At 43.2% G+C, this 115,343-nt stretch carries 104 protein-coding genes, 3 pseudogenes and 1 riboswitch (2 of these 108 running past the window's edge); of the genes and pseudogenes, 85 read left to right on the top strand and 22 right to left on the bottom strand.

All coding sequences use genetic code 11. The annotated features are described in order from the left end of the window. From L1028_RS06840 to L1028_RS06825, 4 genes are all read left to right on the top strand, one after another. Positions 1 to 1,312: the 3' portion of a beta-mannosidase gene (locus L1028_RS06840; protein ID WP_234532577.1), read on the top strand. Its footprint begins 1,268 nt before the window's first position; the window shows 1,312 of its 2,580 coding nt (coding positions 1,269-2,580); the start codon falls outside the window, past its left edge; it ends in the stop codon at positions 1,310 to 1,312. A gap of 1 nt (position 1,313) precedes the next feature. Then, positions 1,314 to 2,327 (top strand): zinc-dependent alcohol dehydrogenase family protein, encoded by a 1,014-nt coding sequence (locus L1028_RS06835; protein ID WP_234532515.1) that lies wholly within the window; start codon positions 1,314 to 1,316, stop codon positions 2,325 to 2,327. A gap of 202 nt (positions 2,328 to 2,529) precedes the next feature. Then, positions 2,530 to 3,714 carry an MGDG synthase family glycosyltransferase gene (locus L1028_RS06830; RefSeq protein WP_234532513.1) on the top strand — a complete coding sequence of 395 codons (1,185 nt, stop codon included), beginning with the start codon at positions 2,530 to 2,532 and terminating at the stop codon, positions 3,712 to 3,714. After that, positions 3,701 to 4,912, top strand: a complete 1,212-nt coding sequence (locus L1028_RS06825; protein WP_234532511.1) for an MFS transporter — start codon at positions 3,701 to 3,703, stop codon at positions 4,910 to 4,912. Before L1028_RS06830 ends, L1028_RS06825 begins: the two co-directional genes overlap by 14 nt. A gap of 23 nt (positions 4,913 to 4,935) precedes the next feature. Here the strand turns inward: L1028_RS06825 and L1028_RS06820 are convergent, their stop codons facing one another. Beyond that, the gene (locus tag L1028_RS06820; RefSeq protein WP_234532509.1) at positions 4,936 to 6,321 is read right to left on the bottom strand and encodes an MFS transporter; all 1,386 of its coding nucleotides are present in this window, start codon (positions 6,319 to 6,321) and stop codon (positions 4,936 to 4,938) included. A gap of 110 nt (positions 6,322 to 6,431) precedes the next feature. On the opposite strand from L1028_RS06820, the gene L1028_RS06815 reads away from it, so the two are divergent. Continuing rightward, positions 6,432 to 7,313 carry a LysR family transcriptional regulator gene (locus L1028_RS06815; RefSeq protein ID WP_234532507.1) on the top strand — a complete coding sequence of 294 codons (882 nt, stop codon included), beginning with the start codon at positions 6,432 to 6,434 and terminating at the stop codon, positions 7,311 to 7,313. A gap of 123 nt (positions 7,314 to 7,436) precedes the next feature. Here L1028_RS06815 and L1028_RS06810 read toward each other — a convergent pair whose 3' ends face one another. Beyond that, complete coding sequence (locus L1028_RS06810; RefSeq protein ID WP_234532505.1) at positions 7,437 to 7,637, bottom strand: hypothetical protein; 201 nt, start codon at positions 7,635 to 7,637, stop codon at positions 7,437 to 7,439. Between the two features lie 154 nt (positions 7,638 to 7,791). On the opposite strand from L1028_RS06810, the gene L1028_RS06805 reads away from it, so the two are divergent. The 4 genes from L1028_RS06805 (at position 7,792) to L1028_RS06790 (ending at position 11,006) form a co-directional block, all read left to right on the top strand. Further along, positions 7,792 to 8,358, top strand: a complete 567-nt coding sequence (locus tag L1028_RS06805; RefSeq protein WP_234532503.1) for a nucleotidyltransferase family protein — start codon at positions 7,792 to 7,794, stop codon at positions 8,356 to 8,358. Positions 8,359 to 8,434: 76 nt separating this feature from the next. Further along, positions 8,435 to 8,623 (top strand): hypothetical protein, encoded by a 189-nt coding sequence (locus tag L1028_RS06800; RefSeq protein WP_234532501.1) that lies wholly within the window; start codon positions 8,435 to 8,437, stop codon positions 8,621 to 8,623. A gap of 648 nt (positions 8,624 to 9,271) precedes the next feature. After that, positions 9,272 to 10,261 carry an ABC transporter ATP-binding protein gene (locus L1028_RS06795; protein WP_234532499.1) on the top strand — a complete coding sequence of 330 codons (990 nt, stop codon included), beginning with the start codon at positions 9,272 to 9,274 and terminating at the stop codon, positions 10,259 to 10,261. Beyond that, complete coding sequence (locus tag L1028_RS06790; protein WP_234532497.1) at positions 10,233 to 11,006, top strand: ABC transporter permease; 774 nt, start codon at positions 10,233 to 10,235, stop codon at positions 11,004 to 11,006. Before L1028_RS06795 ends, L1028_RS06790 begins: the two co-directional genes overlap by 29 nt. 484 nt (positions 11,007 to 11,490) lie before the next feature. Here the strand turns inward: L1028_RS06790 and L1028_RS06785 are convergent, their stop codons facing one another. Then, a complete protein-coding gene (locus L1028_RS06785) occupies positions 11,491 to 11,754 on the bottom strand; it encodes a hypothetical protein (RefSeq protein ID WP_234532496.1) in 264 nt (87 codons plus the stop codon). Between the two features lie 211 nt (positions 11,755 to 11,965). Here L1028_RS06785 and L1028_RS06780 point away from each other — a divergent pair, with 211 nt between their 5' ends. Together L1028_RS06780 and L1028_RS06775 are read left to right on the top strand one after the other, a co-directional pair. Next, positions 11,966 to 13,330, top strand: a complete 1,365-nt coding sequence (locus tag L1028_RS06780; RefSeq protein WP_234532494.1) for an MFS transporter — start codon at positions 11,966 to 11,968, stop codon at positions 13,328 to 13,330. A 71-nt stretch (positions 13,331 to 13,401) separates the two neighbouring features. Further along, positions 13,402 to 14,982 (top strand): DUF5597 domain-containing protein, encoded by a 1,581-nt coding sequence (locus L1028_RS06775; RefSeq protein ID WP_234532492.1) that lies wholly within the window; start codon positions 13,402 to 13,404, stop codon positions 14,980 to 14,982. A 57-nt stretch (positions 14,983 to 15,039) separates the two neighbouring features. Here the strand turns inward: L1028_RS06775 and L1028_RS06770 are convergent, their stop codons facing one another. Beyond that, positions 15,040 to 15,651, bottom strand: coding sequence for a TetR/AcrR family transcriptional regulator (locus tag L1028_RS06770; protein WP_234532490.1), 612 nt, complete (start codon positions 15,649 to 15,651; stop codon positions 15,040 to 15,042). A gap of 122 nt (positions 15,652 to 15,773) precedes the next feature. Here L1028_RS06770 and L1028_RS06765 point away from each other — a divergent pair, with 122 nt between their 5' ends. The 5 genes from L1028_RS06765 to L1028_RS06745 all read left to right on the top strand — a co-directional run bounded on the left by L1028_RS06765 (position 15,774) and on the right by L1028_RS06745 (position 19,492). After that, positions 15,774 to 16,133 (top strand): hypothetical protein, encoded by a 360-nt coding sequence (locus L1028_RS06765; RefSeq protein ID WP_234532488.1) that lies wholly within the window; start codon positions 15,774 to 15,776, stop codon positions 16,131 to 16,133. Positions 16,134 to 16,241: 108 nt separating this feature from the next. Continuing rightward, positions 16,242 to 16,682 (top strand): hypothetical protein, encoded by a 441-nt coding sequence (locus tag L1028_RS06760; protein WP_234532486.1) that lies wholly within the window; start codon positions 16,242 to 16,244, stop codon positions 16,680 to 16,682. Between the two features lie 285 nt (positions 16,683 to 16,967). Further along, positions 16,968 to 17,213 carry a hypothetical protein gene (locus L1028_RS06755; protein WP_234532484.1) on the top strand — a complete coding sequence of 82 codons (246 nt, stop codon included), beginning with the start codon at positions 16,968 to 16,970 and terminating at the stop codon, positions 17,211 to 17,213. Then, positions 17,161 to 18,504, top strand: coding sequence for a glycoside-pentoside-hexuronide (GPH):cation symporter (locus L1028_RS06750; protein ID WP_279306836.1), 1,344 nt, complete (start codon positions 17,161 to 17,163; stop codon positions 18,502 to 18,504). Before L1028_RS06755 ends, L1028_RS06750 begins: the two co-directional genes overlap by 53 nt. 82 nt (positions 18,505 to 18,586) lie before the next feature. Next, on the top strand, positions 18,587 to 19,492 hold the full coding sequence (locus tag L1028_RS06745; protein ID WP_234532481.1) for a helix-turn-helix transcriptional regulator: 906 nt from the start codon (positions 18,587 to 18,589) through the stop codon (positions 19,490 to 19,492). Between the two features lie 469 nt (positions 19,493 to 19,961). Here the strand turns inward: L1028_RS06745 and L1028_RS06740 are convergent, their stop codons facing one another. Beyond that, positions 19,962 to 21,152: a coenzyme F420-0:L-glutamate ligase gene (locus L1028_RS06740; RefSeq protein ID WP_234532478.1), complete on the bottom strand. Its 1,191-nt coding sequence runs from the start codon at positions 21,150 to 21,152 to the stop codon at positions 19,962 to 19,964. Positions 21,153 to 21,328: 176 nt separating this feature from the next. Between L1028_RS06740 and L1028_RS06735 the strand changes: the two genes are divergently transcribed. Together L1028_RS06735 and L1028_RS06730 are read left to right on the top strand one after the other, a co-directional pair. Then, the gene (locus L1028_RS06735) at positions 21,329 to 22,276 is read left to right on the top strand and encodes a helix-turn-helix transcriptional regulator (protein ID WP_234532477.1); all 948 of its coding nucleotides are present in this window, start codon (positions 21,329 to 21,331) and stop codon (positions 22,274 to 22,276) included. A 64-nt stretch (positions 22,277 to 22,340) separates the two neighbouring features. Next, positions 22,341 to 22,886 carry a DinB family protein gene (locus L1028_RS06730; protein WP_234532475.1) on the top strand — a complete coding sequence of 182 codons (546 nt, stop codon included), beginning with the start codon at positions 22,341 to 22,343 and terminating at the stop codon, positions 22,884 to 22,886. Positions 22,887 to 22,945: 59 nt separating this feature from the next. On the opposite strand, the gene L1028_RS06725 is transcribed toward L1028_RS06730, so the two are convergent. From L1028_RS06725 to L1028_RS06715, 3 genes are all read right to left on the bottom strand, one after another. Then, positions 22,946 to 24,553: a response regulator transcription factor gene (locus tag L1028_RS06725; protein WP_234532576.1), complete on the bottom strand. Its 1,608-nt coding sequence runs from the start codon at positions 24,551 to 24,553 to the stop codon at positions 22,946 to 22,948. 15 nt (positions 24,554 to 24,568) lie between these two features. Further along, a complete protein-coding gene (locus L1028_RS06720; RefSeq protein WP_234532473.1) occupies positions 24,569 to 26,257 on the bottom strand; it encodes a sensor histidine kinase in 1,689 nt (562 codons plus the stop codon). Between the two features lie 222 nt (positions 26,258 to 26,479). Then, on the bottom strand, positions 26,480 to 26,659 hold the full coding sequence (locus L1028_RS06715; RefSeq protein ID WP_234532470.1) for a hypothetical protein: 180 nt from the start codon (positions 26,657 to 26,659) through the stop codon (positions 26,480 to 26,482). A 28-nt stretch (positions 26,660 to 26,687) separates the two neighbouring features. On the opposite strand from L1028_RS06715, the gene L1028_RS06710 reads away from it, so the two are divergent. The 4 genes from L1028_RS06710 to gnpA all read left to right on the top strand — a co-directional run bounded on the left by L1028_RS06710 (position 26,688) and on the right by gnpA (position 32,242). Then, positions 26,688 to 28,166 (top strand): carbohydrate ABC transporter substrate-binding protein, encoded by a 1,479-nt coding sequence (locus L1028_RS06710; protein ID WP_234532468.1) that lies wholly within the window; start codon positions 26,688 to 26,690, stop codon positions 28,164 to 28,166. Positions 28,167 to 28,256: 90 nt separating this feature from the next. Beyond that, the gene (locus tag L1028_RS06705; RefSeq protein ID WP_234532466.1) at positions 28,257 to 29,198 is read left to right on the top strand and encodes a carbohydrate ABC transporter permease; all 942 of its coding nucleotides are present in this window, start codon (positions 28,257 to 28,259) and stop codon (positions 29,196 to 29,198) included. Positions 29,199 to 29,237: 39 nt separating this feature from the next. Then, positions 29,238 to 30,062: a carbohydrate ABC transporter permease gene (locus L1028_RS06700; protein ID WP_149647056.1), complete on the top strand. Its 825-nt coding sequence runs from the start codon at positions 29,238 to 29,240 to the stop codon at positions 30,060 to 30,062. A 26-nt stretch (positions 30,063 to 30,088) separates the two neighbouring features. Continuing rightward, positions 30,089 to 32,242, top strand: a complete 2,154-nt coding sequence (gene gnpA / locus L1028_RS06695; protein ID WP_234532464.1) for a 1,3-beta-galactosyl-N-acetylhexosamine phosphorylase — start codon at positions 30,089 to 30,091, stop codon at positions 32,240 to 32,242. A gap of 225 nt (positions 32,243 to 32,467) precedes the next feature. Here the strand turns inward: gnpA and L1028_RS06690 are convergent, their stop codons facing one another. Next, positions 32,468 to 33,373, bottom strand: coding sequence for a helix-turn-helix transcriptional regulator (locus tag L1028_RS06690; RefSeq protein ID WP_234532462.1), 906 nt, complete (start codon positions 33,371 to 33,373; stop codon positions 32,468 to 32,470). 173 nt (positions 33,374 to 33,546) lie between these two features. Here L1028_RS06690 and L1028_RS06685 point away from each other — a divergent pair, with 173 nt between their 5' ends. Together L1028_RS06685 and L1028_RS06680 are read left to right on the top strand one after the other, a co-directional pair. After that, positions 33,547 to 34,401 carry a sugar phosphate isomerase/epimerase family protein gene (locus L1028_RS06685; RefSeq protein WP_234532460.1) on the top strand — a complete coding sequence of 285 codons (855 nt, stop codon included), beginning with the start codon at positions 33,547 to 33,549 and terminating at the stop codon, positions 34,399 to 34,401. 71 nt (positions 34,402 to 34,472) lie between these two features. Next, on the top strand, positions 34,473 to 35,486 hold the full coding sequence (locus L1028_RS06680) for a Gfo/Idh/MocA family protein (protein ID WP_234532458.1): 1,014 nt from the start codon (positions 34,473 to 34,475) through the stop codon (positions 35,484 to 35,486). Between the two features lie 88 nt (positions 35,487 to 35,574). Here L1028_RS06680 and L1028_RS06675 read toward each other — a convergent pair whose 3' ends face one another. Next, complete coding sequence (locus L1028_RS06675; protein ID WP_234532456.1) at positions 35,575 to 35,793, bottom strand: hypothetical protein; 219 nt, start codon at positions 35,791 to 35,793, stop codon at positions 35,575 to 35,577. A gap of 268 nt (positions 35,794 to 36,061) precedes the next feature. Here L1028_RS06675 and L1028_RS06670 point away from each other — a divergent pair, with 268 nt between their 5' ends. The 4 genes from L1028_RS06670 (at position 36,062) to L1028_RS06655 (ending at position 39,042) form a co-directional block, all read left to right on the top strand. Further along, positions 36,062 to 36,592, top strand: a complete 531-nt coding sequence (locus tag L1028_RS06670) for a hypothetical protein (protein ID WP_234532453.1) — start codon at positions 36,062 to 36,064, stop codon at positions 36,590 to 36,592. A 16-nt stretch (positions 36,593 to 36,608) separates the two neighbouring features. Further along, entirely contained in the window at positions 36,609 to 37,256 is a 648-nt protein-coding gene (locus L1028_RS06665; protein ID WP_234532451.1) for a hypothetical protein, read from the top strand. 100 nt (positions 37,257 to 37,356) lie between these two features. Beyond that, on the top strand, positions 37,357 to 38,469 hold the full coding sequence (locus L1028_RS06660; RefSeq protein WP_234532449.1) for a DNA alkylation repair protein: 1,113 nt from the start codon (positions 37,357 to 37,359) through the stop codon (positions 38,467 to 38,469). Then, positions 38,470 to 39,042, top strand: a complete 573-nt coding sequence (locus tag L1028_RS06655; protein WP_234532447.1) for a type 1 glutamine amidotransferase family protein — start codon at positions 38,470 to 38,472, stop codon at positions 39,040 to 39,042. 56 nt (positions 39,043 to 39,098) lie between these two features. On the opposite strand, the gene L1028_RS06650 is transcribed toward L1028_RS06655, so the two are convergent. Further along, a complete protein-coding gene (locus L1028_RS06650; RefSeq protein ID WP_234532446.1) occupies positions 39,099 to 39,671 on the bottom strand; it encodes a hypothetical protein in 573 nt (190 codons plus the stop codon). A gap of 309 nt (positions 39,672 to 39,980) precedes the next feature. Here L1028_RS06650 and rnhA point away from each other — a divergent pair, with 309 nt between their 5' ends. Genes rnhA through L1028_RS06635 form a run of 3 tightly spaced genes read left to right on the top strand, consistent with a single transcriptional unit; the run spans position 39,981 to position 41,792 of the window. Then, entirely contained in the window at positions 39,981 to 40,643 is a 663-nt protein-coding gene (gene rnhA / locus L1028_RS06645) for a ribonuclease H (RefSeq protein ID WP_234532445.1), read from the top strand. A 44-nt stretch (positions 40,644 to 40,687) separates the two neighbouring features. Further along, positions 40,688 to 41,356, top strand: coding sequence for a uracil-DNA glycosylase (gene ung / locus L1028_RS06640; protein WP_234532444.1), 669 nt, complete (start codon positions 40,688 to 40,690; stop codon positions 41,354 to 41,356). 31 nt (positions 41,357 to 41,387) lie between these two features. Then, on the top strand, positions 41,388 to 41,792 hold the full coding sequence (locus tag L1028_RS06635) for a hypothetical protein (protein ID WP_234532443.1): 405 nt from the start codon (positions 41,388 to 41,390) through the stop codon (positions 41,790 to 41,792). Between the two features lie 108 nt (positions 41,793 to 41,900). On the opposite strand, the gene L1028_RS06630 is transcribed toward L1028_RS06635, so the two are convergent. Further along, a complete protein-coding gene (locus L1028_RS06630; RefSeq protein ID WP_341482490.1) occupies positions 41,901 to 43,010 on the bottom strand; it encodes an AI-2E family transporter in 1,110 nt (369 codons plus the stop codon). A 200-nt stretch (positions 43,011 to 43,210) separates the two neighbouring features. After that, on the bottom strand, positions 43,211 to 43,489 hold the full coding sequence (locus tag L1028_RS06625; RefSeq protein ID WP_234532441.1) for a hypothetical protein: 279 nt from the start codon (positions 43,487 to 43,489) through the stop codon (positions 43,211 to 43,213). Positions 43,490 to 43,797: 308 nt separating this feature from the next. On the opposite strand from L1028_RS06625, the pseudogene L1028_RS31450 reads away from it, so the two are divergent. The 6 genes and pseudogenes from L1028_RS31450 to L1028_RS06600 all read left to right on the top strand — a co-directional run. Next, positions 43,798 to 43,980 (top strand): annotated as a pseudogene (locus L1028_RS31450) (DeoR family transcriptional regulator); the annotation flags it as partial. Between the two features lie 3 nt (positions 43,981 to 43,983). Continuing rightward, positions 43,984 to 44,571 carry a DeoR/GlpR family DNA-binding transcription regulator gene (locus tag L1028_RS06620; protein ID WP_341482492.1) on the top strand — a complete coding sequence of 196 codons (588 nt, stop codon included), beginning with the start codon at positions 43,984 to 43,986 and terminating at the stop codon, positions 44,569 to 44,571. Between the two features lie 143 nt (positions 44,572 to 44,714). Further along, entirely contained in the window at positions 44,715 to 45,626 is a 912-nt protein-coding gene (gene pfkB, locus L1028_RS06615) for a 1-phosphofructokinase (RefSeq protein WP_234532439.1), read from the top strand. Positions 45,627 to 45,664: 38 nt separating this feature from the next. Next, entirely contained in the window at positions 45,665 to 47,596 is a 1,932-nt protein-coding gene (locus L1028_RS06610; protein WP_234532438.1) for a PTS fructose transporter subunit IIABC, read from the top strand. A 273-nt stretch (positions 47,597 to 47,869) separates the two neighbouring features. Next, entirely contained in the window at positions 47,870 to 48,370 is a 501-nt protein-coding gene (locus L1028_RS06605; RefSeq protein ID WP_234532436.1) for a Crp/Fnr family transcriptional regulator, read from the top strand. Positions 48,371 to 48,687: 317 nt separating this feature from the next. Next, on the top strand, positions 48,688 to 49,359 hold the full coding sequence (locus L1028_RS06600; RefSeq protein WP_234532434.1) for a YitT family protein: 672 nt from the start codon (positions 48,688 to 48,690) through the stop codon (positions 49,357 to 49,359). A gap of 250 nt (positions 49,360 to 49,609) precedes the next feature. Here the strand turns inward: L1028_RS06600 and trhO are convergent, their stop codons facing one another. Next, positions 49,610 to 50,506 carry an oxygen-dependent tRNA uridine(34) hydroxylase TrhO gene (gene trhO / locus L1028_RS06595; protein WP_234532433.1) on the bottom strand — a complete coding sequence of 299 codons (897 nt, stop codon included), beginning with the start codon at positions 50,504 to 50,506 and terminating at the stop codon, positions 49,610 to 49,612. A 197-nt stretch (positions 50,507 to 50,703) separates the two neighbouring features. On the opposite strand from trhO, the gene L1028_RS06590 reads away from it, so the two are divergent. The 11 genes from L1028_RS06590 to metE all read left to right on the top strand — a co-directional run bounded on the left by L1028_RS06590 (position 50,704) and on the right by metE (position 61,717). Then, on the top strand, positions 50,704 to 50,898 hold the full coding sequence (locus tag L1028_RS06590) for a helix-turn-helix transcriptional regulator (protein WP_060622514.1): 195 nt from the start codon (positions 50,704 to 50,706) through the stop codon (positions 50,896 to 50,898). Next, positions 50,895 to 51,392 (top strand): DUF3278 domain-containing protein, encoded by a 498-nt coding sequence (locus L1028_RS06585; RefSeq protein ID WP_234532432.1) that lies wholly within the window; start codon positions 50,895 to 50,897, stop codon positions 51,390 to 51,392. Before L1028_RS06590 ends, L1028_RS06585 begins: the two co-directional genes overlap by 4 nt. A gap of 131 nt (positions 51,393 to 51,523) precedes the next feature. Continuing rightward, on the top strand, positions 51,524 to 52,318 hold the full coding sequence (locus L1028_RS06580) for a TIGR00266 family protein (RefSeq protein WP_060622516.1): 795 nt from the start codon (positions 51,524 to 51,526) through the stop codon (positions 52,316 to 52,318). Positions 52,319 to 52,433: 115 nt separating this feature from the next. Continuing rightward, entirely contained in the window at positions 52,434 to 52,640 is a 207-nt protein-coding gene (locus tag L1028_RS06575; protein ID WP_234532431.1) for a hypothetical protein, read from the top strand. A gap of 229 nt (positions 52,641 to 52,869) precedes the next feature. Beyond that, positions 52,870 to 53,571, top strand: a complete 702-nt coding sequence (locus L1028_RS06570; protein WP_234532430.1) for a response regulator transcription factor — start codon at positions 52,870 to 52,872, stop codon at positions 53,569 to 53,571. After that, positions 53,568 to 54,566, top strand: a complete 999-nt coding sequence (locus L1028_RS06565; protein ID WP_234532429.1) for a sensor histidine kinase — start codon at positions 53,568 to 53,570, stop codon at positions 54,564 to 54,566. The genes L1028_RS06570 and L1028_RS06565 overlap by 4 nt, the downstream gene beginning before the upstream one ends. Positions 54,567 to 54,651: 85 nt before the next feature. Continuing rightward, positions 54,652 to 55,422, top strand: a complete 771-nt coding sequence (locus L1028_RS06560; protein ID WP_234532428.1) for an ABC transporter ATP-binding protein — start codon at positions 54,652 to 54,654, stop codon at positions 55,420 to 55,422. Further along, complete coding sequence (locus L1028_RS06555; RefSeq protein WP_234532427.1) at positions 55,397 to 57,346, top strand: ABC transporter permease; 1,950 nt, start codon at positions 55,397 to 55,399, stop codon at positions 57,344 to 57,346. Before L1028_RS06560 ends, L1028_RS06555 begins: the two co-directional genes overlap by 26 nt. Positions 57,347 to 57,363: 17 nt before the next feature. Continuing rightward, complete coding sequence (locus tag L1028_RS06550) at positions 57,364 to 57,987, top strand: DedA family protein (RefSeq protein ID WP_042190577.1); 624 nt, start codon at positions 57,364 to 57,366, stop codon at positions 57,985 to 57,987. Between the two features lie 49 nt (positions 57,988 to 58,036). After that, positions 58,037 to 58,897, top strand: a complete 861-nt coding sequence (locus tag L1028_RS06545) for an undecaprenyl-diphosphate phosphatase (RefSeq protein WP_234532426.1) — start codon at positions 58,037 to 58,039, stop codon at positions 58,895 to 58,897. 159 nt (positions 58,898 to 59,056) lie between these two features. Continuing rightward, a riboswitch (cobalamin riboswitch) is annotated at positions 59,057 to 59,262 on the top strand. A gap of 154 nt (positions 59,263 to 59,416) precedes the next feature. Further along, the gene (gene metE, locus L1028_RS06540; RefSeq protein WP_234532425.1) at positions 59,417 to 61,717 is read left to right on the top strand and encodes a 5-methyltetrahydropteroyltriglutamate--homocysteine S-methyltransferase; all 2,301 of its coding nucleotides are present in this window, start codon (positions 59,417 to 59,419) and stop codon (positions 61,715 to 61,717) included. A gap of 138 nt (positions 61,718 to 61,855) precedes the next feature. Here the strand turns inward: metE and L1028_RS06535 are convergent, their stop codons facing one another. Continuing rightward, positions 61,856 to 62,008: a DUF1540 domain-containing protein gene (locus L1028_RS06535; RefSeq protein WP_076120659.1), complete on the bottom strand. Its 153-nt coding sequence runs from the start codon at positions 62,006 to 62,008 to the stop codon at positions 61,856 to 61,858. Positions 62,009 to 62,411: 403 nt separating this feature from the next. Here L1028_RS06535 and L1028_RS06530 point away from each other — a divergent pair, with 403 nt between their 5' ends. Together L1028_RS06530 and L1028_RS06525 are read left to right on the top strand one after the other, a co-directional pair. Next, positions 62,412 to 63,155 (top strand): hypothetical protein, encoded by a 744-nt coding sequence (locus tag L1028_RS06530; protein ID WP_234532423.1) that lies wholly within the window; start codon positions 62,412 to 62,414, stop codon positions 63,153 to 63,155. 237 nt (positions 63,156 to 63,392) lie between these two features. Beyond that, complete coding sequence (locus tag L1028_RS06525; RefSeq protein WP_234532421.1) at positions 63,393 to 64,523, top strand: DUF4349 domain-containing protein; 1,131 nt, start codon at positions 63,393 to 63,395, stop codon at positions 64,521 to 64,523. Between the two features lie 172 nt (positions 64,524 to 64,695). Here L1028_RS06525 and msrA read toward each other — a convergent pair whose 3' ends face one another. Further along, the gene (gene msrA / locus L1028_RS06520; protein WP_234532418.1) at positions 64,696 to 65,682 is read right to left on the bottom strand and encodes a peptide-methionine (S)-S-oxide reductase MsrA; all 987 of its coding nucleotides are present in this window, start codon (positions 65,680 to 65,682) and stop codon (positions 64,696 to 64,698) included. Between the two features lie 99 nt (positions 65,683 to 65,781). Beyond that, positions 65,782 to 66,402 carry a TVP38/TMEM64 family protein gene (locus tag L1028_RS06515; protein WP_234532416.1) on the bottom strand — a complete coding sequence of 207 codons (621 nt, stop codon included), beginning with the start codon at positions 66,400 to 66,402 and terminating at the stop codon, positions 65,782 to 65,784. A 165-nt stretch (positions 66,403 to 66,567) separates the two neighbouring features. On the opposite strand from L1028_RS06515, the gene L1028_RS06510 reads away from it, so the two are divergent. The 9 genes from L1028_RS06510 to L1028_RS06470 all read left to right on the top strand — a co-directional run bounded on the left by L1028_RS06510 (position 66,568) and on the right by L1028_RS06470 (position 75,200). Beyond that, positions 66,568 to 67,503 carry a Gfo/Idh/MocA family protein gene (locus tag L1028_RS06510; RefSeq protein WP_234532414.1) on the top strand — a complete coding sequence of 312 codons (936 nt, stop codon included), beginning with the start codon at positions 66,568 to 66,570 and terminating at the stop codon, positions 67,501 to 67,503. A gap of 25 nt (positions 67,504 to 67,528) precedes the next feature. Continuing rightward, positions 67,529 to 67,852, top strand: coding sequence for a hypothetical protein (locus L1028_RS06505; protein ID WP_234532413.1), 324 nt, complete (start codon positions 67,529 to 67,531; stop codon positions 67,850 to 67,852). Between the two features lie 124 nt (positions 67,853 to 67,976). After that, a complete protein-coding gene (locus tag L1028_RS06500) occupies positions 67,977 to 68,294 on the top strand; it encodes a winged helix-turn-helix transcriptional regulator (RefSeq protein WP_042129916.1) in 318 nt (105 codons plus the stop codon). 250 nt (positions 68,295 to 68,544) lie between these two features. Beyond that, complete coding sequence (locus tag L1028_RS06495; RefSeq protein WP_234532411.1) at positions 68,545 to 69,276, top strand: hypothetical protein; 732 nt, start codon at positions 68,545 to 68,547, stop codon at positions 69,274 to 69,276. Between the two features lie 197 nt (positions 69,277 to 69,473). Continuing rightward, positions 69,474 to 70,223, top strand: a complete 750-nt coding sequence (gene ric, locus L1028_RS06490; RefSeq protein ID WP_234532409.1) for an iron-sulfur cluster repair di-iron protein — start codon at positions 69,474 to 69,476, stop codon at positions 70,221 to 70,223. 416 nt (positions 70,224 to 70,639) lie between these two features. Then, positions 70,640 to 71,350 carry a hypothetical protein gene (locus L1028_RS06485; RefSeq protein WP_234532407.1) on the top strand — a complete coding sequence of 237 codons (711 nt, stop codon included), beginning with the start codon at positions 70,640 to 70,642 and terminating at the stop codon, positions 71,348 to 71,350. A 229-nt stretch (positions 71,351 to 71,579) separates the two neighbouring features. Further along, positions 71,580 to 74,003, top strand: a complete 2,424-nt coding sequence (gene nirB, locus L1028_RS06480; RefSeq protein ID WP_234532404.1) for a nitrite reductase large subunit NirB — start codon at positions 71,580 to 71,582, stop codon at positions 74,001 to 74,003. A 32-nt stretch (positions 74,004 to 74,035) separates the two neighbouring features. Then, positions 74,036 to 74,356, top strand: coding sequence for a nitrite reductase small subunit NirD (nirD, locus tag L1028_RS06475; protein WP_234532402.1), 321 nt, complete (start codon positions 74,036 to 74,038; stop codon positions 74,354 to 74,356). Between the two features lie 52 nt (positions 74,357 to 74,408). Continuing rightward, complete coding sequence (locus L1028_RS06470; protein ID WP_234532400.1) at positions 74,409 to 75,200, top strand: formate/nitrite transporter family protein; 792 nt, start codon at positions 74,409 to 74,411, stop codon at positions 75,198 to 75,200. Between the two features lie 277 nt (positions 75,201 to 75,477). On the opposite strand, the gene L1028_RS06465 is transcribed toward L1028_RS06470, so the two are convergent. After that, positions 75,478 to 76,203, bottom strand: a complete 726-nt coding sequence (locus L1028_RS06465; protein WP_042129903.1) for a Crp/Fnr family transcriptional regulator — start codon at positions 76,201 to 76,203, stop codon at positions 75,478 to 75,480. A gap of 368 nt (positions 76,204 to 76,571) precedes the next feature. On the opposite strand from L1028_RS06465, the gene L1028_RS31180 reads away from it, so the two are divergent. From L1028_RS31180 to L1028_RS06390, 15 genes and pseudogenes are all read left to right on the top strand, one after another. After that, entirely contained in the window at positions 76,572 to 76,865 is a 294-nt protein-coding gene (locus tag L1028_RS31180; RefSeq protein ID WP_253074704.1) for a hypothetical protein, read from the top strand. A gap of 5 nt (positions 76,866 to 76,870) precedes the next feature. Next, positions 76,871 to 78,361, top strand: a pseudogene (locus L1028_RS06460) (glycoside hydrolase family 65 protein); the annotation flags it as partial. A gap of 9 nt (positions 78,362 to 78,370) precedes the next feature. Next, a complete protein-coding gene (locus L1028_RS06455) occupies positions 78,371 to 78,637 on the top strand; it encodes a glycosyl hydrolase family 65 domain-containing protein (protein WP_341482491.1) in 267 nt (88 codons plus the stop codon). Positions 78,638 to 78,673: 36 nt separating this feature from the next. Further along, positions 78,674 to 79,570, top strand: a pseudogene (locus L1028_RS31640) (hypothetical protein); the annotation flags it as partial. Positions 79,571 to 79,969: 399 nt separating this feature from the next. Continuing rightward, positions 79,970 to 82,591, top strand: a complete 2,622-nt coding sequence (adhE, locus tag L1028_RS06440) for a bifunctional acetaldehyde-CoA/alcohol dehydrogenase (protein ID WP_234532399.1) — start codon at positions 79,970 to 79,972, stop codon at positions 82,589 to 82,591. Between the two features lie 252 nt (positions 82,592 to 82,843). Continuing rightward, a complete protein-coding gene (gene pflB, locus L1028_RS06435; protein WP_234532398.1) occupies positions 82,844 to 85,105 on the top strand; it encodes a formate C-acetyltransferase in 2,262 nt (753 codons plus the stop codon). 215 nt (positions 85,106 to 85,320) lie between these two features. Then, positions 85,321 to 86,052, top strand: a complete 732-nt coding sequence (gene pflA, locus L1028_RS06430; protein ID WP_234532397.1) for a pyruvate formate-lyase-activating protein — start codon at positions 85,321 to 85,323, stop codon at positions 86,050 to 86,052. Between the two features lie 429 nt (positions 86,053 to 86,481). Then, positions 86,482 to 87,891 (top strand): extracellular solute-binding protein, encoded by a 1,410-nt coding sequence (locus tag L1028_RS06425; RefSeq protein WP_234532396.1) that lies wholly within the window; start codon positions 86,482 to 86,484, stop codon positions 87,889 to 87,891. 127 nt (positions 87,892 to 88,018) lie between these two features. Next, positions 88,019 to 88,903 carry a carbohydrate ABC transporter permease gene (locus L1028_RS06420; protein WP_234532395.1) on the top strand — a complete coding sequence of 295 codons (885 nt, stop codon included), beginning with the start codon at positions 88,019 to 88,021 and terminating at the stop codon, positions 88,901 to 88,903. After that, positions 88,903 to 89,733: a carbohydrate ABC transporter permease gene (locus L1028_RS06415; RefSeq protein WP_042129876.1), complete on the top strand. Its 831-nt coding sequence runs from the start codon at positions 88,903 to 88,905 to the stop codon at positions 89,731 to 89,733. The genes L1028_RS06420 and L1028_RS06415 overlap by 1 nt, the downstream gene beginning before the upstream one ends. A gap of 29 nt (positions 89,734 to 89,762) precedes the next feature. After that, positions 89,763 to 91,619: a cache domain-containing sensor histidine kinase gene (locus tag L1028_RS06410; RefSeq protein ID WP_234532394.1), complete on the top strand. Its 1,857-nt coding sequence runs from the start codon at positions 89,763 to 89,765 to the stop codon at positions 91,617 to 91,619. Then, positions 91,594 to 92,379 carry a response regulator transcription factor gene (locus tag L1028_RS06405; protein ID WP_234532393.1) on the top strand — a complete coding sequence of 262 codons (786 nt, stop codon included), beginning with the start codon at positions 91,594 to 91,596 and terminating at the stop codon, positions 92,377 to 92,379. The genes L1028_RS06410 and L1028_RS06405 overlap by 26 nt, the downstream gene beginning before the upstream one ends. A gap of 509 nt (positions 92,380 to 92,888) precedes the next feature. Continuing rightward, the gene (locus L1028_RS06400) at positions 92,889 to 93,914 is read left to right on the top strand and encodes an ABC transporter permease (protein ID WP_341482489.1); all 1,026 of its coding nucleotides are present in this window, start codon (positions 92,889 to 92,891) and stop codon (positions 93,912 to 93,914) included. A 15-nt stretch (positions 93,915 to 93,929) separates the two neighbouring features. After that, positions 93,930 to 94,892: a carbohydrate ABC transporter permease gene (locus L1028_RS06395; protein ID WP_234532391.1), complete on the top strand. Its 963-nt coding sequence runs from the start codon at positions 93,930 to 93,932 to the stop codon at positions 94,890 to 94,892. Positions 94,893 to 94,985: 93 nt separating this feature from the next. Beyond that, positions 94,986 to 96,575, top strand: a complete 1,590-nt coding sequence (locus L1028_RS06390; protein WP_234532390.1) for an ABC transporter substrate-binding protein — start codon at positions 94,986 to 94,988, stop codon at positions 96,573 to 96,575. Between the two features lie 85 nt (positions 96,576 to 96,660). Here L1028_RS06390 and L1028_RS06385 read toward each other — a convergent pair whose 3' ends face one another. The 3 genes from L1028_RS06385 to L1028_RS06375 are packed head-to-tail and all read right to left on the bottom strand — an operon-like array spanning position 96,661 to position 100,987. After that, a complete protein-coding gene (locus L1028_RS06385) occupies positions 96,661 to 97,938 on the bottom strand; it encodes an ABC transporter substrate-binding protein (RefSeq protein WP_234532387.1) in 1,278 nt (425 codons plus the stop codon). 23 nt (positions 97,939 to 97,961) lie between these two features. After that, positions 97,962 to 99,206, bottom strand: coding sequence for a response regulator (locus L1028_RS06380; protein WP_234532385.1), 1,245 nt, complete (start codon positions 99,204 to 99,206; stop codon positions 97,962 to 97,964). Between the two features lie 11 nt (positions 99,207 to 99,217). Beyond that, complete coding sequence (locus L1028_RS06375; protein ID WP_234532382.1) at positions 99,218 to 100,987, bottom strand: sensor histidine kinase; 1,770 nt, start codon at positions 100,985 to 100,987, stop codon at positions 99,218 to 99,220. 351 nt (positions 100,988 to 101,338) lie between these two features. Here L1028_RS06375 and L1028_RS06370 point away from each other — a divergent pair, with 351 nt between their 5' ends. The 8 genes from L1028_RS06370 (at position 101,339) to L1028_RS06335 (ending at position 110,836) form a co-directional block, all read left to right on the top strand. Then, a complete protein-coding gene (locus L1028_RS06370; RefSeq protein ID WP_234532380.1) occupies positions 101,339 to 103,591 on the top strand; it encodes a copper amine oxidase N-terminal domain-containing protein in 2,253 nt (750 codons plus the stop codon). 226 nt (positions 103,592 to 103,817) lie between these two features. After that, positions 103,818 to 104,279, top strand: a complete 462-nt coding sequence (locus L1028_RS06365; RefSeq protein WP_042129860.1) for a Fur family transcriptional regulator — start codon at positions 103,818 to 103,820, stop codon at positions 104,277 to 104,279. Between the two features lie 2 nt (positions 104,280 to 104,281). After that, positions 104,282 to 104,545 carry a membrane protein insertion efficiency factor YidD gene (yidD, locus tag L1028_RS06360; protein WP_234532379.1) on the top strand — a complete coding sequence of 88 codons (264 nt, stop codon included), beginning with the start codon at positions 104,282 to 104,284 and terminating at the stop codon, positions 104,543 to 104,545. 350 nt (positions 104,546 to 104,895) lie between these two features. After that, entirely contained in the window at positions 104,896 to 106,908 is a 2,013-nt protein-coding gene (metG, locus tag L1028_RS06355; protein WP_234532376.1) for a methionine--tRNA ligase, read from the top strand. Positions 106,909 to 107,119: 211 nt separating this feature from the next. After that, entirely contained in the window at positions 107,120 to 108,118 is a 999-nt protein-coding gene (locus tag L1028_RS06350) for a metal ABC transporter solute-binding protein, Zn/Mn family (protein ID WP_423803022.1), read from the top strand. Between the two features lie 34 nt (positions 108,119 to 108,152). Beyond that, positions 108,153 to 108,902, top strand: coding sequence for a metal ABC transporter ATP-binding protein (locus L1028_RS06345; protein ID WP_042129853.1), 750 nt, complete (start codon positions 108,153 to 108,155; stop codon positions 108,900 to 108,902). Positions 108,903 to 109,255: 353 nt separating this feature from the next. Further along, positions 109,256 to 110,059: a metal ABC transporter permease gene (locus L1028_RS06340; protein ID WP_060623240.1), complete on the top strand. Its 804-nt coding sequence runs from the start codon at positions 109,256 to 109,258 to the stop codon at positions 110,057 to 110,059. Positions 110,060 to 110,122: 63 nt separating this feature from the next. After that, the gene (locus tag L1028_RS06335) at positions 110,123 to 110,836 is read left to right on the top strand and encodes a cytochrome c biogenesis CcdA family protein (protein WP_042129852.1); all 714 of its coding nucleotides are present in this window, start codon (positions 110,123 to 110,125) and stop codon (positions 110,834 to 110,836) included. On the opposite strand, the gene splB is transcribed toward L1028_RS06335, so the two are convergent. Next, positions 110,833 to 111,909: a spore photoproduct lyase gene (gene splB, locus L1028_RS06330; RefSeq protein WP_423803021.1), complete on the bottom strand. Its 1,077-nt coding sequence runs from the start codon at positions 111,907 to 111,909 to the stop codon at positions 110,833 to 110,835. The genes L1028_RS06335 and splB overlap by 4 nt on opposite strands. 193 nt (positions 111,910 to 112,102) lie before the next feature. Here splB and mntR point away from each other — a divergent pair, with 193 nt between their 5' ends. The 3 genes from mntR to L1028_RS06315 all read left to right on the top strand — a co-directional run. Next, entirely contained in the window at positions 112,103 to 112,528 is a 426-nt protein-coding gene (gene mntR / locus L1028_RS06325; protein ID WP_042190488.1) for a transcriptional regulator MntR, read from the top strand. Between the two features lie 304 nt (positions 112,529 to 112,832). Then, positions 112,833 to 114,464: a family 10 glycosylhydrolase gene (locus tag L1028_RS06320; protein ID WP_234532374.1), complete on the top strand. Its 1,632-nt coding sequence runs from the start codon at positions 112,833 to 112,835 to the stop codon at positions 114,462 to 114,464. 91 nt (positions 114,465 to 114,555) lie between these two features. Next, positions 114,556 to 115,343: the 5' portion of a patatin-like phospholipase family protein gene (locus L1028_RS06315; RefSeq protein ID WP_234532372.1), read on the top strand. It continues 142 nt past the right edge of the window; only the first 788 of its 930 coding nucleotides appear in the window; the start codon lies at positions 114,556 to 114,558; its stop codon lies beyond the right edge, outside the window.

The following is a 115,343-nucleotide window of genomic DNA, read 5'->3' as shown; positions in this document are numbered from 1 at the left end:
CGAAATTGAGCAGGTTGTAAAACGTCTTCGCAGTCGTACGAGCCTTGCGCTATGGTGTGGGAATAACGAGAATGATTGGTTGTATGAGGCACTGTCCTCTACTGGAGAGATCACACATCCCTTTTATGGAGAAAAAATTTATCATGAGCTCATGCCCGCGGTATTAGAGCAACTCGATCCCACGCGAACGTTTTGGCCTAGCTCGCCTTTTGGCGGCAATGATCACAATTCGCGTGAGGTGGGCGATACCCATAACTGGCAAGTCTGGCATGGGAATAATGAGCCTCGTCAGTTTGGTGAACCGCAGACACAGGATTATAGTATTGAAGGGATATCGTTCAAACGATTCAAGTCAGACTTCACGAAATTTGCCAGTGAATTCGGGCTGCATGCCGCTTCCAATCGTTACACCCTAGCGAAGAACATGCCGGACAATCAGTTCTATTGGGATAGCGATGAAATGAAGTATCGTAATAAAGATGTCCATTATCCAAAGGGCATTATGCTCATGGAAGGTTATACAGGAGTTCCGAAGGATATCAATGAATATATTCAATTCTCGATGCTGACCCAGGCAGAGGGATTGAGGTATGGCATTGAGCATTACCGCCGTAATAAGCCGGATACAAGCGGGGCTTTATTCTGGCAGTTCAATGATTGCTGGCCAGGAACAAGCTGGTCTGTTATCGATTATTATGGTTTACCAAAGGCGAGCTACCACTATGCGCGTAAATTTTTTGCACCGGTACTCTTATGTGTGGATCATGATCCGAATGGACCGCTGCAGTTATGGGCTCTCAATGATCGCCGCGAAGTTTATCAGGATAAGGCGGAATTAACGATCTATCGGATGGATGGTACAATTATATATCAGCGTGCATTCGACGTTACCGTTGAAGCGAACAGTAAAGTTAATTTTGCCAAGTTAACTGAAGCTGAGATACTGCAGCAACATAGCGCTGGCGAGGTTGTGGTCGTACTTCGTTCGAAGAAACGGGTAACAGAAGATTATGTACTCTATTTAAGAGACTATAAGGATATGGATTATCAACCCGCACATGTTCAGATCTCCGTGGATGAAGCGAAAGGACATATCCACTTGATTTCGGATCGTGTGGCACGGATGGTGATGATCGAATTAGATGCACCCTGGGTGATCATGGACGATAATTTCTTTGATCTGATTCCGGGTGAGGTGAAGACGGTTCGTGTGCATCAGGTTGATGCCGGGGCACTGCCTTGGGAGACCTTACGTGTAACGGCAATGAATGATGCGGATTTACAAAAGCTCGGAATTAAGGAGATGAGTTAAGATGAAGGCGGCTGTATTTCAAGGAACTAAGCACATTGAATTTAAGGACTGGGAAGCTCCGTCTGTTGGCTCCAAAGAAGTTAAACTTCGTGTGAAATGCTGCGGGATCTGCGGTACAGATCAGCATATTTATCATGGATACCCTGGGTCTGCAGAGGTGACAGCTCCGATTGTGTTAGGACATGAGCTTTCAGGCGAAATAGTGGCTGTGGGTGATGAGGTTACGACCTTACAAGTGGGGGACCGTATATCGGTTGATCCGAACATCTATTGTGGAAACTGTTATTTTTGCCGGAATGGAAAAGTACATTTATGCGATAACTTGCAGGCTGTTGGGGTGACTCGTGACGGTGGCATGGGCGAGTATTGTGTTGTTCCTGTAGCGAACTGTTACTTGCTACCTGATGAAATGAGCTGGATCGAAGGGGCGATGATTGAACCTTTAGGTTGTGTACTTCACGGTTATAAGAAGCTGGATATCCGTAAGGCACACCAAGTCCTGATTATCGGCGGAGGTTTTATTGGTCAATTGTTCTTGCAGCTCGTCAAAGCTGCGGGTGTTAAAGGGATTATTGTCAGTGAGCCGGAAGTGTTCAAACATGACCGATTAGTCGAGTTAGGTGCCGATGAAGCAGTATCTCCTGCAGCAGAAGGCGTGATGGAAGCTCTCCATCATCAATTTGATATTGTCATCGAATGTGTTGGCCGTGCAGATTCCATGGAACTGGCGGTTAAGGCATCACGTAAGGGTGGACAAGTCTTAATGTTTGGAGTTGCTTCCCCGGACACGTTGATTCAAGTCTCACCATTCGAAATTTTTACAAAAGAGTTGAACATCATGGGTTCTTTCATTAATCCGTATACCCATGAGGAATCGATTGCGTTAATTGAGAAGGGGATCGTTCAGATTGAGTCGTTGATTAGCCATCAGTTTTCGCTGAAAGATATGCCGGAAGTCATGGAAGAGTATTCGAAACTGAGTGTTTCTAAAGGGGTTATTGTGCACGAGAGGTAGTATTAAATCATAGTAAGCGTACAACAACGATGACTATTGGCTATTTGCCATACGTCATCGTTTTTTTGTGGGCAAAAACTGGCTACGACGAGGTCGCTCTTTAGAAAATATTGAAATTAATATTCAGTTAAGAATCCCTTCACTATCCGTTTACGATTCAGAGTTAGAGTTAAAGGAGGCCATGAGAAAAAGGAGCTTTGTCATGAACACAGATCCTAAAGTACTTATTGTTACTTCTGCATTTGGAGATGGGCATATGAAAGTGGCTGAGGCCATCGAACATTCATTTAGACATAGGGGAATTAATCGGATTACCACCTTGGATCTATTCGCTGCAGTCCATCCCACTTTGAATGAGCTATCCCGAAGATTCTATTTGAACAACACGGGGTATACCCAAGAATTTTATGGATTCTTGTACACAATGACGAGCAAGATGAGGCCAGAGCAATTCATGGGTAGAATCATCCATTCTATGGGCAAACGAAAAGTACAAAGGATCATCGACGAGATAGAGCCGGATATTATTATTCATACCTTTCCTTATTTGGCCGCTGCTGAGCTAGCTTCAACAACAGGAAGTCGAATACCTCTGTTCACGGTTATGACAGATTACGTAGTCCATGGCAGATGGCTTCATCCACAAACGACGAAATATTTTATCGCTTCAGAAAACATGAAGGCAACTCTGATGTCAGCAGGGATCGCTGAAGAGAAGCTTGTGGTCAGTGGGATTCCTATTCGCGAGGCTTTTGAACAGACTCAGGATCGTGAAGTGCTTTTATGTAAACATGGGTTAAACGGAAATCGTCAATATCTATTACTAGCGGCAGGAGCTTACGGCGTATTAAGTGACATTGGCGGTTTAATAAAACGAGTACTGCTTCAATCAAGCTTCGATGTCATCGTATTGTGCGGGAATAATCATAAGCTTCGAGCAGCTATGGGGGAGCTTTTTCAAGAGAACCCTCGAGTTCACATTTTGGGATATACCGAAGAAATGCAAGAGCTGATGTGCATAGCTTCCTGTCTATTGACCAAAGCTGGCGGGATTACCTTGACTGAGGCGATGGCTCAAGCACTTCCAGTTATCGTCTATCGACCACTCCCCGGTCAGGAGGCAGGCAATGCAGAATGGTTATCTGGGCACCATTTGATTGAGATCGCACGAAATGAGGAGCAGTTAGTAGAGCAGCTTCAGCGATTGGAGCATATGGCATACAGAGATGAGAGGGAACAGCATATGAAGGTCTTTTCGCGAAAATCAGCCTCGGATGCTATCGTTACCGAAGCTTTAGAGGCTATTAAATTGCGTCATCCTTCTGTTTCCTCAGCAAAATCCATGCTTGTTGAAGGGCAGGCGAAGACGATTCATGGATATTATTAGCAAGAAAGATAGACCACAGCAGACGTTTACCCGCCTCGCAATGATTCTCTTTTTTATAGAGTGGATAAGAGGGGCTGTCCTAATCACGTTCTTACCCACTTATATATTGACGAGCTGGGGGCTTACAACGTCAGTAGTTGGCATTGCGGTCTCTGTACACTATTTAACGGACAGCTTGATCAAAAGCTTCATCGGCTATCTCTTGGATAGATATCCTGGGCGCACCGTGCTTCATGGAGGGTTCTTTCTTGGGTTCGTTGGACTGTTAATGATGGTGACAACGCATAGTCCGTGGATGCTTATTGTAGCCTCTGCTTGCTTGGGTGCTGGATTCTCACCGATCTGGATCCTATGTATGAGCCAGGTATCAGAGGAAAATCGGGCACAACAGATGGGAACCTTGTACGTATACTGGATGGCTGGTCTAGGTCTGGGGCCCGTAATGATGAATTTGTTAATTGGTGGTGGGCTGTCACTGTCCCTTGCTGTCATTGGATTATTTTTCGTAGCGGGCTGGATCATGGTAGGACTTGTAAAGATGAACAAGGTCTCAGTGCAGAGTGCGAATATATCCGTAGGTGAGCAGTTTGTATCTCTATGGAACAAAGTAAAGAAGGGAGGATTTCTGGTCCCTGGCATGCTGCTGCAGACTACAGCGGGCGGGATACTGGTCCCTTTTCTAACAAGCTTTGCTATCTCGCATCTGGGTTTATCCCATTCTCAGTTGTCTATCGTGTTATTTATGGGAGGAGCAGGTGTAGTTCTATTTCTTGTGCCCATGGGAAAATGGTTTGATCAAGTCGGAGGGAAGTGGTTCCTTGTCATTGGGTTCGGCGTATTTGCGGTTGCCTTGTTCGGTTTAACTTCTATTAATTCCTTCTCCGCCGCTATTGGGCTCTCGCTTCTGCTGGGGTGTGCTTATGCTGCTTTACTTCCCTCTTGGAATGCTTTAATGGCCAGTTACATTCCCGAAGATTCCGTAGGGATCAGCTGGGGGCTATTGTTTTCCATAGAGGGTTTAGGGGTGGTTATTGGTCCGCTAATTGGAGGCTGGCTGGGAAGCTCAGGAAATCAATTACTGCCTTTTCAAGTCAGTGCCTGTTTGTTTGGATTGATTAGTGTTGTCTACTTGCTATCCCCCGCCCGATTATTTATTCACAGAAACAGAGGGATGGAGAAGCTTCCAAATGTATCGTAGTTAAGATTTATTTAATAGACTCTTCACAACTTCTGCAACTCCCCTGACTTCCGGCGCCGCCGACTCATGAATACCAAAGACAATGCAATGATCGTGAGAATAATCCCAAGTACTTGAAAACCCTCAAAGCTGAACTTACCTTTCATTACGATGCCTATCAACAAGGAAGAGAGAATGGTTCCCAAATATCTTGAAGTATTAAATAAACCGGATGCTACGCCGATCATTTCCTTGGGTGAACTTTGGAACAAAGCTGCTTGCATACCTACATTATTCAACCCATTACTAATTCCGAATGCAGCCAAAGCCAGGCACACGCTAATAACCGGTGAAGATTGATTCAATGTCACGAGCCATACCGATCCCGCAGTCATCAATATTGCAGACACTAGTAGTGCCGGTCCTGGTCCGGATTTATCGATCCATCGTCCTGCTATTGGAGAAGTAACTAGAGAGCATAGGCCTAAGGTTAGCATAAGTATCCCTGTTTGATACTCGCTGACATGGCGAACCATTTGCAAGTAGGACGGAACTCCGAAAAAGAGTGAGTAAAAGAGTACGTTAACGAGCATGAATTCCACATTAACCCATGTCATTGCAGGATATTTGGCGAATGTGCGTAAAGGGATAAAGGGCGAAGTCGCTTTTAACTCATGTCGTACGAACACCCCTAGCAGAGCGAGTCCTATCAGTGAAACAATGATATTTCCTAAGGCAATGTGTCCAGATGATTTTGCTGAGAGCAATCCAATGAGTAGGGCAACCAGACCCATTGTGAAGAGCAGGATCCCTGATCCATCTATCCAATCGAACCATTTGCGAAGGGACGTGCCCGGTGCAACGGTTAATGACGAGTTTTCCTTAGGGATATTTCTCCAAGACAATAGAAAGCTCACAACCACAAATGGAATATTGATGAAAAAGATAGCGGGCCAGCCCCACCAGTGTATGATAACCCCGCCAATAAAGGGCCCAATGGCTGCCGCACCGGATAGGAAGATGGACAAAACAGACAGCGCTGTCGCTTGTTTTTCCGTTACATGAATTCGCACTATAGCCATCCCAACGGCAACCATCATGCTTGTTCCAATGGCTTGCACAATGCGGAACACGATGAGCCACGCGAAGCTTGGTGCGAATGGAGCTAATAATGAGGCAATGAAAGCTACTACAAGCCCGGTAAGAAATATCTTCCTTCTACCAAATAAATCGCTGGCCTTTCCCATGACGGGTTGAGCGATGCTACTAGCAATGTAGAAAGAAAAAATAATCCAGGAAACACCTGTATAGTCAAGTTGGAATACATTTTGCAATCTTGGAATAGCAACAGAAACCATTGAAGAATTTAATGGGTTTAATAGTATCCCTAGACCCACTGAAATCATTAACCACCAATTCCGAGCACTCATTTTGGGTCCCCCTAAAGCGTATTAATGTCATCTTACTTGATTTTAATTATTCATTCCAACGCATTTCATGTTATATTCTCATTGACTTAAAGGAATGAATGGGGGGCGAAATGGAACTTCTACAGCTGCAATATTTTCTCGCGGTAGCTCGGTTGGAACATGTGACTGAAGCTGCGCGAAATCTGCACGTTACTCAATCATCACTTAGCAAAACAATACAGCGTTTGGAGGAGGATCTAGGAGTCCCTTTATTCGATCGAGTAGGGCGGAACCTGCGTCTGAATGAGTTCGGAAGCAGGTTCCTTCGCCGTGCAGAAAGAGCTTTGTTTGAATTGGAACAGGGGAAGCAGGAGCTTAGCGATTTATCTCACCCGGAACATAACACGCTTGAATTAGCGGTTACCACTGCCAGTACATTACCCAGTATCCTTCGCGAGTTTCGAAAAAAGAGACCTGATATTCAATTTCATGTGCAGATGCTGACTACAAAGGAAATGGTCACACTTTTGGATCGAGGAGAGGTGGATTTCTGCTTGTCATCACCCCCTATAGAAGGGGACGACATCGAATGCCAAGTCGTATTTATCGATCCAATCCTTGTAGCGGTTCCTAAGGGGCATCGGTTGGCAGATCGAAACAGCGTATCTTTGATAGAGCTGAGAGATGAATGGTTCGTTGGGGTTAAGAGTGGTTATGGAACTCGGGATTTAATAGACTCTGTGTGCCAATCGGTTGGATTTACGCCTAAATATGTGTATGAGGGGGATGAACCTGCAAGGTTGATCACTCTTGTGGAAGCTGAGATTGGTCTTGCCTTCATACCAAGTACAGCAAGAAATTCACGGGACATCAAATATCTCCAAATAGAGAATCACGAATTGGTACGGGAAATTGCTCTAATATGGCACAAGAGTCGGTACATTTCTCGGGCTGCTTTGGAATTTCGTGAGGTAGTTGTAGAATATTTCGGATCATTATCCAAAGAGGTTTAAGACAATTGGGGATGGGTATCGAGAGGTATTTAACTGGATGCAAAAGAACAATTGCATCCAGCTTAAGAACGCAGGGTTTATAGAAATATTTTATTATGAGGATGTAGAAGAATCTGGTAGTGTTTAGTTATCTGGTGTTGGTTCTTCCATAAACCATGAAATATGGGTGCATCTCTTACAAATAAGTATAGCAGCGTTTTTATTCGCCCAGTCAAATCCTAGAAAAGATGCTCCGCTTGTGTTAAGCAGTTTATAATCCAGAGCAAAGGTATCGTTTTGACAACAAGGACAGGTTATTCGCGCGCCTGCAGCACTGTATCTCATTTTAAAAACCTCCTGTGAATTTGTATAGTTCTTTAACGCATCTGAGGTTATTAAGGTTTCATGTACTCAAACTTACTAGTCAATTTGGGGTGAAATTATGAATAGCTGGGAAACAGCTTTGTCAAAGGTATGTGAGCTTTATTGTTCATCGGAAGTGAATTTGAAATTAGAATGGATCTTGGTTGGCTCGGTGGGTTCGGTTTTACAGGGCTGTGAAATGACTCCGGGAGACGTTGATATTTATACAAAAAATAAAGAAGGGATTGCACAATTTGCAGAACTTCTGAAGGAATATTCCTTGCTGGATAAATGTGAATTCCCTCATGGAGAGAACTGGTTATCCTCTTTAGAAGAACCTACATATACGCAGACCTTTTCTTCGGGCTTCTCATGGACAAAGGGGAGTTGGATCATCGATGGGTTTAAAGTGGAAGTCGTTCATATCTCTAATTCAGCGGGAATTCCTGATTCTATGGATGGTGATGGGATATGGGAAGGTGGACAATTCATTTGGAACCATTTTAGGAATGTGACAATCGGACGGTACACTATTCCTACGGTTCCTCTAGAAATACAGCTAGAATCCAATTTAAGAAGACAACGATCAGACAGGACACAAGCGATTATTACTGCATTGCAAAAATATGGCTACGATCAAGAGCTAATTGAAAAAGCTCTATCAAAGAAACACTTACCTTATTTTTATTCTCAAATGAATTGAACTAAGGGGTTTATCACTAAAAAAGGAAATAAAATGGTATAATGTGGTTTACAATCATGGAAAGGGGTTGATTCCTATGTCAGACTTTTTTGATCCAGGACCTAGTTCGAATATGACGGATCCTGGTGGTCATAAAGCAAACCATGATGTCAATACGCAAAAATATCATACGCAAGGTGTTCCTGGATTTTGGAGCGAGGTAACCAATCTGTTCATCGTGGTGGCAATAATTGCAGTTATTTTCTTACTCATATGGATCTTCTAATGGCCTTGTAATGAAAAGATGACAGTCCTCATTTAACTTGAGGGCTGTCATTATCGTTATTGAGCTGAGTATCCTCCATCGATGACTATGTCCGAACCTGTAATGTATGAAGATTCATCGCGACATGTTTAATCCCAGCGAACGGGCCATAGCCATTGATGGAATTAATTTTCTGCAATCCTCATCTGAGACAACATGCAATTTCATTCCATAAACATTCTGTTTCTGGCTTACTTTCTCTAGCGCTATCTCATTAATGTCTGCGGCAATAACGATATGATCATTGATAGTGTCAAAAATAGCCCGCCTGCGGTCATAACGCCACTTTTTGCAACTCCAACCATTAAAGCAAGTCCTACTAATACCCACCACGCAAAATGGATTTTTTCTTGTTGTGATTCATGATGTCCGCCTCGTTTTCTATGATGAAATAACCTACATTTGCTCCATGCCGGACATTCGCCCAGTCATTCTTAACAATTGTGATATTTCCTATAGACTTATCATAGTTGTCCTCTATACAAATCTCATTCCTCAGACGGAGAAAGTATCCATCTGGAGCCAGTTATCTAAATTTAGATCCTAAAATAAAATAAATTTAACAATGGAATCACTCTTTTAAATCGTACGGGAGAGGATGGTTATAAGGTGGAGAAAATTATAGAAGTACGGGGGATTAGCAAGATCTACGAGAAAAGAAAGACGAAAGAGAAAATACATGCCGTTCGTGATGTTTCTTTTCATGTAAATCGTGGAGAGGTTCTCGGTTTACTAGGTCCTAACGGTGCTGGTAAAACATCAACGATAAAGATGCTCTGTGGCTTGTTAGAATCGGATGGGGGTTCTATATCCATTAATGGATTAGATATTTGCAAGAAGAGACTTAAAGCGCTAGAGCATATTAGTGCTGTATTAGAGGGGAACCGGAATTTATATTGGCGTCTCACGGTACGGGAAAATTTAGAGTATTTTGCAGGTAACCGGGGGTACTCTCGGAAGCAAATTGCCGATCAAGCAGATAAATTATTAGAGCAGTTCAATCTTAAAGAAAAGGAGAACGAGCTGGTTAATGGATTATCTCGGGGGATGCAGCAAAAGCTGGCAATCGCTGTGGCGTTATTAGCGAATACGGATGTCATCTTGCTGGATGAGCCAACGCTCGGTTTGGATGTTGAGGTTAGTTATGAATTACGAAATATTCTAAAAACGATAGTGAGGGAAGAGAAACGTACGATCATTATTAGCTCACATGATATGCCCGTCGTTCAGGAGCTGTGTGACCGTGCCATTATCATTAACAAGGGTGAAGTTGTGATTGACGACAGGGTGGAGAATTTACTTAAGTTATTTGAAACAAGGGCATATTCCATTAAATTAGGTGAGCAATTAAGCCCTGAACAGGAGAAAAAACTGTTGAGTATATTCCCTTTAAGTGCTTATAAAGCAAGCTCTCATGAAACGATCGTGGAAGTGAATTTAGAGCATGGTCAGGACATCTACGAGTTGTTCGACCTTCTGAAAGAGGAAGGAACGATGGTGGAAAGTATTGATCGTATAACCATTGATTTTGAGCAAGTGTTTATTCAGATTGTGAAAGGAGGGAAGACCCTTGAAATGGCTCCATTTGTTCAATGCTAATTTTCGTAAGGAATATATTGAGATGAAACGTTATCTACCAAACACCATCGCGTTAGTAGTCACTTTTTATATTATATTTCTGGCTGCATTCTTTGGGATTATGTTCATAGGAGATCCAGCTAGTTTTGATACGAATGTTCAATATTCAATTGTAAGTGTAGTCTTTTGGAGCTTAACGATGATGACGATGAACTTTATTGGTTATTCGGTAATCACAGAAGCGACCCGTGGAACGTTAGAGCAGCTATATATGTCTCCCATGGGGGTTTGGAAAATCATGCTCACGCGGATCATCAGTCAATTGGGCTTACAGTCCGTTATTATGATCCTGTTGCTGTTTGGTGCGATGCTAACCTCGGGACAGTGGTTGAGTCTTAATCCCATGACAACGATCCCAATCATTATTGTTACTATGATAAGTATGGTAGGTGTTAGTTTTATGATTGCTGGTTTAGCTATCATCGTGAAACAAATTCAAGCGTTTTTACAGATTTTCCAATTTGTTTTGATGGGGCTTGTGTTTGTTCCGATAACTGTAGCGCCGTTTCTAGCTTTTGCTCCATTCGTTAAAGGAGTAAATATGGTGAGAACAGTGATGCTAGAGAATCTGACGTTAACAGAGTTGCCTTTATCAGATTATGGCGTACTATTATTAAATTCGCTGGTCTATTTGATTTTAGGGCTCGTTGTGTTTGATCGCTGCGAGAAAATAGCCATGAAGAAAGGTCTTCTGGGGCAATACTAGCGTACACAATCGTTTATCCGTCGGGTTGTATATAAGTGTAAATGACTAATTATTAGGGCACCCAATTAGGTGTCCTTTAGTTTCGCCCTCATTTATGATACGGGGAACCATATCATAAATAGGGCGAAATTTTTTGATGGGATCAAGCTATTTTCTTGTTGTGGGGGATGGTTTGTGAAGCAAACTTGATCAATTCTGAGCAGGCTTAGTTTGTATATGCCTGTATGTCATTGATCGTTCTACAAATGCTACCATCATTGTCGAGAAAGCAGATGCTGTATACCTCATCCATTTCAGAATTGGACATCATGATCAACCACATCTCGTTCTCCGTAAAGCGCTATATATCCATCAAATAGCATTTTGAAGGCCTCTCCACGCAATAGTTTGTCTGTTCTCGGAAGGAACTGCCTCATCTATTATAATAACTGCTGCGGCTGCAATTAGAACGACGTTATTGTCAAAGGCATACTCTATAGCTTCTCTAATGTGAATCTCCTTTGTTGTCAATGGCAACATCCGTTTTTTGATTCACCCGCAAAGTATAGTAATCCACGTCTGTATTATTCGAATTGATTGCACCGCTGACTAGAGTGAACATATCTACGGGTGTTGCATATTTGAATGTATCCCCTAATTCACTTTCATGTATTGGGACATAACTAACTCTTACAGCGGAAGCAACGCTAGGCATGATGGATGTCGCTAACACAGTAGTACTTATCTTAACAGCAAAAATCCTTTTCATCTTTAATCTCCTTTGTTGATGATGAAGTCTTTAATGTTAGTTGTTCGACAATGCTAAAAGGGTTTAGTTCAACGGATATTAAGGATAGATAAGAAATATATTTCCAGAAGGAGTGGAATGATCTTGACTCATGATTGAAAGCGCTTTATAATACACGTACGCCACACGTGTGGCATACCGTTGGCGGGCAATATGACAAAGGAGGTCATTGGTGAAGAAGTTACCCAGGAAGATAATGATTTTATACTCACTTGGGCAGTTAGGTTGGTCGATTCTGGCCGGAATCATCGGGACATGGCTCATCTATTTTTATTTACCGCCTGAAGAATCGGGTATTCAAGTGGCGATTCCACAGGGCAGTGTCTTTATGGGTGTTACAATTATTGGCGTCATTATGGGATTAGCTACGATAATCAATGCAGTGACCGATCTATGGATTGCAAATTTAAGTGATAGAAGCAGGCACCGCCTTGGAAGAAGGACACCGTTTATGAGACGAAGCGCACTGCCTTGCGCACTTTTGCTCGTATGCATATTTATCGTGCCTTTTCAAAACCAAGTCCATACTATTAACTCTTTCTGGCTTCTCCTCATAATACCGATCTACTATGTAGCGTTTACTTGTTATGTGATACCGTATACCGCACTCCTTGGCGAATTGGGCCGTTCTACGGAAGAGCGCATAGATCTGTCGACATATATTTCGGTAACCTGGTTTCTAGGGCTTATACTAGCAACCTTTGCACCAAGTATTTGGGAGACAACTATGGCTGTCTTTGACATTTCAAAGACAGCATCGATTCAGTGGACGTTCGGAGCGCTTGCAATTCTGGCCTTCATCCTCATGCTCATACCTGCATATACGATTGATGAGACGAAATACGGTTCGACTAATGCGACAAGCCTGGATATCAAAACGTCGGTTAAAGCTGTTTTTAAAAATCGGGATTTCCGATATTTCTTAATAAGCGAGCTGGGTTATTGGTTTACGAACGGGTTCTTCCAATCTTCACTTGTCTACTATATTACGGTACTCGCAAGGGAGAAGGAGAATCATGTCGGATTAATTGTAACTGCGGTCGGCGTACTTTCTTTTATGCTCTATCCACTAGTCAACGGACTTAGTAAAAAGTACGGCAAGAAGAAATTGATGATTGTTTCGTTTCTGTTTCTTATTATTTCTTTCATCTATATATCGTTTATGGGGAAACTTCCATTTAGCGGTTTTCTGCAGCTTATTCCCATTATTGTTCTGTCTGCGGTTCCTGCGGCGATATCAGGTATATTACCGAATGCTATCATTGCGGATTGTGCTGTATATGACGCTAGTCAAAGTGGGGAAAACAAGGAAGCGCTGTACTTTGGCGTACGCTCATTTCTTACGAAATTTGGCACTGCATTATCTGTCATTCTACTACCCACCATATTGGCGATCGGGAAATCGATTGAGAATGATTCCGGGATCAGAATATCTGTTATTATTGCAGCCGTAGTTGCTCTTTTTTCCTTATTGGCACTTCTTAAATACAACGAAAAGAAAATTACATCTAAGGTTAATGCTACAAGTGATTTGTAGCTCAAGATGATATCGACATAAGTTTAATTCGGAATTACTTCAATTTATATAGAAGAATAGGAGATGTTGATATGTTTAAAGTAAAGGGAAAACCATTTATGCCAATGGGAGGTCAGTCGAAAAACTCCAGCGCGTATAATGCGGAAGAATTGGCATCTGCTATTGCGGGCATCAAGACATTAGAAGGCAATACGCTGGAAGCTCCGGTTTATTGGGATAACGTTGAGCCGCAGGAAGGGCAATTTGATTTTTCTTCGGTTGATATGCTTCTGGAAGAGTGCCGAAAGCATGATTTACACCTTATCGTGTTGTGGTTTGCAACTTGGAAAAATGGCGAGATGCGTTATTGCCCGGGCTGGGTAAAGACAGACAAGAAGCGATTTTCTAGAGTGCTTCGCAGTGATGGCGCCCCTATGAATATCCTTTCAGCCTTTAGTGAGGAAGCGCTGCAGGCGGATACGAGAGCGTTCTGCGCATTGATGAAGCATCTAAAAGAAGTAGATGGTGACACACAGACGATTATTGCGGTGCAGGTGGAGAATGAACCGGGTATTCTTGGCTGCGATAGAGATTATGGGCCTGAGGCGGAAGCCGCATATATTGGGCCTGTCGCTCCTCAGCTCCTCGAACATGTGAAGGGGCTAGGGAAGGGCCATACCTGGGACGCTTGGAAGAAGAACGGTTTCAAAGAACAAGGGAGCTGGAAGGACATCTTTGGCGCCTCGGGTGGCGAGTTCTGCACAGCTTGCTCTATTGCCAAATATATTGATCATATCGCTGCAGCAGGTCGTGCAGTATATAATATCCCATTGTATACTAATGCATGGATCTCGTTTCCAGGTTGGCCGATTCCAGGCTTCTATCCCGCTGGCGGGCCTACTAGAAACACGTTAGATATTTGGAAATTTACAGCGCCTAATCTGGATCTGATCGCACCGGATATTTACAATGTTAATTATAGTGACTACAGAGTTGTATGCGAAGACTATCGTCGGTTTGACAATCCTTTATTCGTTCCGGAATCCGGCACAGACGGGCTTAACGCGCGAAATATGCTTCGAGCTTTGGCTGATTACGATGCGATCGGTTATTTCTGTTTTGGCGTAGACAACGTCCTAGATGGGGAAGGCAATCTGATGGAAGATGCCGTATTATTCGTCGAAAGCTTCCGTAGTGTAATGAGTTTATTGCCGTTGATTCAGAAGTATCAAGGTACAGGCAAAATTCATGCCGTCGTAGAAGAGGATTATCAAATGAATCAGAGTTTTGAATTCGAAGACTACATCGGAGCAGTACCTTTTATCGATATGGGCCCATTGAGCGATCACAAGGATCATAGACATACCCGTAATCCTCAGTTGACTGCAGGACGACCTAGACACGGGCTTATTATTGAAGCCGGACCACAAGAATTTTACTTAGCAGGCAACTTTCATCTCTTTATGGTTCCTGGGTCAGGGCCTGGATGGTTGGATGCTATGAAAATGTCGCTAGTATCAACCCCTGTGGACTATCTTACTATAGAGGAAGGATATTTAACCGAATCAGGTGAATTTGTACCAACGCGAACTCGAAATGGAGATGAAGCCGTGTTCGGAAGTTTCTGGGCCACACCGTATTGCGGAGTTGTAAGAGTCATTCTAACTCCATAGCTATTGAATAACAGCTATGTCAGCGCACATGAAATCGAAGTTGATAAACTCCAATTTTTATGTGCGCTGTATTCCGGTTAGTATAATCTTCTGAAATGATTTGTGAAAATCAATATTATCGCAATATTCATACTTCAAGTGGTTCTCTCTCAGAATTAGCCGTTGGAAGAGGGAGATAAAACTGTGGCTAATAAAGTGATACAACTCTTCGGCTGTCATATCATTACGAATGGAGCCATCTGTCACGCCATCGCGAATATAAAGAAATAGCTGGTCCTGATTTGGATTTAAAGCTTCTATAAACGATTGCTCCAACTCTGGATTAGGATAATTCCCCTGAAAATATCGGTCGAACTCGGCAGTGAACTTGATCTGTTCTTTGACGGTTTCAAGATCAACCCGAAAAAAATACGCTGTTACTTTTTCGAAACCGGTTTTGCCGTTCATATCTCCTAAATCCAATGTGAGATAGTCCTGAAGTTGCTTCATCACCATGACCTCAATTTCAAAGGCTAATTCATCCTTCGTGGGGAAATAACGATACAGAGTTCTTCTATTGATATTAATAGCTGCTGCAATATCTGTCATTTGTACATTTGCAATCCCGAGCGTAATAAATTGTTTTTCCGCTTCTATTAGTATGCGTTGTCTTGTTGTTGGTTTGTCCACTCCATTACCCCCGCTTATTCATAGTGTTATCTATCTGTGCTTGCCTATCAACCAGATGGCACGCGATAAATGGAGTATACCTTTATTATTCAAAGCATTGCAAGCACTAGACTTATTCGACGATGCAGCGTACTGTTGGTGCTTCTGCCACTTCACCGATCCGACTTATCGGAGAGCAAAAATTTACCTATTATGTAGTGTTTGCCGCAACGAAAGAACAGCAGGCGATTACAGTCCACTCCGCCGAAGAGGAGCGCGCAAGACTCGCGCTTGTGGACGAGTGGCTGGGCTCTTTGAAGCTGGAGACGCTGGATCCGGTTCTAAACACCGCATTTAATTTCGCCAAGGTGCGCGGCAGCGAAAGCATTTTTCGGACGAAACGGACTTATGCACGGACCCGGAGGCGGAAGCTATTATGCGGCTTTATAGACGAACGATCAATTCGAATACATGAATCCGTTCCTCCCCTTTCTGGGCTTTGACGCGGGCATTGAGCGGAGTATCAATTGCTATTCGCTCTATATGGACCGTATGGACCCCGAGTATAAGAGCCGCTTGTGTCGAGCATTATCGCGGAAGGGGAAGATTACTTGAATGGAGCGGGAGATCGTGGAGACGCCGCGATGTTCGCATACGGTGCCGCCAAGTTCTGCTTCGCATACGGAGGCCGGACGGTGGCGAGAAAGCTGTGGCCGGGAATAGCGTGGGCGATCGAGTTCTCCCTGCGGCAGAAGACCACGGAAGGCGTCATCCGCAGCGATTCGGATGAGCTCGAGAACCGGTTTGAATCGGGAGAGGCCAACTTGTTCACTTCCTGCTTGCTCTATGACACACTCCACAACGCTTCCCTGCTGGCGAAGGAGCTTGGGGAAAACCAAGATGTCGTGAGAAAGCTTTCGGAAGAGGCGGTACTGCTAAAGTTAGCTATCGAAGCGTATTTCGGCGAGCGCGTGGAAGGTTATGAAACCTATCGCTACTATAAAGGCAACGAGGTACTAAGAACCGCTTACGATGGTGATTTACGAGCGTAAAGCTGGCACGCTGCAGGCGTTGTTCTCGCCTAGACTATTGGGAAGCAATGGCCTCAGCTCGCAAGCGGGCAAGGAGACGTTCTGGTACCGTTCGACGCTGTATGCGCTCCGAGGGGTGTTTACCGCGGGCGAGCCGGATCTCGCATTGTAGCATCTTACGCATATGACGAAGCAGCGGTTGCTGGGTGAGCACGTACCTTAATCGGTCGAAGCCTATCCGGAAGGCAATCAGCGCGCCATCTGTCAGCAGAGAGCGGCCTCTATGCCCGTATTTTCACCGAAGGTTTGTTTGAAATTAGGCCGACCGGGTTTAAGACGATGACTTGCAATCCGCATCTTCCCAGCACATGGAATGAGGCTGCTTTGCGGAATGTGAAGGCATTCCAAACGACATTCGACTTGGAAGTCAACAGAAGCGAGTACGGCAGAAGACTCAAGGTTTACGAGAAGGGCCAGTTAATCTTTGATCGTATAGCGGATGAGGGCGAATCATTCAACGTCGTATTTACCGAACTTAAGGAAACGGAGTGAGGTACAGTATGGAGGAAAAGACAAGTTTAGGCTTCAAGTGGTTGTACGGGGTGAATGCTTTCGGCAACGGGCTGCTCGGCGGGTTCGTATCTTCGTACATTATGATTTTCTTCAGCGATGTCACTCTTGTTCCCGTAGCTTTCATCGGCTCTCTGTTTTTGCCGTCAAAATACTCAATATGTGCGTAGCTCCGGTGATGGGCGTCGTCATCGACCGCACGAACAGCCGCTGGGGCAAAATAAAGCCCTGGCTGCTGGTCGGCACGCTCCTGATGCCGCCGACCGCCGTTTTAATGTTCACGAATACCGGATTTACCGGGGCGCGGCTGTTAGTTTACGTATCGATCGTGTACGTGATGTGGGGCTTGTTCAGTACCGTATTCGGCACGGCTCTGGGTTCGGTGTTCCCGACATTAACACGCAATGTAGAAGAGAGGCGCAAACTTTCCGTCATTCCGGCGATCGGCGGAGTGCTGGGGGATTTCACGACCGTTGGCGCCGTATTGCCGCTGATCGCGGTCATTGCCGTCACCCAAGCGCAAGGCTATTTACGGTTGGGGCTTCTATTCGCCGCCTTATTTTTCGTCAGCAATCTATTCTTCATTAACAAATACAAAGAACGGGTCACAGCTGAATCAACTGAGCAGTTGAAGCTAAGAGACATCATTAAGACCGTGTCGCGCAACGATCAGCTACTTATCCTGCTCATCGTGAACTTCTTCTTGAACGTCGGGGTATTTATCACGATGGGCACCGCACTCTATTTCTTTAAATACAACATGGGTAACGAAGGCATGTTCGCCACATTCGGAATTACCGTAGGTTTGTCGCAAGTGTTGATGATGACCTTATTCCCGAAACTCATGAAAAAGCTATCGAAGAAAGCGGCGTTCCAGGTCGCAGGGTTAACTTTGATCGTGGGCTATGTGATATTATTCGCGGCCAAGGGAATCATGGGCAGCTTCTTCCCCATCGTGTATGTTGGCGGAATTATGCTTTATTTGGCGCTAGGCATCACGACCGCCCTCATGCCGATCTTCTATGCGGATATTATCGATTATGGCGAGTGGAAAACGGGCGAGCGCAACAACTCCACGATCATATCCATTTCTTCTTTTGTCAGCAGCCTCAGCGACGCCACGAAAGAATTGATCGTCGGTTTGACGTTGGCTTTCATTGGATTCGCGCCCAATGTCGTGCAATCCCAACATACGAGCTTCTGCGGAGAGCCGAGTGTCTGTCAGTTTCCGTGTTCAAGGAGGGATTCAGCATCCCTTCCAAATTTGCATTAATGGAGATTGAAAGATTCGAAGAATGGACAGGAAACAAATATAAGAACAAGGCTGACTAGCCGTTTACGCATTAATTAATGTAGTGCGCGAAATAATTAAACGATGGAATAAAGGAAATGAGTTATTTCATCTGGGAGATAATCGCTTTGTTGTGCTTGATCTAGGTGAATCTGACGATGAGCGCCATGCCTTGAAAATTAATGATATAGCGGCCATTACTAAGCAATATCTGGGTCTCGAAGCTTCCTTCTTGATTAACAGCGACTTTAACGATATAGATAGTTTTTTTCAGAAAGTGTTAGAATCCCGTCAGCAATTAGTTCATTTCTTCTATGAGAAAAATGCTTGCATCGTTAACTCCAAGCATGTGCCAGCGCCGGTTGCAGACTTGGATTTGTATTCCTTCCTTCAATCTGTGGAGGGTAGTGGCAATGTAAGACTTCAGGTTGCGGCTTTACCTGGCCTGATCGAGGCCTATTTTGAGTTACTTCGTCATCTATGCCGTCCACCTGCATCGATTAAGGGAGACTTAAAGACATTGATTCAATTTATTGAGAAAAGCGGTTTTGCTGTCCCCGCGTCCTTAAAGTCGGATATTAGCCAGCTTCGGGCTTTCCGCCTCACGGACTTCAAGCTTGTCTTTACAGAGTGGCTTGGAGAGCTGGATTGGAATAGTAGACATCGCAAAGAGATTTCTAAAGCTCTAACCTTCATTCATGACCGTTATGCCACCAAGGTATCTCTAGAGGATATTTGTGCACATGTCAATCTAAGCCGATCGCATCTGTCTAAGCTTTTTAAGGAACAACAGGGTATATCTGTCATGGAATATATGGAGTCCTATAGGTTGAAACAGGCACGGTTACTTCTTCGGACTACCAAACATCCGATCTCGGAAATCATTGACCGAGTGGGGGTCACAGATGTTTTTTATTTTAGCAAATTGTACAAAAAACACTTTGGATTCAACCCGAGTAAAGACAGGTAGCCAGCTTTAGTCCCCACTCCCGCTCCTCTTGCATGTTCTTCCAATTTAGCATGTGCAACAGAAGAACGATCATAAATCATAATTGAAAATCTGCAAAAGACAGACACCAATAGCGTACAATTCTGGCTTTAAAGTAATACTACCACTTTGTGTAGTGGCCGCAGACAAATGGATATAATTTGAAAGTACAGTAGACTTAGCAGTCGAATATCCAGCAGGAAATGTCCTGCTGAATATTCGGAAATTGTGGATTCGCACCGAGCCGTATCATAAGTGAGGGCAAGTTTTATGATCGGAAAATGAGGCAACAAAGAAGGAGAAGGGAAACCTTCTCCTATATGACTTGTCTATTCAATAAACTTATTTAATAACAACGAAGAATCTAGATATAGCTAATAATCCTTATATTTCTCGCATAAACGCTTACCGTCCTTATAGGGACGCCGAAGGCGTTTTTGCTGGACTAATCTTATTTTGTATAGTTATCGAAGTAACCTTGAATATAAATCATTGGTGTTCCTTTATCTCCACTACCAGAAGTCAAATCAGATAAGGATCCAATGAGGTCCGTTAATCTACGAGGTGTAGTACCTTGTGCTTCCATCGCACCAACGAGATCATCATTTTTATTCTGGATGTATTTAGAAATGGCTTGTTTCAGCTCTTCACCACGAAGATGAGAGTAGTTGTTATCGGCCAAATATTTCAATTTCACTTCATTTGGTGTTCCATCAAGTCCTGCAGTGTAAGCAGGGGATACTACTGGATCTGCCAGTTCCCATATTTTACCGACTGGATCTTTGAATGCACCATCGCCATAAACCATAACTTCTACAGTTTTACCTGTAATTTCTTTAATTTTTGCTTGGATACCATCCACGATAGGTTGGCAGTTATTTGGAAATAGTTTTACGCTTTCTTCTGTTGCTTTATTGGATCCAAGCAGACCATAAGCTTCGTTAAAGCCACTGCCATCAATGGATTGTGTAAGAATATCATCCAGGCCAAATACTTTTTCAGCACCATTGCTCATGAGAATACGTTTGGTTCTGAACCGTGTGTGAATATCGCAAGTTAATACATTTTTTGTATAGTTTAAAATGGTTTTCGGATTATTGGAGAAGATGACTTCGCAAGCCACACCTTCAGCTTCAATCAAACCTTTATAATATTCAATATAGTCAACACCTGTGAATGGGTGCTTAATAAAGCCGAAAAACTCACGAAATTGAGCCTCTGTTAACACATCCGTCCATGGATTAACACCCTTAGCATCTAATTCGTCGATGTCTACAAGATGGTTGCCCACTTCATCAGCTGGATAGCTTAACATCAAGACTACTTTTTTTGCCCCTTTGGCAATACCACGCAAGCAGTTAGCAAATCGGTTACGGCTAAGGATTGGGAAAATAACACCTACGGTTTCATCGCCGAATTTCCCCTTAATATCAGCAGCAATATTATCAATTGTCGCATAGTTACCTTGTGCCCGAGCCACAATGGATTCAGTTACAGTTACAATGTCACGATCCTCGATCGAGAAACCTTCGACTGTTGCTGCATTCAATACGGTTTGAACTACGATTTCTTCAATGTTATCCCCATTGTTAATGATAGGCCCGCGGAGTCCACGTACCACTGTTCCAACTACTCTTTCCAATATGATCTCTCCTCTTGTAAGGGTATACTCTATATATAAGTAATGATTATAATCCTTATATTACTATACCTTTTTAAGTGATATAAGTGAAATTAATGTTTGTGATATCTAATATAAAAAGGATTTATAGATAAGGGGACTACAAATGGCGCGTGTGTACAGGGAGGGAGAACCGTATGAACAAAATGGACCGTATGTTAGCTATAGTGCTTGAACTGCAGCGTAATAAAGTGTTACGAGCGGAGGATTTAGCTGCTACGTTTGAAACGAGCGTGAGAACTATCTATCGGGATATTCAGGCACTGAGTGAAGCTGGCGTAGCCATAATAGGAGCGCCAGGGCAGGGCTACTCCTTAATCGAGGGATATTTCCTGCCACCCGTTAGTTTCACGCTGGATGAAGCAGTGACATTGCTTATCGGGACTGACTTTATCGAGCAGTGGTTTGATGCCCACTATGGCAATAAGGCTAGAAGTTCTAAAGCAAAGATAGAAGCTATCCTGCCAGAAGCCATCCGTAGTGAAGCGTCACAGATCCGCAAAAGTTTTCGTTTATTTGCATCCGCAGCAGATATAGCACCAATACAAGAAAAGGCATGTTTGGAAGCCATTCGTCGAGCGATATTGGAGGAAAGGAAAATAAGATTTCGTTATTCCAAAAGAATCGCCGAAGCCGATGGGAACCGTCAAAGTATTCGTACGGTTGCTCCTTACGGACTTGTACTTCATCAAGGATCATGGGTACTCGTCGCCTGGTGTGAATTGCGTCAAGACATCCGTCATTTCCGGTTATCCCGAATGAGGGAGCTTATTGATCTGGAAGATAAATTTATACTGCCAGCGGATTTTCAATTGGAGGTATATCAGCCTCCTGATGATCGCAATGTTCATGTGCTTATCTTAGTCCATTCTGACCTAGCTGATAAGGTAAGGGAATCGAACAATTTCTATATGGAAACTATAGAGGACCATGCGGAAGGCTTACTGGTTACTTTTCGAGTTCGAGAGCCAGCGGAATTACTGCAATGGGTGCTGGGCTGGGGAGGCGGCATGGTTGTGCTAGAGCCGGAATCTTTTCGCCATCAAGTTAGAAACGAACTAGAAATAATGTTAAAACGCTACTGACATAACGCTGTCAGTAGCGTTTTTGTATACTTGGATAATCAATGACTACAGGAGCTGATATATAATGAATACAACAAAAGAAGCCTTACAACGTTTTGAAGAAACTGCGACATACTATATTCATGAATTAGAGCGATTCAATCTGGAGCAGTTGAAGCAAAAGCCAAGTGAAAACGAGTGGTCCATCGGACAGATGGTTCAACATCTCATTAACTCGGCACTGTATATGCAGCTTCGTAATATTGATCAATGTCTGGTGCCAAGCCAAGATCCCTTAGCAACTCATGTAGGGAAAACCGAGGATGGAGCGGCTATATTTGCACAAGGAAGCTTTCCACCCATTCGTATTCAGGTTCCGCCTTCCGCCCAATATACGCCGGAGCAGCCGGAGAGCAAAGAACAATTAATTCAAGGGTTACATACAGTCATCCAAAGAATGAGGGAGATCGAACCGTCTCTTGAAAAAGCGTCCAAACAAAATACCGTATCTCACCCGCGATTCGGTGGACTATGCGCGGAGGAATGGTTCCTGCTTATTGAGATGCACTACCGTCATCATCTTCTGCAGCTGGAGCGGTTAAACAAAGAATTGTTCCGGAAAGTGATGTAATACCAAAAAAGGCCTTTGCTGATCTACAGCAAAGGCCTTTCGTCGTAAAAGAAGTGATCTTAATTTCCTGAGCCAAGCGTCGCTTGAACATAATCTTTATATTCACTCGGATTAACTCCAAAATGCTTCTTGAAAAGTCTGGTGAAATAAAATTGATCATGTATACCGATTTGCGTAGAGATCTCTTTGACATAAGGGTTGCCCTTTAAAATTAACTCTGCGGCTTTCTCCATTTTTACGGTATTAATGTAATGGATGATACTTTGCCCGATTTCTTCTTTAAAGATTCGGGATAGATAGTTCTCACTTAAGTTGACCTGCTTGGCAATCAGAGATAAGGTCAGCTTTTTCTGATAATTTGCATTGATATAATCAATTGTTTGTTTAACATCCCTATTATGGGTAGTCACAATCTGTTGTTTTTGATGTGAGAATAATTGAAACAAAAGCTCCATCTGTGTTAGAATCTCTGCGCTTCGTTTGCTATTTGCAATATTCTCAATATATGTTTTTAAAAGCTTGGGGTCCTCAACGATAATGTGAGCATCGCATAATGGAAGATAGTGCAGGCAATTGACGATGAATTTTTTGGCTTCAGCAGGCTTTATTCGTTTGGATCTGCAGGTCTCAAGAAAATTTTGAGTGGCTTGATGAACTGCTTCAACGCCGGAACGTTTCCAGGCCTGTATTAAATTCGTAGAGAACTCATGAACGTTTTCGAAATCGAGCGTATCATTTAAATGGACAATCTCGGGATCAATAATCGTTATTTCGTTGTAAAATTGGATTTCCAAGGATTCTTTACTTCGCTCTAGCATTACTTTCGCCTCAGCATATCCTCTAATGGGCTGGGAATAAACAATGGTAGGGGTAATGGAAATATACATTTTGATCAACTGAATGACTCTATGGATAAAGTCGGTACGGATCATTTGCTGATTGTCTAAGGTATCACTGGAGATGAGCAGCAACAGTGCATTTGATTCAAGTTGAATAATTTCGAATTGATCTACAGTTTCCAGGATATCTAAGATGATATTTTCAATGAAGGATGCAGAAAGATGGTTTTTTCGTTTGCTTGGGCTGGTGCTATTCTGCACAAAGGTAATGTAGAACAAATAGCAGCTGGTTTCACTGAAAGAGAGCGTTACGGAATTTTGCTGCTCAAGCTGGTTTATATCATAATAGGGGTCGGTAAAATAATCTTTTAAAATCGCATTTTTAACACTCTTTAAATTGTGTTGCAATAGCTGAGATTGCGTCTCTAGCTGCTGCCTGGACTGAAGCTGTTCTTGGATTAGCTGCGTGGATTTCTCCAGCAACTGGATGAGGTCCGCAGTCTTCATACTAATCTTAAGCATATAATCTACAGCGCCAAGAACTAATGCCTCACGAACCAACTCATACTCCCCGTGGTTACTTGCCACCAGAATTTTTCCTGCAAACCCTCTGTTATTTAGTTCTTTTATCAGCTGCAAACCATCCATATTAGGCATTTTGAGATCTGTAATGATGATATGGGGATTAAACTTCTCCACAAGGGTTAAAGCTTCAACTCCGTCAGAGGCTGTAGCACAGATCATATATCCAAGCTCTTCCCATGGAATCATGGTTCTGAGCGCGACTTTTACAATAGGTTCATCATCCACCAGCATTACATTATACATTGGATACACTAGGTATCACCCCTTATCTTCTTCGTAGGTTTGTTTGGGGATAATCAGGCGGCAACAGGTTCCTTGACCCACTAAGCTTGTGATGAATAGTCCGTAGCTCTCACCATATTGAAGCTTAATGCGATCGGCTACATTAGAAATTCCGATACCGGACAGCGTATCAGCCTTTTCCGATTTTTTCGTATCAAAGCCTTTTCCGTTATCAATGATTTCTATAACAAGTGTGTATTCATTTTTTGCGTAAACCTTAATGCGAATAAGAACTTTTCCTCCGATATCCGTAACCCCATGGATGATAGCGTTCTCAGCGATCGGCTGCAGAATAAGTTTAGGGATCAGACTAAGTAATACCGATTCATCTAGATCATATTCAACATCAAATCGATCAGCATAACGTATTTTTTGAATGGCAAAGTAATTGTCCAGATTGTTAAGCTCTTGTTTGATGGTTATTTCCTCATCTTGATCGATGATGGTACTGCGCAGTAATTCTGCGAGAGAAGAGATACCATCACTTAGCACCGGAACCTGGTTAATTATTGCGAGCCATCGCAAGGAGTTTAGAGTGTTGAATAAAAAATGAGGGTTAATCTGTGATTGTAGCATTTGTAATTCAAGCGAACGCTGCCTCTTTTGATCTTTCTGTTGATCCTCTATCAGTTGCTCAATCCGGCTGACCATGCTATTAATCCTATTAGCCAGAACACCCATCTCATCGTTGCTGTTATCTTCTATACGATTGGATAAATTGCCATAAAAAATCTGATTACAGAAGACAATAATTTGTTTGATAGGCTTCAGGATACTTTTATACAAGATGATGATAATTAAGATGCAAAGGACTACAATGATGCTGACAACGATAAGGAGTCCAGTGGTGATTTTACTTGTCTCAGAATTAATATAAGAGAAGGGAACCGTAGAAATCATGTACCAGCCTAACTGATTATTATTGATATAGGAGATCTGATGCATCTCGCCATTGACTAAGCCTTGAAAGGAATGGTTCTTCTGTGCCTCTTGTTCCTTGATCTGTTTAAAAAGCTGACCTTTATCATAGGCTTCTCCAAGTGTTGTACTTTTTTGGTTGGAGGACATCACTATTCCTTCTCTATTCATGATAAGCAGATTAGAACCTGTTCCTAAGTCCACACTGGAAAGAATGACTTTTGAGAATAACTCCCCGCCGATAAAAACAAACACATAACCTAATGGAACGCCAATGTCATTTTGATCAAAAATTTTACGCCCCAGAACAATCGTATTAGAAGCTCGATAGCTTTTTACATAATTAAGACTGTCATAAGGGGCATTCAGATCTACCTGTTTCATGATTTCTTCATATTTTGGATTAGGAATGCCATCGTAGCCTAATTCATAGATAGGTTCATTCTTGAAGTCGGTGACCCGCACGTTCTGTACATACCCCGGATAGATGGTTCTATATAAATTGTCCATTGCATGGTTAATGGTAGCGTTGCTAGGAGCGGGTTCATTTGGTGCTGCCGATAAACGCTCCTGAATAATAGGATTGGTAGAAACAGATCCGGCAAGATATTGATAGTTATTAAGCTCGCTTAACATCGTTCGATTGAGTAGCGTCAAAGCCTGAAAGGTAGATTTGCTTAATTTATTGTTGATGGATTTGGAGTAGATTGTATAGGAATAGAAACCTATAAAGATGATGGGAATCACGGATACGATTAAGAAAATGACCGTTAAGCGATGTTGAATTTTAATTTTTCGTATGATTTGTGGGGGACTAGGAAAATGCCGTTTCCCTTTGTTATGACTCAGGTGGGTGACCTCCCATTCGATATCCTTTACTTACAAGTTAACATAAAAAGAAGAACGGAATATATATGCATGGGCGAAAAGCAAGAATAATCTATGGAATCGTCAGTATTATCCATTCCTTTAACCGCTAAGTTTACAAGTCATGTGATTCTGATGAATAAGCGTATCTGAAGCCTGAATGATAGATGGATTGGATAATACATAGGTACGTTTGTATTGTAAATGTAAATAATACGTAAACACTTCTATACTTAAGTCATCAGATAAAGCGTTTTCAATATTAATCTGTGGTTGGGTCATTAGCAAGAACATCTTAAGGAGGGCGTTTATGAGAAAGACAATGAGTACGTTATTAGCAGTTACGCTGCTGGGGGTGGGGTTGATTGGCTGTGGGAATAGTACGAATACACCTGCTGCCTCAAAGGATTCGAATTCAACAAAAGCTACGAGTACAGCGGAAGCCACAAGTACCGCGAATGCCGAGAATACTTCTAAAGAGGATGCTAAGAAGGATTTTGATAACAAAGAACTGAGTATTGCTGTATTCCAAGGTGGATATGGCGCCGATTATTGGAATGAAATTGTCAGTAAATTCGAGAGTACTTATCCAGGGGTAAAAGTGAATATGACGATCAACCCTAAGGTTGGTGAAGTGATCAGACCACAGATTGTTGCCGGTAATCCTCCTGACTTCCTATCAGTTACGGATACAGAGCAAAGTGGGATTATGCTTTCCCTCATTAAAGAAAAAGGACTTCTGGATATCAGTGATGTATTCGAAAGCAAGGCATTAGATAAAGATGAAACGCTTAAAGATATGATCCTTCCAGGGATGCTGGACAGCACAAGATTTCAGCCGTATCAAGATGGAAAGATCTATCTGGCACCTTTTAACGCTGGACCGATGGGCTTGATTTACAACAAAACACTGTTCGCGGAAAAAGGCTGGAGTATTCCAGAGACTTGGGATGAGTTCTTTGCTTTAGGCGATGAGCTGAAAAAAGAAGAGAACTTCTTGGTCAATGCAGATGGAACGAAAACGAAGAGAGCGTTATTCACTTACCAAGGTATCTATCCAGACTATTTGGAAGAAATTCTGTATCCTGCCATTGCTAGTGCGGGCGGTAAAGAAACGTTAGACAAAGTCTTTGCATATGAGGAAGGTTCATTTAAGAACGATACGATCAAAAAAGTATTGGATATTTTCTACAAAATATCTAAAGACGGATATCTGATGGATGGCACGGTTGCCCTGAACCATACCCAATCGCAGACCGATATGATGATGGGCAAAGCGTTGTTTATTGTAAACGGCAACTGGATGGAAAATGAAATGAAGGATTCGCCAAGAGAGAATGGCTTTGAATTTGGGATGACAACGGTTCCTGTATTTAATAAAGGAGATCAGAAATACGTGCTTTCCAGCTACGAGCAATTCTCCATCCCAGCAAAAGCCAAAAATCCAGAGCTGGCTAAAGAATTCTTGAAATTCCTGTATACGGATGAGTCCGTTAAATTATTCGCGGAAAAAGCTAATGGTGCGTACGCGCTTAATGATGCGAAGGAGCTATCAAAGCCATACTTGACCAAAGGTGTATATGACATGTTTGAGGCTTATAATGGTTCCATTTCTATCCTACAAGGCTGGCAATCCTTACCGAAGGGCTCCAAAGTTAGTGTAGTCACTGAAATGTTCAAGAATACGATGACGCCAGTCATGACAGGTCAAATGACCACAGAGCAATGGATGGATAATGTTGAAAAAGCTTTTGCGCAGATTCGTAAAGAGAAAGCAGCTAGTAAATAATTTATAGCATCTCATGCCAATGCATCCTGTTAAGAATGGATAAGGACATCTATGAACAGGATGCATTTTGCATGAAGAGGAGTGAGAAAGATGTCTGAGATGCAACTAACGGAAGTAGCTCCTAGAAACAGAAAAATAAAGACTAAGTCAACGAAAACTAAAAATCCGAAGCTATTCATAGCCGTATGTACCATTCCTGCGCTCCTGTTGACTCTCTTATTTATGATCATTCCAACCTTTCGGGCATTCTTTATGTCTTTTACGGATGCAACCGGAATGAGTGATGAGAACAAGTTTATCTTTCTGGATAACTATAAATATATGTTCCAAGATGAGATGTTCCTCAAAGCGCTTAGTAATACGTTCAAGCTGATGCTGGTCGTGCCGGTGGTTACCTTAGCCTTTGGCTTAGTGCTTGCTTTTCTATTGACGCAGACGAAGCTGAAAGAGAGAGGCTTTTACCGGACGGTATTCTTTTTCCCCAGCATTATCTCTTTGACGGTAGTCGGGATCATATGGTCTTTTGTGTTTCATCCGAACATGGGGATCTTGAACAATATTCTCTCAAGTATTGGGCTGGATCAACTGACTATGACTTGGCTTGGGGATAGCCGAACTGCATTATGGTGCGTTGCGGTCACTCTGATCTGGCAGGCGGTTGGTTACTATATGGTGATGTATATCGCTGCAATAGATGGGATTTCTGCGGATGTGTTCGAGTCGGCGACCATTGATGGTGCAGGGTATTTCCGGAAGCTTGTCAGCATTACGATCCCACTGTTAAAAGAAATCATTGGAATAACCTTCGTGCTGTCCCTAGCGGGTACGATCAATTTAAGCTTTATAGTCGTAACAATTATGACCGGGGGTGGGCCGGCAGGTGGTACTACTGTATTGCTCCATTACATGTACACTCAAGGGTTCCAAAATGCGAACTTTGGTTATGCCATGGCTATCGCAATCTTTACGCTTGCGTTTGCCTTTGTCCTTTCTTTTCTGTCCAGACTACTTACAAATCGAGCAGAAGGGTAGGGGAGAAGGGTGAATAGTAATCAACAGAGTCTTATAAAAATGAACATTATCAATTGGATCACTCGGCTGTTTCTGATTGTGGCTACTATTGTTTTGTTATATCCGTTTGTATGGAATCTTTTAGCCTCATTTAAGAGCAACACGGAATTTCTAACCGATCCTTTCTCCTTTCCACAAGCCTTACACTTGGATAACTATGTACGTGCTTTTCAGAAATCCAAGATGGGAAGTTATTTCCTGAATTCTATCTTTCTAGTGGTACTTTCCACTGCGATTCTAGTTATTTTTGTGGTCCCTATAGCTTATGTATTAACGAGATTTAAGTTTTGGGGTTCCAAAATGATTCTTAATATTTATATGGCCTGTATCTTTCTCCAAGCTTCTTATATCATGGTTCCTTTATTTATTCAGGTGAATTCTTTTGGGATGCTGGACAATCGCGGAATGCTCGGTTTGATCTATGCTGTCCTTCAGTTTCCTTTTGCGATCTTTGTGTTAAGCGGATTTCTACGATCTGTCCCTAGAGATTATGAAGAGGCCGCTAAGATTGACGGTTGCGGGAATACAGGGGTACTCGTCAGAATCATTGCGCCACTAGCTAAGCCGGGAATTGTAACGGTCTGTATGCTGGCGGCGATGGGCTTTTGGAATGAGTATCCACTGGCATTAGTTCTAATTCAAACGGATAGCAAAAAAACATTACCGGTGGGTTTAGCCAATCTGTTTGAGGTTCAAAGGTATGCTACAGATTGGAGCGCACTATTTGCCGCATTGATCTTGGTACTCATTCCAACGATTCTCCTATATGTGGTAGGACAAAAACAATTGCTCCAAGGAATAAGCGCTGGTGGAATTAAGGGCTGAACTATAAAGTCATGGAGGGAATTTGTGTGGACAAAGGAAGATTTACACTACCTGGTGAAACAGGAATGGAAGAGGTCATAGCCGATCTTGTAGAGAGATGGGGCGTAGATGCTGTACGTGACAGTGATGGCACGAGTCTATCGCAGGACATTCTTGATATGGGTCTGCAAATCTATTCAACGCTTTGTTTGGTACGTGAGGACAACGAGTGGGCAAAGCAGCATCCACAGTATAGACAGCAGATTTATCTGATGTCTGCACCATTGATTGTGACATCGAAGGTGAAGACCATCGATATTATGGCAGATTTTTTTGCAGATCAATTTGTTCCTAACACAGATGTGGATATTAAAAAGTATTGGCAGGTTGTAAACCGGACCACAGGAGAAATAGTACCTTCGGCACATTGGAGTTATGCAGAGGGGATCGTCACGCTTGAGCAGGCGGAACAGTTTCACAAATATACCGTCAGTTTCTTGGCCTATCAGATTTGGGAACCGGTCTCTATGTACAATCACATCACGAATAACTGGACGGAAGAGCATCGCTTACCACTGGATGTTCGTTATTCCGAGGCTCAAGAGCATGTATTGAAGGTGTTGAAAGATTGGCTAGCAAAGCATCCGAAGACTGATATTGTTCGTTTTACTACTTTTTTTTATAATTTCGACTTGATTTTTAATAAGGAAGGTAAGGAGAAGCAAGTTAATTGGTTTGGCTATCTAAGCTGCGTAAGTCCATTAGCATTAGATCAGTTTGAACAAGCTTATGGATATCGTCTGACTGCGGAAGATTTTGTGGATCAAGGACGATATAACACACCGTTTAAGAATCCGACGCCAAGGTATTTGGACTGGATGGAATTTAATCAGAAATTCATCGCAGGTTATGCCAAACAATGTGTTGATATGGTGCATGATTTCGGTAAGAAAGCCATTATGTTCTTTGGGGATCACTGGGCAGGAACAGAGCCTTATGGCAAATATTTTTCCGAGATTGGGCTAGACGCAGTGGTCGGGGCTGCCGGAGATGGGGTTACGACCCGTATGATCGCGGATATTCCTATTAAGGATACCGAAGCCCGTTTCTATCCTTACTTCTTCCCAGATGTATTCTTTGAAGGTGGAGATCCTGTTGGGGAGTCCATGCCGATCTGGATAAAATGTCGCCGGGCACTTATGCGTAAATCGGTTGGAAGAATGGGGTATGGTGGATATCTAAGTCTGGCGTACCAATTCCCTGATTTTATTGATCATGTGACGGAGATTGCGACTCAGTTTAAAGGAATTCATGCAAATGCTGAAGGGACTCAGCCGTATAAGGCATCGTTTAAAGTGGCGATTCTTAATACTTGGGGCTACATTCGCAGCTGGCAGACGCACCAAGTGGCTCACTCTTTATGGAATCAAAGATGTTATTCCTACATAGGGGCACTGGAGTCACTCGCAGGATTGCCTTTCGACATTGAATTTATAAGCTTTGATGATATTAGACAACACGGAATTGATCCTAGTATCGGTGTGATCATTAACGCGGGTGATGTTCATACTTCTTGGAGTGGCGGAGATCATTGGAGCGATCCAAAAGTGGTATCTAGCATTCGTGAATGGGTGCATCAAGGCGGTGGCTTTATTGGAATTGGTGATCCAACGGCATATGAGCATCAAGGGGTTCTCTTTCAACTAGCGGATATTTTAGGTGTTCAAAAGGAAATGGGTTTTACAGCAAGCGTTAATAAGCCTAAGGTAACGCCAGTAAAGGAGCATTTCATTACGGAAGATCTGGAAGACGACATTGATTATGGTGAAGGGATGACCATGATTTATCAAGCGGAGGCTGGAGCAGAAGTATTGGATGTACACCACAATAGCTGCAATCTTGCCGTGAATTCATTTGGGCAGGGTCGAGGCGTTTATATTGCAGGGCTGCCGTATAGTATCCAGAATACTAGATTACTGAGCCGGGCGATCTTTTGGGCTGCACATCAAGAGGAACAATTGTATTCTTGGTTCTCCGTAAATCCGAATGTAGAGTGTCATGCTTACCCTGAAACGGGCCGCTATTGTGCTGTAAATAACACATCGGAGACCCAAAAGACGACGATCCTGATGGAGAACGATTTGAGACTAGAGCTGGAATTGAACGGAATGGAAAGTGTGTGGATGGACATGAATATGTAACTTCACTTTAAGACATACAATTAAGGAGTCAGTCGTAACTACGGAGAATATTTGGACTTCCGGCCGCTGTTGTCTCCAAATTTCCTGAATTATACCGCTGTTAGCGGTTGAAATTCGGAGACAAAGCATATGCTTTCGAAGCTAGCTTTCCTGCGGAAAGCTTTCAGGCGGTCGCTATCGCTCCTACAGTTCCAAGTTTCCTCTTCGCTTTTCTATCTTGCATGATTAGAGAATCCGGGACAACTTGCGATACGCCCGCGGAGAAATCCCCTCATTCGCCGTGAACACCCTACTGAAATAATGGATATCGGGATAGCCGACCTGTTCGCCGACCCTCTCAATTGGCCAATCCGTTTCTCGCAGCAGCTTACGCGCTTCCCTATGCCGGATCGAGCGGAGGTATTCTCCGGGGGGCATACCTGCGACCTCACGAAAGAGCTTGGCAAAATGGTCCTCATGCATATTCATGGCTTTGGCCATGGATTTATTGGTCCAGCGCTCTGCTGACCTCTCTTCTATCTCATCTATTAATGCCCTGATCCGCTCGGTGTGAACTGAAGACTTAGCTGCATCTCGGGAGTTTTGCGTTCGAAGCAACGAAGTCAGAATGCCAAGTAGTAGCCCTCGACAGACCCACTCATAGCCGACAGGCCGCATGGTGAATTCATGAACGAGTTGTTCCATGGCATGAACACATTCGGGAGGTGGGGAGTAGATCGGTTCTTGTGATAATGGCATGAAAGGAGCGGTTACGGCTTCAAAGGCAAATTTTTCGTGCATGACTTCATCCTCATTAACTACCATATCTTCATCATGTGTAATGATTGACTCCCCAAAGAAATCAAAATGGATTCCAATAAGCTTAGTATCTGAATCTGACAGGATAGCATTCTGATGATATACCCCAGATGAGAGGAAAATTAGCTGCCCAGCGTTCAGTATATATTCCTCCGTATCCATCTTTGTTAATAATTTGCCCTGACGAACATATAGTAGCTCGAAGTCATATAGTCTTCTTCTTGCGAAGGTACAAGGGGGAAGTGTCTGCAATTGTGCGTAGTGAATTCCGGGTGACCAATCACGAGAGGGTACCTGCTTTCTCAGTGGATAAGAGGGATCTTTGTCAGACATGGGACTGCCTCCTGAATGTTTAATAGAATAGAACGGAATAATGCAAAAAGTCTCTTATTCGCCTAAATAAATTGAGCTTTAAATCTATTATAATATAAATAAATAAAGGATACAAAATGCATGTAAGTCTAGAACGTCAAAAACGGAAAAGAACAAGTGTGAGGAGGATTCAAATGAAAAAGGGAATAAACATCTGGTCGTTTCGCGAAGGAACAGAAATTAAAGAATGTGTACGTTTAGCCAAAGCGGCTGGATTTGAGGGGATCGAGCTGTCATTAAATGAGTCAGGTGAACTTGGCCTGCAAACCACTGAGAAAGAAGCACGCATCCTTCGTGATTCTATTAATGAAACGGGTCTGGAGATCGCGGGGCTGGCAACAGGTCTATATTGGTCTTATGCGATGACTAGTGAATCTGAAGCGAATCGAACTAAGGCAATCGACGTATGCAAAAAGCAACTGGAGCTGGCAGCTGCGCTTGGTGTAGATACGATTCTTGTCATTCCTGGCGCTGTCGGTGTGGATTTCATCGAGGGCTGTGAAGTTGTTGATTATGAAAAAGCTTATGATAGAGCGCTGGAAGCGATTAGTCATTTAGCCAAGGATGCTGAGCAAGCAGGCGTTTCTATTGGTCTTGAAAATGTGTGGAATAAATTCCTGTTATCTCCGCTCGAATTACGTACTTTTATTGATACCGTCGGTTCCAGTTATGTAGGTTCCTATCTTGATGTTGGGAATATCGTGCATTCCGGTTATCCAGAGCAGTGGATACGGATTCTAGGCCATAGAATTAAAAAGGTGCATTTCAAGGATTACCGTCGGACGGCTGGTGGGCTTCATGGATTTGTTGATCTGCTCGCCGGAGATGTGGATTATCCAGCAGTTATGAAAGCGCTTGAAGAGATTGGATACAACAATTATGTTACCGGTGAAATGATACCGTCATACACACATTATACGGAGCAAATTATTTTTAATACTTCTGCAGCTATGGATGCCATTCTCGGACGCACCACTTTCAAAGCTTAAAATCCGCTGGTCTGGAAGGTGCCTGGATAGCGCTTGATTGAGTATTATTCATTTAACGGGGAGGCTTTATTATGTTGAAAATCGGTTTGATTGGCTTTGGATTTATGGGCCGGATGCATTTTGATAATTATGTTCGCTTAACAGAAGAGGGGCATCCCATCGTCCTTAAAGCTATCTGTGATTTGCGAATTGAGGAATTAAAAGACGGTAAAGCGGACGGCAATATGAATACCGCTCAAGAAGTGTATGATTTAACAGCTTACAATCTCTATGATGATCTGGAGAAAATGATAGCGAATGAGGAACTGGATATGATCGATATTGCAGTTCCTACTTACTTGCATGCTGAAATGGCCTGTTCGCTGCTGGAACGTGGATATCATGTCTTCTGTGAGAAGCCGATGGCTAGAACTTCTGTAGAAGCACAGAAAATGGTAGAAGCAGCGGAGCGCAGTGGAAAGAAGCTGATGATCGGACAATGTCTTCGTTTTTGGCCAGGGTATGAGTATTTGAAAGAAGTTGTGGAAACTGAGCAATTTGGTAAAGTGACGGAAGGGTATTTCTACCGTGGATCAGGAGCTCCTAAAGATTGGTTTCTGGATGAGAAGCTAAGCGGTGGATGCATTGTGGATATGCATATTCACGATACGGATATGATTAACTATCTGTTCGGCAGACCGGATAAAGTATCGACTTTGGGACGGAATGTTCTACCGGGAAGCGGATATGATATTGCTTCTACACACTATTTTTATAAGGATGCAAAGGTGATCAATGCTCAGGTGGACTGGACGCTGGAGGGCGACTTTGGATTCTACATGGGGTACAGGGTTAACTTCGAGCGAGGAAATGTTGTATTTGATGGTAGTGGAGTCAAGGTGAATCCCAATGATGGAGCAGGCTTTACGGTAGAGCTTTCCCCGGATGCGGGCTACTACAGAGAGCTGGTCTATTTCTTGGATGCGATTATTCAAGATAAGCCTATTATCATTTGTACGCCTGAGAGTGCAGCAGAATCTTTGGAAATCATAGAGGCGGAAGTACAGTCAGCGAATGCCGAAGGGGAATGGATTGTACTTAACTAGCAGGATATAGAGTATGCATAGGCGTGACTGGAGGAAAAACCATTGTAGATGGTTTCTCCAGTCGCGCCTTTTTGGCATGCATTCCCGCCTAACCTTTATTGCGCTGGAATTTCGTATTGTCCCTAGCATAGTGTGATACGGAGCCGTCATATCTTTTAAGGCGTACCTGTACATCGGAGAACTGTTCAACGATTCCTGAGGCTACCTCTGAATACATTCCATCAGGGTCAAGCTGTAGGGCAGTGATATAAGTTTGGGATAAGGCGGCTATAAAAAAATCAATATTTTTATTAAGTGTATGTGGCATGGTATTCCCTCCGGTGATATCTTCAACATGTATGAATATAAATAATCCTAAGGAACTATTTTACCACGATTTGCGGATGAATTTGAGGAGGAATTACTTGATTTTGGTCAAAAATATGCGAAATTTGGTTGTAATTGTATTAAAATCCGAAGATCATCCGAGGGCAGGTAGCGAAGTTGTTTCGCTGTCTGTCCTTTTTTATTACTTTCTTGTTTGAAAAGAAACCTGCGGACGGATATGATTTGTGTAGTGAAAGGATGATCGCCCAATGACAGAAGAAACACAAAGAGCCAAGGCGTTATACACACGATTTCTGGGTCGTTTTTTAAATATGCATAAGGCAGGTTTGCTTAAGGAGTATAAGAGTTTTGAAATTCCTAGAGAACAAGAGATAGAATGGCTCAATGAAATAGCCTTGGCGTACGCCGAGCAGTTGTCGATCCGAGATTGGGATGCAATTACTGCACTAGACGCCTTATCGAGAAACTATCAAGACAGCTGGATTGTGGAGAAGATATCTTCTTTTGCCTCGCGGAATATGATGAGTGCGGATAGTCTGGTCAGATTGATCTACGCAGAGAAACTGGTTGAAATTATTGGCTCTCATAAACAAGTGATCTCTAAAGAGCTGTTATTTGGAGCCTGCAAAGTTGCCGTACAAATCCTCGAAAATGTAATTTCACAGCCGATGGTCATTGACCCTGGACATGAGCTTAAGGAGCTTGGCCTTAAAGATAAGAGAGCTTTGAACAGTCGTGCAGAGCAAAGCTTAGAGCAGGTGAAGGTGCTAATTAATTAACCGTTGGAGGGGAAATATGAGATTACTCGTAGCTCAACCTAAACACGAACCACATTTGGAGCATTTGCTCAAAGAAATGAGCAGACAGGATTTTTTTGACGCGGTGTTGTATCCAGAAGGTTATGTAGCAGATGAAGCCAGTGTAAAGACCTTGTGTGAAGTCGCCAAAACATATAAAAAGCTGATCATTACAGGATATAGGAACAGCAACAACAAGGATAGAGCACTGATGATTCTTCCTTCGGGAGATATCATTTTAGAACGAGCTAAATCTCCTATGGATGAATTGTTGTGTCGCCCTTCAGTTGCGGAAGCGGATGGCCTGAGTATTGGTTATTTGCTGTGCGTTGAGCTGCTGCAGGGATATGTTGGTTTGGAAGGACAGGCTGAGTCGTTAGATTTCATCGCACATCCGATTGGGGTAGGCATGTTCAGCGAAGAACAATTTGAATTATGGATCGAGGAAGCCACTAGGATTGCTGTGAAATATAACACGATGATTATTGGGACAAGCCATGCTGACGGATCTTACCGTAATTGTGGAATTTCGATTCCCATCTCATATTGGATCGACTCTACCGGACAACCTATTTATATTTCGCGTAATGATACGAGAAGCCGAATTATTAATCTCGTTACTAGGCAGGTTAATGTTCTAGATTAGGGAATAGCCGAAGTTGACACACTGTTGTCAAATTGGGTGTGCTACGATTTCATAACAGATTAACCTCTGATGATTTATAGAAGAAAATGAGGGATACACAATGGCGGAACCATTAAAAGCAATGTACAATGAACAATTTCTGCATGATTTTGGCGAAAAGATTCGCAGTGTACATAGTGTTTTCGACACTGATGCATTTGTAATTTCGGCTATGGCGGAACCTTGGGATGCGCTCGAACTGAAGGCAAGGATGCGGCGGATTACGGAGACACTGGGGAGTCATTTACAGCTTCCTTATGAGGAAGCGTTGGCAATTTTGTTCGCTATTACTGAGGATTGTGTGGGATTTCCATACTTGATCTTTCCAGATTTTGTAGAGGTATTTGGTCAAGGGGCTGAGCATTGGGAGCTGTCTATGCAGGCGCTGGAAAGGTTCACACCGAAGTCGTCAGCAGAATTTGCGGTTAGACCGTTTCTCTTGCGTGAACCGGAGCGTATGATGGAGCAAATGTTAGCATGGTCGAAGCACCCCGATGAGCATGTGCGCCGGTTAGCAAGTGAGGGGTGTCGCCCTCGTCTTCCATGGGGACAGGCTCTCCCTATGTTTAAGCTAGATCCAGCCCCTGTGCTACCTGTACTTGAGCAGCTTAAGGCGGATTCTTCCCTATATGTGCGCAAGAGCGTGGCTAACCATTTGAACGATATTGCGAAGGATCACCCGGAGGTGGTGCTTGAGACAGCTCGCCGCTGGATAGGTACTGATCCCCTTACAGACTGGATTGTGCGGCATGGTTGTCGTTCTTTAATCCGTAAAGCTAATCCGGAGATTATGGCTTTATTCGGATATGCGGAGCAAGCCGACGAAGCAACACCACTCATAACGAGTGCTTCTATAACGATTGATTCTACCCTATTGCGAATTGGAGAAAACTCTGAATTACAATACAAACTTCAAGTTTGTGAAGGAACTCCTGCCCGTGTTCGAATAGAATATGGCATCTATTTCGTGAAGGCTACGGGTCGAACCTCTCGTAAATCTTTCTTACTATCGGATAAAACAGTACCTGGGGGTACAATTCTATCGGGTAAACGGACGCATCGCTGGGCGAATTTAACCACTCGTCGTCATTATCCCGGGGAACATCGGATTGTGCTGCTCGTTAACGGGCGGGAAGTTGCAGATACGTTGTTGAAACTTGAGGGGGATCAGTAAATGAAAAAAGAAGTATTGATTTTTATTTCTAATGGATATGCGGATTGGGAAGCTGGCTATCTAAGTGCTGAACTAAACAAGCCAGAAAGTGAATACAAAGTGAAGACTGTTTCTTTAAATAGCGACAATGTACAATCTATGGGCGGATTTACTGTTATTCCAGACTATACTATAGATAGTTTACCCGCCCAGTTTGAAATGTTAATTTTAATTGGGGGTACAGGCTGGAAAGATAATTCAGCGATTACTCCAGTGATTGAAAGTTGTATACAGAATAGAACTCCTATAGCCGCTATATGTGACGCATCAACCTTTTTGGCAGAACATGGCTATTTAGATGAGATTCCTCACACTGGAAATTCATTAGATTACTTAAAAGAGTTCGCTCCTAATTATAAAGGACACGCAAATTTTTTAGAAAAACAAACCGTTTCGAGTGACGATATCATTACTGCTAATGGTACGGCTGCATTGGAATTTACAAGGGAAGTCTTGAAGAAGTTGAAGGTTATACCAGTAGAACAAATTGATGGATGGTATACCTTTTTCAAAAATGGGTTTTATCAGGAATAATGAAGTCATGAAAAAAGGTGTTCTCAGGTCTTATCGACTTGAGAGCACCTTTTTGCTTATTTTTTCACTTCAGTAACGCCCGTTACTTTTCCTTGATCCGAGGTATCGAAGGTGGATTGATACTTAGCATCTGCGAAGTAAACATTCCCTTCAACCGTTGCATTTACTAAACTGAAGCCATCTGCTTCTACGTATACATCGCCAATAAATGTGCCGCCTTGAATACGAGCGTTTTTACTTTTGATCGTAAGTTTTGGTGCAGTTAGTTTAAAGGAGTTAGTGATATTGTGCTCCGCATCTTGTGTATAGAGAGCAATCTTGCGGGCGGGTTTATCTTTATTCGTGAATTGTCCGTCCAGCACGAGATCCTCGGTGAAGGACAAGTCTTTCAGCGTAGCAGCAATCCAAGTGCCGTCCGCACTGATAGCCTTTTTAAAGGCCTCTTCATTATCCACTACCGACGCTGAGGTTACAGCATCAGTGGTGTTATTAGTGTTGCCAGCGTTATTGGTGTTACCAGGTGTAGTAGTGGCGGTAGGGGTAACGTTGGCATTGTTATTGGTTGAGTTTCCGCATCCGACCAACAGCACAATTGCAAATACTGCGGCTACGCTTGCTATCTTTCTCATCTGTATAACCTCCCTGAGTAATTGTACTGATATCCTACGAGCTTAATATAGACTGATTAGTTAGTATTAATGTGGTGTAAGCATAAACGCTTACCGTCTTTGAGGGACGCTGAGGGCGTTTCTGCTTGTGGACACAATAATATTTACCGATCATTCTACAAATGGTAATATAGGCCTGGACATCTCTGGCGTATAGTATGACCTGGAAAATATGAATTATTCGAAGAAATTCACGAAAAATAACATTCTTCTTTTGATGAAGAAGCATTTTGGATTACAATAAGTTAAGGTGAAAAAAGGAGCTGTACAATGGCTAAACAGAAATATTATGTAGTATGGGAAGGCAAGCAGCCGGGGGTCTACAGCACTTGGGCGGAATGCCAGGCGCAGACCGATCACTATACCGGAGCCAAATATAAATCGTATGAATCTAAAGCGGCGGCAGATGCGGCTTACACAGCGGGTTGGAAAGGTAATTGGGGTACAGGGTCATCAGCATCCGGTGCGGCTAAGTCTAAGGGGACAAGTTCTTTTAAACAAAGCGCTACAGTGGAGACCTCAGAGGAGATCGATTACAACAGCATTTCTGTGGATGTAGGAACGCGTGGCAATCCGGGTCCCGTCGAATATAAGGGTGTGGATACGCAAACCGGGGATATTATCTTCTCTTGTGGGCCGATCAAGAAGGGCACTAATAATTTAGGTGAGTTTTTAGCGATTGTGCATGCCTTGGCGCTCCTGAAGAAAGAGGGAAGTAATAAGACAGTCTACAGCGATTCTGTGAATGCAATGAAGTGGGTAAAGCAGAAGAAAGTAGCGACAACCTTGCCACGCGATGCTTCAACAGAGGAAATATGGGTGCTTATTGATCGGGCAGAACGTTGGTTGCAAACCAATACATATGACAATAAAGTGCTTAAGTGGCAGACTAAAGAGTGGGGCGAAATCAAAGCAGATTATGGTCGGAAATAATTGTAATAAGGTTCTGGGTTTCGGCTAGAGGAGGAGAATTGGGGATGTTCGGCAACGATTGGGATGATATATTACAAGATGAAATGCAAAAGCCCTATTTTCTGGAGCTAATGGCTAATCTGGAAAGTGAATATAAGGAACATACAGTCTATCCGCCAAAAGAATTACTGTTCACGGCGTTAAAGCATACACCTTATAATGAGACACGGGTTGTTATTTTGGGACAGGACCCATACCATGGAGCGGGACAAGCTCATGGTTTGAGCTTCTCGGTAAATCCAGGGGTACGTATACCGCCTTCACTGCGAAATATTTATACGGAGCTAACGGAGGATATCGGTGTACCAATTCCAAACCACGGGTCCTTGCAGCGCTGGGCAGAACGGGGAGTGCTTATGCTCAACTCGGTACTAACGGTACGTGAGGGAGAGCCGAATTCTCATAAAGGTCTAGGCTGGGAGACATTCACAGACACCATAATGAAGAAGTTAAATGAAAGAACTACGCCGATGGTGTTTATTTTATGGGGAAGTCATTCACAGAAAAAAGGTGCCTTCATAGACCAAAGTCGTCATGAGGTTATTCAGTCTCCACATCCGAGCCCGCTCTCGTCGTATCGTGGATTCTTTGGTAGCCGTCCTTTTTCGAAGGTTAATCAGTTTTTGGAGTCGAAGGGAATGAAAGGGATCGATTGGTTCATTTCGGACTTATAACTAATGGGATGTTGGGAAGGGGGAGGGAGCTATGAAGCATTGGGTTGGTAAACCGGTTATTATGTACTGCGGGGACGAACCTTACACGATCATGAAAGGCATTCTGCGCAAATGGGATCTTTCCGCTTCTGTAGCGGTCATCGGTCATCAGGAGATTGCCGTGCCATTTCGGGATATTGTGGTCATCAAAGCTTTGGCTCCTAGAGAAAGAGCACTGCCTCCAGTCTTGCATTCTGTGGGTTATGTGATGAGAGAAAGGCAGCAATTTGATAATGCAGTATATTTTAAATCGGCGGTAAGTGTTTGGAAAGAGGACCGATTGATTGCTCTGAATACGACCATCGTTTCGCATACCAAAGGTTCAGTTACACTTCAAGATGGACAGAACCTTATGAAGGGCAGTCACATATTTGTCGTTCGTTCTTTGCGAGGTTAATTTTAATAATCCTATAAAGAAGCACGAAAAGGTACGTCTCCGATTGGAGATGTACCTTTTGTTGGTTATGATGAAACTTCATTCAGTTCATACAATACATAGAAAGTGCTATAGATTTTCATGCTTGAGAGGCTCAGCCTCTTCCTCTCGATCTGCAACAATAATCTCATACACACGCAGAAAAACAATTTTGGCAATCATATAGACGGGTAGCGCAATAAGCACTCCGATAATACCGTAGAAATCCCCACCTATAAGAACAAGAAGGACCGTTGTCAGTGGATGAACATCTAATGATTTGCCGTAAATGATCGGTGAGAGTACATTATCTTGAATTTGCTGTGCAATGAATATGACGACCAGAGACCAGATTGCCATCGTAGGTGACTCAATGAATCCAACAATAACTACTGGTACTCCCGCAAGGAAAGAACCCACATAAGGAATGAAATTGAGTGGTACTGAAATTACTGCAAGCAGCAGTGAATAAGGCAATCCGATGATAAGGAAACCGATATACAACATAATACCAAGTACAACGTTTAACACCACGCGTGTGACAATGAAACTGCTCAGTGCACTGTCAATATCCCCAAACATCTCTTTGCCTTCCTTACGGTACTTTCTAGGGATTAACCCCTGTAGTTTTGGTGACAGCTTATAGTCATCTTTTAGCATGTAATACAGAATGATGGGCAAGGTAGCGATTAGAATAACAATGCTGGAAACTACGCCGATCAAATTGGACATCGAATTGGTCACCCAAGTAATAGCCTCGCTAAGATATTCTGATATACGGGCAGCTATGTCGGAGTCCCCTTGGAAAAAGCGTGAGAGTGTCGGATTATCCCTTAATGCATTGAACTGATCCTGTATTCCCTGAACAAGGTAAGGCGTGTTATCAATAAAGTTCTGAATTTGTTCTCGCAGTGTCGGCCAGACTAAAACCCAGAAGAGAACAAACAATCCGGCAAACAGGAAATAAATGAGCAGGATGGAGAATGCCCGGTTTAATTTCCTTTTCTCAAGAACTCTTACTAACGGGCGTAACAGGTAGTACATGAAACCTGATAGTACCATGGGAACGAGTAATAATCTGATAATTGCAGCCAGTGGTGCGAATAGAAACATTACTTTGGAGCCTAAGTACAAAATTAGTAAAAAAGCGATAATAGCAAGACTTGTCCGAAAATACTTCTGTTGTTGCAATAGGAACATCCCCCAAGTTCAAAATAATAATCTATGTAGTTTAATAACCCTAATTCACAGGTCTTGATTCAAAAGAGTGGATTACTCCCCTATAGGTAGTTCTTGGCATATCCGTGGAGGATGACCCTATGACTGAGGCTACGCCAAGTAAGTTGTTCACAACACATAACCATTACATCATCATATAAATCACTCGGGGGCTTCGTGGGTTATCTTGACTTCCGTCTAAGAGGTTTCTTCGTGGATAGGGTGAATATTTCAGGCGCTTCAATCTCGCCTCCGGTTTCCTTCGTAACTTGTCTTGCCTTGACGAGAGATAAAAAAGCAAAAAAATCCCCTAAAGTGGTTAGTGCGGCAGCGATGATTTCATAATCTTCAGCGCTTAATTCTGCTGTTTCCTCACGGCTAGTACCGTTCCCATTGCTATTTCCATTGCTATTTTCATTACTGTTTCCGCCCATTTTTTTTTTGTTTCTTCCGTTGGTCATTTCTGATCACCCACTTTTTCCTATATGTAGTATTAATATGTTTTAAACACCAGTGATGAGATAGGCAATTGGTATGTAATTTTCTAATGGGCCTGTTTCACCTTGAGCGAAGAATGAAATCACTCCATTTATTACATTTTGCTGGAGTATTATTTTAATGTTAAAGCGCTTTACAGATGATGAAAACGCTGTTAAAATCATAAACGAGCACAAATGATCAATAACAGTCAGATATAATCAAATAATGGTCACGGAATTCCAAAGATAAGCGCATTTAATAAATGGGATAGCACTGTAACTTAAAGGAGCGAACCACGATGTTGTTTGAAGAAGAGAGAAAACATAGAATCGTGCTTTTTGTGGAAAAGAATTCAAGAGCTTCGGTACAGGAGCTAAGTCAGGAACTGGGCGTATCTGAGTCTACTGTGCGCCGTGACCTGAAAGAGCTTGAAGAAGCCAAGTTGCTGAAACGAACGCATGGCGGGGCAGTATCCTTGCAGAGTGTTAACTTTGAGGCGTCTTATCCAGATAAGGAAGATCGCTTGTTGGATGAGAAGCAGAGGATTGCACGCAAGGCTGTAGAGATGATTCAGGAAGGCGATGCAATTCTGCTGGATGCTGGAACCACAACGCTACAGATTGCCAAAGAGCTGAGGGCTTTTTCTAATATCAAAGTCATTACGAATTCGATTATGGCGCTTAATGAACTGCGGGATTGTCGCAATATAGAAGTCTCGATTACAGGCGGTATGTTGCGACCGGATACATTGGCTTTTGTAGGACCGATGACAGAGCGCTCTTTAGAGATGGTAAGAGTTGATAAAACCTTTCTTGCAACCAACGGATTGGACTTACGAGAAGGAATCACTACACCTAATATGCTTGAAGCAGCGACCAAACGTAAGATGATCTCGGTTGCGAAGCAAGTAATTCTGCTGGCTGATCATAGCAAGCTCGGTCAAGTATCCTTTTGTAAGGTTGCAGATGTGACGGAAATGGATCACTGCATTATTGATTCTGGTGCGTCTGACAAGTTCATCCGTGAGATTACGCAAATGGGCGTAGACTTCTCACTGGTATGACCTTAGGTGGAGGATGTTCTACGGTTAGAAAATGTCTTAATTTGAGTGGTATGGAATCATTGTAAGATCGTTTGGAAAAATTACATTTGCCGCATTAGCCGGTAATTTATGGCTTAGAAAACCAAAATAATTGAGGGGTAATTATGATCTATACAGTAACGCTTAATCCTTCCATTGATTACATCGTGGAAGTTGAAGATTTGAGACTAGGTGGCTTGAACCGGATGAAACGTGATTTGAAGCTTCCTGGAGGTAAAGGGATCAACGTATCACGCGTGTTAAATCAGCTTGAGGTTCAGAATAAAGCAATAGGCTTCCTTGGTGGATTCACTGGAAGATATATTGAGGAATGGTTGCGGAAAGAATCGATTTCAAGTGATTTCTTATTTGTTTCTGATGATACCCGAATTAATATCAAGCTTAAGCATGGAGATGAAACGGAGATTAACGGTGCAGGACCCGTCATCCGAGATACGGAGGCAGAGGCATTATTACAGAAGATGGCTGTTCTGAATGCAGGCGATGTTGTGATATTGTCTGGAAGTGTTCCTCCTTCACTGGGTGCTGATTTCTATGACAAGTTGATATCTGTATGTAAGGAAAGTGGGGCCGAATTTGTCATTGATACTACAGGTTCAGCGCTGAAAAAGGCACTCCCTCATCAGCCGTTGCTCGTTAAGCCTAATCATCATGAGCTTGCAGAGCTATTCGGCGTTACGATACAGACTAAGGAAGAAATTATTACTTATGGTCGCAAGCTGCTCGAAGCTGGCGCGAAGCATGTGTTAGTTTCAATGGCTGGTGAAGGTGCCTTGTTCATTACGGAACAGGGGGTATACCATGCCAATGCTCCAAAAGGAACAGTAAAGAATTCTGTAGGCGCAGGCGATTCTATGATCGCTGGATTCGTGGGCACATTTTCTTTGACTGGTGATTTAATGGAGGCTTTCCGTTCAGGTGTTGCCTCAGGTAGCGCAACAGCTTTCTCTGATGACCTGGCAGATAGAGAATTCATTGAGCAGCTGAGACCGCTGATCAACATCTCAGAAGTGTAAGCTAACAGCATTCAAAGTACTCAAGGGAGTTGGAAGATATGAGAATTACGGATTTGATGATAAAAGATACAATGATTATGGATTTAAAAGCAACCACTAAGGAAGGTGCAATTGATGAATTGATTGCCAGTCTTGCCGCAAGTGGTCGTATTAATGATCCTGTTCTATTTAAAGAGATGATCCTCAAGCGTGAAGAGCAGTCCAGTACTGGGATTGGTGGCGGTATCGCAATGCCACATGCCAAGACTAAAGCGGTGAATGAAGCGACGGTTGTGTTTGCCAAGAGTGCGACGGGCGTGGAATTCGAATCGCTTGATGATGAGCCGGCTCGGATCTTTTTTATGATTGCCGCCCCAGAAGGAGCGGGCAACATGCATCTTCGTACATTGGCCTCGCTGTCTAGACTGTTGATCGATAGTGAATTCATTGAACAGCTGATGAATACCCGAACTCCAGATGAGGTATCCGCCTTGTTCGATGCGAAGCAGGCGGAAGGGGAAGCCAAGGAGAAAGAGAACGAAGCTGCTGCTAAAGCTGTCCAGAAGTCAGAACCTGAAAAGTTAATCGTCGGCAACCCAGATTCCCAAGCATTCATCGTAGCTGTTACTGCTTGTCCTACTGGAATTGCGCATACCTTTATGGCTGAAGATGCGCTCAAGAAGAAGGCTCTGGAAATGGGAGTTAATATCCGTGTAGAGACAAATGGTTCAGAAGGTGCCAAAAATGTCTTAACAGCCGATGAGATTCGGCGTGCAAGTGGTGTAATTGTGGCAGCAGATAAACAAGTGGAAATGGCCCGTTTTGATGGTAAGCCAGTACTGCAAAGACCGGTTAGTGACGGTATTCGCAAATCGGAAGAGCTCATTCGCAAAGCAATGAACGGCGATGCACCGATTTACCATAATGAAGGCCGTAGTGGTAATGAAGGAGATTCCAAAGAGAAATCCGGCAGTATCGGCAGTAAAATATACAAGGACTTGATGAACGGTATCTCCCACATGCTGCCGTTTGTAGTCGGCGGTGGTATTCTGCTGGCGATCTCCTTCCTCATTGAGCAAGTCGGTGGAGAGAATCACCCTCTATTCCAACTGCTGCAGACGATTGGTGGCGGTGATGGTGCCTTCCATTTCCTAATTCCGGTTCTTGCTGGATTCATTGCGATTAGTATTGGTGACCGTCCAGCCCTGATGCCAGGTATGGTTGGCGGTTACATGGCCTTGAATTCCAATGCTGGATTCCTCGGCGGTTTGGCTGCAGGTTTCTTGGCTGGTTATGTTGTTATCGGTCTGCGCAAAGTGTTTGCAGGTCTGCCAAAAACGCTCGACGGATTAAAACCGATTCTGTTATATCCGGTATTTGGTCTATTGATTACCGGTGGATTGATGTATTACCTGTTCGATCCGATCTTTAGCTGGATGAACGTTGGGCTCATTAATTGGCTTAACGATCTTGGAACCGTTAATGCAGTAATTCTGGGTCTCGTTCTCGGTGGAATGATGGCCATTGATATGGGAGGTCCTTTCAATAAAGCGGCCTACACTTTTGCCATCGGGGTATTCACTACCAGTGGAAATACAAACGGATTCATGATGGCGGCTGTAATGGCAGGCGGTATGGTTCCTCCACTTGCAATAGCGCTTGCTACTACCTTCTTCAAGAATAAATTTACAGAATCAGAACGCAAATCAGGGTTAACAAACTATGTACTAGGCTTGTCGTTCATTACAGAAGGGGCGATTCCATTCGCCGCTGCCGATCCACTGCGTGTTCTGACTTCTTGTATCCTAGGTTCAGCCGTAGCTGGTGGTCTCACTCAGTTTTGGAATATCAACGTTCCAGCACCGCATGGTGGGATCTTTGTAGCCGCGCTTTCGAGTCATGCGTTGTTGTTCCTATTGGCCGTTCTGATCGGATCTGTTATTTCCGGATTAATGCTCGGATTATGGAAGAAACCTCTTGACGCGAAGTAATAAAATAAATAATTTGAACTGCTGGTGCCAGACGCTTCTTCTGGTGCTCGGCAGTTTTTTAAAATATAAGAATTATTATGCTTACGCTAAAAATCATCCTTTTATTTTTCGCAGAAACGATCATCGTCCCTAAGAGGAAGCCGAAGGCGTTTCTTCTTACCTAAACTTTGACCACGTATGCCCCTCAACCCTTGAGAGAATAATCTCCTCCATTAAGGTTTATTTTTGTATAATTGAAAATATATATAACAAGAGGGCAAAGGAGCGAGCGAGATGATACTGCACAAGGGGGAAGTCTTGTTCCGTCAAGGGGACAGCTGCGAATTCTTATTTAAGGTGAAAAGTGGGCTGTTCAAGGTAACAAGGCTTCATGAAAATGGGAACATGGTGTTGTTCAACATCTTGTATCCTGGTGAGATGGTTCCCCATCATTCACTCATTTCGCCAAAGGAGGCGCATGGAACAGCGGTTGCGATGATGAAGAGCGAGGTGGAGGCAGTTCCTTCAGCGGAATGGTATCAACAGGTACGGGATGAGCCTGGTAGAGCGATGGATATCGCTATTCTGCTTCAAGAAAAGGTGCGCTTTATGCAGACACGGCTAGATCACCTTACCGTTGGAACGCCTGCTGAACGTATGGAACTGTTAACACGCTGGTTCAATGACTACTCTCATGGTGCAGCACTAACAGAGCTTTTGACACAAGAAGAAATTGGACAATTGATCGGTGTGAGACGCGAAACAGTCAATCGTTTGTTGCGTACCGTGGAGTGATTCCTGACTATTTTTATAGCGAAGTGTTTAGAGTGGGGGATCTCCGTGGTATAATGTATTCAGAACTTATTAAATTACAGAAAGGATCAGGATACCATGTGTCCCCGAAGGACGATTCCCCAAAGGACGATTTGGAAACGTTATGATCTGTCTTATACTTAGCTTCCCTGTAGAAGGTGCGTGAACCGTTGTAACTCGACGAACCGCCTCTGCGAGGGGAAGGAGTATATATATGCGAAGGAGCAATACCTCCGGTTTTACCCGTCGTAGAGGTTGGTGGGACGTTTAGCCGCCATATACGATAAGGGGAGACCTGTATGAGGAACCACAATTACGGAGTGAATGTACTGCTCCGGTTGACAGTCATTTTGTTTGGAACATTTTTGCTTGCATTTGCTTATTATCACATCAATTTTCAGAACCATTTGTCTGAGGGCGGATTCGTAGGATTATCGCTACTCGGCAAATATGTATTAGGAATTTCACCTTCAATTTCAACTCTGCTTCTAGACGTTCCAGTACTCTTGACTGCATGGATGTTCAAAGGGAAAGCGTTCGTGTGCAACACCTTTGTTTCTGTAGGAGCTTTTACAATCTTTTACGGACTCATGGAACGTTATTCCGGTTTGGTCATTAACTTGCAGGGCAATTTGGCATTAGCAGCCCTTTTGTCTGGCGTACTGACAGGTTTAGGCGCGGGAATTATTCTGCGAAGCGGCGGCGCAAGTGGTGGAGATGATATTTTGTCGCTGCTGATCAGTGAATGGAAGGGAATTAAAGTAGGTACAGTATTCATCATGTTGGACGTAGTCGTTCTGGCATTATCACTCTTTTATATGCCTGTTAGAGAAACGATGTATACGGTGATGGCGGTAGTCGTCGCAGGATATGTGATCACCTTTACAACCTCTTTAGGCAAACCAAAGTTAGTGAAGGCGCCAAAGATTCAGTCTACGCTGCGTAAACCGCATGATGGTACAGTTATGTGAATAAGGCTGTATAAACAGCTTATTTCGGGGATATACTAACATTTAAGGTCAGCCAGAATTTCTGGTTGACTTTTTTTGTTGGATAAGTGACGTAATTTAAAGGGTTACAGACCTCAGGCGTTGCTCGGACGTTTCGCTTATAACAAAAGGTGGCGCAAAGGATTAATCCTTTGCGCCACCTTTTAGTTAACCTACAAACTTGTGGCCGTTTTTGAATTGTGTAGAGACAATCGACCAGCTTGCCCTTTATTTAGCCCGCGGCATTCGTGATAGCTTCGCATTCGTCGGAGCAATGACCACTGTGCACCTTTTCGCAGTCCTCACAACAAATATGCTGCAGATGGCAAGCATCGTTGGCACAGTTGATGAATCGGTCAGCTGGCTTACCACAGTGATGGCAACGTCCGACAATGATATCCCCGTCGGTATGATTAATCTGTACGGAGATCCGCTCATCGAAGACATAACATTTTCCATCGAACAGTTGGCCCTGTACCTCAGGGTCTTTACCATAAGTCACAATGCCGCCATCCAGCTGGTACACTTGCTGGAAGCCTTCCTTCATCATAAACCCGCTTAATTTCTCGCAGCGGATTCCGCCTGTACAGTAGGTCAGGATTGGTTTATCTTTTAGCTCGCTCATATTCTCGCGAATCCAGTCCGGGAATTCTTTGAAGCTGTCTACTTCAGGGCGGATGGAACCGTGGAAATGACCCAGATCGAATTCGTAGCCGGTACGACCATCCAGAATTACCACATCATCACGCTGCATCATTTCATAGAAATCTTTGGGCGCCAGATGCTCTCCGGTGATCACGTTAGGATCCAGTTCATCCTCGACCCGGAACGTCACGAGTTCCTTTTTATAACGAACGAAGATCTTTTTGAAGGCATGACCATCAGCCTCATCGATCTTGAAGACGATATCGCTAAACAGAGGGTTTGCGCGCAAATCCTTCATGTATTGCTCGGTTTGGGCAATCGTACCGGACAGTGTCCCGTTAATGCCCTCATCTGAGATGAGAATGCGTCCCTTTACGTCAAGCTCTTTGCAGTAAGCCAAATGCTCCTGGGCGAATTGTTCTGCATCCGGCACTTTTACAAATTTATAGTATAGCAGAATTGCATATTCTGATTGTGGTTTCATTCTTTTCACCTTTATCATTAGAATTAGACTTCTTATACTGTTTTTTAACTACTAAATAAACGTTAAAGTATAAAAAGTATTGTAACATATTATCAAGGCTTGACAAGAGATACTCTTGAATCAGTAACAATAAGTGTGTCATGTATAATTGACATTTCGCTCAAGTGTCATATATATTGTACACGAGGGGGTCTTATATGAATAAAGTTAAAGAATATAGGCAGATCGCTGGACTGACGCAAATGGAGCTAGCAACTCGTGTTGGCATCGCCCGCCAGACTGTAAATCTTATTGAGAACGACAAATATAATCCAACGTTATTCCTATGTATTGCACTTGCTAAGATCCTACATACAGACCTGAACACATTATTCTGGGAGGAAGAGCGATGAAGAACAAAATGTTAAATCGTCTTATAGGCGTAACAGATGACCGTGATGAGTATCAGCTGCAAGAAATCTATAAAGAGCTTGCATTTTCGGGGGCATTGATGTTCTACCTCTCTATGGCTCTTATGTTCATTTGTCTTCTTGTGGATACGTTTAAGAATACACTTAGCATCGGGACAACAGGCTTGTTAATTGTGAATATGATTTACGCTAGCAAAGTGTTTTTTCGGATTCACAAAAAAGAGCTGGATTCACTAGAATGTACCAGTGAAGAGGAGTACAGGGAGAAGATCAAGAAGCTGCGTAAAGGTGGATTTCAGGCAGGTCTTTATTGGGGATCGTTAATGTTTATACTAAATGCATACATACTTCCTTATCTCGCAAGTGGTCTCATTGAACTAACCTGGAGTAATTTTATCATCTGGCTATGCGGGGGGATATTCTTCGGCGTAACAATGTACTTCATAGGCAAGTCTAAAGTGAAGAAATGTTATTAGGGCCACAATATCTCTTCAATAGATAAAATTCAGGGCTGCGTCTTAATAGGATGAAACATTAGGTCGCAATACGCGTATATTTTCATTGAAAAGTCACTAGTTGGCTTGTAATTAAAAGGAGGAACTGCGGGATGAGTGCTCACGAGATTGATTATGTTATTATGGGCGAGGAAATACAGTGTGTGGAGGTGCAGCTTGACCCCGGAGAGAGTGTAATTGCCGAAGCTGGAAGCTTCATGATGATGGATCAGGAAATAACGATGGAGACCATTTTTGGTGACGGTAGTGGGGGCACGCGTGGAGGTGGACTGATGGGTAAGCTAATGGGCGCGGGCAAGCGTCTGTTGACAGGGGAAAGCTTGTTCATGACCGTATTCACACACAGCGGTTCTTATGGACGAAAAAGTGTCACCTTTGCTGCTCCATATCCAGGAAAAATCATCCCGCTCGATCTTCAGCAATACGCTGGAAAAGTGATCTGTCAAAAGGATTCATTCCTCTGTGCGGCGAAGGGTGTCTCGATCGGTATTGAATTTCAGCGTAAGCTGGGCACAGGCTTTTTTGGTGGAGAAGGCTTTATTATGCAAAAGCTGGAGGGTGACGGTCTTGCATTCGTACACTCTGGCGGTTACGTTATGGAACGCACACTTCAACCGGGAGAGACGCTCAAGCTGGACACCGGCTGTCTTGTCGCAATGACGTCTTCAGTGGATTATAATATTGAGTTTGTAAAAGGTGTCAAAACCGCGCTATTCGGCGGCGAGGGTCTGTTCTTCGCCACACTGCGCGGACCCGGCAAAGTGTGGGTCCAGTCACTGCCGTTCAGCCGTATGGCTGACCGCATTCTGTCCGCAGCTGGTAACAGCGGACGCAAAGAAGAGGGAAGCGTGCTTGGCGGACTCGGCAATCTGCTGGATGGCAGATAGGCTTGGGCGCGGTTGATGGGTAGAACATTCGAGGCACAGAATGAGCGGTTTTAGCGAGTGGCTTATTAGGGGAGACAAGGGCAGAAATACCCTTGTATTGTGCGTGTTGGCCCGAATGGAGCGAAAGAGGGGCAAAAATGCCCTAGATTTGCACGGATTGAGCGAATCCAGCCAAATGAACGGTATAAATCCCGTAGAAATGGCTGGATACGGCTCTATTTGCTTCAGCAAGACATTGGTTACTTATGTTCGATGTGATATCACCATTCGACGTTTGTATTATCGACTCTGTGATGTCCACCGCTACTGTATCTGCAACTAACTATATAGTAAGACCCGTGAATGATTATACTCATTCACGGGTCTTTTTTTTAGGGATAGTTTAATTCATAACCATTAAATACCTGCCTCGCTTTACGCTTGGCGATTTGCCTCACTTTACGCTGACCATCTGTCGCACAATCCCCCTAACAATTTGACTAACCCTGTCCACGATGTATATATTATTTGGCAAACCCCTATATTGTTAAGGCTGTGACCGGAGGCATGATATGTTCAGAATATTTATTATAGAAGATGACCGTGGACTGGTGGCTCTGCTACAGGATTATTTACATAAGTTTGGATATGAAACACAGGCTGTGAATGATTTCGAGCGGGTTCGTGTTCAGTTTGAGACGTTCGCTCCGCACCTGGTTCTATTAGATGTTAATTTACCAAAATACGATGGGTATTACTGGTGCCGCCAGATTCGTGGGATATCCACCTGCCCTATCCTTTTTATATCTGCCCGCGACGGCAAAATGGATCAGGTGATGGCGCTGGAGAACGGAGCCGACGATTATATTACGAAGCCTTTTGATTACGAAATTGCGATGGCCAAAATCAAAAGCCAGCTACGACGCGCCTACGGCACCTATGCGGGAAGCAACAATGAGCGTACCCTAACCGTTGCCGGAATGGCACTGGATGTGGAGCGACTAGTCCTTACTCGAGGAGAAGCCAAGGTGGATTTAAGCCACACGGAAGCTAAGATACTAGATGAGTTGATGCAAAAGTCGGGAACTATCGTTACCCGCGACAGACTGCTCGAAAAAATCTGGGATGATCAAGCCTTTGTAGATGAGAATACGCTTAATGTCTATGTCACCCGTGTACGTAAAAAGCTTGCCGCTCTTGAGATTACGGACGGTCTACAAACCGTTCGAGGCCAAGGCTACCGCTTGATTCCGAATTGGGGGGATGAGGATTGAAGCTATTTGTAAGGGAGCAGATCCCTTTAATTGTTGTCTATCTAGCACAGCTCATCTTGATCACACTAGTATATCGGCTGGATGGGGGCAGTGGTGTAAGTGTTAGTCTGTACGCTGCTCTTCTCAGCACTTGTCTGCTGCTTGGCTACCTCGCTTATCGGTATATCAGCAATCGGACGTTCTATGAACGACTGGAGACTGTACCTGCCTCACTAGATGAAGCTGGCGGTCCATCACAGGATTCTCCGCTTGCCGTGAGTTTACGAGGACTACTAGGGTCACAATTCCGCCTCTACAAAAATGATTTACACAGCTACCGCCACAAGCTGGAGGAACATATTCACTTTATTAATCAGTGGGTGCATGGGATGAAGACGCCATTGTCTGTCATCCATTTGATGATTCAAGATAAAGACGGACCGCCTTTTACGGCGATAGGTGATGAACTGGATCGTCTGAAAAAAGGACTGGATACTGTACTTTATACGGCTCGGCTAGATACTTTTGAACATGATTTTTACGTGGAACGTTTGGATTTGGAAACCCTCGTGCGTGGTGTGACCTCAGAGCAGAAGCGTCTGTTCATACGTAACCGTATATTTCCTACTATTAAAATAGATGAGCGAATCGCCGTAACCACAGATGAGAAATGGCTAAGTTTTGTGCTTACGCAGATTATTACGAATGCAATACGTTATACGACGGAAGTCGGCAAAAATGTATATTTTCATGGGTACATACAAGAAGAAAAGAGAGCAGTACTGGAGATACGTGATGAAGGCGTTGGCATCCCAGCAGGTGATCTGCCGCGTGTGTTTGATCCTTATTTTACAGGTGTGAATGGACGAACCTTTCAAGAATCCACGGGGATGGGTCTATATCTTGTGAAACAGATTTGTGGCAAGCTTGGTCACGAGGTGAGCATTTGCTCAGAAGAAGGTAAGAGCACGACCGTTCGGATAGTGTTTAGGGAGTCCTACCTTACAAATATGTAAGGTCATTGTAAGTTAGAGAAATGGCAGCCTGTGTATACACTTTGTATAATGAAGGCAATCCAGTCGAAAGAAGGAGAGGTAACACTTGCCCATTCTAGATGTTCATAATTTATCAAAAATATATGAGGGTAAAGTGTCCACTCAGGCATTGAATCATATCCGTTTTTCTGTTGAAAAAGGGGAGTTTGTTGGCATTATGGGACCTTCGGGGAGTGGGAAAACAACGCTGCTCAACACGATCGCCACCATCGACCAGCCGACCTCCGGTCAGATTCTGATCAACGGCCGAGATCCCAATCTGCTTAGCAGAAAAGAAAAAGCACTCTTTCGCCGCCATGAGCTTGGTTTCGTCTTTCAGCATTTCAATCTACTGGATACGCTCTCTGTAGAGGAGAACATTGTTCTGCCTCTCACGCTTGCTGGTGTCCGTGTAACAGAAATGGAGAGCAGATTGCAAGAAGTAGCAAGTATGCTGGACATTGAGCATTTGCTGCAAAAAAGGACATACGAGATTTCAGGTGGACAGATGCAGCGGACCGCCATCGCACGGGCGATGATTCATCGTCCTGCATTGATTTTAGCAGATGAACCTACAGGGAATCTGGATTCCAAAGCTTCAGGTGAAGTCATGAATATGCTGACAGAGGTGAATCAGGAAGAAGGGGCAACCGTGCTAATGGTCACACATGACGCAGTGGCCGCGAGCTTTTGTAACCGAGTCATCTTTATTAAAGACGGACGTTTCTATAGTGAAATGTACAGGGGGAGCAGCAGAGGCGCCTTCTTCCAAAGTATCATTGATATGTTGTCTCTGCTTGGGGGAACTAGCCATGACCTTTCGGCAATTCGCTTATAGGAATGTTACACGTAACAAGCGTAAATATGCGGCTTATTTTGTCGTCAGTGCTTTTTCAGTGATGATCTTTTTTGTGTGCGCTTTGTTTATTTACCATCCGGATATTTCCAAGAGCTTGGTTTATAGTACAGCTGCTCATACAATGATGGCGGCAGAAGCCATTATTTATGTGTTTTGCTCCTTGTTCGTTCTCGTATCGGTTGGATCGTTCCTGCAGTCACGTAAGATGGAATTTGGGATTTTATTGATGCATGGAATGACGAAGCGACAGCTTAACACGATGGTATTTTTGGAAAATATGATGATCGGCACCTCAGCCATCCTGACAGGTACTTTACTAGGGTTAATTCTGGGCAAGTTGTTTTTAATGATCGGATCTGCTTTTCTAGGATTACCTCTTTTAACGTTCCATCTTCCATGGCAGGCGATTGTACTTACGATATGTAGCTTTGCGCTGTTATTTATTCTAATCTCGCTAAGCACGTTCTTCTTTATTGGGAATGAATCACTGATGCGGCTGTTTCAGGGAGAACGAAAAGCAGAAGAGGAACCTAAAGTTTCCTTGGTGTTATCTATACTGTCTGCTTTTTTGATGTTAATGGGCTATTTTATGGCAGCTACAGCACAAGCGGCTTCGGTTGAAAAGGTGATGTTCCCCGTCGTTTTAATTACGGTTGCGGGTACCTATCTCTTTTATACTCAGCTCAGTATTTACACTGTTAAGCTACTTAAGACGATCCGGCGCCTGTATTGGAACCACACGAATATCATTACTTTATCGGGCTTGTCTTACCGCTGGAAAGAGAATGCTCGAATGTTCTTTATGGTGACGATTGTATCCGCAGTATCTTTTACTTCAGTGGGAGTATTCGCATCGATCCATACGCTTTCCAGAGAGTTGAAATTGGACTATCCCGCAGCAGTTGGTTATGTAGCCAAAGGCAATCAATCGCAGGATCCTTTTGATCAGCATTTGGACGAAATTAAGGAAGAGCTTACAACGCTCGGTTTACCCTATGAGACACTTAGCATTCGGATTAAATACGCAGAGGTGGAATCTCAGACTGGGCCAGATCGCACGTTAAGGCTTCCCTTGATTGCTTACAGTGATTATAAGCTTGCTCTGCTTCGTGCAGGGTTTACGACGGATGAGCGCCCTCTTAGTGGAGATGAAGGTCTCGTGATGATCGGTTCGCAACGAGACCGGAGTCTGCAAGCGGGTAGAGTAAAGCCGGTATACACCTTGAAGCAAGGTCTTTCCATTCGAGAAATGGGTTATACCCAGCATGTTCCGATTGCCGAATATCTATTGCCGGAGCTGGATGGAAGGGATGGGGGAGATTTCAGTGGTGTTGTGATTAGCGATGAACTTTACAAGGCTATTTATCCCGTACAGACCGATTTGTATACAGGATTTTATATGGATGACTTCCCGCGAACGGTAGGTATAGCAGCAGATCTTGCTCATAAAGGTAAACGGTCCTATGAAAGTAACTCTCCATACGCGATTGTTGTTAGCGGCACGCTGTTTGAAATACAGAGAACATTGTACAACACGATGCTATTCGCTTCTTTACTGGTGGGTACTGTCTTTTTCATAGCAGTAGGTAGCTTCCTTTACTTCCGGCTGTATACAGATCTAGATCATGATCGTCATCAATATTCTACATTGTCCAAAATGGGACTTACAGATCAAGAGCTAAACCGAATTGTAACGATACAATTGTCCTTGTTGTTTTTTGTTCCGGTTGGGGTGGCCATCTTGCATAGTGTATTTGCCTTTATTGCGCTTCAGCGGTTGTTTTACTTATCTATTGCTGTGGAGACCGGGGCGGTGTTATTGGGATATTTGGCTGTCCAGGGACTTTACTTCTTTTTTATTCGCAGCCGTTATTTACGTAACTTGAAGAAGAACTTGATCTGAATAATGGGGGTTACGAAATGCAAGCATGGATTACAGATTTTATGGAGCAGTTTGGTTACTTTGGTATTTTCCTGATGCTCGCTTTCGAAAATATATTTCCACCGATTCCTTCCGAAGTGATCCTTCCTTTTGGCGGATTCATGACAACCACAACGAACTTGACCATTCCTGGTGTAATCATTGCAGCTACGCTTGGCTCACTGCTGGGTGCAGTGATTCTCTATTATATTGGTCGTTTGCTCGATGTAAATCGATTGGAAAAGATCGTAGAACGCTGGGGCGGTCTACTCCGGATTAGCAAAAAGGATATACACAAGGCTGATGCTTGGTTTGACAAATATGGCTATTGGACCGTATTATTTTGTCGGATGGTTCCATTAGTGCGTAGTTTGATTTCGATCCCTGCAGGGATGTCGGGCATGAAATTTGGAGTGTTTATGATCTTCACAACGATTGGTACGCTGGGGTGGAATCTATTGCTTGTGCTTATTGGTGCGGCATTGGGTGAATCCTGGGAAGACATCGCCATGTATATGGATATGTACTCCAACGTAGTATACGTACTTCTTGCAGGTGGAGTAGTGATCCTTGGGTATTTGTTCTTCCGCAAGCGCAGCCGGAAAATGAACACCGAAGGTTGAACCGAGAAGAACTTATAGATAAAAGTTATGATTAAAAGGAGGAGAACAAATGGAGCTATTAACGATTATTAAAGCTATTATTTTGGGAATTGTTGAAGGATTGACCGAATTTGCTCCGGTATCCTCCACAGGTCATATGATTATTGTTGATGATATGTGGTTAAAATCGACAGAGTTATTTGGGCAATATACGGCCAATACGTTCAAAGTGGTTATACAACTTGGATCAATATTAGCGGTTGTAGTTATTTTTAGAAATCGATTCATTGAATTGCTGGGCTTAAAGCGTTTCAGTCGCAAGCAGTTGGACCCTGTAACCGAGGAACAAACACAATTTGAAAAAGGTGGTCACCTTAAACTTACACAGGTGCTTGTAGGTTTAGTGCCAGCAGGTGTGCTGGGCGTTCTGTTTAATGATTATATTGATGAGCATTTATTCTCTACATCCACCGTGTTAATCGGTCTAGTAGTCGGTGCTGTATTAATGATTATTGCGGATCTATTTGGACCAAAGAAGATTCAAACGGAGAGTGTCGATCAGATTACATATAAGCAAGCGCTAGGTGTTGGTCTGGTCCAATGCTTCTCCTTGTGGCCGGGATTTTCTCGTTCCGGGTCGACGATTTCTGGTGGTGTTCTTCTGGGTATGAGCCATCGCGCTGCAGCTGATTTCACGTTTATTATGGCCGTTCCAATCATGGCAGGCGCCAGTTTACTCTCTCTGATGAAGAACTGGCAATACTTCACCATCGATGCCTTGCCGTTCTTTATCGCAGGCTTTATCAGTGCCTTTGTGTTTGCGCTACTATCTATGCGTTTCTTCCTGAAATTGATCAACCGGATTAAGCTTTTACCATTTGCTATATATCGCATAGTACTTGCTGCAGTAGTATATTTTGTGTTTTTCTAAATCCGTTATAAGGAATCGATATAACAGAAGCCCCCGTAATCTATTGCAGATTACGGGGGCTTTCACGTATGATGACATCAGATTAAGACACTCACTTTTATCCTTATAATCTCGCATAAACGCTTACCGTCCGTTTAAGGACACCGAAGGCGTTTTAGCTTGTGAATATCGGAGACAGGTGCTTGCCGGGAATTAGTAATTCGGCAGGCTTAATAGGGAAATTCGGTTTGAAGCCGATGCGGTCCCGCCACTGTAACGGAAGAGTCCATAGCAACAGATGTCACTGGCAATTTACTACTGCTGGGAAGACTGCTAAGGATGCTGACACCGCTAGCCAGGAGACCTGCCTGTTTCAACAGCACTGCTTCACCTACGGAGGATAGGAAGGTGTTAGACGTTAACCATAGGTATAATATGGGCGTCTTTCCCTTTGACTTTTTTAGGGAAGGGCGCTCTTTTTTATAGGAATACAAGTGATATCGAGTCCAAAATAAGAAGATGGAGAAGGGGAGCTGCAAAGTGACGAACAAAGTAAAAGTAAGCAATCTTGGCTATCCAAGAATCGGAAAAAACCGCGAGTGGAAGAAAACGTTGGAAGCTTTCTGGGCGGGAAAAATAAATGAGGAAGAGTTCCGTACTGAAATGACAGGAATTCAGCTTCAGCATTTAAAGACTCAGCAAGAGGCTGGAATTGATTTAATTCCGGTAAATGATTTTACATTCTACGATCATGTGCTAGACACAGCTGTAATGTTCGGGATCGTACCTCCACGTTATGCGTATGATGGTGGCGACATTGGGCTTGATCTTTATTTTGCCATGGCTAGAGGAAATGCTGAGGCTACCGCTTGCGAGATGACTAAATGGTTCAATACAAACTATCATTACATCGTTCCAGAGATCGGTGCACAAACGCCGCGCCTGACCGAGAATAAACCACTGGCAGCTTATCGTTTTGCCAAGTCCCAAGCGGGAATTGAGGGTAAACCTGTGGTTTTAGGCCTTTATACCTTCCTTAAGTTGTCAAAAGGTTTTGCATCTGCGGACATTGCGAAGATTGCCGCTCGGTTTCTTCCGGTTTACGTTCAGCTGTTGCAGGAACTGAAGCATGAAGGAGTAAGCTGGGTGCAAATTGATGAACCAGCGATTGTTACAGGAATAAATGAATCAGAATTATCATTACTTAACTCGATATACACAGAAATTGCTGAATCCGTACCTGGATTAAATATTATTCTGCAGACTTACTTTGAAGCTGCTGAACCGCTGGAGGCACTGCTCAAACTTCCGGTACAAGGTTTAGGTCTTGATTTTGTCCATGATGGCGGAACGAATCTGGCATCGATTGAACGTCTTGGCTGGCCGGAGGATAAGTGGCTGGGAGCGGGTATTATTGACGGGCGCAACATCTGGCGCTCGGATCTGGATGCTAAGCTGCAGCTAATCGAGAAGCTGAGTGTACATGTACCGGTTGATCGTCTTATACTACAGCCTTCTTGCAGTTTGCTGCATGTTCCGGTTACTGTTCAGGGTGAGGTGAAGCTGAAGGCAACCGTCAAGGCTGCTTTAGCCTTTGCAGATGAGAAGCTTAGAGAGCTTGGCCTGCTTGCTGCAGCCTTAGAGGGTACAGGAGAAGCTGCAGCTGCACTGACAGCCAGTCGAGAAGCCCTTACTGCCTTCCGGGCACTTCCTGAACGCGGTCGTAAGGATGTGGCCGGGCAAGTTCTCGGACTTGCAGATTTACCAGACCAACGTAGCCTGCCTTTTGCTGAGCGCCTGAAGGTACAACAGGAGAAATGGCAGCTGCCACTTCTGCCAACGACAACGATCGGAAGCTTCCCACAAACCGTAGAAGTGCGTCAAGCAAGGTTGAAATGGCGTAAAGGCGTATGGAATCAAGAGCGTTACGACGGGTTCGTTCGTGAGCAGATTGCAGATGCAATCACCTTCCAAGAAAAGCTGGGTCTGGATGTACTCGTACACGGTGAGTTCGAAAGAACGGATATGGTGGAATTTTTCGGGGAGAAGCTGGATGGTTACTTATTTACAACTAATGGCTGGGTTCAATCCTACGGATCACGCTGCGTTAAGCCACCAGTTATTTATGCGGATATAGCTTTTACCCAGCCTATGACTATAAAAGAAAGCGTCTATGCTCAGTCGTTAACTTCCCTTCCTGTTAAAGGCATGTTGACAGGTCCTGTTACGATTCTCAATTGGTCCTTCGTACGTGATGATCTTAGCCGGGAAGCAGTAGCGAATCAAATTGCTTTAGCGCTCCGTCATGAAGTTAAAGCTTTGGAGGATGCAGGCATAGAGATGATTCAAGTAGATGAACCGGCTATCCGTGAAGGACTTCCTTTGAAGGCGGAAGATCATGAGGCATACTTGAATTGGGCAGTGAAGTCGTTCCGTATCGCGACGAATCATGTGAAGGCTACGACACAAATTCATACCCACATGTGCTATAGCGAATTTAATGACATGATAGACTCCATTTCAGCGATGGATGCGGATGTTATCTCTATAGAGACTTCACGTAGCCACGGGGAACTGATCGTTAGCTTTGAGGAGCAGGAGTATGATAAAGGAATCGGTCTTGGTGTATATGATATCCATAGTCCACGGGTTCCTGCAGTAGAAGAGATGACAGCTAATATTGAGCGTGCGCTGCGGGTGCTGGATCCAGAACAGTTCTGGATTAATCCGGATTGCGGTCTTAAGACACGTGGCTGGCAGGAGACGGAAGGTGCACTTCGTAACATGGTAAAGGCTGCCGCTATTGCAAGAGAAAACGCAGGAGTCAGTGCCACCAAATAGCATAAAAGGTATACAATAAATCGAAGCCGGGGAATTTCTCCCTGGCTTTTCATTTCAGCCACTTGATAATAATTCTCATTCTTGATAGAATGAGAAAAGAAAAGAAGGAACCGTGGAGGGTCCCTTCAAATCTTTACCTTATTTGCTTTCGAAAGTCTTGCAGTCTGTTTCTTCTGCACGTGTAGGTTCTTGGGAGCTGTGGAAAGCTACAAAGATAGAATCAGCACTGCATTTGTTCTCTTCTGCCCAGTGGGTGCAGGAGTTAACTTCGCAAATTACGTCTTTTGCCATGAGGGCTCACCTCCCCTTTTAGTAATAGACAACATTATTAAAAAACTTCTCTGTTCAACAAGGTGGAGCTTGTCCGAACAGAACCGTGCAGTGCCCTCATTCATAATGAATAGAGGGTTTTTGGTGTTTTTTACGTAGCTAGACGTGGTAATTGTATCAAATAAAGCATATGTAAGCAAATGGGTTATTCGATAACAGAAATGTGACAAAGTTATACAAAAAATTATAAAAAAACACAAAAGATACTTATTACTTACATGCCTAAAAATAGAAAATAATTCTAAATATCTATATTATTACAAGAATTATATGGTAATATTTTCGATAGGGAACGGCCGCTCCTAATCTGAAATATTGGAGGATGAAGATGTTGAAAAAGTTATTACTATTCCCTTTTGCCTTAATGCTCATCTTGTGCTTACCTATTTATGCAGGTGCAGAAGGTGTACATAATGACCAAGCTCCCCAAATAAGTGAATCCGAAATCATAAAAGTCTACAAAGCCTCAGCTATGGGCTTGTCAGAAATTTCAGTAGAGGAGTACAATGAAATTCTTGCGCATGGACAAGCTTTCGAAGCTGCTAAAGAGGGGCTGATACCAAGTATTCCAATGTTCACAACGGACTCTTCCTTTGATGACGCCTCTGTAATTGCACCTAGAGATGCTTATCAAACAACGATTTACTCCTACCAACAAAATGGTTATGTCCCATATGTCACTAGAAGTGGATTGACTAGAAGAATCTCTCAGCCTGTATATAACAGTGCTTCTGCAAATTCGTTGTTAAACATTAGCTATTCAGTATCTCAAGGCTATATTGCGAATACAAGCTTTAGTGTAACCGCAAAACAAACAGCTGTTAGTGCTGGTATTACTGGTGGCTCATCGTGGTCCAATACTTATGGTGGTAGTAACACGACAACTGCATCAGTGAATCCTTACAATTATGCTTGGATGGAATACACGCCTATCATGAATAACTCATTTGGTGTGATTACAGAGAAGACTTATGCTATTGTTCAGGGTTCTTCAGTTCTTGTTGGCACTACTAGTTATGATGTTGATATTTACATGGCAAGATTATTAAGCGGTTCGCTACCAGATGGTGTTTATGCGATTAAACAAAGTGCTTCTAACCCAGGTTGATTTTTGCTCGAAAAATAATAGCTTAAACCAAAAGAGTTGCAGAAATGCGACTCTTTTTATATGTAGAGAGCATAATTCAAAAGAAACTGTTCACAATTCCATTTTTCAGTGCAACCTTCCAAGTTTTGGAACGTCTTAGTAAAGAGTGACGGAAGAGATCTGCTTAGAATAAGACATTCCGTAACGATATTGTGATCCGTGAAAGCGGGTATCTATTACATTTTTGGAGGAATGAGAATGCGCAAATGGGGTCTGCATTACTTATGTTTAGTAATTCTTGCGGTAGTCTTGGCAGGTTGTGGCTCAGCGGATAGAAATTCAGCGGCAGATAGTTTGGCAAAAGAAAATGGTAGTACGAGTAACAACGCAGCAGTAGAGGTGCAATCGCAAAGCTCGATGGCCTCAACAGCGGATCAAAGCACTTCGGCAGCTCCTGAGGCAGAAGCAACTGGCAGCGAGAACATGGCTGTAAAGGGCTCCACATCAGAAAATACAGTTCAAGCAAGTGCAGGATTTACTGGTAGCGATGTAGTAGCGGGTTTAAACAAGAAGCTGATCTATAAAGCGAATCTTAACATGGAAGTAGAAGACTATGGAGAAGCACAGACTGAAATACGTAATTTAGTAACCATGGCAAATGGATATATTATTGAGTTTAATGAAAATATGTCGCAGTACGAGCAAGGCGGGACGTTTATTCTTAAGGTGCCTGCCTCGGGGTTCTCGCCTTTTCTGAATAAATTAGAACAAGTAAAACACGAATCTCTACAGCGCAGCATTCAAGGTCAGGATGTCTCTGAAGAGTATGTTGATCTGGAGTCGCGTTTGAAGGCAAAGCAGCTAATGGAAGCACAATATACAGAGTTTATGAAGAAAGCAACGAAATCCACTGATCTGGTCGCCTTCGCGAACGAGCTTGGTTCGATTCAAGAAAGCATTGAACAGATTAAAGGTAGAATGCGTTATATCAATCAGAATGTATCCTTCTCTACGGTAGAATTGAGAGTGTATCAGACGGATGAAAGTATTGCTGTCAAAGAGAAGAAGGAGCAAGGGCCGTTACTGGAACGTGCTTCAGATGCTCTAAATGGAAGCTTAAATGCGCTATCTGTGATGTTTCAGTGGATTGTCGTTATCCTTGCAGGAGCGTTACCGATACTTATCGGGGCTGCCATTATTTTAGCTATTGTATTAGTTTCCCGTAAAAATATCCGCGAGCGTCGGGAGCAGCAGACCGAGAGAATTCGTCAGCGAAATAAGGAGCTGAACAGAGAGCAAATCCTCCCTGCGGTAACAGAGCCTAATGAGGCTGTTTCAGAGGATGATTCGAAGGCTAATAAGGACTCAGAGGACTCAAAGAAAGAATAGCCCTACAAGCATAAACGCCCTCGGCGTCCTTATAAAGACGGTAAGCGTTTAAGCGAGAAATATAAGGATAATGTATAACGTGAAACTTATACTTTCTTATATTTTAAGAGAAAAAAACGGTTGTCATCCTTAAAGGACGACAACCGTTTCTTTGTGTGCTGAGGATTGATGTTTAGGCAGGCTGGAAGAGAACGCGATACTCCCCGTATCCTTCCTTCTCCAAATCCTCTTTTGGTACAAATCGTAGCGCCGCCGAATTTATACAGTAGCGTAAACCGTTCTCTCCGGGACCATCGTCGAAGACATGGCCTAGATGGGAATCCGCTACTTTGCTGCGCACTTCAGTGCGGACCATCAAATGACTGAGATCCGTCTTTTCCTTCACAGCATAGTCCCGGATGGGACGAGTAAAGCTTGGCCAGCCGCAACCGGAATCGTATTTATCCTGCGAGCTGAATAACGGTTCGCCAGATACGATGTCTACATAAATACCATCTCCATGGTGATCCCAAAAATCATTCCGGAAAGGAGATTCTGTTGCACTGTTCTGAGTAACTTCATATTGAAGAGGCGTTAACCGTTCTTTCAAACTTTGTTTGTCCTCTTTATGTGTCCAGTGGGTTTCGATAAAATCCTCTCGGCCAGAACCTTTACGATAACGTTTGTAGTGGCCTGGATTCTTATGATGGTAGCCCTGATGATATTCTTCGGCAGGATAGAAGGTTGCTGCCGGGAGGATCGGGGTTACAATCGGGCTAGAGAATCGGCCGCTTTCTTGCAAAGCTGCCTTTGAAGCCTCCGCTTGTTGCTTTTGCTCTTCCGAATGGGTGAAGATCGCCGTTCCATAAGAAGTCCCGCGATCATGGAATTGTCCGCCTGCATCGGTAGGGTCAATTTGCTGCCAGAACAGCTCAAGTAACTTACTATAAGGGAAAATATCCGGGTTGAACGTAATTTGTACAGCTTCAACATGTCCTGTCGTTTCAGAACAAACCGCTTCATAGGTCGGGTTCGCCGTATGACCGCCGGTATAGCCAGAGACGACACTAAGAATACCTGGCAATTCTTCGAACGGCGAGACCATGCACCAGAAGCATCCACCTGCAAAGGTTGCTTTTTCTGTCTTGGTATTTATATGGTTAGTCTGATGTTCACTCATTGATATCCCTCCATTCACATAATGCAATTAAATAGATCACAATTTAATTATAAAGCAAATATTAACAGCCTGCCAGTTTGTAACCGATAAGTTCTTTCGCTATCGACTATTCTTCGCTCCTTGAGAGCGAGGACGCAAGCTCAGTCCAGCAATAATTAGCACAGCAGTATAGGCGATGATGGCAATAATCGCACTTACAGGGTCCTGTAACAGATAATCCCCGAGGAAAGCGTATAATGCAATCCCCGGTATTTTTCCTATGCAGGAAGCTGCAATATAGCTCCAAAAAGGCAGACCAGCGGCTCCAGCGTAAATGTTAACCGCTGTTTGGGGAATGATCGGCACGAGTCGTGCTAGGACAATCGAAGCGAAAGGTCGTCGCTCAATGCCTACTGTGAACTTTTCGAGTGCGGGAATAGAGGCTAAATAAGCTCTCGCTTGGCTTTGAAATAAGTACTTCACAACACCAAAAAGGATTGCGGCAGCCAAATTAGTAGCTAGCCAGCAAATCAAGGCTCCCACTAAACTTCCGTATGCATAACCGAAGAATCCGATGACAGCTTTATAAGGGACAACTGGAAACAGGGCCAGTAAAGTTGCAATCCCTATAGAACTGAAAAGATTATGATCCTCTTTCATCCAGCTTAGGATGTCATATCTGTAGATAAACGCAAGGATTGTACCCGAAACATAAAGAACAATCGAGAACCATTTCTTCATAGATAATATGCCCCTTCTTCCACTCATTCATCTCATCATACGGGATATGAAGTAAATATTGAAGCAAAGATCAATTGTCAGAGAATGAGAAGCAGGTATAATAGCATTTGTAGAGAACAAAGAGAAAAGAACGAGATATTGAAGTGTTAAGAGGAGGATGGATCAGTGATTGTACCTGAACGTAAAAGAGTCGCCATAATAGGAATCGGCAATATCGCCCGCAAAGTATATTTACCACTGCTCTCTCAGCATGATCATGCTGAGGTAGTTGGAGTTCTCAGTCATTCACCGACAACGGTGGAGCAGGCCGTTCATACCTACCGTTTTCCTAAAGGGACGACGAATCTGGAAGAGCTGTTATCTTGGGATCTGGATGCAGTATTTGTACATAGCCCAACAACTACTCATTATGATATAGTAACAAAATGTCTCGAACGTGGGATTTCGGTATATGTAGATAAACCACTTTCCTATGATCTTGAAGAGTCCAGAAGGATGGCAGAGCTAGCACAAGATAAAGGGCTTTTGCTAGGAGTGGGCTTTAATCGCCGTTTTGCCCCTATGTATGTCACCGCCAAGGAATGGCTTGAGGAAGTCGGTGGAATTAGCCATTGCAGTGCGATTAAACATCGAACGAAGCTACAGACAAGCACCAGCCGCGAAACCGTGCATGATGATCTGATCCATATGCTTGATTTGCTGTTGTGGTTGTGTGGAGATCAGTATGAACTGCTTCGTAGTCATCTTCACTCTAGTGGAGAAGGTCGTCTGCTACAGGCATCTGGTATGCTAGGCTGGAAACATAGTGCAGTAGGGATGTACAGTATGGTTCGTGAAGCTGGTGTGGATTTGGAGAAGCTTGAGCTGCACGGAAATGGCAGATCGGTGGAAGTAGTGGATCTAGACAAGGCCATTCTTTATGAAAAAGATACCTTACCGCATATTCAAGGCTTTGGAAGCTGGGATACTGTACTCGATAGAAGAGGTTTTAGTGGAGTGGTGAATAATTTCCTTAGCAACATAAATACACCGGAGCTATGCAGCATTACAGCTTCAGCGTTACTGCCTAGTCATATGCTGGCGGCACAGCTTGCTGAATGAGGTCTCTGAGAAAGGAGAAGAATATATGGAGGATAACCGTAAATTAGTGGAGGAACAGATCATCGAAAGCTATAAGCGCGAAGAAGAGATGATGATTCTTGTATTCGCGCAGTGGTGTGTAAATAATGGACTCGATCCACATGCTCTATACTTGCAGGCTTATCCGCAGCAGGAAGGGAATGAAGCCTTGCGTCAGGCACTTGCCCTCACGGTTTCCGCGGAGGAAGCGGGGGACATTTCTGATGACACCGTTCTGGGTGTACTTTCGCTTTTTGGAAATGATGACTTGGCACAAATCGTAACTGAAGCGATTGCTCAAAGGGGATCTAAAGGATCTGTGGGGGATTGACATTGGGGATATAATAATAAAGTCAGATGAACTTTTTTCGGTAAACGATGTTCATCATGGTTAAAATGTGTTAATATTATATATACTAACTAATAGTAAGTTTCGCTAGTGAGAGGTGAGAACAATGGAAGAACATCAATTTGCGATGTGTCCCCGATTTGAAACAGCCTTCTCTTTCTTAGGCAAACGTTGGAATGGACTTATTATTCAGACATTGATGAGTGGACCGAAGCGGTTTAAAGATATCTCCGGCCTCATTCCTTCAATGAGCGATAAGATGCTGTCCGAGCGGATGAAGGATTTGGAAGGTGAGGGTATCCTGGTTAGGCATGTATACCCAGAAACACCCGTACGTATTGAGTACGAATTAACAGACAAAGGCCGTGCGTTGCAGCCTGTTATGCAGCAGATTCAGTCTTGGGCTGAGAGCTGGGTAGACTAAAATTCATAGTAATGTTGTGGCCCTTTTTCCGGAATGGTGGAAAAGGGGTTTTTCAATTTCTAAATATTTGACAGTGACAGTTTTGTTCCAATCCTTTATGCTTGAAAAAAACTTGCACAGTTTAAAAATAATTGTAATATAATAGAAAAACATTGTATGATCCTTGAATGGAAACGCTCGCGTATTGGTTTTTGCTCAAATCTACTCGGCTGGAGTACTGGCATAGCAAAACTATTAGGAGGCGAGGGAGATGAAGACGAAGACGACCCTGTTTTCCCGGGAAATAACGTATGGAAAAAAGGATGTTGCTGAGCTAGAGAACGCTTCTATCAAAGTACAGCTCATCTATGACAAGACGTTGTTCATGCTGCATAACCATCTTCCTGATTCCTTATGGGATGCGTGGATTGGCGTGCCTTACAGCATTATCTCTTCACTCTACAAAGGAAACAATGATAGTGGAACTATTTTTCAAAAATGGATTCAAAGTCCGACCGGCTGGAAGTGTATTGGCTGTGAACGGCACTGTCTGGAGTCCACGGAAGCTCCACAAGATGTAAATGCGGCGAATCATGAGCGACGATATAAGTTTCATAACGGCATTCGCCAGAGTATGGTGCTTCAAGCCTTAATTTGGTCCATGTACGAGAATACCGTATTATTCAGACCTTTTTTAGGCGACGAGCCTTTTTTCGACGATGATGATTTGCATACGATATCCTCTTATTTCGTTCCAACTTATCTTAATGAGTTCCACCTTATCGAGCGGTCTAAGCCATGTAAAGAATACAAAGATCAGAATATACGAGTCTTTCAGGAATGGATTTCCGCACCTGATCTTGTTCTTAAATGGAATGGTGGCTTGACAGAAGGCAGATGGATGACCGGTGTTTATATGGATCACTCTCGCTTTGCCGGTTTGGGGCCTTATTTGAAGGATTCAAAGGGACAGCGGACGTATATGCAGGCTTATGTGCAATAAAGTGAGTTGAAAAGTACCTTTGTAGGCAAAGGTGCTTTTTTGCGTTTATTTGCATGGACATCAATCTCCAATTTCGTTCAAAAATAAGATACAATTTCCGTGCGTACAATCACAAGTCAAAGTTCCTTTCAGGGTTAAGGTGAACAGGTGGATAAGATTTATCAGAACCTAATCCCATAACTCAAGGAGGAGCTATAATGGAAACTAAACAACTTAATGATAGTATTTCGGATTCGAAGCAAGCACAATCGGTACAGGCTGGGTTTACCCCAGATGCACTGGTGCGGGATATTGTATTGCAGTTCCCAAAAGCAGCAGATTATTTCAAAGCAAAACGGATTGATTTCTGTTGCGGTGGAGCTAAACCTCTTGCTGAAGCAGCTGCTGAGCGTGGTCTGAATCACGAGATAATCATCGGTGATCTAAACAAGCTGTTCGAAGAGTATCCAGTACCCCAAGAGGAAATCGCTTGGAATACTGTACCTTCAGAAGAGTTAATTAACCATATTATTAACAAACATCACCGTTATCTTCGTGAAGAGCTACCCCTCATTAGCCAAAATGTAACTAAGGTGTATCGGGTGCATGGCGGGGATTCTCCCCATTTGGTGGAGTTATATAACTTGTTCAACACACTTAAGGAAGATTTGCTTGAGCATACGGCAAAAGAAGAAGAAGATGAATTTCCTAAGCTGCTGACATACGCTGCTAATCCTAGTGAAGAAGGCCTGACATCGCTCCGCGAGTCATTGTCTGAGCTGGAGAGTGAGCATGATGGTGCGGGCGATATTTTGAGAAAAATGCGTAGTATTACAGATGATTTCACTCCACCGGCGCATGCTTGCACGACCTATCGATTGACATATGCCCGGCTGGAAGAGCTGGAGAGTATGACTTTTGAACACGTGCATTTGGAGAATAATATATTGTTCCCTAGATTTCAGTGAAGATGAAAAGTGTTCTAAAGAGTCCCTTAGGGGGCTTTTTTTATAGGGAATTATAGAATGTTAAGAAATGTGGATAACTCCGTTGAAAAGGTAAAAGAAATGATCGTGAAAAATATGGGTAAGATCGATTGATGGATTGATGGATGGATTGATGGATGGCCGGTCGGTGGAAGGATGCTTAAACGCGTACTACGAGATGACGCCGAATGAGCAAAAGGGGGATAGAGGTTAGCTTTCAAAGATTCTTGCATAATTTTTAATATCATTGGGGAGATAATTAAAGATACTTAGAAGTTAACTTGTTATTACTTATTTGAGAACATGGCTTGTTTAAGTTATCCTTAAAAAGACAGTATACATAACTTTACAAGCCTGAGACGCTATGTGGTCATTAGGCGGGACAAGGCGGTGCCAGGATGCCCATACGATCTTTGTGGAAATTGATGCTAGGAATAGTCATCGTATTCATAATAGGTGGATGCTCTACTAACAATGACGGCGATAGTAATGCTAATAATGGTGTGGCAGGATCAGAGGGACCGACAATATCTATAAGGGTTGGAGATAATGAACTGCTTACTAAACCATCGGATAGGTTACTTAGTGGGAGTTATAGAAATGGAATATCGATCATGGAGCTACTGAAAGGTAGTAATATTGCCACATTTGCTGAGGATAACTCAAGCATTCTTTCGGTAAAGGATTTTTCGCTAGAGGCGGGGATGGTTTGGGAGCTTCAGATGGGCGGTCAAATCATTGGGAATAAGGATTGGAATAATACTGTAGGATATGATTCACAGCTAGTCTTCACTGCGAAGTCGAAGGACCATAAAGCACCACTTCAAACTGTAATGCTGACCTTGAACGGTGGAAGTGTAGAAGTAGACTTGCATCAAACGTATATTATGTTATTTAAAGAGGATTTAACTGTAAGAGATTTGCTCAAAAGCTGTAGTAAGGTACATTTGGCCGATGACAATAAAAAGGTGCTTTCCGTCAACGATTATACCCCTCTTAGTAATGAAGAATGGAAGTTGAAGGTGAACGGAAAACAACTACTCGATGATGGAATGGATATGAAGCTCAGGGCTCAAGATGAATTGGAGATTTTATTGACTTTACGCTAAAAAATCGTACATTAAGCCAGATCAACGGTTGTTCAGAATCGATGATCTGGCTTTTTATGTGGAAAAGATATCTAACAATCATCAACGCATTAAACTGTGAAAATATTCACAATTAATGTGACTGCAATCACAATGTCTACTTGAATTCGAACCGTATAATTCCAATATGAAGAAGAGTAATTGACGCGAAATTAATCAAGAACCCTTAAGCTTGAGGAGGCACCTAACCATGGCAGAGAAGAGAGAAAAATTAGTATTAGTCGGCAACGGTATGGCAGGCATAGGTACGATAGAGCAGATTTTGAAGCTGGGTGGAGCTTATGACATCACGGTTTTTGGAAGTGAACCTCATCCCAATTACAATCGGATCATGTTGTCCTATGTTCTTGAAGGTAGCAAGACCCTTAATGATATTATTCTAAATGACTGGAATTGGTATGAAGACAATAATATAACTTTACACACAGGAACAACCGTGACACGAATTGATGAAGGTTCGAAGCAAGTTGTTACGGATAACGGGATGATAGTGCCCTATGACAAAGTGATTATTGCGACAGGCTCGAATTCGTTCATTTTACCTGTACCTGGCTGTGATAAAGAGGGCGTGGTTGGGTTCCGAGATATTGCAGATTGTGATGCAATGCTGGCTGCAGCTAAACAATACAACAAAGCGGCAGTAATCGGCGGGGGTTTACTTGGACTGGAAGCAGCAAAAGGTCTTGTGAACCTGGGCATGGACGTTACTGTAGTTCATTTGATGGAAGACCTGATGGAGCGTCAGCTGGATCGGAATGCCTCCTCGATGCTGCAAGCTGAGCTTGAGCGTCAAGGTGTGAAATTTGCTATGGGTAAACAAACGGTAGAATTAACCGGGGAACAGAGAGTTAGTGGATTACGTTTTAGTGATGACAGTACGCTTGAGGCAGATTTTGTGGTAATGGCTGTTGGAATCAAACCGAACGTGACGTTGGCAAAAGAAAGCGGGATCACCGTAAATCGTGGGATCGTGGTAGATGATTATTTGCAAACCTCGATGCAAAATGTATATTCCATCGGCGAGTGTGCCGAGCATCGCGGTGTGTGTTACGGACTGGTGGCTCCACTATTTGAACAAGGGATGGTTCTAGCTAAATATTTATGTGGTAGTGAGACCAAGCCTTATGAAGGTTCGATTGTTTCCACGAAGCTCAAAATTTCTGGTGTGGATGTATTTTCTGCAGGTGAGTTTTTGGATTCTCCTGAACACACTGTGATCTCAAGCAAAGATGAATGGAAGAGAACTTATAAAAAAATTCTGCTCAAAAATAATGTGATTGTCGGCGCGGTCCTGTTTGGTGATGTGACCGAATCCGCAAATCTGCAAAAGTTAGTTAAACAAGGATCGGTGATGACCGATGAGATTTATACGGAGGTTATGGGTACGGGCTGCTGCGGAAGCGGAGCTAAGAAGGGCACATCCGTAGAAGCAATGGCGGACGAAGAAATTGTCTGCGGTTGTAATGGTGTAACTAAAAAAGCGATCGTAGATGCTGTTACTGAACATGGTTTTTCTACTGTGGATGAGATCAAAGCATGCACTGGAGCTACTCGCTCTTGCGGTGGTTGTAAACCCGTAGTAGAACAAATCCTGCAATTTGTCTTAGGTGACAGTTTCCAGCAAGCTGCCAAGCAAGGTATTTGTGGCTGTACAACGCTTAGCCGTGATGAAATTGTGGCTGAAATCACAGCTAAAGGTCTTAAAACTACAAAAGAAGTTATGAATGTACTCGAATGGAAACAAGAGGAAGGCTGCTCCAAGTGTCGTCCGGCAATTAACTACTATCTAGGGATGATGAACCCTGATACCCATCAAGATGAGAAAGAATCTCGATTTGTAAATGAAAGAATGGGTGCCAATATTCAAAAAGATGGAACCTATACCGTTATTCCACGCATGTACGGCGGGGTAACAACGCCGGAGGATTTGAAGAAAATCGCTGATGTCTCCCTTAAATATGATGTAAAAGTTGTGAAGGTGACTGGTGGGCAACGCCTGGATCTGATTGGTGTGAAAAAAGAGGATCTGCCGAAAGTATGGGAAGAGCTCGATATGCCATCAGGTTATGGTTATGCCAAATCCCTGCGTACGGTTAAGACTTGTGTGGGCTCGCAATTCTGCCGTTTCGGTACACAGGATTCGCTGGGAATGGGCGCGCTCATAGAACGTAAGTATGAACGTCTTGATTTTCCTGCCAAGTTTAAAATAGCTGTCAACGGCTGCCCACGTAACTGTGCGGAGTCCTGCACGAAAGATATTGGCATTGTCGGTAATGATGGTGGCTGGGAAGTGTTTATCGGTGGTAACGGTGGAATCAAGCCACGGATCGCGGACTCCTTCTGCAAAATTAAGACCGATGAAGAGTTGATCGAAGTGTGCTCCGCTGTGATGCAATATTACCGTGAGACCGGCAATTATTTGGAGAGAACCTCCGAGTGGGTTGAACGTATGGGACTTGAGCAGATTCAAATGGTCATTTTGAATAATGAAGATAACCGCAAAGAGCTGGCAGCACGGATTGACTTTGCTCTAACTCAGGTTACGGATCCTTGGAAAAAAATACTCAATGACAGCAGCACTCGTACTGCACTATTTGAAGAAACGAGAGTCTAGAGGATATAACGCACACAGAAGGGGAGAGACCAATGAATAAGACAACACAAACGTATGCGATAGGATCAGTACAGGATTTCCTGCTGCAGATTGGCCGTGTAGTTGTGGCTGGAAATGTGGAGCTGGCACTATTTCGTACCTCTGACGGAGCGATCTATGCGCTGGAGAATCGGAGCCCTCATCCAAAAGGGGGTCCGCTTGCTGAAGGGATCGTTTCGGGTCACTATCTTTATGATCCACTGTATGATTGGAAAATAGATCTTCGTACGGGTGAAGTACAGGCACCGGATCAAGGTAACGTTGTGACTTATCCAGTCACTCTGGACGGAGAGAAAGTTACAGTGAGCGTGTAGACACCGAAGCTTGTAGTAATAGATTTAATAGAAAACGGTGGGGTGGAGTGTTATGTTTACTCAAAGTGTGGAGAACATTGTCGAGGCGGCAGTCAGTAAGCGGGACAAAATGAATGAAAGCTTACCAAGATATTTTCTAGCAGCCCTTTTGGCAGGGGCATATGTAGGCATTGGGATTATCCTTATTTTCTCGCTGGGAGCGCCTCTAGCGGCTGCCAAATCGCCGTTCCAACCCCTCATTATGGGTGCATCCTTCGGTATTGCCTTGACTCTTGTTGTGTTTGCAGGCTCAGAGTTGTTTACCGGAAATAATATGTTCTTTACGGTTAGTTCACTAGCTGGTAGAACAAGTATCTGGGATACCGTCAAGAACTGGGTGCTTGTGTTCGTAGGAAATGTGGCAGGGGCAGTGATTTTAGCACTTTTGATCCGAGGAACTGGATTATTCAGTGCGGCTCCCCCAGAGCATCTGATCTTTGCGGCTGCAGCGAAGAAAATGAGCCTTCCGTTTTCAGAGCTATTTTTCCGTGGGATTCTATGTAACTGGCTGGTCTGTCTAGCGCTATGGATGGCCTCACGCGCCAAAAGTGAAACGGCCAAGCTGGTTCTAATCTGGTGGTGTTTATTTGCCTTTATTGCGAGTGGATATGAGCACAGTGTGGCTAATATGACGCTGCTGAGTGTTGCTGTGTTGCTCCCGAATCACCCGGACACCGTATCAATAGCCGGATGGATGCACAATATGATACCCGTTACGTTAGGGAATATAATTGGCGGTGGCGTATTCGTTGGCATGGCCTACTGGATGATCTCTCCCGTACGTGGTAGTAAAAGCAACCGCTAGGAATTTTATATTCTAAATTATTAGGGCTGACCCGATTTCGGGTTCAGCTCTTTTTCTAAATATAAGAAAGTATATAAGTTTGACGCTATACATTATCCTTATATTTCTCGAATAAACGCTTTCCGTCCATAAGGGACGACGAAGGCGTTTTTGTTTGTCTTGTGATATAAAAAAAGACGCCTATGTTAGGCGCCTTTGACCACTCTATTTATAATGTGCAGAATAATTGGGTCATGTATGATTCATTGAGGAGAATAGAGGGTATATTATAACGGAACTAAATACGGCAGATCTCGTTTGGACACATTTCACAGTGGCAAATTTCCTGCAGCATACCAAGATCCTTGATGACAATCATACCATTCTCGTACTCAACCGCGTCTTTTTTACGCAAGTCACTGAGCATCCGGTTCACACTCTCACGGGTGGCGCCGATCATGTTGGACAGATCTGTATGCGTAATTTTTTTGTTGATGAGGATGTTCTCTCCGTCGCTGCTCTTCTCACCATAAGTATTACCAAGTCGAATGAGAGTGGAGCACAATGCGCCTGGTTTGCCATACATCATCAAATCACGGAATTTCGTTTGAGTTAGACGGTGATGAATGCCCATCCATTTCATAAAGTCGATGGCAAAATCACAATGCTGGCAAATGAGAATTTCTAAATCCTTTTGCTCGATAACGCCAACTTCACTTTCTTCAATTACTTCTGCAGTAAAGCTGTGCTTGGTGCTGAAGAATGGGTCCGCTTGACCTACCATATCGCCGGCTTGGTACATATAAAGAATAAGTTCTTTACCTTCATCCGTTGATTTAGTTAATTTCACACGTCCACGTTTGATATAAAACAATTTATCCGAGTAGTCGCCTTCCCAGAAAAGATGTGAACCCTCTGGAACAACGCGTTCTTTCATAGTAACAAGAAGTCTGTTGAAATTCTGTTCGGAGAAACAGTTTGTATTTCCGTGGGCTTCGATGACATTGTAATGTTCTTTTAGCATAATCGACATCCCCTTTATTCCCTCAGTTTTTCAGTAAATTTTAAATTAATTATACCTCTAAAATCTTCGATTTGGTTAAGAAAATCCAATTAAAAGTGTCGAATTTTCAACATTGTGATTATTTTCACTTCAAAAGTGCTAGATGTAATATGATTTTCAACTAAAAAGGAGTAATAAGGTTATGCTGTTTTTTACATATCAGCAGTGGCAATCCATTATTCTCAAATAATGGGTCTGTCGCTGTTTTTTTGGTTCTTATTAGATTCTACATATTATACTGCAAAAATTCATGATATAGAAATCCGTTCGATTTCAACTCCGTATAAATGCACACATCTTCATTAAGGTCAGACATTGGCGCAACGGGTATGGAACGATATCCTGAGAATGGAGCAAAAACCAGGAGAAGGGGAAATCATACATGGCTAAAGTGGCAGACAAATATCTTTAAGGTAGATCCTTGGGCAATTATTGAAGAGGGCTTTGATCCAGAACGAAATCGGACCTCGGAATCTATTTTTTCGCTGGGAAATGAGTATATAGGTGTGTGGGGGTATGCTGAGGAAGGTTACTCTGGGGATTTCCTGCAAGGCAGTTATTTCAACGGGCTAAATGAACAATTGGACATTAGAAACATTATAAAGGGATTATTCGCTCGCTGAGATATATGGTGAATGCGGTGGACTGGCTGTATACACGGATCACTGTGAATGGTGAACAGCTTGATCTGGCAAAAAGTAAAATATCAGATTATGTGCGCAAACTGGATCTTCGTAGTGGAACCTATCGGCGGGAGCTAATCTGGCACCTAGATGATGGGAAAATCTTAAAGGTTGTCTTCACACGCTTGGTCAGTATGACGATGTCTCATCTGGGACTACAGCGGGTGATGTTTGAGCCCCTTAATTTCTCGGGCAGCGTGGACATTTGTGCAGGTCTTGATTTCAACATTATTCATGAAGAACGCGGCGAATGTATGTGGAGTAGTCTCCGCAGTGGGGAACAAGGATTTACCACAGCTATTATGGCGAGAACTGTGAATACAGCTAACAAGCTATTCTCTAGCTTTTCGTTACAATCTTCACAGCCACTTCAGCTTACGCGAGTTGAACATGATAAATTTATTGGACAAAGCTTTACTATGAAGCTTCCTCAGGGAGAAGTGTATCGTGGTTTGGCGTTCTGGGATACAGAGTCATATTGCTTACCATTCTATATGTTTAATAATCTTAAGGCCGCCCGGAGCTTGCTGGACTTTAGATATAAGACATTACCTCAGGATATGCAACGTGCTAAAGATGTTGATTGCGAGGGGGCTTGTTACCCTATTGCTACTATCGACGGAACAGAAAGCTGTGATCTCTGGCAGCATTCGAATCTTTAGCTTCATGTAGGGAATGCTATTTCCTATGGTATCTGGCATTATGTCAAAATTACTGGGGATAAAGAATTCCTGCACAGTAAAGGCGCTGAAATGCTGAACCAGATCAGTAGATTCTATGCTACACGCGGTCAATGGGGTCAACAGAGTGGAAAATATGGATATTTTGGCGTAATGGGTCCTGATGAGTTCCAATTGATGATGAATAATAACTGCTATATTAATTGGATGGCCCAAAAATCATTTGAATACACCTCAGACACCCTGAGTGAAATGAAAGAACGGGCATCAGAGGCTTTTGCATTGGTTGCGGAAAAGACGGGGCTCCGTGACGAAGAGCTTACCGATTGGAAAAATAAAGCAGACCATATGAAGATTCCGGTTGACGAAGTGACAGGAGTATTTGAGGAGCATGATGTATTCTTCGATATGCCACATATTGATATTCATTCCATTCCTGTAGCAGAGTTTCCGCTCTACTCGAACTGGTCTTATGATCGATTGTACCGTTATGACATGATTAAGCAACCGGATGTTCTCATGTTTATGTTCTTATATAATGGACAATTCTCTAAAGAAGCGAAGCTAGCTAACTATGAATATTACGAGTCTAGATGTATTCATAAGTCTTCACTTTCACCTTCGATCCATTCCATATTGGCAAGCGAAATCGGCAAGCCTGAAGAAGCCTATTCATTCTTTGAATTTGCGACAAGACTGGATTTAGACAATTATAACCGTAACACACGTGAAGGATTGCATACGACTTCGATTGCAGCCGCTTGGATGAATATTGTGTATGGCTTTGGCGGTATGCGTTCAGATGGGGATCGTTTGTCCTTCCAGCCGTCATTGCCGGAGCGCTGGAACGAGTATAGCTTCCAAGTGATGTATGAAGGAGTATTACTACGTATTTTGGTCAACAAGACTTCAGTAACGCTCACCGCAATTAAGGGGGGGGGGAGCATCGATATTATAGTTTATGGGCAGTCAATTACGGTGGACGCTTCCGGGACGACGCTTCCGCTAGGCGAAAGGATGTTGGCTCGATGAGCTGGACTAGTAGGGGATAGCTGTTTTGATAAGCAACTTGTGACGACGAACGGGAACAAATATATGCTAAGCAATGGCTATATGGGATATCGCGGTACACTGGAGGAATTCGGTAAAAGTGAGCTAGTTGCCGTTACCTTAACTGGTCTATATGACAAAGCCGGAGAGAAGTGGAGAGAACCTGTAAATGCTCCGAATAGATTATGGACAAAGATTATCTGCAACGGTCAGCCCTTAAGTGTTCATGAGCATGAACCGAGCTCTCATGTGCAGGAGTTGAATATCCGTAGTGCCATTCATCATCGGAGTACTGAGTATGATATGTCTGATGGAGGTACGTTAACGTTCACAGCAGATCGTTTCGTAAGCCAGGATAATCTTCATCTGCTCGTTAGTAAGTGTTCAATCCACAGTACACAGGATTTCCAAATTGTAATTGAGACGGGGATTGACGTAGATGTATGTGATATTAATGGTCCACTGAATCAAGGTGGACTGAAACCTGAGGATGTGCTCACATATCCAATGCCTGCTATGGAAAAAGGTGGCAAGCATACTTGGGGACTTGGTGGTGATTACCTCGTAATTAATCCGAATGCAACACCAGATGAGCAAGAAATGGCATTCCGTTATATCACAGGCAAATACTTTATCCCGCCGCTCTTAGATTACTATTCAGCAGAGTCTGAGTTTGGTAAGAAGACCAAAGCAGTTTATGACAAGTACACAAATGTATACCAATATAGCCCTGACATTATGGGACTTTTGGATGGTAAACCTGAAGCTCAATACAATACACAGGACTATTACGCAACCATGTCCAATGTTATTCAAGAGCTATTCTCCAAAAAAGGAACGGATTCCAAGAGCCAGCTAGAAGCAGCAGCTAAAACAGTACAAGAGAAATTCTTTGATACGATTAAAGCAGAATAGTCTAATGTAAAAATCGGCCCCTTTGGGGTCGATTTTTTTGTTGTGAGATTTATAAATTTATAAATCATCAGAAATAGTGATAATCAGCGGGAAATTATTATGGCGTAGGAAAATCGTAAATTTCTGCGATAGAGGGAATGTTTTTAGATTAGTGTTTTTAGAAAAATGGAATGAAATGGGTTCGAAATTTTGCTTATTAAAGTATAACTCTAAGATTTAAAGGGATTTATAGCACAAAATATGGTAAAAATACTATAATATGATCGAATGAAAGCGCTTTGAAAACAAATCAAAAAAACTTTATACTTTGTGAAAGATTTCACTATACAAGGTTGAAATCATGTGATAAGATAAATGTGTAGAGAAAAACAACTAAAAATTGACAGGAGGACGAGGGAGATGGCAGTTAAGAACGAAGTCGCCGCCCAAGTTAAACAAGTTACCGCTGAAGAGTATATTCAGAATTTAGTGGATAAAGCAAAAAAAGCGCATGAGGCGTTCATGGCGCTAGATCAAGAGCAAGTTGACACAATCGTTCATGCAATGGCGTTGGCTGGACTCGACAAACATATGTACCTCGCCAAATTGGCCGTAGAAGAAACTGGACGCGGCGTATACGAAGACAAAATTACGAAGAACATCTTCTCAACTGAATATATCTGGCACGGAATTAAATACGATAAAACAGTAGGCGTTATTGAAGACAACGCTTATGATAGCTTCCAAAAAATTGCTGAACCCGTCGGAATTGTTATGGGTATCACACCGGTAACCAACCCTACATCCACCACGATGTTTAAAGCGTTGATTTCGATTAAGACACGAAACCCTATTATATTCGGTTTCCACCCATCTGCGCAAGAGTGTAGTGCTGCAGCTGCAAGAATTCTTCATGATGCTGCCGTGAAAGCTGGCGCTCCTGAGAACTGTATCCAATGGATTGAAATGCCAACAATGGATAAGACAAACGCATTGATGAACAACCCAGACGTTGCTCTTATCTTGGCAACTGGTGGTTCTGCAATGGTAAAAGCAGCTTACAGCTGTGGTAAACCAGCACTTGGCGTAGGCCCTGGTAACGTACCTGCTTTCATTGAAAAGAGCGCGGATATTGATCAAGCCGTAACGGACATCATTCTTTCTAAAACATTTGATAATGGTATGATCTGTGCTTCCGAGCAAGCTGTTATTATCGAAGAACCAATCTTCGATCAAGTGAAGAAGAAAATGATTGCTAATGGCTGCTACTTTGTGAATAAAGAAGAAGCTGCCAAACTGACTAGTGGAGCAATGAACGTAGATAAATGTGCTGTTAACCCAGCAATCGTAGGTCAATCTGCAGTAAAAATTGCTGAAATGTGTGGTATTCAAGTCCCTGCCGGCACAAAGATTCTGGTAGCAGAACTTGAAGGTGTAGGCACTAAATATCCATTGTCCGCTGAAAAATTAAGCCCGGTTCTTGCTTGCTACAAAGTTAAGAATGCAGATCAAGGTATCGAACGCGCAGCTCAAATTGTTGAATTTGGTGGTATGGGACATAGCTCGGCTATCCACTCCAACAACGAAGAAGTAATCATGAAGTTCTCTAACCGTCTGCAAACAGGACGTATTCTCGTTAACTCGCCTTCCACACATGGTGCGATCGGCGATATCTATAACACTAATATCCCTTCGTTGACTCTGGGCTGCGGATCTTATGGTCGTAACTCCGTGTCGCAAAACGTTACAGCAATCAATTTGATCAACGTGAAAAGGGTGAATCGTCGTACCGTGAATATGCAATGGTTTAAAGTACCTGACAAGATCTATTTCGAAAAAGGCGCTACTCAGTACCTGACCAAAATGCCTGATATCACACGTGTTGCAATTATCACTGACCCAATGATGGTTAAGCTCGGATATGTTGAGAGAGTTGAACATTACCTGCGTCAACGTCAAACTCCTGTCGCTATCGAAGTGTTCTCGGAAGTTGAACCAGATCCATCGACAACTACAGTTGAAAAAGGTACTGCAATGATGAACAGATTCCAACCGGACTGCATCATCGCACTTGGCGGCGGTTCCCCAATGGATGCTGCAAAAGGAATGTGGTTATTCTATGAACATCCAGACGCAGACTTTAATGGTCTGAAACAAAAATTCATGGATATCCGTAAACGGGTATACAAATTCCCAAAACTTGGTAACAAAGCTAAGTTTGTAGCGATTCCAACTACTTCGGGTACAGGTTCGGAAGTAACATCTTTCGCAGTTATTACCGATAAAACTACTGAACAGCACACTAAATATCCTTTGGCTGACTACGAGTTAACTCCAGATGTAGCTATCATTGATCCAGAGTTCGTATACAGCTTGCCAAAAACTGCAGTTGCTGATACAGGTATGGACGTATTGACACATGCTATCGAAGCTTATGTATCTGTTATGGCGAGTGACTATACTGATGGTCTAGCTATTAAAGCCATCCAACTGGTATTCCAATACCTTGAAAAATCGGCGCTGGAAGGCGACAGAGTAGCACGTGAAAAAATGCATAACGCATCAACACTTGCAGGTATGGCCTTTGCCAATGCATTCTTGGGTATTAACCACAGTTTGGCGCATAAATGGGGCGGTCAGTACCACACTGCTCATGGTCGTACTAACGCGATTCTTATGCCACACGTTATCCGCTACAATGCTAAAAAACCTACGAAGTTCGCTTCGTTCCCTAAATATTCACACTTCGTAGCTGATGAACGTTATGCTGAAATTGCCCGTATTCTGGGATTGCCAGCTCGCACAACTGAAGAAGGTGTAACTAGCCTGATCAATGCTATTCGCGATATGAATAAAAAATTGGGCATCGAAGAATCGTTCCAACAACTGGGCTTTGATCCTAAGGACTTCGAATCCCGTGTAGATTACTTGGCTGACCGTGCGTTTGAAGATCAATGTACAACTGCCAATCCTAAGCTGCCACTGGTATCTGAACTTGCTGATGTATACCGTAATGCTTTCTACGGTAGATTTGATAATTAATAAATGGTTAAATAGAGAATAGGATAGTTGTGGATTTAGATAAAGGTGACAAATATCACTCGAAAGGTGATATTTGTCACAGTGTTTTTATAGAAAATAAACTAGAATGTTTATATAAACAACGGTCCCACATATGAAATGTTGATTGTGAAATTTGGAACAACCACATCTTTTGGGGCTCACGAGACACGGGATCAACCTTCAAGCCCGCGATCTCTACAAATATAATAAATATAGATGGAGGGATTTAGCATGTCGGTGATTGAAAGAGAAGTAAATGAAGTGAAATCCGGTTGGAGAAGTTTTGCAAAAGGTAAATGGTCCAAGAAAGTTGACGTTAATAACTTTATCGCAAGTAACATTAAGCCTTATGAAGGTAACGAAGAGTTCCTCGTAGGTCCTACTAGTAACACAACTGAACTGTGGAAGATTATTTCCCAACTGAGCAAGGAAGAAAGAGAAAGAGGCGGCGTATGGGATGTTTCCCTAGATACTGTCTCCACGATCACTTCACATGCTCCAGGCTACATTGACAAGGACAAGGAACAAATTGTAGGCGTGCAGACTGACGCTCCTTTCAGACGTTCCATCCAGCCATTCGGCGGGATCAAGATGATGGTCGATGCTACGAAGGCTTATGGCTTCGAGCTTCCACAAAACATCGTTGACATGTTCACGAACATTCGCAAAACGCATAACCAAGGCGTATTTGATGCATATACACCAGACATGAGAGCAGTTCGTAAATCCGGCGTTATCACAGGTCTTCCTGATGCTTACGGCCGCGGACGTATTATCGGCGACTACCGCCGCATTGCTCTGTATGGTATTGATTTCTTGATTAAAGACAAAAAACAACAACTAGCTGAGCTTGAAGTTGATTCCATGACTGAAGAAGTAATTCGTTTGCGTGAAGAGCTGTCCGAGCAAATTCGTGCACTGGGCGAATTGAAAGAAATGGCAGCTGCTCACGGTATGGATATTTCCAAACCAGCGATGAACTTCAAGGAAGCTACTCAATGGGTATACTTTGGATATCTGGCAGCAGTTAAAGAACAAAATGGTGCGGCGATGTCCCTGGGACGTGTTTCTTCCTTTCTAGACATCTATGCAGAACGCGATATTGAAGAAGGTACTTTGACTGAAGAACAAGTACAAGAAATTGTCGATCATTTCGTAATGAAACTGCGTATCGTGAAATTCTTACGTACACCTGACTATAATGACCTGTTCTCCGGCGACCCTACTTGGGTAACTGAATCCATCGGTGGTATGGCTGAAAATGGAACCACTCGTGTTACCAAGAACAGCTTCCGTTTCCTGAACACCCTGTACAACTTGGGTCCAGCTCCGGAACCAAACTTAACTGTTCTTTGGTCCGAAAGATTGCCTGAAGGCTTCAAAAAATATTGTGCTAAGGTTTCTATCGAAACTAGTGCAATTCAGTATGAAAATGACGATCTAATGCGTCCATACTGGGGTGAAGATTATGCTATTGCTTGCTGCGTATCTCCAATGCGTATCGGTAAACAAATGCAGTTCTTCGGCGCTCGTGCCAACCTGGCAAAAGCTTTGCTGTATGCTATTAATGGTGGTAAAGACGAAAAATCCGGAGCGCAAGTTGGACCGGAATTCCCAGCGATCACTTCTGAATATCTAGATTATGACGAAGTAATGAAACGCTTCAAACCGATGATGGAGTGGTTGGCTAAGACTTATGTCAACACTTTGAACATCATTCACTATATGCATGACAAATATTCTTACGAACGTATCGAAATGGCACTGCATGATCGCGACATTCTGCGTACAATGGCTTGCGGTATCGCTGGTCTGTCCGTTGCAGCTGACTCCCTGAGTGCTATTAAATACGCGAAGGTTAAACCAATTCGTAACGAACAAGGTATTGCTATTGACTTCGAAACCGAAGGCGAGTTCCCTTGCTACGGTAACAATGACGATGCTGTAGACAGCATCGCAGTAGAATTGGTTGAAACCTTCATGACAATGATCCGTAAAAACAAAACATATCGTGATGCTGTACCGACTCAATCGGTATTGACCATTACTTCGAATGTAGTGTACGGTAAGAAGACAGGTACAACACCTGACGGACGTAAAAAAGGCGAACCATTCGCACCAGGTGCTAACCCAATGCACGGACGCGACAAGAAAGGTGCTCTGGCTTCACTGAACTCTGTAGCCAAACTGCCTTACTCCGATGCACAGGATGGTATCTCCAATACGTTCTCTATCGTACCTAAGGCACTAGGTAAAGACGATGAATCCTGTAAGTCTAACCTGGTACACATGATGGACGGATACTTCCATAATAACGCTCAGCATTTGAACGTTAACGTATTTAACCGTGAACAGCTGATGGACGCTATGGATCACCCAGAGAACTATCCACAATTGACTATCCGCGTATCCGGTTATGCAGTTAACTTCATCAAGTTGACTCGCGAACAACAAATGGACGTAATTAACCGTACTTTCCACGGTTCAATGTAAATTGTTTATATTTATAAAGATCTTTCATTGAGAGATGCACTAAAATAATTGCAAGAAATTACCGCTCTTGTTTCAAGGGCGGTAATATCTTGTTTGAGAATCATTAAAATTTTAAATTTTACGGTCGCGATTAAGGAGAACACAGTCTTATGGGCAGGGATTCTTCTTCGTGAAAGATGGACTGTTAGTCAGTCGTGGAGAAAGGATGACATCCTATGATTAAAGGTCGCATACACTCCTTGGAAACCTTTGGAACCGTTGACGGACCTGGTATTCGATTTGTCTTATTTATGCAAGGGTGCTTACTGAAATGCCAGTATTGCCATAACCCTGATACTTGGGCTTTAGATGAAGGTAAGGAAATGACTCTAGAAGAAGTGCTTTCGGAGATCGAGCCATATTTAAACTACTATCGTTCATCCGGTGGTGGGTTAACTGTATCCGGCGGAGAACCAACTTTGCAGGCACAATTTGTAAAGCAGTTATTTACGGAAGTTAAGAAGCGTTGGAATCTGCACACCACATTAGATAGTAATGGTTATAACGAAGGCGACAAGATTAATGACTTATTGGATGTTACGGACTTGGTAATGCTTGATTTGAAGCATATTGATGAAGAAGCACACATTAAGTTAACTGGTAAATCTAATGATCGGACCTTGAAGCTTGCACGCTGGCTGTCAGATCATAACCGTAAGATGTGGATTAGACATGTATATGTTCCAGGCATTCATGACCGTGAAGAGGACCTTATTAATTTAGGTCGTTATATAGGAACCTTAAATGGCGTTGAGAAATTTGAAATCTTACCTTATCATCAAATGGGTATCTATAAATGGGAAATGCTCGGCAAAGCTTATGAATTGGATGGAGTGCCATCCCCTACGGATGAAGAAGTTCAGCGGGCGTACCGCTTAGTCGAAGAAGGTCGTAAGCAGACAGCGTAGCTATAATTATACCTACATTAAGTGGAGCCGTTCCTTCAGTGTTTTATTGCTGAAGGAACGGCTTTTTTTGTTATGAGGGACTTCTGATGTCATTGAAAGGGGTAATTTTGTATTTTCCCTTTTGAAAAAAATGATATATTTACAGCTGTTAATTTAAGAATTGAAAATACGATGTGATAGATATTATGTCATGACATTGGGTTTTTATTATTTTTTTCTAAGTGAATGTATGGTTAAATCACGCTATATAGCAATTAATCGTAATAATTACTGAAGTGGGGTTATATTATATTACATATTGTGTAGTTGATTCCGCTTTCATTAGAGAATTTTATCCCTATAGTGGATGAATCTTAACCTTACGAGAATGGAATCTGTTTTCTATAATAAGAAGTGTAAAGCACAACATTATATGGGGGGTCACAAGAAATGAAAAAAGGTATGACTTTGCTATTGTCCCTGATTTTTGTATCATCAGCTTTACTGGCAGGTTGCGGAAGCAACAACAATGCATCTTCCAACAAAGGAGATGGAAACGCTACCGCGACGAATTCAGCGGATGCTACAAATGCTCCAGCAACAGAAGAACCGGTTAGTAGCGAGCCGTTCGAAATGACGATTCGTCACACTCAAATCGGTGCCGACAAACAGAAACGTCTAGCTATTCTGCAAGAAGTAGTGAAAAAGGTAGAAGGCGATGTACCGGGTCTGACCTTTAAGCTTGATGGAGTAGATTCAGATGTAAACCGTAAAGAAAAATTACGTGGTGAAATGGCTGCAGGTAATCCACCAGAGATCTTCGATCTTTTCGGAAGCCCTGACTCTAAGATCTATGCTAAAGAAGGTAAATTACTTGACCTGACTCCAATCCTAGAGGAACTTGGAATTAAGGATAAATTCTCAAACCTTGATCCTTTCACTTATGAAGGAAAAATTTACGGATTGCCTATTGGTGGATCTGGTGAAGGTTTCTTCTACAACAAAGAATACTATAATAGCAAGGGTTGGAAAGCTCCAACAACATTTGCTGAATTGGAACAACAATTAGCTGACATCAAGGCTGACGGAAAAGTACCTTTGGCTGGTGCATCAAAGGCTGGTTGGGTACCACTTATGCTAGCTAACCACTTGTGGTCACGTTATGCAGGACCAGATGTAACCGCTAAATTTGCAACAGGCGAAGCTAAATGGACTGATCCAAATGTTGTAAAAGGTTTTGCGAAATACAAAGAATGGGTTGACAAAGGATACTTCAAAAAAGGCGAACTTGGTTTCGAGTATGCTGAATATACAACACAATTCACTAGTAGTGAAGCAATCCTCTTGTATGATGGTACTTGGAAATCTTCCGTATTTAAAGCCGGACAATCTGGCGAAGGTTTGATCGGTAAAGTTGGATTCTTCAATATTCCTCCAGTTGATGGTGGCGTAGGCGACCAAACTGCATTGATGCGCGATGTAAACAATGGCTACGGTTTCTCTGCTTCTGCTGAGAAAGATCCACGTCAATTGGCTGCTGTGAAATCTTTCATCAAAAACTTGTTTAACGAAGAAATGCAATTACGTGGTCTTGTTGAAGATGGCGTACTGCCAGCAATGAAAATTGATCAAAACGTGCTGAATGAAAATATTACGGATGATCTGATGAGCGAAATCGTAGGTGTACTTAATAACTCACAATCTTCGTTCCCTGCATTTGACTCACTTGTTCAAGCTGATGTAACTACAGAGATCAGTAACATTCAAATTCAAAAGCTAATTGGTGGTCAGACAACTCCAGAGAAAATGGGCGAAGCTTTACAGAAGGTACAAGAAGAAGCAAACGCAGCAGTTGAATAAGTAGCTGCAAATTGAATGTACCCTGGTGCCAGAACCAGGGTACATTTTTAAACTCAAAGAATTTATGTGTTTGCAAAGATCTAAAACATTCATTGTTCGCCAGATGTCAAAGCAACCGGAGGTAGTCATGAATAAAGCACTAAGAAATCCATTGGTATTTTTCCTTTTTATTCTTCCAGCACTGATCTTGTTCACGATGTTCTTCATCTATCCCATCTTTAGTTCAATCTATTACAGCTTTACTAGCTGGAATGGGGTATCTGAAACAGTCAAGTCTGCCGGAATCAGTAATTTTGAGAAGGCATTAGGAGACGAACGATTCTGGATATCTGTCAAAAATAACGGTTTCTTCATTCTTTTCTCCTGTTTTGTACAGGTGCCGTTAATCATATTCTTCTCGTTATTGATATCAAACGTAAAGAAGCTAAAAGGCTTATATAAGACAGCGGTCTTCATGCCTTCCATTATGTCTACAGCAGTTATCGGTATTCTATGGGGCTTCATTTATGAGCCCAACATTGGACTTTTAAATAAGGTTCTTGGCTTAGTTGGTATTGATCCACTTTACTGGCTGTCGGATGAAAGATTCGCAATGTTATCCATCTTGATCACGAATGCTTGGCAATGGACCGGATTCTACATTGTAATGGTCCTTGCAGCTATTCTGTCGATACCGGGTGAATTGGATGAAGCAGCTGCCATTGATGGCGCAACGGGATTCCAACGTGCTACACGCATCACGCTTCCGCTTATCGTTCCAATCATCTCTGTCGTAATCATGTTATCCATCGCAGGGGCAATGAAAGCAGCGGATATCGTCATTGTAATGACTAAGGGTGGACCTGCTGGTTCAACCGATGTTATGGCAACCTACATGATTAAATATGCAATTACGAACTTTAAATACGGGTACGGTAATGCCATCGCAGTCCTGATCTTTGTATTTACACTGGTGGTTACAGCCGTTTATCAGCTGCTGATAGCCCGACGCACAGAAAGGATTGAATACTGATGCCACGCGCCCTGAAAAAAAGTCTGCCACACGTCGCGCTTTTATCTTATCTACTAGTTATTCTATTTCCTTTCCTGTTCGTGTTATTCTCCTCTGTGAAAAAGGATAACAATGCAATAGCACTTAACCCTTTTGGGATTCCAAAGGAGTTCGTCTTCAATAACTACGTTGAAGCTTGGGTAAATGCCAAGATCAGCACCTACTTTTTTAACAGTTTGTATATTTCCATATTGGCTTCTGTAGTGTCTATCATTCTAGCGTCTATGTTTGCTTTTGCAGTTACTCGGATGCGCCAGGGCAAATGGAATACGATTTTGTTCACCTTAGTTATGGTGGGAATGCTCATTCCAAACAACGCATTGATGCTTCCTATTTATACGATTGTGCGTAAGATGGGGATTCTGAATACGCACTGGGCGTTGATTATCCCTTATATCGCGAATGCAATTCCATTTACGATAATAATATTGGCTGCATTTATGCGCTCGTTGCCTAGGGAAATTGAAGAGGCAGCGGTCATGGATGGGTTGAAGGCACCAGGTATCTTTGCTAAAATTATTGTACCTCTAACCGTACCTGCCATGGTTACTGTATTCATTGTTAATTTCCTGGGCAATTGGAACGAATTCTTGCTGGCAAACTACTTCCTATCGAATGATGAACTACGTACGCTACCAGTGGGTATGGTTCAATTCCGTGATCAATATCAGATGAACTATGCACAAATGTCAGCGGGTATCGTCTTCAGCGTTCTGCCAGTAATTGTGATTTATGCGATTTTACAGGAAAAAATTATTGAAGGCGTAACAGCGGGTGGCGTAAAAGGATAACTTTTTTTCTCAGTCAGGAGCACTAGCCGATGAATTTGCGCTATAAATTATTTACGGCATTTTTGGGCCTGATAATCATTCCCTTATTTATTCTAGGCATGCTTATGTTTTTCGTGACTTATAACTCTATTGAGAAGAAGTACAGTCAACAGTCGGAATACTCGCTCAAAGCAATTAGTTACAGTATTTCAAATGTGTTAAAAGATATGGATAACGTTACAGACAACGGAATTGCTACCTCGGTTTTTCATATGGCACTTAGCGCAGAAGATCCTTCTAATCAAGATTTGACTGATGCTGAGCAACTCAATTTGAATGCAAGCCAGCGCAATTTCCGTAGTCTGTTGTTTAACCATCCATCGATTAGCTATGCTTTTTTATACAATTTTAACGGTAGAGGTAACTCTGAAATCGTGTCGCTTTTTAATAAGGAAAATTTCCGAACGCTACCCTATGATACTTTTAAGAAAAGTGATTTGTACCAGGAAGTAATGGATTTGAATGGCGTGCCGAAATGGCTGGCTCCTCATGAGTATCCCGAGCTTACAGGAACTGAACCTGTGTTTACACAAATTCGACTCGTGAAGGAACTGAGCTTCTTTCAGAACATAGGTATCCTTGTTGTACAGATCAAAAATTGGGAGTTCGAATCGATATTTCGCAATTTAAAAATTGGGGATAGCAATCAGGATGTTTCGTTTATGCTTGTAAATGATGACGGAATGATTCTATTCGACCCAGATCAAAAGCTGGATGGACAGGATATTCAGTCATTCGCGAATAAAGAGATTACCTTTGAAAAAGGGTTTCAGAGTTTTAAAACGGAGTACAACGGGGAGAAAAGTATTCTTTCTATGTATCATTTGAAAGATTATCCTTGGAGTCTAGTGTCTGTAACTTCATGGAACTCTTTGTCTCATGAAGTTACAGTATTTTCTCGCTGGTTTGTTGGGGTTATCTTCCTTTGCTTTTTGGCAGCGGTGATCTTCAATCTATTCTTTATGAATCGCATTACTGGTGCAATAGCCGTAATTGTTCGTTTTATGCGACGTGTTGAGGATGGAGATCTAACTTCGCGGGTAGAAGTGAAGGGGAATGATGAGTTAACGCTTCTTGGTAAGGGCTTTAATGATCTTATGGATAAAATTAACCGATTGTTTAATAGAATCCATTTGGAACAGCGTCGCAAGAATCAAGCCGAGATGCGTGTTCTACAGGCTCAGATTAAACCGCATTTTTTATTCAATACGTTAGAGTCGATTAATGTTCTGGCTATACAGAATGAAGGCAAGAAAGTCAGTGAGATGGTTTACCGACTGGCAAGTATTTTACGTATTAGCATTCAGGATCGAGAAGAAATTACACTGGATGAAGAGATTAAACATCTGCGCAATTATTTGGATATTCAAAAATTTAGATTTGAGGATTTATTTGAATACGATATTGATATCCCACAAGAATTGATGAGTTGCGGCATTTTAAAGCTTACTTTGCAACCGCTTGTAGAGAATAGCATTCAGCATGGATTTGAGGGTATTGATTACAAAGGTCAAGTTTCTGTGAAAGTTTGGGAGAAGCAAGGGGACTTAATTTTACGAATTGAAGATAACGGTATTGGAATTACACCATCTCAGTTGTCTGTTTTCCAATATATTGTGAATGATCCTGTGGAGCAAGAGGTTGAAGTTGAACGGGAAAACCGGATGAATCTTGAACGTAGAGGCCTTGGTATTCGCAGTGTAGCGGATCGCATCCGCATTGAATACGGTGACAGATATGGAATATTTATTTGTTCCAGTCCAGGATATGGTACTATCATTCAATGTGTCATACCTAAATACGAGCAGGGGGAAGATCATTATGCTAAAAGTATTATTGGTAGATGACGAAGCCCCAATTCTGAATAATCTGAAGAGTGTGTTGCCATGGCAGGAGATGGGGATGGAGGTCGTCGGTATGGCGCGAAGCGGTATGGACGCCTTGCGCATTGCTGAAGAGGAACAACCCGATCTTGTGTTGAGTGACATTCGTATGCCAGTGATGGACGGGTTAACTTTTGTAGGAAAGCTGCGGGAATTGGGATTGGATAGTGAGGTACTGCTTCTTACCGGGTATCAGGAGTTCGACTATGCACGGGAAGCGATCCGGCTTGGGGTAAAAGAATACATTTGTAAGCCGATACATTATGAGGAGCTTGGCAATAAGGTACGTGAGATCGGAGCTAATATCCGTAGTAAACAGTTTAAGAATAAACTGTATAATAGCATCCCTCTGTTTCAGGAGATTCCTGAAGTAGACAATGGTAAAAAAACGCCGGATCAGCTGATGAACTTGGCCGCTCAATACATCACTGAACATCTTCATTCAGATATCGGGATTGAGGAAGTGGCGAATAAGATCGGGATTAGTGGCAGTTACTTCTGCCTCTTGTTTAAGAACCGTTTTGCAATGACTTTCGTGGAATACGTAACACAACAGCGAATTGAAGCTGCCAAGTTTATGCTTACTAACAGCGATAAGAGCATTACGGTGATTGGTTCCGGAGTCGGTTATCAGGAACGGCGTTATTTCACGAAGGTATTTCAGAAGCAGACGGGGATGTCTCCTAAGGAGTATAGAGATCGATGCCGGAGCGAAGTGTTATGAGGTCGGCGGCGTATGGTGAGGTTTAGCGTCACTGCGAGGAATGTCTGTTACTCAGCATGGTGAGGTTAGTGTCACTACAAGGAATGTTTGGACTTCCGGTCGCTGTTATCCTCGGATTTCTTGATTGGAAACCGCTGCTCGCGGTTGAAATCCGAGGATAGCATATGCTTCCGAGGTAGCCTTCCAAGGAAAGCTTTTAGGCGAACGCTACGCTCCTACAGTTCCAAACTTCCTTTCCGTTCCTTTTCCCTCACCACACTTCGTTGTGGGTATGGGGTCGTCCCACTCCTTCGGGTGTGGGGACTCCTTAGGGGAGTGAATGGATTATCGACCAGCCTGCGGCTGTAATTAATTAAATGATTTTAAACAGTAGAGATGATTATCCTTAGTTATTAAGGATAATCATCTCTTTTTTTATAGAAATATAATATGTTCCCTATACTCCCATAATTTATCATATGTTTTAATTAGAGTGTAAGAAGGATGTGCACGGTGATAGCCGAACAAGCGTGAAAAAGGCTCTAGATTGGGATGATGGGGAAATGGGGGAACAGAACATGAGTGTGACGAATCTTTCCGTCAGCTTGTCAGAAGTAAAAAAACGCGGCAGAGGGAGAGTGCCGAATTTTCTGAGAGTGATGAAGAAATATTGGGTGTTCTATTTGATGATGCTCCCAGCCATTATTATTCTGATCATCAACAACTACATACCGATGTTAGGGACGGTAATTGCTTTTAAGGATATCAATTACCAGAAAGGCATTCTAGGCAGTGATTGGGTCGGGTTCTCGAACTTCAAATATTTATTCTCTACAGAGACGGCTTGGATCATTACAAGAAATACCCTATTGTACAACACTGCGTTTATTGTACTCACACTATTTTTTTCACTGGCTTTTGCGATTATGTTCAACGAAATGCGCAGCAGATGGCTATCAAAATTCCATCAGAGTGCAATGTTTCTCCCATATTTTCTTTCATGGGTCGTCGTCAGTTATTTAGTATACGGCTTTCTGAGTGCAGAGCACGGGTTCATGAACAAGACACTGCTTCCGTTCTTTGGGGTAGATCCAATTGAATGGTATTCGCAGTCGCAATATTGGCCGGGGATTCTAGTGATAGTAAAGCTGTGGAAAGAGATTGGCTATACGACGGTCATTTATATGGCTGCGATCATCGGCATAGATCACGAATATTATGAGGCTGCGCTGATTGATGGAGCTTCTAAATGGAAGCAGATACGCAAAATCACGCTGCCACTGATCAGTCCGGTTATTATCGTAATGACGCTGTTGCAGATTGGTAGGATTTTTAACGCAGACTTCGGATTGTTCTTTCAGGTTACTAGAAACGCAGGAGCACTATACTCCACTACGCAAGTTATCGATACCTATGTGTATCAAACCTTCCTGGCGATTGGTGATATTGGGATGTCCTCTGCCGCGGGTCTCGTTCAATCTGTTGTAGGATTTCTTCTGATATTCTTAGCGAATCTAGCCGTACGACGAATAAGTAAAGATGATGCATTATTTTAAAGGGAGGTGGGCGTGTTGAGCCAGACAGAAACTGCAATCGGGCCGTCGGGTCGTACAGGAAAGAGAACTAAACGGCAAAGACAACCCAATGAAATTTCTAATATCTCCAATTTGTTAATTAATATATTCTTCTGGATTTATACAGCGATTTGTGTGGTGCCATTGATTCTCGTAATTATTGTATCGTTCTCAGATGAACAATCTGTTGTGCAGCACGGCTACAGCTTTTTCCCGAACAAGTGGGATATCTCGTCATATGAATTTCTGCTAAAAGATTACTGGCAAATCATAGATGCGGCTGCCGTTTCCTTATTTGTGACGGTGGTTGGAACGATTCTGAGTCTCGTAATTATGGCAATGTATGCCTACCCTATCTCACGTGGGGATTTTCCACATCGTAATTTCTTTTCGTTCTTTATGTTTTTTACACTTTTGTTTAATGGAGGCTTAGTACCTTGGTATCTAGTTTATACTCAAATGATGCATTTGAAGGATACGCTATGGATTCTAATTATGCCACTGCTGGTCTCAGCATTCTTTGTAATTATTTTACGAACATTTTTTGCAAATACAATCCCGCCAGCACTGGTTGAGTCTGCTAAAATCGACGGGGCACCGGAGTTTCGGATCTTCGTTCAAATCATTCTGCCTTTGTCGTTACCGGTGCTAGCTACAGTAGGATTATTTCAGACCTTGGCGTATTGGAATGACTGGTATCTCAGCTTGATCTTCATTTCACCCGAAGGGCATGTCAATCTACAGTATTTAATGTATAAGACGATGTTGAACGTTCAGTTCCTGACTGCAAGCCCTCAAGCGATGGCTGCCTTAGCTGCACAAGGTGTAGAAATCAATCTGCCGACCGAGACGGTAAGAATGGCAATGGCTGTTATTGGGATCGGTCCTATCGTATTCGTTTACTCCTTCTTTCAAAAGTATTTTATCAAAGGGCTTACGGTTGGTGCTGTTAAAGGCTAATGAGGATTGGAATGGCTTCATTCGGCGCTCTATGCAAGTGTGTGAACGTCCGATTCAGCATATATAAATATTTTGAGGGAGGTTATGGTGTACATGAAAGCTATTCGAACAAGCGCACTATTAACGCTGATGCTTATCGTGGTACTCAGTCTTAGCTTAGCTGGATGCGGAGGAAATAATGAAGGGGCTTCACCAGCGCCAAGTGAAAATGCAACCGCTACTAATGCTGCGGCAACAGATGAACCCGCTGCAGATCCAACAGCCGAACCGGAAAAGAAATTAGATCCTTATACTGTTAAGTTAATCTATGTCGGTGCCGTTCAAAAGGATGAGCAAGTTGTAGAAGACGCTATCAATAAGCTTCTGGAACCTAAAATTAACGCCAAATTGGATATCGCACCGATCGACTGGGGTCCATGGGACAATGATGTTAATCTGAAGATTGCCAGTCAGGAGAAATTCGATATTATTTTTACAGCCCAATGGAAAAATTATGTAACCAATTCAGCTAAAGGTGCTTACCTCCCACTTAATGATGATAACGGCAAGTACGGTAATCTATTAAATGAATATGGCCAAGGGATTCTTAAAAATCTCGACCCGCAATTCTTAAAAGGTTCTGCGATCAATGGTGTGAATTATGCTGTTCCTACGAATAAGGAGCTAGCAGCACAAGGCGGGATCGTTTATCGCTCCGATATTGCGGATGAACTAGGCATTGATATGTCGAATGTAAAGACCATTCAAGAATTGGATGCCGTGCTCAAAGTAGTAAAGGAGAAGAGACCAGACCTAACCCCACTGTACTTCAAACAAGGAGAGACCTTTAATTCCCAGTACATGGCGCAATACGATACGCTTGGTGATGCTTCAATTCCGGGCGTTCTGCTTAAGGATTCATCGGATATTAAAATTCTATCCATGATTGAACTGGACCGTTATAAAGAAATCATCAAGCTTACTCGTGAATACATGAAGAAAGGTTACATTAACAAAGATGCGGCCGTGGCCACAAATTCTACACAAGATGCAATGAAGGCCGGTAATGTCTTTATGACAGTACAATCACTTAAACCTGGTAAAGATAGTGAATTGGCTAATGCTACAGGTTTGGTCGGAAAACTGAAACAAATTGCTTTTAACGAACCGACGATTTCTACTAGTGATGCAGCAGGATCAATGTTAGCGATCTCCGCTTCCTCGGGTGATCCAGCTCGTGCCATGATGGTATTAGATCTTTTGCACACGGATAAAGAAATCAATAATCTGCTCGTATTTGGTGTAAAAGGTGTCCATTATGATGTCGTTAGCGGCGATACGATTAAAGCTACTGAAAAAACGGGTGACTATAATACTGCTGCCGCCTGGATGCTTGGAAGCCAATTCCTGAATCCTGTATGGGAAAGTGAAGCTCCAGACAAATGGGAGCAATTCAAGGCCTTCAACTCCAAAGGTAAAGCTTCTGTTGCACTCGGTTTTAACTTCGATGCATCCTCTATGAAGACTGAAATAGCAGCTTGTAAAGCTGTAATGGATGAATACGACATCAGTTTGGATACGGGTTCTGTTGATCCCGATACCGTATTGACTAAGTACGCCGACAAGCTGAAGAAAGCCGGACTTGATAAGATTATTGCAGAGAAACAAAAACAACTAGATGTTTTCTTAGCTGCTCAAAAATAAATACTTTAATTGAAACTAAAAGGCTATCTCCGGCATGATGATTACTGTGCTGGGGATAGCCTCTATTGTGCGTTCGATGAATAGGTTAGCGGAAAGAAGTATCTATTTTCTGTGCCATCTGAATGGCAAGTGACCAAGCCTGCCCGGGATCTAGCTTACCTTGCTCGGCTTTGGTTAAATACTCGAGCATATTTGTTTCTACATCGGCGTGGTGCGGGCCGTAGTAGGTGGGAACTACTTCTTGTGCTGCTGTAGAGAGGACACGTCCAACCTCAGAATTGGGAAAATAAGGATCAGACAGGTTATGGATCTCGGGATCATCATAAATTTCGGGCGTGGAGGGAAATGCCCCTTCTGACTTAAATGAAATTAGCTGTTGTGCGGGCTCGGTTAACCATTTGATAAGCGCGAATGACTCCTCTGGATGACTGCCTGTTCTAGGCAAGGTAAGGACGGAACCTCCTCGATTAGCGCTATTTCCTGGGATGGTCGTTACATTCCATAATCCGCTGGCTGTTGGAGCACTACTCTTGATATGATCAATCATCCAAGCCGGACAGAGCATCACTGCAAAGTCGCCGTTTAGCAGACCTGCGCCCCAGCGCTGTGTATCTACAGCAATACCTGCGGATAGATTCAGCCGCAGAGCTTGAATTGCAAAGTCCCAGGCCCCTTTTACTGCTGGATTATTTCCTATGATCAGTTCTTGTGTAGTGGGGCTGTAATATTGAAGCTTGGACTGGCGTAAAAGGGTTAGATAAAGATTCTCTAAGTCATTGACAAAGGCTTTGCCTGTTGCCTTATGAACTCTAGTGCCTGCCTTGAGGAATTGATCCCAAGTTTGGATTCGCTTTGCTACTTCCTCTGGTTTGGTAGGGAGTCCAGATAATGCGAAAATGTCAGTCCGGTACAACATAGCGTAGGGACCAATATCAGTCGGTAATCCGAAGATGAAATCATTACCGAGCACCTCCTGCCACTTCCAACTCAGAAATTGATCCTTCAGACCATTCGCTCCAAATGTAGTAAGGTTATAAAAATAATCGGGGAACTGCTTGAAACGATCCAAATAGCTAATATCAATGGCCGCCACATCAGGGGAGCTATATCCTGCTGCGAATGAAGTCTGCAGCTTGGCGGGAAGCTGTGTGGAGGTAGAGGTCTGAATATGAATTTCTAGCTCGGGATGCTGCGTTTGATACTCGGCTATAAGCGGCTCAAGACCCGATCCTGCGGTAAGCCAGATGTTCAGCTGGATCGGGTCTTGCAGGTCGATATCTTCCTTGGAAGGAGAGATCTGGCAACCGCTTGTATGAAGAAGCAATCCAAAGCTTAACAGGACAGTCATCAACTTAGTATTCACATGCAAGAGAACGCACCTCGTCTTCATTTGTTGTGCTTCTGAAATTCCTGAGGAGTCATACCCATGTATTTCTTGAATATGAGGCTGAAGTACGCAGGATCTTTAAAGCCAACTAATTCGCTAACTTCGTAAACTTTGAACGTAACATTATTTAGCAGCTCTATTGCTTTTTGAATACGAAGCTTGGTAAGAAAACTGGAGAAGCATTCTCCTACATCGTCTTTGAACAGACGGCCCAGATAGGTTGGATTCATGTATAATTCATCTGCAATCATTTTGAGAGAGAGGTTCTCTTGGAGTCGCGAATTCATTGCCTCAATCATCATTGAGATTGCCCTGCGAGTAGCCTTCACCTGTAGTTGTTCCGTAAGCTGTGGGGAAGCTGAGCACATGGATACATCACTATAATAGATAACGGGTCGGGTACTATTCTTTTTGAGCTGTTGGCACGCCTGCAGACTCTCATGATAAGCTGTTGCGAGGGCTCCAAGATCATAGTGAGGGTTGGAGACACCCGCGCTGAAAGGCGATTTCAAGATGCTAGACAGCTTTATCATCATTTCCTGAGTAAGCGCCTCATCGATTCTTTCGGATTGTTCATGGGGATAAAACAACATGATTATCGCTTCTTGCTCCTCTTGAATGCCGACAACGTTAGCGTATAGCGCAAAACACTCTTCTAATATATTGATTACCGCTGCATACATCACTTGTTCGGACCAGTATTGTGGCATAACATCACCTAGGTGATTTACAGTTACGACGACAAATGAATGAAAGGGTGGTATGAGCTGTTCTTCAAAATAAGGCAATGGAATGCCATAAAGTAGATCTGAAAGACGTTTCTCTCGCAGATTCTTTTCTCGCAGCTGCGATACTTGCCTATGTTGCTTTTTCAATTCCAGCCGTTCGTACACACTTGTTACGACTTCGAGAATATTTTCGACTGAGTTTGGTTTGACCAGATATTCTCGTACACCGTACCGAATGGCTTGGCTGGCATAGGAGAAATCCTGATAACCTGTGAGCAGAACCGTTTCAGTGTCAGGATAACATTCATGGATATGCTTAGAGAGCTCGAGTCCATCCATGCCGGGCATTCGTATATCTGATATTACGAGATCGACTGCCTGCTCTTTTAACAGTTGTACAGCTGCTAATCCATTCTCTACTGAACCAATGATGCTAAAATTCTGGTTCGCATTTCCCAGCATTTCTGACAGAGAACGTCGAACAAAACTTTCGTCGTCAACAATTAACACATTCATCACTTCGCCCCCTACCCTTGATCGAACTGTAATGGAACAGTGACTTTTACTAGTAAGCCTCCGAGATCGCTTGTGGATAAATGAAGGCCAAATCCATGTCCATAGATTAGTTCTATACGATGATTCAGATTGGAGAGACCAATACCGGTGTGAAGCAGCTTCTCCGGAGTGACCTCACCACTGATTAAGGCCTCTGCCATTCTTGCCTCGCTCATGCCTTCTCCGTTATCTTCTACTGTTAGCACAAGTGAGGTGCCTTCACTATAAGCTCGAATACGTATGAGCCATACTTCCCGTAGCGTAGGTTCAAGTCCATGCGTGATAGCATTCTCTACAAGGGGCTGAAGGGTTAGCTTCATAAGCTGCCGATTCATGACCTCAGGATTCACATGTAGATCAACCTGTAGTTTGTCCTCGTATCGTAGCTTTTGCAGATAAATGAATCGTTCTAATTGTTGTAAATCCTCCTCTACCGTAACAAATTCTGATCCACGATCAATGCTGTAACGAAGTAAATCGCTTAGTGCGAGCACCATCTGTGACTCTTCTCTCATGCGTTTATTAGCTAGTGACCAATAGATGGTATTCAAAGTGTTGTAGAGAAAATGAGGGCGGAATTGTGCTTTAAGAGCTACGATCTGAGCTTGTTTTTCAGTGATTTGTTTGCTTGAGAGGTCAGCAATTGTATGGTCCAGGTTTTGAAGCATGGAGTTATAGCTTGAGTATAGAATAGCCATTTCTTTGTTCATGGTTGTTTTTACAAACGGCAGTGTGGTTCCGCGTTCAACGTTGCTTAGCTTGGTTGCAAGATTACGAAGCGGTTTAGACAGTGTCCAAGAGAAAAAGAAGGTGAACAATAGCGCTGCGGCCATCCCCAACAAGCCAATTAAAATAATATTTCTGCGAATGCCATTTAAATCTTTAACAGCTTCTTTAGAATCAATGTAAGCAAAAACGCTCCACTCGCTGTAGGGGGAATAGGCGTAGGATACGTACATATTGCGGGAGTTTATGGTATGTGGGATGATTCGTGCTTTATGGTTGCTGAACTGATTTAGAAGTCTATCATCCATATACAGCCCAATCTCATTTGGATCGGTGGAATAGACAATGGTGTTGAAGGAATCAACAATTTGGATTTTCTCATTCTTACCAAGGTGAAATTGGCTGACAGCGTTATGGATGACCTCCACAGGAAGGACAAGAAATAGAGTTCCTAAACGATTTAGAGCATTCCAATTATTAATTTGCCTAGCTCCCATGACCACAGGGATCGTACCGTTCTGCCATACATCTGCACCAAACCAGACCATACGGCCGTTATTCTGAGCGATAGCCGGAAACCAATAGGCGCTGCGGATTTCCCTCTCGCTGTCCCAGATTACTTTTAAGGAACTGCTATTGGTATATACCTGATTATCTGAAAGTCCGAGCAGCTTGAACTGGATATCATAGTTGATGGAACGTGTCTGTTGATCTATGTAGCGGGTGATATCCATAGCGTCTGTATGAGGGGTGCGGGATTCTGCTAAGTCTCCCAGTGTTTCTTGAATCAAGGGACTGAACATAATCGTAGATGAGAGTTTGTCGTTATCTTGAAGAATAGCGTCCATTTTACCTTGAAGCTGTTTGACGGATTCTAGAATATATTGGTTCGACCGGTTAAGAACAGCTTGGGATGACGAACGGTAGGATAAAAAAATTGTAAAGGCTACGATAGTAAAGATGATTAGTGAGAAACCTATGATTAATTGAACGAGGATGGAGATTTTCTTGGACATGTCATCACCCGCATGAAAAGATATTCTTCCATACATTGTAACAAAAGCAAATGAAAGCGAATATACCTTGCCGTAAAATACACATATTTATATGGATAATCTCATATTTTTCGGGTAGCGGATGAAAGGCTGTCTTTGCTTGTTTTAATACTGGGTTAATCTTTCTTTACTTTAAAATGAAACTTTTTGCGGTCGGATGCGTCTAATACTATGTTTTGTTATAACGAACGTGGCAAAAAGCAATTCTTCCGCTCCGCTGAGAGCGGTTGCGTTTTTGCGGGGAATATAAGAGGAGTATGAAAAAGACAGAGACCTACTTATATTTACAAATAGGAGCAGAGGAGTCATATCATGGATTTAAAGAAATTAACGTTAGTTGCTGTTTTGGCCATATCTCAGGCCGCCTCGGCAGTGCCGGCTTTTGCTGAAGCTGGCAATAATACCTCAGGTAATACGAATGCAGTAGGAGCAGCAGCTACATCTGTTATGGATGTAATGCCAGAAGCTACTGATCCATTGCCGCCAATGCCAACTGAGGTACCAGGGGGAGTAGTATCACCTACACCAACTCCAACTCCAATTCCTGGAGGGACAACTGAACCTACGACAACGACTGAACCTACGACAACAACCGAACCTACATCAACAACTGTACCAACTGCTACGCCGATTCCTACTGCCACACCTGAAACCACTACACAGCCTACACCAACGGATGGTGTTCGTGCTGCAGCTAGTAATCAGCTTGTACTTATGATGAACAGCAACAAAATGTACCAAAACGGCGTTGAATATTTGGCTAATCAGCCAATGGCCGTGAAGAATGGGGTCTCATACGTTTCGATCCGAGCTATGGTAGAACGCGTAGGTGTGAAATACATTTACGATTATAAAACGAAAGAGACCATTGTTACCAAAGGAAGCGACGTAATGCGCTTTAAGACGGACAGTAAGATTTATTCCGTTAATGGTAAAAATGTGACGATGAAAGGTCCTGCTTATCAATTCAAGGGTACATTCATGGTTCCTTTGACGTCCATCACCGGGGCATTAGGCATTCCTTATACCGTTGATAACGTGCAAAAACGAGTGATTCTTACGCTGAACACGAAGCCAAAAGCTTCTTTTACAGTGCCAACTGAAATTTATGCTGGTGATCGTGTGAATTTCGTGACTTCCAGCTCTTCACCGAATGGTACGGCCATTGTCGATCAAAGCTGGGAAGGAAATAAGCAAGATATCTATGATACACCAGGATTTTATGTAGTATCCTATTCCGTTATGGATGCGAATGGACAGTGGAGTGATCCTTACTCTGTGACCATCAATGTACTTAAACCAAATACACCGCCAGTCGCTAATTTCACGACAGACAAAGATTCTTACAAGATGGGTGAAATGATCACTTATTCGGATCTGAGCAGCGACCCAGACGGTGATCCAATTGAAGTGACTTGGACGAACAAAGCAGAAGCTTTCTTTACACCAGGTCCAGCAACAGTCGCTATTCAAGTAAAAGATTCACATGGCGCAATCAGCACTTTTGAGAAGACCATTAATATTTCAGATGAAGTCTTGTACAGTAAAGAAGATTTCTATAGATTATTCGGTGCTCCAGGTAGCGTATTTAACATCGACGGATCGATGGTTCCAACTTGGCAGAAGGTAGCCTATAATCTCTCTTCTGAGCCTTATACCCTTATCCGCAGTAACAGTCCAGAAACAGTGAATACGGAAGGGATTACTTACAAAGAAACATCATTCGGCGGAACTCGCTTCTTGGTTCACCACAAGAATAATATGAATATTAAAACGAAGGTGTATGTGATTGCTAAGAATAACAATCTGTACCCTACGACAATTACAACAGAGTATGTAGGCTTTGGCGGTCCAAGTTCATTTCCAGAAGGCACTGGTAAAATGTCTGTAGAACGTTACTGGAAGTCTATGATTACTAGGGAACATTATAAGACAACGGTCCTTCAGCCAGGAGAAAGCGTCTCGATTCTTACGGATCTAAACAAAATTGCCATGAAACCAGGAGAGATTGTATCCCTCCAAGCGGATTTATTTAGCGATTATCCTATTGAATATAATGTCATGATGATCGAAGCGAATAAAGATCCTCTAACTACACTTCCTACACTTCCAATATTGGATCGTGATGGGGTGCATAACCGAGGAACTTATGCTGATTCTACACGCATCATCACGGTTACCGACGAAGTAGGAACAACTCCTGCGAGACTTCTTCTTGGTGACAATTTGAGTGATTTGAATTTGACCGGTGTAGACCCAATGAATGGTACTGAAGCATCCAATGCAGGTAATTTCGGCGTGTTATACAAAATTAAATTCGATCGTGTTGCACCTAACTCATTGATTACATTTAATCCACGTGGCGGTAATTACATGGGACCTGTCATGGTTAATGGTCAAATTGTACACATGCCGACATCGGGAAGTCTCTCATCGGCTGACATGAACAGTGTGATTTATCGTACTGGTGATTATGGCGGCTCCGTGGAGATCTTGTTTACAGCAGCTTCCGGTAGTAACTTGCCGGTGAATTTCCTGGTTACACCACTGCCAGCGAAGAAATAACAAAAGGTCAATCCTTTAAGTTTTTTGGGATTCACCTGAAATAAAAGTCCGGCTGAATATTCCGCTAAGGAATACACAGCCGGACTTTTTGTGTTTAAATGTATGATTTTACTCTGATGAGCGCTCATACGCTTGGTTGTTTCATTGACGGGGCATTTATTTTGGGGCATTATTAAGAGAGTGAAGCATAAATGAAATGAACTGAAATGTTATGGGAGATGAGCGTATGCTGTCGACAGAACAAATATTAGAGGTCATGTCGGGGCAAGGTCTGCGAATCACCGACCAACGCAAAACGCTTGCCAAGTTATTCGGCGAGAATAAGGGTTATTTGTCAGCGAAGGATGTCTATGAGCATATGGGCCGCAAGTATAGCGGACTTAGCTTTGATACCGTGTACCGTAATCTGCGTGTAATGGAAGAGCTTGGTGTACTTGAACAAATCGTCTTCGAAGACGGAGTGAAATTCAAGGGAAGCTGTAATCATCAGGATCACCATCATCATATGATCTGCCTTCAATGCGAGAAAACCTACCCGATTAATTTCTGCCCGATGAATTTAACGGATACACCTGATCAATTCCGGGTAGTCAAGCATAAATTTGAGGTGTTCGGTTATTGCAAAGAATGTGAAGAGAACCGGGAAGAAGAACTAGTCGCAGCAGCTAATCACAAAAAAGGGGTCTAAGGATGGCTACCCTTCGTAGAACGATTCAGGCTCCTATTCGGGTGTACCGCAAGTACATTTCCCCGATTAAGCCTGCTACTTGTCGCTTCTATCCAACCTGCTCGGCCTATGCTCTGGAAGCTATTGAAGTCCATGGTCCACTTAAAGGTTCATGGCTTGCTGCCAAGCGGATTGCTAGATGCCATCCCTTCCATCCAGGGGGACTTGATCCGGTTCCACCTCTTGAGGAACACCCGACCAAGAAGGATTCTGCTCGTGCGACTTGACATGAGCCCTTGCCATTGGGTATATTCACAGGTAATAGTATGAATTCCGAGGAACGGATGAGTAAATCGGTACGTCCATTACAGAGAGCCGGAGCGAGCTGAAAGCCGGTATGGTGCGTTAGATTGAATATGGTCCGGGAGGAACTGTGTTCGAGCGGGAACTGCAATTGATGTTCACGTAAGATAACGGCGTGTTCCAGCGTTAATGGACAGTTCCCGAGAGGGAACTGGCGAAGCCTGTTCTCTGTGAAGAGACAGGAAATTTGGGTGGTATCGCGTGAGTTATACTCTCGCCCCATTATAGGGGCGGGAGTTTTTTGTCTTTTTATGAAAGAAAGGATGATTAATCAATGAGCGAGAAGAAAACTTTTTACTTAACTACACCTATCTACTATCCGAGTGATAAGCTGCATATTGGACATGCTTATTCTACCGTAGCTGGAGATGCCATGGCCCGCTACAAACGTCTACGCGGCTATGATGTAAGGTATCTTACAGGTACAGACGAGCATGGTCAAAAAATTGAACGGAAGGCAGAGGAAGCAGGTAAAACCCCTCAGCAGTTCGTAGATGACATCGTTGTTGGCATTAAAGAATTATGGCGCAAGCTAGACATCTCCAATGATGACTTTATCCGTACTACGGAAGAACGTCATAAAAAGGTTGTTCAGGATATTTTTGATCGACTGCTCAAGCAAGGTGACATCTATAAAGGCGAATACGAAGGCTGGTACAGTATTCCAGATGAAACCTTTTATACCGAAACGCAATTGGTTGATATCGTTCGAGATGATAATGGCGTAATCATTGGTGCAAAAAGCCCTGATAGCGGCCATCCCGTTGAGCTGGTGAAGGAAGCGAGTTATTTCTTCCGGATGAGTAAATATGCAGATCGATTGCTGAAATTTTATGAGGAGAATCCGGAATTTATTTTGCCGGAATCCCGTAAGAACGAAATGATCAATAACTTTATCAAGCCTGGTCTGGAGGATCTTGCGGTTTCCCGTACGACTTTCGATTGGGGTGTTAAGGTTAAAGGCGACGAAAAGCATGTAGTGTACGTATGGATTGATGCGTTGACAAACTACATTACTGCTTTGGGTTACGGTTCTGAGGATGGCAGTCTGTACGATAATTTCTGGCCTGCAGATGTACATATTGTGGGCAAAGAAATCGTCCGTTTCCATACCATTTACTGGCCAATCATTCTAATGGCGCTGGGTGAGCCTCTTCCGAAAAAGGTGTTTGCGCATGGCTGGCTGCTTATGAAGGATGGCAAAATGTCGAAATCCAAAGGGAACGTAGTTGATCCGGTTACACTGATTGATCGTTACGGCCTGGATGCGCTGCGTTATTACCTGCTACGGGAAGTACCATTTGGTTCGGATGGTACATTCACACCGGAAAGCTTTGTAGATCGGGTTAACTATGATCTTGCTAATGACCTTGGTAACCTGTTGAACCGGACAGGTGCGATGGTAGAGAAGTATTTCGGTGGAGAGCTTCCAGCGTATGAAGGAAATGTAACAGCATTTGATGGTGAGCTTCAAGCTGCGGCAGAGAATACTTATGCCAAAGTAGAAGAAGCGATGGAAAAAATGGAGTTCTCCGTAGCGCTAACAGCTATCGGGATCTTTATCAGCCGCACCAATAAATATATTGATGAGACACAGCCTTGGGTGCTTGCTAAGGATGAGAGCAGAACAGCTGAGCTCGCTTCCGTAATGAGACATCTTGTGGAAGGTCTTCGCACCGCTTCCATTCTACTGCAGCCGTTCTTGACGCAAACCCCAGCGAAGATTTGGGAACAGCTTGGCATCGAAGTTGGTGAATTAACGACATGGGACAGCGGTAAGACCTTTGGTCTGATTCCGGCAGGAACAAAGCTGGTGAAAGGCAACCCAATCTTCCCACGCCTGGATGTGGAGCAAGAGGTAGCTTATATCGCCGAAGCCATGGGCGCTGGTAAACCGGCTGCTGAAGCGACCGAAGCAGCACCTGCGGCTCCTGCGGTATCCGAGCCTGAGGAAGAGCATAAAGAAGAGATCGGTATCGACGATTTCGCCAAGGCTGAGCTTCGGGTAGCTCAGGTCATTGCAGCTGAGCCTGTGAAGAAAGCCGACAAGCTGCTGAAGCTGCAGCTGGATCTGGGTTATGAGCAGCGTCAAGTCGTTTCTGGTATTGCGAAGTTTTACACACCGGAAGAGCTGGTAGGCCAAAAAGTGATTTGTATTGTGAACCTGAAGCCAGTGAAACTGCGTGGAGAATTGTCCCAAGGGATGATTTTAGCGGCTTCTAAAGGTGACCAGTTAACCATCGCTACAGTTCCAGACAGCATGCCTAATGGAGCTATTGTGAAGTAAGACTTGTTATGTACAACATATAAATGAAAATCTATATTAAGAAAGGGAGTGCTCCTTCAGCCGGGTAGGCTGTGGGAGCATTCCTTTTTTCAACGTATAAGCAGGGATAAAATTCAGAATCTTCTTATTAGGATTTATGGTTGACTTATCGTAATGATTACTATTATACTTCTAATAGTAAAGATTACGATTTGAGAGGGAGATCAATTTAATGGTTGCTATGAAGTCACGAATAAGTCTGCTTATACTTGCATTGGTGCTTGTATTTACACTCACTGCATGTGGACCTAAGAGCAGTGGAAATATAGTTGAAGGGAAAGTAAATGTTGTAACTACTTTTTATCCTATTTATGAGTTTACTCGGGAAATTGGTGGAGATGATATAAATGCCATTAATCTGCTTCCGGTTGGTGTAGAGCCGCATGATTGGACACCACGCAGTCAGGATATTGTCAACACCTCTAAAGCGCAATTGTTCTTGTACAATGGAGCAGGGCTTGAGGGATGGGTTCCTAATTTTCTAAAAGGACTTGATAGTAGCAGTAAAGTGGAAGCTGTTGAAGTAAGTAAAGGCGTTGATTTAATAATGACCGATGAAGATGACGGACATGATCATGGGGGAAGCGGCGAAGAGAATCATCATGAAGATGATGCTGATCATAATAGCCATTCTTCTGGGGACAGCCTTCATACGGACCCGCATACATGGGTAAGTCCGAAATCAGCGATCATCATGGCGCGCAATATAAATGAAAGCCTTCAATCTGTGGATCCGGAGCATAAAGATGGTTATGAAGAGCGTTACAATAAGCTTGCTGAACGTTTACAGGCTTTGGATAGTAAATTTGAACAGGAGCTTACCAAACTGCCTAACCACAAAATTGTAGTTTCGCACCAAGCTTTTGCCTATCTTGCCCGTGACTATAAGCTTGAGCAGCATGCGATTATGGGATTATCCCCAGATGCTGAGCCGCGTGGACAAGATTTAGTAAACCTGGCGAAGATGGTTAAAGAGGAGAAAATTCAATACATCTTTTTTGAAGAGCTTGTCTCCGATAAACTGGCTAAGACGTTAGCGGCTGAAGCTGGTGTGTCTACTATGGTACTTAATCCAGTAGAGGGCCTTACTACGGAGCAAGAAAAGAACGGGGATAACTACTTCACCTTGATGGAGAAAAATTTGCAAAACCTGATTATGGCTTTACAATAAAAAGGAAAGTATAAGGAAAAGGCGGTGCTAAAGCATGCAATCGGTATCCTTGGACTGCCATCAGCATATCATCGATATACAGGATCTTTCTTTTTCATATGGTGAACAGAAGGTGATCTCGAATCTTAACTATAGCGTAAGAGAACGAGACTTCCTTGGTATCATTGGTTCTAATGGCGCTGGTAAAACAACACTGATGAAGATGATCGTCGGTTTGCTTCCGGCTAGCAGTGGTGAAATCAAATTATTCGGAACGCCTGTCCGTAAGTTTAAAGACTGGGAACGGATAGGTTATGTTCCACAAAAGAACGCCTTCAACCCGCTGTTTCCAGCAACGGTGCGTGAAGTAGTACTATCTGGTTTGTATAACAATAAGAATCTTATTCGAAGAGTATCTAAGGCTCAGCATCGTCAGTGCGAAGATGCACTGGAAGTGATGCGAATACAGGATATTGCGGAGAAAAGAGTAGGCCAGCTGTCAGGCGGCCAGCAGCAACGTGTATTTTTAGCACGTGCGCTGATCAACCATCCGGATCTTCTGATTTTGGATGAGCCTACAGTCGGTATTGATGCTGAATCACAAGCAGGGTTCTTTGATTTAATTACACATATGCACGCCCATCATCATATGACATTTCTAATGGTGTCGCATGATATTGACATGATTAAGAATTACTTAGGGAATGAACCTGTGCAAACGAACGGTAAGATTAACTTTTTCTCCCGACACTCTCATGATTTGCAGAATTGTACAGAGGAGAACCTGCAGCACACGCTCTCTTAGGTCATAGTTGAGGGTGCCCTCGATTATTGGGGGCGTACATAGAGCTGGAGAGTGGAAATTAGAGATAATTATTCATTGTTTGGTGGCATTTCTATGATCTCAATCTTAATCTAATCCTTTCCGTATCTAAATAATGTGGCGCTGTAAGCGTGCCCCGTAAGGGGCGAAAGAGATCTTACCTCGCGCCATCTAAGTTCAGTAACCCCACCTCTACGCCAGTTGTCTTGACGGGTGTCCAGAGGGCAGAGCCCTCCCAAACCCTCCCTTGGAAGGGAGGGTTTGGGAGGGATCGAAAAAAGGTTTTAATAAAGCTTCTAAAAAAGTTTCAATTGTTCTACGGAGGAGAGTTAAAGTTGGAAATTCTATTTAGCGATTTTTTTCAGCGAGCGCTTGCGGGCGGTCTTCTGATTGGCATTACAGCGCCGCTTATAGGCGTTTTTCTTGTGCTCAGACGTTTATCTATGATTGGGGACACGCTGGCTCACGTCACGATAGCTGGTGTGGCCCTTGGTTTTTTAACAGGATTCTACCCGCTGGGAGCAGGTCTTATTTTTGCAGTGGTGGCCTCCTTTGCGATAGAGAAGCTTCGCAAGGCTTATAAGAGTTATGCAGAGCTCTCGATCGCGATAATTATGTCGGGCGGTGTGGCTTTAGCCTCACTCTTTTTCACCTTAGGAAAAGGTTATAATGCAGATGTTATGAGTTACTTGTTCGGTAGCATTTATACGCTGGACAATACCGATTTAGTCGTAGTAGGGATCGTAACAATAGCAGTTGTAGTAGTAGTTACGATGTTCTTTAAGGAATTCTTTTTGCTTAGCTTTGAAGAGGATGCAGCGAGTGTCAGTGGACTTCCAGTGAAGTTGCTTAACATGTTAATTACCATTCTGACGGCGCTTGTAATCAGCACAGCGATCAAAATTGTCGGATCATTGCTGGTATCAGCTCTACTGACCATTCCGGTTGCCATCAGCTTATTGTTGTCTCGAAGCTTTAAATCCTCGGTCATTCTATCCGTCATCATTTCGGAAATTGCTGTTGTAGGCGGACTAGTAGTTGCAGGAGTTTGGAATCTGGCCCCTGGTGCTACCATTGTGCTTTTACTCATATCACTATTAGTATTGACTTTGATTGGTAAAAAGGGTTTGCCAGCATAAACAGCGAATAAAATATAGGGTATGCCCTGAAGTGACTCGAATGCTGGAAGGAGAGCCGCTACCTTGTCTAATATCAATGCAGGAATAGCCTTAGCAGCAGGTGTAGCATCGTTTATATCACCTTGCTGTTTACCGCTTTACCCCTCTTATTTATCGTATATTACCGGATTATCCGTTCAGCAATTGAAGTCAGGCAGCAATACCAAAGAGGTCCGTATCCGCACAATAACCCATACATTGGCATTTATTTTAGGTTTTTCAGCGGTTTTTTACACACTGGGATTTGGTGCAGGACTATTCGGACAATTCTTTAATGGACAGCGTGATTTAATCCGGCAATTATCGGCGATTCTGATTATTGTGATGGGATTATTTTTGCTTGGGATCTTTCAGCCGCAATTTTTACTTCGTGAACGTAAGCTCGATTTAAAATGGAAGCCGGCGGGTTATGTGGGATCCTTTATTTTTGGGATCGGTTTTTCAGCGGGCTGGTCTCCATGTATTGGACCGATTCTGACCGCGATTATCGCACTTTCTGCAAGCGAGCCTGGCACGTGGTTCACGTTAATTACGGCTTATAGCATCGGGTTCGCATTGCCCTTCTTTGTGTTAGCCTTCTTTCTTGGAGGCGCCAGACGTATCCTTAAATATTCAAATGTGCTGATGAAGATTGGTGGCGTTCTCATGGTATTTATGGGCGTTCTGCTCTTTACAGATCAAATGTTTCGGATCACTGTGTGGCTGCAGGGAATTACACCTGATTGGCTCATTTTTTAGGTGAAATAATCAATCCCTGCTTCTGGAAAATGTTCGAATATCCGCTCTGTGATAAACTCTCGCAGGGCGGTTTGTTGTTCATCGGGATAGACATATTTATTTTGTCCCCATCGGCCCCATTTCTTCTTACGCTTCTCCATGTCCATCTCTAGCTTGGATTTGGGATAGCGCTTTTCTATTATCGTCTTAGCGGTTTTGGTGAATCGATGCTGAATCATTTCGAAGGTTAATCCTTTTCCAACTTCAGGGGGGAGGGTCTGGGCTAACTTAGCCAGTAGCTCTGCGTAGCCTTCTTGCCAGCCGTCATACCAAATAATTGGAGCAATGATAAAGCCAAGCGGATAACCCGCCCGTGCTACCTTACCAGCGGCTTCAATACGTTCCTCGAAGCGGGAGGTGGCAGGCTCAAAGTTTTTAATTACATAATCTGCATTCACGCTAAAGCGAACTCTGGTATGTCCGTTATGCTCCAAAGCAAGCAATGGTTCAACATGTTGGTATTTGGTCACAAAGCGCAGACGGCCAAGGGGCTCTTTTGCCATAAATGTAATTAGCTCTGCTAGAGAGCCGGTGATATGTTCCAGTCCAACCGGATCTGAAGTACAGGCTGCTTCAAAAGTCGTGATTTCTGGATTGCGCTCCTCAATATATTTTTTGGCAGCATCTATAATGTCACCTGTGTTTACATATACGCGAATGTAGGGCTTTGCCCCTAAGGTGGTCTGCAAATAGCAATAATGGCAGTGCCCCATACAGCCGGTGGCAATGGGAATAGCATAATCAGCCGATGGCTTGGATTGGTCAAATTTCAAAGTTTTGCGTAGGCCGACAACAAGCGTCCTTTTGGCAATTTTATATTGCTCGACCTCAGTTTCACCAGGGAAATTCATAATACGATTATGTGATGTGGTCATACGATAGGGGATATCGTTAGCTTTTACCCATTCCATAATTTGTTCACCTTTAGGGTAATTTAAAGCATTCGGTTCAAAAAAAACAAGCTCTGGAAGAAAAAGAGCAGTAGGTTTTCTGGGTCTTTTTACAGCAGAGGGCTCTGGCGTCACTATAGTCATAAATTCACGCTCCTTTTGAATGACGAGTATGTTTATTATGTCTAACTCAGCCCCAATAGAAGCATGGCAAACATGTGCAACTCATCTGTAAGTTCCTTTGAAGGACTTGCCAAGGTGCGTTAGAAACATGTATCATTGTTAGAGCAAGGTTTGGCCCGGCGCCATGCTCATTATAGAAAAGAGGTAAAGTTTAATGCCAACACCCAGCATGGAGGATTATTTGGAGCGCATATACAAGCTCATAGATGAGAAAGGTTATGCGCGGGTCTCGGATATTGCCGAGGGACTGGAAGTACACCCCTCCTCTGTGACCAAGATGATCCAAAAACTGGATAAGGACGAATATCTCATCTATGAGAAATATCGTGGGCTTGTCCTAACCAACAAAGGGAAAAAAGTAGGAAAACGTCTGGTTGATCGTCATCAACTATTGGAGGAATTCCTCGGATTGATCGGAGTACAGCAGGAATACATTTATAATGATGTTGAAGGAATCGAGCATCACTTAAGTTGGGATTCGATTACGCGTATTGAAACATTGGTAGAATATTTCCGCCGCGATGAAGAACGTGTACAGACTTTATATGCGATTCACAACGAACTGACAAGCGATTCTTGAAATGTTTTTCCCGAAACGGATACTGTCCTAAAAGTTATGCGCAGCAAGGCTTTCGTGAGCATAATCAGTGGATAGTATAGCCGTTTCTATTTTGTTTAGTGCAACCTTTCCCAGTTTTTAGCGTCAAAACGGATACAGTCCTTTTAAAAATATAAGAGAGTATGAGTTTTATTCGATGCTTCTTATATTTTTTGCAGAGACAGAGACCACCTTCTTAGAAGAAGGCATTCTCTCATCTGCTTGAAGGATTTATCCGTTTTTTCTTATTTTTTGGATACATACTTTTTAGATTTGGGGAGGAATTATGAATTATCGTAAATGGATGTTGAGCTTGTTAGTACTTATGTTGTTTCTGCCTTTATGGTCTCCTGGTGCACGCGCGGCAGCGGTGCAAATTACGATTGAACTGGATGGAGAGGCGCTGGTTAGTGATGTGCCTCCGTATATCACAACTTCCAATGTAACGATGGTGCCAATTAGTGTGATCAGTAAAGGATTAAATGCCGGCGTAGTATGGGATCAAAATAGTAAGACTGTAACGATCACTCAAGGAGATACGGTTCTCAAGCTGAGCAGTGGCCAGAAAAATGCATGGGTAAACGATGCTTCGATTGCGCTGGATACATCGGTGCAGATTAAGCAGGGGCGGGTAATGGTACCCATTCGTTTTGTAAGTGAGCAATTGGGACTGCAGGTGTTATGGGATCAGGTTAATAAGCATATTTCCTTGTTCTCCAACACTGAACCACCACAATCTGTCGATCCAGAAACACCAACGACACCAACGACACCAACAGTGCCGACGATACCTACTATTCCTGGTGGATCGACTAGTAAGGAAATGAAGGGCGCTTGGATCTCCACCGTATTCAATCTAGACTGGCCTTCAACGTCTTCGGCAGGAAATGAAGCGAAACAAAAGCAGGAGTTTGATAATCTGTTAGACAAGCTAAAGGCTGTTGGCTTTAATGCTGTATTTGTTCAGGTTAGACCTTCAGCAGATAGTCTGTATCCATCGACTTTAGTTCCTTGGTCTAAGGTATTGACGGGTACACAAGGGAAGAATCCGGGATATGATCCACTAAGCTATATGGTCAGTGCTGCGCATTCCCGCGGCATGCAGTTTCATGCTTGGTTCAACCCATTCCGTGCAACGACGGATGCTTCCACCTCAGCTTTAGCAAGTAACCATGTGGTAAAAGCACATCCAGAATGGATTGTGAATGCCGATGGTAAGAAATACATTAATCCAGGTATTCCGGAGGCTCGCCAACATATCATCGACACGGTGATGGAAGTGGTTAAAGGTTACGATATCGATGGTGTCCATTTGGATGATTACTTTTATCCTTCAAATGTTACTTTTGCCGATGATGCTGCCTATTCTACCTATAATACGAAAAAGCTTTCTAAATCGGATTGGCGCCGAGATAATATTAATGAATTTGTTCGTCAGTTGGGAGAACAGATTCATAAGGTAAAACCGAAGGCTTCTTATGGAATCAGTCCTTTTGGAGTATGGCGAAATATTAAAAATGATAGTACAGGTTCGGACACTAGTGCAGGGGTAACTGCTTACGACAGCATGTATGCGGATGTTCGGACATGGATTAAGCAGGGCTGGATTGATTATGTCGCTCCGCAAATTTATTGGAGTTTGTCCTTTAGCACAGCTCGTTATGACAAGTTAGTAGATTGGTGGGTAAAAGAAGTCGAGAATACGAATGTTAAACTCTACATCGGGTTGGCTGGTTATAAGGTCGGAGCCAGTGATCAAAAGGCTGAATGGCAGAGTGGAGATCAAATTATTAATCAGCTCAAATATAATGAGAAGTACGAAGAGGTTGCAGGTAGTATTATGTTTAGAGCGAATGACGTCGTAGTCCGCAATCCGTTCGGATTGTCGAGCTTACTGACCTTTTATTTTAAGTCCTAATAGTTTAGCTGTTATTCATAAGGAGTCATGAATGTTCCCCCGTGCTCATAGATAAGCAATAGAATCTATGGGAAACGGGGGATTTTTGTGTATGGAGATTAACGCAGTATTTGAAGGAGGAGGCGTAAAGGGGATTTCTCTTGCGGGAGCAGTTGAAGCTACGGAAAGGGCAGGCTGGACTTTTAAAAGAGTAGCAGGAGCCTCCTCAGGTTCGATTGTAGCCACTTTACTTGCAGCGGGCTATGAAGGGGAGGAAATGTGTCGGATAATCCAAGGAACATCCTTTTCATCGTTTCTGAAGCGAGGTCCCATTTACAATACGGCTATCGTTGGTCCTGCGCTGCGAGTATTATTGAAGAAAGGATTATATTCTGGGGAAGCCTTGGAGTCCTGGATAAGAGCATTATTACTGAAAAAGGGAATCATCACCTTCCGTGATCTGCCTGCCGGTAAATTATCTATCATCGCCTCCGATATCACAAATGGAAGGATATTGGTCTTGCCAGATGGCTTGGAGCAGTATGGGATCTCTCCGGAGCATTTTGAAGTGGCCAAGGCAGTGCGAATGAGCTGCAGCATTCCTTATTTTTTTGATCCTGTGATGTTAAGACTAAACGGGCAAGCAGCAAGAGCGAAATCCTTTGCCGAGCAGTTTGTGTATATTGTAGATGGCGGGCTCTTGAGTAATTTCCCTTTGTGGCTATTTGACGGCAAGATTAATGGGAGCAAACAACTTGGGAGTAGAATTCCTACGGTAGGTTATCAAACAGTAGGTAAGACCGATCCACAGCCGCATAAAATTAGAGGGCCATTCAGCATGCTCCAAGCTATGGTAACTACCATGCTCTCTGCTCATGATGAGAAGTTTATTGAAGGGGA

This window comes from Paenibacillus pseudetheri (assembly GCF_924513355.1).
GTDB classification, from domain to species: Bacteria; Bacillota; Bacilli; order Paenibacillales; family Paenibacillaceae; genus Paenibacillus_AQ; species Paenibacillus_AQ pseudetheri.
Note: the sequence above shows the minus strand (reverse complement) of the source record. Positions and strands in the feature narration are given on the sequence as shown.

Bases quoted from the DNA above. Each gene is read 5' to 3' on its own strand.
- nirB (WP_234532404.1), top strand. From the start codon at position 71,580: ATGGCAGAGAAGAGAGAAAAATTAGTATTAGTCGGCAACGGTATGGCA.
- L1028_RS06345 (WP_042129853.1), top strand. From the start codon at position 108,153: ATGCAATCGGTATCCTTGGACTGCCATCAGCATATCATCGATATACAG.
- L1028_RS06710 (WP_234532468.1), top strand. From the start codon at position 26,688: ATGAGAAAGACAATGAGTACGTTATTAGCAGTTACGCTGCTGGGGGTG.
- L1028_RS06730 (WP_234532475.1), top strand. From the start codon at position 22,341: ATGAATACAACAAAAGAAGCCTTACAACGTTTTGAAGAAACTGCGACA.
- nirD (WP_234532402.1), top strand. From the start codon at position 74,036: ATGAATAAGACAACACAAACGTATGCGATAGGATCAGTACAGGATTTC.
- L1028_RS06825 (WP_234532511.1), top strand. From the start codon at position 3,701: ATGGATATTATTAGCAAGAAAGATAGACCACAGCAGACGTTTACCCGC.
- L1028_RS06725 (WP_234532576.1), bottom strand. From the start codon at position 24,553: ATGTATAATGTAATGCTGGTGGATGATGAACCTATTGTAAAAGTCGCG.
- L1028_RS06700 (WP_149647056.1), top strand. From the start codon at position 29,238: ATGAACATTATCAATTGGATCACTCGGCTGTTTCTGATTGTGGCTACT.
- splB (WP_423803021.1), bottom strand. From the start codon at position 111,909: ATGACTATAGTGACGCCAGAGCCCTCTGCTGTAAAAAGACCCAGAAAA.
- L1028_RS06665 (WP_234532451.1), top strand. From the start codon at position 36,609: ATGAGATTACTCGTAGCTCAACCTAAACACGAACCACATTTGGAGCAT.
- L1028_RS06390 (WP_234532390.1), top strand. From the start codon at position 94,986: ATGAAAGCTATTCGAACAAGCGCACTATTAACGCTGATGCTTATCGTG.
- L1028_RS06800 (WP_234532501.1), top strand. From the start codon at position 8,435: ATGTCAGACTTTTTTGATCCAGGACCTAGTTCGAATATGACGGATCCT.
- L1028_RS06830 (WP_234532513.1), top strand. From the start codon at position 2,530: ATGAACACAGATCCTAAAGTACTTATTGTTACTTCTGCATTTGGAGAT.
- L1028_RS06530 (WP_234532423.1), top strand. From the start codon at position 62,412: ATGCTCATCTTGTGCTTACCTATTTATGCAGGTGCAGAAGGTGTACAT.
- L1028_RS06575 (WP_234532431.1), top strand. From the start codon at position 52,434: ATGGAGCGAAAGAGGGGCAAAAATGCCCTAGATTTGCACGGATTGAGC.
- L1028_RS06680 (WP_234532458.1), top strand. From the start codon at position 34,473: ATGTTGAAAATCGGTTTGATTGGCTTTGGATTTATGGGCCGGATGCAT.
- L1028_RS06425 (WP_234532396.1), top strand. From the start codon at position 86,482: ATGAAAAAAGGTATGACTTTGCTATTGTCCCTGATTTTTGTATCATCA.
- ric (WP_234532409.1), top strand. From the start codon at position 69,474: ATGGAAACTAAACAACTTAATGATAGTATTTCGGATTCGAAGCAAGCA.
- L1028_RS06585 (WP_234532432.1), top strand. From the start codon at position 50,895: ATGAAGAACAAAATGTTAAATCGTCTTATAGGCGTAACAGATGACCGT.
- rnhA (WP_234532445.1), top strand. From the start codon at position 39,981: ATGGCTAAACAGAAATATTATGTAGTATGGGAAGGCAAGCAGCCGGGG.
- yidD (WP_234532379.1), top strand. From the start codon at position 104,282: ATGGCTACCCTTCGTAGAACGATTCAGGCTCCTATTCGGGTGTACCGC.
- L1028_RS06535 (WP_076120659.1), bottom strand. From the start codon at position 62,008: ATGGCAAAAGACGTAATTTGCGAAGTTAACTCCTGCACCCACTGGGCA.
- L1028_RS06660 (WP_234532449.1), top strand. From the start codon at position 37,357: ATGGCGGAACCATTAAAAGCAATGTACAATGAACAATTTCTGCATGAT.
- L1028_RS06350 (WP_423803022.1), top strand. From the start codon at position 107,120: ATGGTTGCTATGAAGTCACGAATAAGTCTGCTTATACTTGCATTGGTG.
- L1028_RS06810 (WP_234532505.1), bottom strand. From the start codon at position 7,637: ATGAGATACAGTGCTGCAGGCGCGCGAATAACCTGTCCTTGTTGTCAA.
- L1028_RS06580 (WP_060622516.1), top strand. From the start codon at position 51,524: ATGAGTGCTCACGAGATTGATTATGTTATTATGGGCGAGGAAATACAG.
- L1028_RS06550 (WP_042190577.1), top strand. From the start codon at position 57,364: ATGCAAGCATGGATTACAGATTTTATGGAGCAGTTTGGTTACTTTGGT.
- ung (WP_234532444.1), top strand. From the start codon at position 40,688: ATGTTCGGCAACGATTGGGATGATATATTACAAGATGAAATGCAAAAG.
- L1028_RS06365 (WP_042129860.1), top strand. From the start codon at position 103,818: ATGCTGTCGACAGAACAAATATTAGAGGTCATGTCGGGGCAAGGTCTG.
- L1028_RS06495 (WP_234532411.1), top strand. From the start codon at position 68,545: ATGAAGACGAAGACGACCCTGTTTTCCCGGGAAATAACGTATGGAAAA.
- L1028_RS06415 (WP_042129876.1), top strand. From the start codon at position 88,903: ATGCCACGCGCCCTGAAAAAAAGTCTGCCACACGTCGCGCTTTTATCT.
- L1028_RS06735 (WP_234532477.1), top strand. From the start codon at position 21,329: ATGAACAAAATGGACCGTATGTTAGCTATAGTGCTTGAACTGCAGCGT.
- L1028_RS06690 (WP_234532462.1), bottom strand. From the start codon at position 33,373: ATGTCTGACAAAGATCCCTCTTATCCACTGAGAAAGCAGGTACCCTCT.
- L1028_RS06835 (WP_234532515.1), top strand. From the start codon at position 1,314: ATGAAGGCGGCTGTATTTCAAGGAACTAAGCACATTGAATTTAAGGAC.
- L1028_RS06375 (WP_234532382.1), bottom strand. From the start codon at position 100,987: ATGTCCAAGAAAATCTCCATCCTCGTTCAATTAATCATAGGTTTCTCA.
- L1028_RS06685 (WP_234532460.1), top strand. From the start codon at position 33,547: ATGAAAAAGGGAATAAACATCTGGTCGTTTCGCGAAGGAACAGAAATT.
- L1028_RS06590 (WP_060622514.1), top strand. From the start codon at position 50,704: ATGAATAAAGTTAAAGAATATAGGCAGATCGCTGGACTGACGCAAATG.
- L1028_RS06625 (WP_234532441.1), bottom strand. From the start codon at position 43,489: ATGACCAACGGAAGAAACAAAAAAAAAATGGGCGGAAACAGTAATGAA.
- adhE (WP_234532399.1), top strand. From the start codon at position 79,970: ATGGCAGTTAAGAACGAAGTCGCCGCCCAAGTTAAACAAGTTACCGCT.
- L1028_RS06655 (WP_234532447.1), top strand. From the start codon at position 38,470: ATGAAAAAAGAAGTATTGATTTTTATTTCTAATGGATATGCGGATTGG.
- L1028_RS06705 (WP_234532466.1), top strand. From the start codon at position 28,257: ATGTCTGAGATGCAACTAACGGAAGTAGCTCCTAGAAACAGAAAAATA.
- L1028_RS06675 (WP_234532456.1), bottom strand. From the start codon at position 35,793: ATGCCACATACACTTAATAAAAATATTGATTTTTTTATAGCCGCCTTA.
- L1028_RS06570 (WP_234532430.1), top strand. From the start codon at position 52,870: ATGTTCAGAATATTTATTATAGAAGATGACCGTGGACTGGTGGCTCTG.
- L1028_RS06670 (WP_234532453.1), top strand. From the start codon at position 36,062: ATGACAGAAGAAACACAAAGAGCCAAGGCGTTATACACACGATTTCTG.
- L1028_RS06380 (WP_234532385.1), bottom strand. From the start codon at position 99,206: ATGAATGTGTTAATTGTTGACGACGAAAGTTTTGTTCGACGTTCTCTG.
- L1028_RS06635 (WP_234532443.1), top strand. From the start codon at position 41,388: ATGAAGCATTGGGTTGGTAAACCGGTTATTATGTACTGCGGGGACGAA.
- pflA (WP_234532397.1), top strand. From the start codon at position 85,321: ATGATTAAAGGTCGCATACACTCCTTGGAAACCTTTGGAACCGTTGAC.
- mntR (WP_042190488.1), top strand. From the start codon at position 112,103: ATGCCAACACCCAGCATGGAGGATTATTTGGAGCGCATATACAAGCTC.
- msrA (WP_234532418.1), bottom strand. From the start codon at position 65,682: ATGAGTGAACATCAGACTAACCATATAAATACCAAGACAGAAAAAGCA.
- L1028_RS06320 (WP_234532374.1), top strand. From the start codon at position 112,833: ATGAATTATCGTAAATGGATGTTGAGCTTGTTAGTACTTATGTTGTTT.
- L1028_RS06765 (WP_234532488.1), top strand. From the start codon at position 15,774: ATGCAGCGTACTGTTGGTGCTTCTGCCACTTCACCGATCCGACTTATC.
- metG (WP_234532376.1), top strand. From the start codon at position 104,896: ATGAGCGAGAAGAAAACTTTTTACTTAACTACACCTATCTACTATCCG.
- L1028_RS06505 (WP_234532413.1), top strand. From the start codon at position 67,529: ATGGAGGATAACCGTAAATTAGTGGAGGAACAGATCATCGAAAGCTAT.
- L1028_RS06515 (WP_234532416.1), bottom strand. From the start codon at position 66,402: ATGAAGAAATGGTTCTCGATTGTTCTTTATGTTTCGGGTACAATCCTT.
- L1028_RS06500 (WP_042129916.1), top strand. From the start codon at position 67,977: ATGGAAGAACATCAATTTGCGATGTGTCCCCGATTTGAAACAGCCTTC.
- L1028_RS06485 (WP_234532407.1), top strand. From the start codon at position 70,640: ATGCCCATACGATCTTTGTGGAAATTGATGCTAGGAATAGTCATCGTA.
- L1028_RS06750 (WP_279306836.1), top strand. From the start codon at position 17,161: ATGAGGGCGAATCATTCAACGTCGTATTTACCGAACTTAAGGAAACGG.
- L1028_RS06715 (WP_234532470.1), bottom strand. From the start codon at position 26,659: ATGACCCAACCACAGATTAATATTGAAAACGCTTTATCTGATGACTTA.
- L1028_RS06775 (WP_234532492.1), top strand. From the start codon at position 13,402: ATGTTTAAAGTAAAGGGAAAACCATTTATGCCAATGGGAGGTCAGTCG.
- L1028_RS06545 (WP_234532426.1), top strand. From the start codon at position 58,037: ATGGAGCTATTAACGATTATTAAAGCTATTATTTTGGGAATTGTTGAA.
- L1028_RS06650 (WP_234532446.1), bottom strand. From the start codon at position 39,671: ATGAGAAAGATAGCAAGCGTAGCCGCAGTATTTGCAATTGTGCTGTTG.
- L1028_RS06600 (WP_234532434.1), top strand. From the start codon at position 48,688: ATGAGGAACCACAATTACGGAGTGAATGTACTGCTCCGGTTGACAGTC.
- L1028_RS06370 (WP_234532380.1), top strand. From the start codon at position 101,339: ATGGATTTAAAGAAATTAACGTTAGTTGCTGTTTTGGCCATATCTCAG.
- L1028_RS06630 (WP_341482490.1), bottom strand. From the start codon at position 43,010: ATGTTCCTATTGCAACAACAGAAGTATTTTCGGACAAGTCTTGCTATT.
- L1028_RS06605 (WP_234532436.1), top strand. From the start codon at position 47,870: ATGATACTGCACAAGGGGGAAGTCTTGTTCCGTCAAGGGGACAGCTGC.
- L1028_RS06470 (WP_234532400.1), top strand. From the start codon at position 74,409: ATGTTTACTCAAAGTGTGGAGAACATTGTCGAGGCGGCAGTCAGTAAG.
- pflB (WP_234532398.1), top strand. From the start codon at position 82,844: ATGTCGGTGATTGAAAGAGAAGTAAATGAAGTGAAATCCGGTTGGAGA.
- L1028_RS06465 (WP_042129903.1), bottom strand. From the start codon at position 76,203: ATGCTAAAAGAACATTACAATGTCATCGAAGCCCACGGAAATACAAAC.
- L1028_RS06525 (WP_234532421.1), top strand. From the start codon at position 63,393: ATGCGCAAATGGGGTCTGCATTACTTATGTTTAGTAATTCTTGCGGTA.
- L1028_RS06455 (WP_341482491.1), top strand. From the start codon at position 78,371: ATGAATATTGTGTATGGCTTTGGCGGTATGCGTTCAGATGGGGATCGT.
- L1028_RS31180 (WP_253074704.1), top strand. From the start codon at position 76,572: ATGGAACGATATCCTGAGAATGGAGCAAAAACCAGGAGAAGGGGAAAT.
- pfkB (WP_234532439.1), top strand. From the start codon at position 44,715: ATGATCTATACAGTAACGCTTAATCCTTCCATTGATTACATCGTGGAA.
- L1028_RS06405 (WP_234532393.1), top strand. From the start codon at position 91,594: ATGCTAAAAGTATTATTGGTAGATGACGAAGCCCCAATTCTGAATAAT.
- L1028_RS06785 (WP_234532496.1), bottom strand. From the start codon at position 11,754: ATGAAAAGGATTTTTGCTGTTAAGATAAGTACTACTGTGTTAGCGACA.
- L1028_RS06820 (WP_234532509.1), bottom strand. From the start codon at position 6,321: ATGAGTGCTCGGAATTGGTGGTTAATGATTTCAGTGGGTCTAGGGATA.
- L1028_RS06410 (WP_234532394.1), top strand. From the start codon at position 89,763: ATGAATTTGCGCTATAAATTATTTACGGCATTTTTGGGCCTGATAATC.
- L1028_RS06815 (WP_234532507.1), top strand. From the start codon at position 6,432: ATGGAACTTCTACAGCTGCAATATTTTCTCGCGGTAGCTCGGTTGGAA.
- L1028_RS06420 (WP_234532395.1), top strand. From the start codon at position 88,019: ATGAATAAAGCACTAAGAAATCCATTGGTATTTTTCCTTTTTATTCTT.
- L1028_RS06555 (WP_234532427.1), top strand. From the start codon at position 55,397: ATGACCTTTCGGCAATTCGCTTATAGGAATGTTACACGTAACAAGCGT.
- L1028_RS06610 (WP_234532438.1), top strand. From the start codon at position 45,665: ATGAGAATTACGGATTTGATGATAAAAGATACAATGATTATGGATTTA.
- trhO (WP_234532433.1), bottom strand. From the start codon at position 50,506: ATGAAACCACAATCAGAATATGCAATTCTGCTATACTATAAATTTGTA.